Annotated in this window: 105 protein-coding genes and 1 tRNA gene (2 of these 106 cut by a window edge); 34 read left to right on the top strand and 72 right to left on the bottom strand. The window is 58.3% G+C overall.

The features are described 5' to 3' along the window. Nucleotides 1-320, bottom strand: partial view of a DUF2189 domain-containing protein gene (locus tag OQ273_RS10525; RefSeq protein WP_267990456.1) — the start only. The gene continues 499 nt to the left of window position 1, outside the view; the window shows 320 of its 819 coding nt (coding positions 1-320); its start codon is at nt 318-320; its stop codon lies off the left edge, out of view. Between the two features lie 218 nt (nt 321-538). Between OQ273_RS10525 and OQ273_RS10530 the strand changes: the two genes are divergently transcribed. The 3 genes from OQ273_RS10530 (at nt 539) to OQ273_RS10540 (ending at nt 2,792) form a co-directional block, all read left to right on the top strand. Beyond that, nucleotides 539-1,669 carry a DNA alkylation repair protein gene (locus tag OQ273_RS10530; RefSeq protein WP_267990457.1) on the top strand — a complete coding sequence of 377 codons (1,131 nt, stop codon included), beginning with the start codon at nt 539-541 and terminating at the stop codon, nt 1,667-1,669. A 382-nt stretch (nt 1,670-2,051) separates the two neighbouring features. Continuing rightward, a complete protein-coding gene (locus OQ273_RS10535; RefSeq protein WP_267990458.1) occupies nt 2,052-2,489 on the top strand; it encodes a hypothetical protein in 438 nt (145 codons plus the stop codon). A 114-nt stretch (nt 2,490-2,603) separates the two neighbouring features. Continuing rightward, nucleotides 2,604-2,792 (top strand): hypothetical protein, encoded by a 189-nt coding sequence (locus tag OQ273_RS10540; protein ID WP_267990459.1) that lies wholly within the window; start codon nt 2,604-2,606, stop codon nt 2,790-2,792. A 9-nt stretch (nt 2,793-2,801) separates the two neighbouring features. On the opposite strand, the gene OQ273_RS10545 is transcribed toward OQ273_RS10540, so the two are convergent. Then, nucleotides 2,802-3,893: a bifunctional transcriptional activator/DNA repair enzyme AdaA gene (locus OQ273_RS10545; RefSeq protein ID WP_267990460.1), complete on the bottom strand. Its 1,092-nt coding sequence runs from the start codon at nt 3,891-3,893 to the stop codon at nt 2,802-2,804. Nucleotides 3,894-4,010: 117 nt separating this feature from the next. Here OQ273_RS10545 and OQ273_RS10550 point away from each other — a divergent pair. After that, nucleotides 4,011-4,087, top strand: a tRNA-Pro gene (locus tag OQ273_RS10550). 467 nt (nt 4,088-4,554) lie between these two features. On the opposite strand, the gene OQ273_RS10555 is transcribed toward OQ273_RS10550, so the two are convergent. Together OQ273_RS10555 and OQ273_RS10560 are read right to left on the bottom strand one after the other, a co-directional pair. Beyond that, on the bottom strand, nt 4,555-5,808 hold the full coding sequence (locus OQ273_RS10555; protein WP_267990462.1) for a hypothetical protein: 1,254 nt from the start codon (nt 5,806-5,808) through the stop codon (nt 4,555-4,557). Nucleotides 5,809-5,910: 102 nt separating this feature from the next. After that, on the bottom strand, nt 5,911-6,633 hold the full coding sequence (locus OQ273_RS10560; protein WP_333781703.1) for an NADPH-dependent F420 reductase: 723 nt from the start codon (nt 6,631-6,633) through the stop codon (nt 5,911-5,913). Nucleotides 6,634-6,635: 2 nt separating this feature from the next. Between OQ273_RS10560 and OQ273_RS10565 the strand changes: the two genes are divergently transcribed. After that, nucleotides 6,636-7,580 (top strand): LysR family transcriptional regulator, encoded by a 945-nt coding sequence (locus tag OQ273_RS10565; RefSeq protein ID WP_267990464.1) that lies wholly within the window; start codon nt 6,636-6,638, stop codon nt 7,578-7,580. Here the strand turns inward: OQ273_RS10565 and OQ273_RS10570 are convergent. Beyond that, complete coding sequence (locus OQ273_RS10570) at nt 7,577-8,173, bottom strand: hypothetical protein (protein WP_267990466.1); 597 nt, start codon at nt 8,171-8,173, stop codon at nt 7,577-7,579. The genes OQ273_RS10565 and OQ273_RS10570 overlap by 4 nt on opposite strands. A 255-nt stretch (nt 8,174-8,428) precedes the next feature. Between OQ273_RS10570 and OQ273_RS10575 the strand changes: the two genes are divergently transcribed. Together OQ273_RS10575 and OQ273_RS10580 are read left to right on the top strand one after the other, a co-directional pair. Then, nucleotides 8,429-8,974: a phage tail tip lysozyme gene (locus OQ273_RS10575; protein ID WP_267990468.1), complete on the top strand. Its 546-nt coding sequence runs from the start codon at nt 8,429-8,431 to the stop codon at nt 8,972-8,974. A gap of 142 nt (nt 8,975-9,116) precedes the next feature. Then, the gene (locus OQ273_RS10580) at nt 9,117-9,548 is read left to right on the top strand and encodes a hypothetical protein (protein WP_267990469.1); all 432 of its coding nucleotides are present in this window, start codon (nt 9,117-9,119) and stop codon (nt 9,546-9,548) included. A 31-nt stretch (nt 9,549-9,579) separates the two neighbouring features. Here OQ273_RS10580 and OQ273_RS10585 read toward each other — a convergent pair whose 3' ends face one another. The 3 genes from OQ273_RS10585 to OQ273_RS10595 all read right to left on the bottom strand — a co-directional run bounded on the left by OQ273_RS10585 (nt 9,580) and on the right by OQ273_RS10595 (nt 12,699). After that, a complete protein-coding gene (locus OQ273_RS10585; protein WP_267990470.1) occupies nt 9,580-10,983 on the bottom strand; it encodes a TRAP transporter large permease in 1,404 nt (467 codons plus the stop codon). Further along, nucleotides 10,983-11,627, bottom strand: coding sequence for a TRAP transporter small permease subunit (locus OQ273_RS10590; RefSeq protein WP_267990471.1), 645 nt, complete (start codon nt 11,625-11,627; stop codon nt 10,983-10,985). Before OQ273_RS10590 ends, OQ273_RS10585 begins: the two co-directional genes overlap by 1 nt. A gap of 61 nt (nt 11,628-11,688) precedes the next feature. After that, a complete protein-coding gene (locus OQ273_RS10595; RefSeq protein ID WP_267990472.1) occupies nt 11,689-12,699 on the bottom strand; it encodes a C4-dicarboxylate TRAP transporter substrate-binding protein in 1,011 nt (336 codons plus the stop codon). A 251-nt stretch (nt 12,700-12,950) separates the two neighbouring features. On the opposite strand from OQ273_RS10595, the gene OQ273_RS10600 reads away from it, so the two are divergent. Both OQ273_RS10600 and OQ273_RS10605 read left to right on the top strand, forming a co-directional pair. Continuing rightward, complete coding sequence (locus OQ273_RS10600) at nt 12,951-13,712, top strand: metallophosphoesterase (RefSeq protein ID WP_267990473.1); 762 nt, start codon at nt 12,951-12,953, stop codon at nt 13,710-13,712. Between the two features lie 131 nt (nt 13,713-13,843). Then, nucleotides 13,844-14,101 (top strand): hypothetical protein, encoded by a 258-nt coding sequence (locus OQ273_RS10605; protein ID WP_267990474.1) that lies wholly within the window; start codon nt 13,844-13,846, stop codon nt 14,099-14,101. A gap of 21 nt (nt 14,102-14,122) precedes the next feature. Here the strand turns inward: OQ273_RS10605 and OQ273_RS10610 are convergent, their stop codons facing one another. The 12 genes from OQ273_RS10610 to OQ273_RS10665 all read right to left on the bottom strand — a co-directional run bounded on the left by OQ273_RS10610 (nt 14,123) and on the right by OQ273_RS10665 (nt 25,744). Further along, nucleotides 14,123-14,842, bottom strand: a complete 720-nt coding sequence (locus OQ273_RS10610; protein ID WP_267990475.1) for a spermine/spermidine synthase domain-containing protein — start codon at nt 14,840-14,842, stop codon at nt 14,123-14,125. Then, entirely contained in the window at nt 14,839-16,662 is a 1,824-nt protein-coding gene (locus OQ273_RS10615; protein ID WP_267990476.1) for an adenylate/guanylate cyclase domain-containing protein, read from the bottom strand. The genes OQ273_RS10610 and OQ273_RS10615 overlap by 4 nt, the downstream gene beginning before the upstream one ends. An 84-nt stretch (nt 16,663-16,746) precedes the next feature. Continuing rightward, the gene (locus tag OQ273_RS10620) at nt 16,747-18,081 is read right to left on the bottom strand and encodes a sigma-54-dependent transcriptional regulator (protein WP_267990477.1); all 1,335 of its coding nucleotides are present in this window, start codon (nt 18,079-18,081) and stop codon (nt 16,747-16,749) included. Then, on the bottom strand, nt 18,071-19,903 hold the full coding sequence (locus OQ273_RS10625; protein WP_267990478.1) for a sensor histidine kinase: 1,833 nt from the start codon (nt 19,901-19,903) through the stop codon (nt 18,071-18,073). The genes OQ273_RS10620 and OQ273_RS10625 overlap by 11 nt, the downstream gene beginning before the upstream one ends. Before the next feature lie 65 nt (nt 19,904-19,968). Further along, nucleotides 19,969-20,592: a GyrI-like domain-containing protein gene (locus OQ273_RS10630; protein ID WP_267990479.1), complete on the bottom strand. Its 624-nt coding sequence runs from the start codon at nt 20,590-20,592 to the stop codon at nt 19,969-19,971. Continuing rightward, nucleotides 20,579-21,109: a PadR family transcriptional regulator gene (locus OQ273_RS10635; RefSeq protein ID WP_267990480.1), complete on the bottom strand. Its 531-nt coding sequence runs from the start codon at nt 21,107-21,109 to the stop codon at nt 20,579-20,581. The genes OQ273_RS10630 and OQ273_RS10635 overlap by 14 nt, the downstream gene beginning before the upstream one ends. A gap of 137 nt (nt 21,110-21,246) precedes the next feature. Continuing rightward, the gene (locus OQ273_RS10640; protein ID WP_267990481.1) at nt 21,247-21,792 is read right to left on the bottom strand and encodes a MerR family transcriptional regulator; all 546 of its coding nucleotides are present in this window, start codon (nt 21,790-21,792) and stop codon (nt 21,247-21,249) included. Between the two features lie 150 nt (nt 21,793-21,942). Further along, nucleotides 21,943-22,266 (bottom strand): integration host factor subunit alpha, encoded by a 324-nt coding sequence (locus OQ273_RS10645; RefSeq protein ID WP_267990482.1) that lies wholly within the window; start codon nt 22,264-22,266, stop codon nt 21,943-21,945. A gap of 144 nt (nt 22,267-22,410) precedes the next feature. Next, complete coding sequence (locus OQ273_RS10650; RefSeq protein ID WP_267990483.1) at nt 22,411-23,382, bottom strand: beta-ketoacyl-ACP synthase III; 972 nt, start codon at nt 23,380-23,382, stop codon at nt 22,411-22,413. Between the two features lie 2 nt (nt 23,383-23,384). Then, nucleotides 23,385-24,440: a phosphate acyltransferase PlsX gene (gene plsX, locus OQ273_RS10655; protein ID WP_267990484.1), complete on the bottom strand. Its 1,056-nt coding sequence runs from the start codon at nt 24,438-24,440 to the stop codon at nt 23,385-23,387. A 172-nt stretch (nt 24,441-24,612) separates the two neighbouring features. Beyond that, entirely contained in the window at nt 24,613-25,164 is a 552-nt protein-coding gene (locus OQ273_RS10660) for a YceD family protein (RefSeq protein ID WP_267990485.1), read from the bottom strand. Beyond that, nucleotides 25,157-25,744 carry a ubiquinol-cytochrome C chaperone family protein gene (locus OQ273_RS10665; protein ID WP_267990486.1) on the bottom strand — a complete coding sequence of 196 codons (588 nt, stop codon included), beginning with the start codon at nt 25,742-25,744 and terminating at the stop codon, nt 25,157-25,159. The genes OQ273_RS10660 and OQ273_RS10665 overlap by 8 nt, the downstream gene beginning before the upstream one ends. 151 nt (nt 25,745-25,895) lie before the next feature. Between OQ273_RS10665 and OQ273_RS10670 the strand changes: the two genes are divergently transcribed. Beyond that, nucleotides 25,896-26,405, top strand: coding sequence for an outer membrane protein assembly factor BamE (locus tag OQ273_RS10670; protein ID WP_425493371.1), 510 nt, complete (start codon nt 25,896-25,898; stop codon nt 26,403-26,405). Nucleotides 26,406-26,490: 85 nt separating this feature from the next. Here OQ273_RS10670 and OQ273_RS10675 read toward each other — a convergent pair whose 3' ends face one another. From OQ273_RS10675 to OQ273_RS10685, 3 genes are all read right to left on the bottom strand, one after another. Further along, nucleotides 26,491-28,623 carry a sodium-translocating pyrophosphatase gene (locus tag OQ273_RS10675; protein ID WP_425493372.1) on the bottom strand — a complete coding sequence of 711 codons (2,133 nt, stop codon included), beginning with the start codon at nt 28,621-28,623 and terminating at the stop codon, nt 26,491-26,493. 184 nt (nt 28,624-28,807) lie between these two features. Then, complete coding sequence (locus OQ273_RS10680; RefSeq protein ID WP_267990488.1) at nt 28,808-30,052, bottom strand: MFS transporter; 1,245 nt, start codon at nt 30,050-30,052, stop codon at nt 28,808-28,810. A 186-nt stretch (nt 30,053-30,238) separates the two neighbouring features. After that, nucleotides 30,239-32,788, bottom strand: a complete 2,550-nt coding sequence (locus OQ273_RS10685; protein ID WP_267990489.1) for a GcvT family protein — start codon at nt 32,786-32,788, stop codon at nt 30,239-30,241. A gap of 202 nt (nt 32,789-32,990) precedes the next feature. Between OQ273_RS10685 and OQ273_RS10690 the strand changes: the two genes are divergently transcribed. Next, complete coding sequence (locus OQ273_RS10690) at nt 32,991-33,881, top strand: metallophosphoesterase (RefSeq protein WP_267990490.1); 891 nt, start codon at nt 32,991-32,993, stop codon at nt 33,879-33,881. Between the two features lie 6 nt (nt 33,882-33,887). Here OQ273_RS10690 and nusB read toward each other — a convergent pair whose 3' ends face one another. The 11 genes from nusB to OQ273_RS10745 all read right to left on the bottom strand — a co-directional run bounded on the left by nusB (nt 33,888) and on the right by OQ273_RS10745 (nt 43,618). Continuing rightward, on the bottom strand, nt 33,888-34,361 hold the full coding sequence (gene nusB / locus OQ273_RS10695) for a transcription antitermination factor NusB (RefSeq protein WP_267990491.1): 474 nt from the start codon (nt 34,359-34,361) through the stop codon (nt 33,888-33,890). Beyond that, on the bottom strand, nt 34,358-34,828 hold the full coding sequence (gene ribH / locus OQ273_RS10700) for a 6,7-dimethyl-8-ribityllumazine synthase (RefSeq protein WP_267990492.1): 471 nt from the start codon (nt 34,826-34,828) through the stop codon (nt 34,358-34,360). Before ribH ends, nusB begins: the two co-directional genes overlap by 4 nt. Nucleotides 34,829-34,921: 93 nt before the next feature. Beyond that, a complete protein-coding gene (locus OQ273_RS10705; protein ID WP_267990493.1) occupies nt 34,922-35,548 on the bottom strand; it encodes a riboflavin synthase in 627 nt (208 codons plus the stop codon). After that, nucleotides 35,548-36,654, bottom strand: coding sequence for a bifunctional diaminohydroxyphosphoribosylaminopyrimidine deaminase/5-amino-6-(5-phosphoribosylamino)uracil reductase RibD (gene ribD, locus OQ273_RS10710; RefSeq protein WP_267990494.1), 1,107 nt, complete (start codon nt 36,652-36,654; stop codon nt 35,548-35,550). The genes OQ273_RS10705 and ribD overlap by 1 nt, the downstream gene beginning before the upstream one ends. Nucleotides 36,655-36,659: 5 nt before the next feature. Then, nucleotides 36,660-37,136: a transcriptional regulator NrdR gene (gene nrdR / locus OQ273_RS10715; protein WP_267990495.1), complete on the bottom strand. Its 477-nt coding sequence runs from the start codon at nt 37,134-37,136 to the stop codon at nt 36,660-36,662. A 178-nt stretch (nt 37,137-37,314) separates the two neighbouring features. Then, on the bottom strand, nt 37,315-38,628 hold the full coding sequence (gene glyA / locus OQ273_RS10720; protein ID WP_271292105.1) for a serine hydroxymethyltransferase: 1,314 nt from the start codon (nt 38,626-38,628) through the stop codon (nt 37,315-37,317). A 210-nt stretch (nt 38,629-38,838) separates the two neighbouring features. Then, complete coding sequence (locus OQ273_RS10725; protein ID WP_267990496.1) at nt 38,839-40,119, bottom strand: L,D-transpeptidase family protein; 1,281 nt, start codon at nt 40,117-40,119, stop codon at nt 38,839-38,841. 236 nt (nt 40,120-40,355) lie between these two features. Beyond that, a complete protein-coding gene (locus OQ273_RS10730; protein WP_267990497.1) occupies nt 40,356-41,348 on the bottom strand; it encodes an isopenicillin N synthase family dioxygenase in 993 nt (330 codons plus the stop codon). 138 nt (nt 41,349-41,486) lie between these two features. Continuing rightward, nucleotides 41,487-41,984, bottom strand: coding sequence for a transcriptional regulator LdtR (ldtR, locus tag OQ273_RS10735; RefSeq protein ID WP_425493373.1), 498 nt, complete (start codon nt 41,982-41,984; stop codon nt 41,487-41,489). A 153-nt stretch (nt 41,985-42,137) separates the two neighbouring features. Next, nucleotides 42,138-42,563 carry a DUF6163 family protein gene (locus OQ273_RS10740; protein ID WP_267990499.1) on the bottom strand — a complete coding sequence of 142 codons (426 nt, stop codon included), beginning with the start codon at nt 42,561-42,563 and terminating at the stop codon, nt 42,138-42,140. Further along, nucleotides 42,560-43,618: an enoyl-CoA hydratase/isomerase family protein gene (locus OQ273_RS10745; protein WP_267990500.1), complete on the bottom strand. Its 1,059-nt coding sequence runs from the start codon at nt 43,616-43,618 to the stop codon at nt 42,560-42,562. The genes OQ273_RS10740 and OQ273_RS10745 overlap by 4 nt, the downstream gene beginning before the upstream one ends. Before the next feature lie 196 nt (nt 43,619-43,814). On the opposite strand from OQ273_RS10745, the gene hemB reads away from it, so the two are divergent. Next, complete coding sequence (hemB, locus tag OQ273_RS10750; protein ID WP_267990501.1) at nt 43,815-44,849, top strand: porphobilinogen synthase; 1,035 nt, start codon at nt 43,815-43,817, stop codon at nt 44,847-44,849. A gap of 260 nt (nt 44,850-45,109) precedes the next feature. On the opposite strand, the gene OQ273_RS10755 is transcribed toward hemB, so the two are convergent. Beyond that, on the bottom strand, nt 45,110-45,685 hold the full coding sequence (locus OQ273_RS10755) for a hypothetical protein (RefSeq protein ID WP_267990502.1): 576 nt from the start codon (nt 45,683-45,685) through the stop codon (nt 45,110-45,112). Nucleotides 45,686-46,026: 341 nt separating this feature from the next. Between OQ273_RS10755 and OQ273_RS10760 the strand changes: the two genes are divergently transcribed. From OQ273_RS10760 to OQ273_RS10770, 3 genes are all read left to right on the top strand, one after another. Next, a complete protein-coding gene (locus OQ273_RS10760; RefSeq protein ID WP_267990503.1) occupies nt 46,027-46,467 on the top strand; it encodes an RDD family protein in 441 nt (146 codons plus the stop codon). 187 nt (nt 46,468-46,654) lie between these two features. Next, nucleotides 46,655-48,493: an SLC13 family permease gene (locus tag OQ273_RS10765; protein ID WP_267990504.1), complete on the top strand. Its 1,839-nt coding sequence runs from the start codon at nt 46,655-46,657 to the stop codon at nt 48,491-48,493. Nucleotides 48,494-48,521: 28 nt separating this feature from the next. Beyond that, nucleotides 48,522-49,271, top strand: a complete 750-nt coding sequence (locus tag OQ273_RS10770; RefSeq protein WP_267990505.1) for an arginyltransferase — start codon at nt 48,522-48,524, stop codon at nt 49,269-49,271. A gap of 37 nt (nt 49,272-49,308) precedes the next feature. Here OQ273_RS10770 and OQ273_RS10775 read toward each other — a convergent pair whose 3' ends face one another. The 5 genes from OQ273_RS10775 to OQ273_RS10795 all read right to left on the bottom strand — a co-directional run bounded on the left by OQ273_RS10775 (nt 49,309) and on the right by OQ273_RS10795 (nt 53,463). Then, a complete protein-coding gene (locus OQ273_RS10775; protein WP_267990506.1) occupies nt 49,309-49,677 on the bottom strand; it encodes a VOC family protein in 369 nt (122 codons plus the stop codon). Between the two features lie 23 nt (nt 49,678-49,700). After that, nucleotides 49,701-50,675 carry an NADPH:quinone reductase gene (locus OQ273_RS10780; RefSeq protein ID WP_267990507.1) on the bottom strand — a complete coding sequence of 325 codons (975 nt, stop codon included), beginning with the start codon at nt 50,673-50,675 and terminating at the stop codon, nt 49,701-49,703. A gap of 204 nt (nt 50,676-50,879) precedes the next feature. After that, nucleotides 50,880-51,635: an ABC transporter ATP-binding protein gene (locus tag OQ273_RS10785; RefSeq protein ID WP_267990508.1), complete on the bottom strand. Its 756-nt coding sequence runs from the start codon at nt 51,633-51,635 to the stop codon at nt 50,880-50,882. Beyond that, entirely contained in the window at nt 51,635-52,411 is a 777-nt protein-coding gene (locus tag OQ273_RS10790) for an ABC transporter permease (RefSeq protein ID WP_267990509.1), read from the bottom strand. The genes OQ273_RS10785 and OQ273_RS10790 overlap by 1 nt, the downstream gene beginning before the upstream one ends. A gap of 8 nt (nt 52,412-52,419) precedes the next feature. Next, nucleotides 52,420-53,463: an ABC transporter substrate-binding protein gene (locus OQ273_RS10795; protein ID WP_267990510.1), complete on the bottom strand. Its 1,044-nt coding sequence runs from the start codon at nt 53,461-53,463 to the stop codon at nt 52,420-52,422. A gap of 156 nt (nt 53,464-53,619) precedes the next feature. On the opposite strand from OQ273_RS10795, the gene OQ273_RS10800 reads away from it, so the two are divergent. After that, complete coding sequence (locus OQ273_RS10800; RefSeq protein ID WP_267990511.1) at nt 53,620-55,125, top strand: sulfatase; 1,506 nt, start codon at nt 53,620-53,622, stop codon at nt 55,123-55,125. A 152-nt stretch (nt 55,126-55,277) separates the two neighbouring features. Further along, entirely contained in the window at nt 55,278-56,108 is an 831-nt protein-coding gene (locus tag OQ273_RS10805) for a GntR family transcriptional regulator (protein WP_267990512.1), read from the top strand. Between the two features lie 234 nt (nt 56,109-56,342). On the opposite strand, the gene OQ273_RS10810 is transcribed toward OQ273_RS10805, so the two are convergent. The 8 genes from OQ273_RS10810 to OQ273_RS10845 form a co-directional block, all read right to left on the bottom strand. Then, nucleotides 56,343-57,920: an ABC transporter substrate-binding protein gene (locus tag OQ273_RS10810; RefSeq protein ID WP_267990513.1), complete on the bottom strand. Its 1,578-nt coding sequence runs from the start codon at nt 57,918-57,920 to the stop codon at nt 56,343-56,345. 34 nt (nt 57,921-57,954) lie between these two features. Next, nucleotides 57,955-59,043, bottom strand: a complete 1,089-nt coding sequence (locus tag OQ273_RS10815; RefSeq protein WP_267990514.1) for an S-methyl thiohydantoin desulfurase family protein — start codon at nt 59,041-59,043, stop codon at nt 57,955-57,957. Continuing rightward, on the bottom strand, nt 59,040-60,179 hold the full coding sequence (locus OQ273_RS10820; protein WP_267990515.1) for an S-methyl thiohydantoin desulfurase family protein: 1,140 nt from the start codon (nt 60,177-60,179) through the stop codon (nt 59,040-59,042). The genes OQ273_RS10815 and OQ273_RS10820 overlap by 4 nt, the downstream gene beginning before the upstream one ends. Continuing rightward, on the bottom strand, nt 60,160-61,731 hold the full coding sequence (locus tag OQ273_RS10825) for a hydantoinase/oxoprolinase family protein (protein WP_267990516.1): 1,572 nt from the start codon (nt 61,729-61,731) through the stop codon (nt 60,160-60,162). Before OQ273_RS10825 ends, OQ273_RS10820 begins: the two co-directional genes overlap by 20 nt. A 25-nt stretch (nt 61,732-61,756) precedes the next feature. After that, nucleotides 61,757-63,436, bottom strand: a complete 1,680-nt coding sequence (locus OQ273_RS10830; protein WP_267990517.1) for a dipeptide ABC transporter ATP-binding protein — start codon at nt 63,434-63,436, stop codon at nt 61,757-61,759. Between the two features lie 3 nt (nt 63,437-63,439). After that, on the bottom strand, nt 63,440-64,315 hold the full coding sequence (locus OQ273_RS10835; protein ID WP_267990518.1) for an ABC transporter permease: 876 nt from the start codon (nt 64,313-64,315) through the stop codon (nt 63,440-63,442). Continuing rightward, complete coding sequence (locus OQ273_RS10840; RefSeq protein ID WP_333781704.1) at nt 64,315-65,343, bottom strand: ABC transporter permease; 1,029 nt, start codon at nt 65,341-65,343, stop codon at nt 64,315-64,317. Before OQ273_RS10840 ends, OQ273_RS10835 begins: the two co-directional genes overlap by 1 nt. A gap of 166 nt (nt 65,344-65,509) precedes the next feature. Beyond that, on the bottom strand, nt 65,510-67,423 hold the full coding sequence (locus tag OQ273_RS10845; RefSeq protein ID WP_267990520.1) for a helix-turn-helix transcriptional regulator: 1,914 nt from the start codon (nt 67,421-67,423) through the stop codon (nt 65,510-65,512). Nucleotides 67,424-67,630: 207 nt separating this feature from the next. Here OQ273_RS10845 and OQ273_RS10850 point away from each other — a divergent pair, with 207 nt between their 5' ends. Continuing rightward, nucleotides 67,631-68,629 (top strand): LacI family DNA-binding transcriptional regulator, encoded by a 999-nt coding sequence (locus OQ273_RS10850; protein WP_267990521.1) that lies wholly within the window; start codon nt 67,631-67,633, stop codon nt 68,627-68,629. Here OQ273_RS10850 and OQ273_RS10855 read toward each other — a convergent pair. The 3 genes from OQ273_RS10855 to OQ273_RS10865 are packed head-to-tail and all read right to left on the bottom strand — an operon-like array spanning nt 68,626 to nt 71,837. Beyond that, entirely contained in the window at nt 68,626-69,786 is a 1,161-nt protein-coding gene (locus OQ273_RS10855; RefSeq protein WP_267990522.1) for a Gfo/Idh/MocA family protein, read from the bottom strand. The genes OQ273_RS10850 and OQ273_RS10855 overlap by 4 nt on opposite strands. 9 nt (nt 69,787-69,795) lie before the next feature. Continuing rightward, complete coding sequence (locus OQ273_RS10860; RefSeq protein WP_267990523.1) at nt 69,796-70,689, bottom strand: sugar phosphate isomerase/epimerase family protein; 894 nt, start codon at nt 70,687-70,689, stop codon at nt 69,796-69,798. A gap of 17 nt (nt 70,690-70,706) precedes the next feature. Continuing rightward, nucleotides 70,707-71,837 carry a Gfo/Idh/MocA family protein gene (locus tag OQ273_RS10865; RefSeq protein ID WP_267990524.1) on the bottom strand — a complete coding sequence of 377 codons (1,131 nt, stop codon included), beginning with the start codon at nt 71,835-71,837 and terminating at the stop codon, nt 70,707-70,709. 126 nt (nt 71,838-71,963) lie between these two features. Here OQ273_RS10865 and iolD point away from each other — a divergent pair, with 126 nt between their 5' ends. Genes iolD through OQ273_RS10885 form a run of 4 tightly spaced genes read left to right on the top strand, consistent with a single transcriptional unit; the run spans nt 71,964 to nt 76,539 of the window. Beyond that, the gene (gene iolD / locus OQ273_RS10870; RefSeq protein ID WP_267990525.1) at nt 71,964-73,847 is read left to right on the top strand and encodes a 3D-(3,5/4)-trihydroxycyclohexane-1,2-dione acylhydrolase (decyclizing); all 1,884 of its coding nucleotides are present in this window, start codon (nt 71,964-71,966) and stop codon (nt 73,845-73,847) included. Nucleotides 73,848-73,857: 10 nt separating this feature from the next. Continuing rightward, complete coding sequence (gene iolC / locus OQ273_RS10875; RefSeq protein WP_267990526.1) at nt 73,858-74,883, top strand: 5-dehydro-2-deoxygluconokinase; 1,026 nt, start codon at nt 73,858-73,860, stop codon at nt 74,881-74,883. After that, nucleotides 74,864-75,706 (top strand): 5-deoxy-glucuronate isomerase, encoded by an 843-nt coding sequence (locus OQ273_RS10880; protein WP_267990527.1) that lies wholly within the window; start codon nt 74,864-74,866, stop codon nt 75,704-75,706. Before iolC ends, OQ273_RS10880 begins: the two co-directional genes overlap by 20 nt. Beyond that, complete coding sequence (locus tag OQ273_RS10885) at nt 75,703-76,539, top strand: class II fructose-bisphosphate aldolase (protein WP_267990528.1); 837 nt, start codon at nt 75,703-75,705, stop codon at nt 76,537-76,539. Before OQ273_RS10880 ends, OQ273_RS10885 begins: the two co-directional genes overlap by 4 nt. On the opposite strand, the gene OQ273_RS10890 is transcribed toward OQ273_RS10885, so the two are convergent. Genes OQ273_RS10890 through amaB form a run of 3 tightly spaced genes read right to left on the bottom strand, consistent with a single transcriptional unit; the run spans nt 76,527 to nt 80,041 of the window. After that, nucleotides 76,527-77,423 carry a LysR family transcriptional regulator gene (locus OQ273_RS10890; RefSeq protein ID WP_425493374.1) on the bottom strand — a complete coding sequence of 299 codons (897 nt, stop codon included), beginning with the start codon at nt 77,421-77,423 and terminating at the stop codon, nt 76,527-76,529. The genes OQ273_RS10885 and OQ273_RS10890 overlap by 13 nt on opposite strands. A gap of 44 nt (nt 77,424-77,467) precedes the next feature. Further along, nucleotides 77,468-78,526 (bottom strand): saccharopine dehydrogenase family protein, encoded by a 1,059-nt coding sequence (locus OQ273_RS10895; RefSeq protein ID WP_267990530.1) that lies wholly within the window; start codon nt 78,524-78,526, stop codon nt 77,468-77,470. A 15-nt stretch (nt 78,527-78,541) separates the two neighbouring features. Then, on the bottom strand, nt 78,542-80,041 hold the full coding sequence (amaB, locus tag OQ273_RS10900) for an L-piperidine-6-carboxylate dehydrogenase (protein ID WP_267990531.1): 1,500 nt from the start codon (nt 80,039-80,041) through the stop codon (nt 78,542-78,544). A gap of 145 nt (nt 80,042-80,186) precedes the next feature. On the opposite strand from amaB, the gene OQ273_RS10905 reads away from it, so the two are divergent. Beyond that, on the top strand, nt 80,187-80,606 hold the full coding sequence (locus OQ273_RS10905; protein WP_267990532.1) for an Lrp/AsnC family transcriptional regulator: 420 nt from the start codon (nt 80,187-80,189) through the stop codon (nt 80,604-80,606). Here the strand turns inward: OQ273_RS10905 and OQ273_RS10910 are convergent. The 11 genes from OQ273_RS10910 to xylF all read right to left on the bottom strand — a co-directional run bounded on the left by OQ273_RS10910 (nt 80,599) and on the right by xylF (nt 94,340). Then, the gene (locus tag OQ273_RS10910) at nt 80,599-81,636 is read right to left on the bottom strand and encodes an ACP S-malonyltransferase (protein WP_267990533.1); all 1,038 of its coding nucleotides are present in this window, start codon (nt 81,634-81,636) and stop codon (nt 80,599-80,601) included. The two genes, OQ273_RS10905 and OQ273_RS10910, sit on opposite strands and share 8 nt — an antisense overlap. Next, the gene (locus OQ273_RS10915) at nt 81,633-83,849 is read right to left on the bottom strand and encodes a dehydrogenase E1 component subunit alpha/beta (protein ID WP_267990534.1); all 2,217 of its coding nucleotides are present in this window, start codon (nt 83,847-83,849) and stop codon (nt 81,633-81,635) included. The genes OQ273_RS10910 and OQ273_RS10915 overlap by 4 nt, the downstream gene beginning before the upstream one ends. Nucleotides 83,850-83,859: 10 nt before the next feature. Continuing rightward, entirely contained in the window at nt 83,860-85,074 is a 1,215-nt protein-coding gene (locus OQ273_RS10920; protein ID WP_484496881.1) for an acyl-CoA dehydrogenase, read from the bottom strand. Nucleotides 85,075-85,240: 166 nt separating this feature from the next. Next, nucleotides 85,241-86,095, bottom strand: coding sequence for a D-amino-acid transaminase (locus OQ273_RS10925; protein WP_267990535.1), 855 nt, complete (start codon nt 86,093-86,095; stop codon nt 85,241-85,243). 4 nt (nt 86,096-86,099) lie between these two features. Beyond that, entirely contained in the window at nt 86,100-87,083 is a 984-nt protein-coding gene (gene dgcA / locus OQ273_RS10930) for an N-acetyl-D-Glu racemase DgcA (RefSeq protein ID WP_267990536.1), read from the bottom strand. Between the two features lie 6 nt (nt 87,084-87,089). Then, the gene (gene dgcN / locus OQ273_RS10935) at nt 87,090-88,085 is read right to left on the bottom strand and encodes an N-acetyltransferase DgcN (protein ID WP_267990537.1); all 996 of its coding nucleotides are present in this window, start codon (nt 88,083-88,085) and stop codon (nt 87,090-87,092) included. 209 nt (nt 88,086-88,294) lie between these two features. Beyond that, nucleotides 88,295-89,605 carry a xylose isomerase gene (gene xylA / locus OQ273_RS10940; RefSeq protein WP_267990538.1) on the bottom strand — a complete coding sequence of 437 codons (1,311 nt, stop codon included), beginning with the start codon at nt 89,603-89,605 and terminating at the stop codon, nt 88,295-88,297. Beyond that, a complete protein-coding gene (gene xylB, locus OQ273_RS10945; RefSeq protein ID WP_267990539.1) occupies nt 89,602-91,050 on the bottom strand; it encodes a xylulokinase in 1,449 nt (482 codons plus the stop codon). Before xylB ends, xylA begins: the two co-directional genes overlap by 4 nt. 97 nt (nt 91,051-91,147) lie before the next feature. Further along, on the bottom strand, nt 91,148-91,936 hold the full coding sequence (locus OQ273_RS10950; protein ID WP_267990540.1) for an ATP-binding cassette domain-containing protein: 789 nt from the start codon (nt 91,934-91,936) through the stop codon (nt 91,148-91,150). 17 nt (nt 91,937-91,953) lie between these two features. Beyond that, a complete protein-coding gene (locus tag OQ273_RS10955) occupies nt 91,954-93,276 on the bottom strand; it encodes a sugar ABC transporter permease (protein ID WP_267990541.1) in 1,323 nt (440 codons plus the stop codon). Between the two features lie 80 nt (nt 93,277-93,356). Further along, complete coding sequence (gene xylF, locus OQ273_RS10960; RefSeq protein WP_425493413.1) at nt 93,357-94,340, bottom strand: D-xylose ABC transporter substrate-binding protein; 984 nt, start codon at nt 94,338-94,340, stop codon at nt 93,357-93,359. Nucleotides 94,341-94,611: 271 nt separating this feature from the next. Between xylF and OQ273_RS10965 the strand changes: the two genes are divergently transcribed. The 4 genes from OQ273_RS10965 (at nt 94,612) to OQ273_RS10980 (ending at nt 100,902) form a co-directional block, all read left to right on the top strand. Next, nucleotides 94,612-95,850, top strand: a complete 1,239-nt coding sequence (locus OQ273_RS10965) for an ROK family transcriptional regulator (protein ID WP_267990543.1) — start codon at nt 94,612-94,614, stop codon at nt 95,848-95,850. Continuing rightward, a complete protein-coding gene (locus OQ273_RS10970) occupies nt 95,840-97,261 on the top strand; it encodes a di-heme oxidoredictase family protein (protein WP_267990544.1) in 1,422 nt (473 codons plus the stop codon). The genes OQ273_RS10965 and OQ273_RS10970 overlap by 11 nt, the downstream gene beginning before the upstream one ends. Further along, nucleotides 97,258-98,916 (top strand): FG-GAP repeat domain-containing protein, encoded by a 1,659-nt coding sequence (locus OQ273_RS10975; RefSeq protein WP_267990545.1) that lies wholly within the window; start codon nt 97,258-97,260, stop codon nt 98,914-98,916. The genes OQ273_RS10970 and OQ273_RS10975 overlap by 4 nt, the downstream gene beginning before the upstream one ends. Before the next feature lie 375 nt (nt 98,917-99,291). Continuing rightward, nucleotides 99,292-100,902: a polysaccharide lyase domain-containing protein gene (locus tag OQ273_RS10980; RefSeq protein WP_267990546.1), complete on the top strand. Its 1,611-nt coding sequence runs from the start codon at nt 99,292-99,294 to the stop codon at nt 100,900-100,902. Here OQ273_RS10980 and nagA read toward each other — a convergent pair. From nagA to OQ273_RS11000, 4 genes are read right to left on the bottom strand one after another with little or no spacing between them, the layout of a single operon-like run. Then, nucleotides 100,899-102,077 (bottom strand): N-acetylglucosamine-6-phosphate deacetylase, encoded by a 1,179-nt coding sequence (gene nagA, locus OQ273_RS10985; RefSeq protein ID WP_267990547.1) that lies wholly within the window; start codon nt 102,075-102,077, stop codon nt 100,899-100,901. The genes OQ273_RS10980 and nagA overlap by 4 nt on opposite strands. Then, nucleotides 102,074-103,093: an SIS domain-containing protein gene (locus OQ273_RS10990; protein ID WP_267990548.1), complete on the bottom strand. Its 1,020-nt coding sequence runs from the start codon at nt 103,091-103,093 to the stop codon at nt 102,074-102,076. The genes nagA and OQ273_RS10990 overlap by 4 nt, the downstream gene beginning before the upstream one ends. A gap of 39 nt (nt 103,094-103,132) precedes the next feature. Beyond that, nucleotides 103,133-103,849 carry a GntR family transcriptional regulator gene (locus tag OQ273_RS10995; protein ID WP_267993080.1) on the bottom strand — a complete coding sequence of 239 codons (717 nt, stop codon included), beginning with the start codon at nt 103,847-103,849 and terminating at the stop codon, nt 103,133-103,135. A gap of 40 nt (nt 103,850-103,889) precedes the next feature. Further along, the gene (locus OQ273_RS11000) at nt 103,890-104,771 is read right to left on the bottom strand and encodes a glucosamine kinase nucleotide-binding domain-containing protein (protein ID WP_267990549.1); all 882 of its coding nucleotides are present in this window, start codon (nt 104,769-104,771) and stop codon (nt 103,890-103,892) included. A gap of 191 nt (nt 104,772-104,962) precedes the next feature. Between OQ273_RS11000 and OQ273_RS11005 the strand changes: the two genes are divergently transcribed. From OQ273_RS11005 to OQ273_RS11030, 6 genes are read left to right on the top strand one after another with little or no spacing between them, the layout of a single operon-like run. Then, nucleotides 104,963-105,895 (top strand): N-acetylmuramic acid 6-phosphate etherase, encoded by a 933-nt coding sequence (locus tag OQ273_RS11005; RefSeq protein ID WP_267990550.1) that lies wholly within the window; start codon nt 104,963-104,965, stop codon nt 105,893-105,895. A 16-nt stretch (nt 105,896-105,911) separates the two neighbouring features. Further along, on the top strand, nt 105,912-107,171 hold the full coding sequence (locus OQ273_RS11010) for an ABC transporter substrate-binding protein (RefSeq protein WP_267990551.1): 1,260 nt from the start codon (nt 105,912-105,914) through the stop codon (nt 107,169-107,171). A gap of 57 nt (nt 107,172-107,228) precedes the next feature. Continuing rightward, nucleotides 107,229-108,158: a carbohydrate ABC transporter permease gene (locus OQ273_RS11015; protein WP_267990552.1), complete on the top strand. Its 930-nt coding sequence runs from the start codon at nt 107,229-107,231 to the stop codon at nt 108,156-108,158. 12 nt (nt 108,159-108,170) lie between these two features. Beyond that, nucleotides 108,171-109,010 (top strand): carbohydrate ABC transporter permease, encoded by an 840-nt coding sequence (locus OQ273_RS11020; protein ID WP_267990553.1) that lies wholly within the window; start codon nt 108,171-108,173, stop codon nt 109,008-109,010. Then, a complete protein-coding gene (locus tag OQ273_RS11025; RefSeq protein WP_267990554.1) occupies nt 109,007-110,089 on the top strand; it encodes a Gfo/Idh/MocA family protein in 1,083 nt (360 codons plus the stop codon). Before OQ273_RS11020 ends, OQ273_RS11025 begins: the two co-directional genes overlap by 4 nt. 11 nt (nt 110,090-110,100) lie before the next feature. Next, nucleotides 110,101-111,108, top strand: coding sequence for an ABC transporter ATP-binding protein (locus tag OQ273_RS11030; RefSeq protein WP_267990555.1), 1,008 nt, complete (start codon nt 110,101-110,103; stop codon nt 111,106-111,108). 37 nt (nt 111,109-111,145) lie between these two features. Here OQ273_RS11030 and OQ273_RS11035 read toward each other — a convergent pair whose 3' ends face one another. The 3 genes from OQ273_RS11035 to OQ273_RS11045 all read right to left on the bottom strand — a co-directional run bounded on the left by OQ273_RS11035 (nt 111,146) and on the right by OQ273_RS11045 (nt 114,181). After that, on the bottom strand, nt 111,146-111,925 hold the full coding sequence (locus OQ273_RS11035) for an ATP-binding cassette domain-containing protein (RefSeq protein WP_267990556.1): 780 nt from the start codon (nt 111,923-111,925) through the stop codon (nt 111,146-111,148). A gap of 1 nt (nt 111,926) precedes the next feature. After that, entirely contained in the window at nt 111,927-113,066 is a 1,140-nt protein-coding gene (locus OQ273_RS11040) for an ABC transporter permease (protein ID WP_267990557.1), read from the bottom strand. Between the two features lie 164 nt (nt 113,067-113,230). Next, complete coding sequence (locus tag OQ273_RS11045; RefSeq protein WP_267990558.1) at nt 113,231-114,181, bottom strand: sugar ABC transporter substrate-binding protein; 951 nt, start codon at nt 114,179-114,181, stop codon at nt 113,231-113,233. A gap of 721 nt (nt 114,182-114,902) precedes the next feature. On the opposite strand from OQ273_RS11045, the gene OQ273_RS11050 reads away from it, so the two are divergent. After that, a protein-coding gene (locus tag OQ273_RS11050) for a MurR/RpiR family transcriptional regulator (RefSeq protein WP_267990559.1) crosses the window boundary here: on the top strand, nt 114,903-115,343 show its 5' portion. It continues 402 nt past the right edge of the window; the window shows 441 of its 843 coding nt (coding positions 1-441); its start codon is at nt 114,903-114,905; its stop codon lies off the right edge, out of view.

A 115,343-nucleotide genomic window follows, 5' to 3' on the forward strand; every position in this document is an offset into this window, starting at 1 on the left:
TGACGCCATGATGCGTCCATGTCCAACTCACGCCGCCGGCTTATCTCATAGAGCCCGATGGCCGCAAACGGCCCCAGAAGGGCAAAACCCGCCATCATCGGATAGACGAGTTGCAGGGCATTACCCCCGGATGCCCAGGTCAAAATGACGATACCGACGACGGGATAAATCAGGCACATAAAAACGTAATGCGACGGCTTTTGCCTGAAATCCTCCAGGCCAAGCCAAAGCGCATCGATGACATCGGCATAGCTGATCTTGCGAATTTGCGGATGGTCTATCGTAGTGTCCGCATCCGTAAGCGTCTGCGCATTTCCCATAACCATTCCTCCTCGATCGGATTCCGGATGGTTGCGGCGCGGCGTCACAGTCAGGCGCAAAGGGCGGTCACGCGCGGCAACCGGCTTGCTATTCAATATATCGGCCTGTGCCCGATTGTCGCATCACGATGTCGGGAAGCGCGCCCCGGAACTCCTGACAGAAAGTTGTCAGGAGCCTTATGATTTACTCCGCTGCATCATCTATGGAGTGCTTTGCAATGGCCGAACCGATCAAAAACCTCTTTAACGCCGACCTGATCATGACGATGGGCAAACACCTGGCCAAGCGGCATGCGGGCTTTAACGCCGAGCGCTTTGCGGACCAGGCCGTAAACGGCCTTGAAGAGCTGGAATTCAAGCAGCGCTCGGCGCACATTCTTGCAGCGTTGGAGGATTGTCTTCCCGATGATTTCAGGCAGGCTTGCACCATCCTGACCAGCGCACTTCACCCGCAAGACGATGTTGATCTGTCAGAACTGGGAATGGATGATCAAGGCATACGCGGCTGGGCAATCATGCCGATGTGCGACTATGTCGCCAGCGCCGGACTTCACGACTTTGATTACAGTATGGATGTCCTGCGCGAGATGACCAAACGGATGAGTGCGGAGTTTGCAGTCAGACCCTTCCTGGCAAGCGAGCCTGAGCGGGCGCTCGGCCATATACGGAACTGGTCGGAGGACAGCAACTACCATGTCCGGCGGCTGGCCAGCGAAGGCATCCGCCCGCGCCTGCCATGGGGCATGCGGCTCAATGCCTTCGTGAAAGACCCCTCGCCGCTCCTGCCTATTCTTGAAACGCTGAAAGATGATCCGTCGGACTATGTGCGCCGGTCCGTTGCCAATAATCTCAATGACATCTCCAAGGACCACCCGGATCTTGTTGCCGCTACTGCCCGCTCGTGGCTGAAAGACCGGCCATCCGCGAACCGCAAGAGACTGGTCAGACATGCATGCCGGAGCCTGATCAAGGCGGGTCACCGGCCAACACTGAAGGCGCTTGGTTACCGCCCTCCCGCCCTGTCGCTTGAACGCTTCACGCTTGATCGTGATATCGTCCAGTTCGGCGATGCGATCGGGTTTTCGGCAGACATTCGCGCCACGGCGAAAAAACCGCAGGACGTGATCATCGACTATGTCGTGCATCATCAAAAGGCGAACGGAACCACATCCCCCAAGGTGTTCAAGTGGAAATCCGTGCGGTTCACACCCCAGGAGACTGTGAGGCTGGAAAGGAGCCATGCCTTTCGCCCCATCACCACACGGGCCTATTATGGCGGTACACATGCCATTGAAATTCAGGCCAATGGCCAAAGCCTCGGCCGGCGGGAATTCACCTTGAAGATGTGAGCCCACCCGGCACGCCGGCATCGACCGGAAGTGTCGAACGTCTTGCCAGAGTCTTGCAGAAAATAAACTCGGCTTTCGCCGGGATCGTGGACGTACCTTCATAGATAATCCGAGAGCAATCGATCGAAATTCAACAAGGTTCAAAATGAGCGCGACAACAGTCCAAATCGGGCTTCGGCCCGGACAGCAAGGCTTTGCGCGCCCCGCCGGCGCCTGCCCGGGTGTCGAACATGCCATGCCGTTGCGTAAAGCCGCTGATTCTAGCCAAAAGTCGTAGGTTGCGGCGCTGGAAATCGCCACAATCAATCACCAGTTTCTGGTCTTCGGGACATGCCTGCCAAACCGCCGCCTCGCGGCCTGAAAACGTGCAAGGAGTGACTCGATGAGACGTTCGCCCGCCACTTCAAAACCTGTCCGTCTTTCCAACAGGGAAAGAGGCCGCTGGCTGCGCCAAAGGCACAGGCTGTTAAACGCCCTTGGCAAGCTTGATCTGCCACCGGACAGGGTTCAGGCGGAGATGCTCGAACGGCATTTCCTGCGGCCGGTTTTGAAGCTGTCCCGGCGGCGGGCCGGCCGCGAAGCATACCCCACTGCCCTTCAATGGCACGCCAAGGCGGCACGGCAGTGCCTTGATCGCCTCGCCCAGGACGATGCCGCAACGGTTGCGATGGAGTTTGAGAACCTGAAGGCAAATCTGCACGCCTGCATCACGATGATCGATGCGACCCTCGAACAGTCTGGACCAACCGCAATGGACGAGTTCGTGCGCAAGATCCTTGGCGCCACACCGCAACTCGCACCCGTTTCGCTGCCCAGATAAACCGCAAGGCTGGGCAGCAGGATGCCGGCGGCAGATCTGTTCGCGCCAGGTCTGCCACCGGCTCCACACTTTTTCCACACAGCGAAAAGCTTCGCCCGCAGAAAGGGACACACCATGACGACCGCGGAAACAGTTGACTATATCGAGCAGGAGCTCATCGAGATTCAAAAAGAGATCAACTCCAAGCAATCCCGGCGCAAGTCACGCCTGCGCTTTAACGACTTGAAGCGGCTGGACGAACTGCGCGCGCGCAAGAACCGGCTCTGGATACGGTTGCAGGAGGCCCTGTCCGGCTCCAGCTGACTGTCATACTCAGCCTGGTTCCCTACGGTTTTTTCCGGGTGCCGAAACGCCGCCGGCAAGGGTTGTCTCCAGATCAATGAGTTTTTGCTTGCGCCACAAACCGCCGCCATAGCCGGTCAGCGAGCCATCGGAACCAAGAACCCTGTGACATGGTATCACGAGGGCGATCTGGTTCGCACCGTTGGCCCTGGCAACCGCACGCACAGCCGAAGGTTTGCCGATCAGTCGGGCAATATCGCTATAAGTTCGCGTCTCACCGGGCGCTATGGTCAACAGCTCTTGCCATACGCGGCGGGTAAATGGGCTGCCATGCATTGTCAGCGGTGTTTCGAACACGGCGCTACGCCCGGCAAAATAGTCGTCCAGTTCCAGCTTGATTGCTTCGGTCGGTTTGTGCCGGCCTATTCCGATGCCGCCCCTCACCTTTTTTTGCAGCCTGCGCAACTCGGTCGGCAGAGCTTTACGGTCGGCAAACTCGAGTAGGTGCAGCGTATGGGGATCGCTGACGGCGATCATTGGACCAAGAGGGGTGTCGAACCAGTCGGCAAGCAGCAACTCCTCGCCGCTGAACCGGGACGGCGACCGCCCCAGCAAGCGCGCAAAGGCGCTACGAAACCCGCTGGCGGATTCAAAGCCCGCATCCTGCTGAGCATCGATCACACGCCCGCCGGACGATAGCGTGACAAAACCGTCCCTCAATCTTCCAAGGCGCGCCATTTCAAGAAACGTCATGTCAAAGTGACGCTTGAATGCACGGCGGACCGTCGAAGGGTCGTAACCCATGGCGATGATATCACCTTCGCTCCAGCGTCTGAGGGGGTCGGCCTCCAGCGCCGCCAACAGGTCAGCGATCATCGCATCGGCTTCAGCTGCCGGTTTCAAGGGCGAACAACGCTTGCAGGGCCGGTAGCCGGCTTCGATACAGGCGGCGACGGTTTGAAAAAACTGGCAGTTCTCGCGTTTCGGATTACGGGCCGGACAGGTCAGCCGGCAAAAAATTCCGGTTGATGAGACGCCGACAAAGACGCGCCCGTCATAGGACGCATCTCTCGAGACAAGCGCCTGGTAAAGCACATCATTGTCGGGCAGTTTGAACAACATGCCGAAGAATTACCATGGAGACAAAAACAAGTCCGCCGATTTTCGGGCGTTTATGTTGAAATTTCCACTTGCGCCACCTGCCGGCAAAGCCTATTGAAATCTGGCCTTTTGGCAGGTCGGAGCGTAGCGCAGCCCGGTAGCGCACTTGACTGGGGGTCAAGGGGTCGTGGGTTCGAATCCCGCCGCTCCGACCATTTCTTTAAAAACTTCCTGTTCCAACATCCCGTTTACAAACCCCACACAGTGCTGTGCACCCGTTTGGGGCGACCGGGCAACAGCTTGCGCTGTTGAACAACCCTTTTGCATTTTCCACTGGAAAACAAACTCGGCTCAGTCCTGCACCAACGATTCCCAGCACTCATTCGATCCTGCTTAACGAATGAAACTTCTTACTTAATCTGAATTACACATCGAATAATATCTATTTTCGTAGATCAAATTGAAGTATTTGACTCACATTCGGTTTTATTAATAGTATTCGCCAGCAACAAAATGACATTTGAGGCAAACTGATGAAAAGAACCTATGAAAAGCCAAAGATTCGTACGTGTGGCAGTCTCGATAAGCTAGCCGCCAAGATCATCGCTTCAGGTGTGCCGGTTCGCGGTGGCGGAGACCTGGAAATCATACCCCGTCCAGAATCTTAATTCACTCGCGCAACCTAGTGCCGGGCCGGACAGGTCAGAGTGTGTGACGGCTGCTGCTCGGCATCAGCCGTCAGCGTCATCAGTGATCGTTGCAACAAATCATTGACCTGACCCGCGGCTTCATAAGCATTGCACCGATAAGCCTCGTAGCCCGAAGAGATCCGAAGAATTTTTTCTGCGAACTCCCTGTCGCTCTCCGCGTGTTCCGCATTGCCTTGCGCTAACAGGCCCTGCAAGGCAATGCCCTTACTGTGAACGATGGGCTTGCCGGCCAAAACCCCATCCACAACAAGACCTGAGCCGGTGTGGCGATAAGACCGCGTGCTGTGCGGAAGAAGCATCATGTCCAATCCGCCAATCATTTTGCGGTATTCCTCCGGAGGCAGGCCACAGGGCAGGTATTTAATCGTCACGCCGTGTTCGCGCCGGGCCGCCAGCCAGGATTGCAGTTCGCTTACCAGCCGGCGTGTCTGTCTGCCGGGCACTGTCTGACACACAAAGTAAAATTTGTGCTTGATGTCGTTTTGCGTGATCAGGGTGCGCAAATGGCTCATGATCGACGGGATGCGATAGCTGCCTTTTTCTTCCGCCTGGCGTCCGGGAATGCCGACAGTGAATATGTTTCGGGAACCGGAACTGCTGTTGCCGGAAATCCGACCGGTCTCACCACCCGGCCGAATGGGGCCGGCAATCAAGAGGCTTGCCTTGACCGGAACCAGAAAATCACGCTCGACATGGGCGGCAAGCTCAGCACTGGAAGTAAAAACCTCCAGTTTTCCAGCATTGCACAACCGCCGAAGGCTGATCACCGTTTCTGAAGCAAGCGGCGCCAAAGTCTCTTGCGACAGAAGGCGTAGCTTGAATGTCGGCAGATCGGCCGGACATCCGTTTTCCAGGAAACGGGTGATGGCAGTCACATCGATCGCCTCGGGGGACGGTACAAACACGACATCCGACGGATCCGCATCGATCTTCCGCAGGGTCGTTTTGAGAACGTCCATATAGCCTCTCACGTGGGCGGCAATTTTTTCGCCGGTCTTGCGCGGCACATTGCCTGCCAACAACTTGGAGAGTTGTTCGTCCAGTACGGGCAATGAAGCCCAATGACCTGCATATCCCGCTGGTGCCGGCACGGACACATCGCATTGTGTGAGAAGATGCAGATCGACATCAGACAGAGTCTCACCGATCGTCTCGACTTGCGCCTGTTCGTAGCCGTGCATGCGGCCCAGTCGAGGTTCAATCACAAGGAGTCGTCGTTTCTGCATCGGTGTAGTAGTATTCACCCACCGCGTATAATTCAACTATGCATTATGTATATTTTTTCAATAATATTTTATTTTTTAATGGGTTCTGTTTGTGTAATTACACTATCCCTCCCCTAAATCAGAAAGATCAACAACCGACAGCGCCCACCGACGCCCCTTGCCGCGCGCCATTGCCTGATTGATCCACACCATGGCGAAGGGTTCAAGCAGGCGCGCCTTGTCAAGCGAACCGGCGTCGAGCGGATCAAAGCCGAGGCCTTCAAGCAAGCCCGCGACCGTCTCCTTCGCCTCAGTATCGTCTGAAGCCAAAAACATTGCAGGGCGCGCCGGCATGGATCCGGCATACCGCATGACGTCCGCGCCAACCTGATTCAGGGTCTTGACGATGCGTGCACCTGGCAGCCATGCAGCAACCGTCTCAGCGCCGGAGGTCGACCATCCGCGGTCGAGCCGCAAGGCACCGTCGGCAAATTCCAGCGGGTTCATGCAGTCAATGATGATTTTGCCGGACAGATCGCCGAGTGTAGCGAGGGCCTCCTTTGCCGCCGTCCACGGAAGAGCAAGAACGACTACATGCGCGTGCTCCGCTGCCTCGGCCGCTGGGAGGGCTTTTGCGCCGGTTTGGTCCTTCAGGTCACGGAGTTCCTGGGTTTGAAGGTGTCGCGAACCCAGAATGATCTCGTGATGGGTTGACGCCCAGCCGTGGGCGAGCGCGCTTCCGACGGAGCCTGTCCCGATAATTGCGATGCGCATTCTTGCCTCCTTCTTGCCTTGCGGTCCGTCACGGAATACGAAACATAAGAATGCAAAACAAACGAATATGATTCATGTCTGAATTCGATGCTGATAAAATCAGACGGCTGGACATGTCGGTGCTGCTGGTCTTCCTGGCGCTGGTTCGTCACCGCAAGGCGCTGGCGGTCGCCGAAGAACTGGGTCTGACGCCCTCATCCATCAGTCACGCCCAGAAGCGGCTGAGGGATATCCTCGGCGATCCATTGTTTATTCGACGACCCCATGGCCTTGAGCCAACAGCTTTTGCGCTGGAACTGGAACCCCGCATCAGGGATATCGTCACCCGGCTTCAGGAAGTTGTCAGCAGCCCGCGCCCCTTTGACCCTAAGTCAGCGACAGGTACCGTGCGTATCAGTGCGTTCGACGGCGAGATCGCGGCCCACATTCCGAAGCTGCTTGCTCAGATGGAGAATTCGGCACCGGCGCTAAAGCTCATCGTCAGACCATTTGGCCGAAAAGACGCTCTCAGAGCGCTTGAACATGATGAAACGGATCTTGCACTCGGCTTCTTCTGGGACTTGCCTGCCCGCTTTATGGCAACATCACTCTACGAGGAAGGCTACCGCGTTGTCATGCGGCGTAATCATCCATTGGCGAACGAAGACGTCCTCGGGCCCGAAGCTTTTGCATCGACCGGGCATGCCGTGGTTTCACCTGCCGGCGATCTTCGCGGCATTGTCGATGACAGTCTGGATCAGATGGGTTTGAGGCGGATGGTCCGAGTGGCGCTGCCGCACTTCCTGCCGGCCCTTGCAACCGTATCGCAAAGCGACCTTATTGCAACGCTGCCGTCAAGAATTGTCGAAGATTACGCGGATACATTCGGCCTTTACCACTGTCGTCCGCCCGTCGAGTTACGGTCCTTTCCGGTCAGCCTTGTCCGCCACGTCAAAAACCAGCGCAACGCCATGCACAACTGGGTTGCCGACGCGCTGGTCGGCATTGCCCGTGCCGAACAGCGGTCAGCGGTCAACTAGTCCAGATCGACAAACAACGCCACGTCTTTGGCTTCTGCCGGAATCGAACCGGAATTGACGTTGACGGTGAATGTCATGCCCTCCCCGTTGAGCGTTGCCGTCAGCAGTTCGACGACCAGAGGCTCCTCGGTTTCAAGACCTGCAACGGCAATTGCCGCATTGGGTGGATCGGACTTAAACGACCCCTCCCCGCTGTCGCTCCACATCTCGACGAACACGTCGTGCGGGACATGCCCGGCTTCGCGGACAGGCCGGTCGGAAAAATAAAATGTCGACGGTGCGAGGTTCGTCAGCGACAGGGTTCCGTCCTTGAACTCAAGCGCTCCTGCCTGCTGCACGTAAAGATAGGACGGAACAATACCGACTTCGCGCGGCGGAACCTTGTCGCCTTTCAGCGCATCACCGGTCTGGCGAACGCCTTTCTCGATTGCTTCGCCGGTCTTGTCGACACCCTTGCCGATGGCTTCACCGGTTTCCTGGAGCGCCTTTCCGATGCCTTTGACGATCTGGGCCTGTGCCACCTGGCCTGTCGGCGCGCCTGCCAGCACCACAAGCAGCATCAGGCAGAGCGGAAACAATAATCGATTGGTCATAAGACATCCCCCACAAGGTTACAGAAACACTCGCCCGCCGGTCGTCGATGTAATCACACATGACGCCCGGACAAAACACCAGAAACCGGCGGACCGCGTGATATTTTTGCCATATCACCGGCAAATGACAGCACATTGGCAAGCCAGAACGCAAAACGTCACATTTCAAACACAAATACCCATTTGGCAAATGGTTGAGAGGCGCGCGCAGTATCATTGCCCGCCAGTTGCATGAGTTAAAACCAGATCAAAGACATGAAATTAACCACACTCGGCATTTTTGCCGCCGCCATTTTCCTTGCCGGTTGCTCGGCTACCGATGCAAGCGGAGAAAAGCAGAAGGCCTATCAGATCGGCGCTCACAAGAGCGGCACCGTCCGCTTTGAAAAGCTCTCCGGTTATAACAGCGCGCAGACGCGGATCGCCAACAAGATTACCGCCCGTTTTGCAGCAGCCGGCTATGGCGAACCCCAGCAGATCGCCGCCGTCTCCGTCGCCATTCGCGAGTCTACGCTCAATCCGAAGGCTCATAACCGCGGCTGCAATTGCTACGGTCTGTTCCAGATGAACAAGAGCGCCGGGCTCGGCCGCGGCCACTCCGTCTCCAATCTGACCAAGGCCGACTACAATATCTCGCTCATTCTCGAAGAAGCCGAACGGTTCCCGAGTTTCGGTGCGGCAAAAACGGTGGACCAGGCGATCAACGCCTTTGTGCGCAATGTGACCCGGCCGGCCAACAAACCAGGTGTCGTAAAGGCCACAATCCGCACCGCGCGCAAAGTGGAAAAGTCGGCGGACTGACCCGCTGACGAAACGGCGAGGCATTAAGCACGTTCACAAATTGACCTGTGAGCGAACCAATTAAGGCAAGACACGCCGCAAAAAAATGCAGTAGGTTGCAGGCACGTTATCCTGTCGTTTTCTAAACGCTTCGGAAGACACCATGCTTCGCATTCTTGTCGATTTTCTATCCGGAATCATTCGCGTTCTGGCGGTTGTATGCATTGCCGGAGGTGCCATCGCCGGCTACCTCCAGGCCCCGTCAATGGATGTGGAGCCATGGGCCGGCGCGTTGATCGGATTTGCTGCGGGATTTCTCGTCGCGTCCGTGGGTGGCGGCCTGCTGGCCTGTTTCATCCTGATAGAAAACCATCTGCGCGTTCTTGCAGACGGTACAATCGAGAAACGGAAAAACCCGGAGCCGGAAGAACAAGAAAAGTCCGAAGAACAGGCAGCGATGGAACGGGCCGAGCGCATCGCAAGCTATGCGCGCCAATACCGCTCGCAGATCCCTCAGCCGCAATCGGCAACGTCAGCGGAAGGTACGGCGGAGGCAGCCGCCAGCGAAAAGACCGCAGAGCAGAAAACAAGCTAGACCGCGTCAGTTTTCGACCAAATCGGCCTCGTCACGACGTCAGCCCCGGCAACCAAAGCACAATGGACGGAAACGCCACCAGAACGGCGATAGTCATCGCATCGGCCACAAAGAACGGCGAAGCGCCACGAAACACGTCCTGCACCGATATGTCGGACCGCACGCCTGCCACAACGAAACAGTTGAGCCCGATAGGCGGCGTTATCAGACAGAGCTCGGCCATTTTGACCACAAGAATGCCGAACCAGATGGCGCAGCCGGTGCCCGAGACGCCGAAGGCACTGTCGACGGCGCTGACATCCGGCCCGCCATTGAGCGCAATGACGGCCGGATAGACGACGGGCAGCGTCAGAAGCAGCATGCCGATTGCATCCATAAACATGCCAAGCACAGCATAGGCGAGCAGGATCAAAACGAGCGTCAGCATCGGGCTTTGCTCGAGCGAGGTGATCCAATCGGAAAAAGCACCGGGCAGATCGGCAAATCCCAGGAAACGCACGTAAACCAGCACACCCCAGATGATGGTGAAGATCATCACGGCGAGTTTTGCCGTCTCAAGCAGGGAATCGCGAAATTGCGGCCAGCGCATACCCTTGTAGACGGCCATGCAAAAGACAACGAACGCACCCAGAGCACCGCCTTCCGTAGGCGTTCCCCACGCATCGCCGCCAAAAGGGTTGTAGATAAAGCAGATGATGATGACGACAACAAAGATGATCGGCGATGCCGCCGGCAGCGAACGAAAACGCTCGCCCCAGGAGAAACCGCGAACCGGTGGGCCGAACTCCTTGAACGTAACGGCCATCAACACGACAAGCCCGCCATAGATCAGAGCCGAAACCGCACCGGGTACGAACCCGGCAAGCAACAGCATGCCGACATCCTGCTCGACGATGATGGCGTAGATCACCAGGATTGCGGAAGGCGGGATCAGGGACGCAAGTGTGCCCCCGGCGGCCACAACGCCTGCGGCAAAGCGGCGGTCATATCCCAGCTTAAGCATCTCGGGAATCGCAATTCGGGCGAAAACCGCGCTCGTTGCGACGGACGCACCCGAAACGGCGGCGAAGCCAGCCGTTGCAAAAACGGTCGCAACGCCGAGGCCACCCGGCAGCCAGCCGACCCAGCGCTTGGCCGCTTCAAACAGGGCGCGCGTGAGACCGGCATAATAGGCCAGATAGCCTATCAGGATGAAGGTCGGGATCAGAGACAGCGCCTGCGACGACACTTTCGAATGAGGCACCTGCCCGGCCGTCTTGACCGCTACCGTCAGCGCCCATGTGAAGGCCGACGGGTCGTAACCCTTCTTGGCCCAGAAGATCCATATGAGACCGGTGAGACCCGCAAGCGCGGCGGCGAAGGCCACCCGCATGCCGAGGATCACCATGACCAGCATGAAACCGGAAACAATGAGGCCGATATCGATGGGTTCCATCAGGCACGCTCCCCATTGTCAAAACCGGAGACGGTTTTTGCCTCATTGGCTGCCTGGGTCGCGGCGTCCTCAATCAGGGGCACGGCAACAGGTGTTTTCGTTCCGCTAAGGATTGCCCGCCCATATCCCCAAAGCTGCAGGCTCAGTCGCAAGGAAAGGACGGAAAACGCGATGGGCGCCAGCAGCTTGCCGGGCCAGAGCGGTATGCCGATATCCATTGAACTGTCGCGACTCCACATCGGCGCGGAAAAGTCGAAAGAGCGGTCGAAATGGGCATAGGTGCCCCATACCAGGAGGAGCATCAGCACCAACATGGCCAGCGTGGAAATGAACTCGGCCAGCCACAAGACACGGCCGGACATCAGGCCGATGACGATATCCATGCGGATATGCCCGCCGAGACGCTGCGCATAGGAAACCGCGATGAATGCGATCAACGGCATCGCCTGCTCGATCCAATCGACGTATCCCGGCAATGGCTGATTGATGAAATTGCGCCCGCCGACACTAATAACGGCCAGCAGCATGAGGGAAAAGACGGCAAGCCCTCCAATGAGCGCCAATTGCCGTTCCAGCCAGAACAGTTTGCGATCGAGACGGCTCAGAACGCTGCCGTCTTCAAGAACCGATGATGCTCCCGCCATCATCCCCTCCCAATATCGAACCGCCCGCAACTCTCTTGAGATGCGGGCGGCAAGTGCACAATCAGTTTTCGGAGATCGTCTTGACCGTCAGGTCATAGAGTTCCTGCGCAGGCAGGCCGCGCTTGGCATTATCCTCGATCCAGGCCTGTGCGGCCGGACCAGCCACCGCATCACGGAAAGCATCCAGTTCCGACTGGTCATAGGTGACGGATTCGATGCCCTTTTCGCTCAGCACCGGTCCCCAGGCATCCATCGTCTTGCCGTTGTAGTTGTCGACATAATGCTTCAGGGCCTCATCCACAGAGCCGAGCAGTGCTTCGCGATGTTCTTCTGACAATGCCTCGAGGGCATCGGTATTGACCACAACAGGGCAGTTGACGGTGCCTGGGTTGAGATTGGTCGTCCACCAGTTTGCCGTCTCTACGGTCCCGAAAGACATATGCGCATGCGGCGCAAAAGCGACAGCTTTGACAACACCTGAATCAAGCGCCTGGCGCACTTCCGATGCCGACATGGACGTCGGCACGGCGCCAACGGAGGCCATGGCCTTGCCGATACCGCCGGTGGCGCGCACTGTCAGACCCTCAAAATCCTTCAAGGTCTTTGGCGGTTCGCCGACACCGGCAATATTGTATTGCGGCAGCGGCGACGGCATCAGCAGGGTTGCGTTCCAGCGCGCAAGATCGCCCTTGGTGGCCGGGTGCTGGTAGATGGCCATGGAAACGGCGATTTCCTTTTCAAGGGAATCGACGCCCAGGAAAGGAAGCTCAAGCACCGTGATGGACGGGTTCTTGTCGGCATGATAGCCGGCGCAGAACTGGGCCATCTCGAACGCTCCGATCGAGATTCCGTCAAGGTTCTCGCGGTTCTTGGAAAGGCCGCCATAGGAAAGGTTCAGGGTAAACTCACCATTGGTCTTTTCAGAGACGAGCTCAGCGAGTTTTTCCACGTGCTCGGTAAAGGCGCGTTTTTTGCCCCACAGCGAAACGTTCCATTCGGCAGCAAAGGCTTGACCTGCAAACACCGCCGTGATGGCGGTCATGGTGGCAAGCGTCAGCGTTTTGCGAATCATATTATCCTCCCGTAAGTTCTCACGCCGTATTTCCGGCGATGGTCAATTGTCGCACAGACACGCGCCCCGTTTCTTCGAGTTTATCCGCAGACCGTCCGATGCTCGGCCTGCGGATTTCCGCAAAGCCGGTTGTGGGACAGCCCGATGCTTGACTTGTCCCCGGCCTCTGCGGACATTGGCGTCATGCCTTACCCATGAAAGGCGATTTAGGCGCGTACCGCAAGCGCGGACCGCCGTCTTCAGAGTGTTCCATGCGTATCTTTGCCACTTCAGATCTCCATGTAGACTATCGGGAAAACGGCCGCTGGGTTTCAGACCTCTCAACGACGGATTTCACAGACGATGTGCTGATCCTGGCCGGCGACATTTCCGATTCCCTGGAACGCATCGAACGCACGCTGACGGCCCTTGCCGCCCGCTTCAAACGGGTGCTCTACGTTCCGGGCAATCACGACCTTTGGGTCTTGCGGGACAAGGGCATATCGGACTCATTCGAGAAGTTTGGTTTTGTTCGCGATGTTATCAACAACAGCGGCGCGACCAGCGAACCTTTTCACGGCGCCAAAACCAGCATTATCCCGCTTCTTGGCTGGTACGATTTCTCGTTCGGTGAGCCGTCGGACGAGTTGAAACGGCGCTGGATGGACTTCAGAGCCTGCCGCTGGCCCGACGACGCCCGGAACTCGGATGTCACGGCACATTTCATCAAGATGAACGAACCCGTGCCCGACAGATCCAGGCCGTTTGTCATCACCTTCTCGCATTTCATGCCGCGTATCGATCTCATTCCGTCATTTGCGCCGCCCAAGTCACGCATGCTGCTTCCCATCCTGGGAACGGGTCTGATCGACGAACAGATAAGGCGCGCTGGCGCATCGCTGCATGTCTACGGCCATAGCCACGTCAACCGCAGGGCCGTGCGCGACGGCGTCGTCTACATCAACAACGCATTCGGCTATCCTTCCGAGGGACGTTTCACCGCCAAGAAGCTCCTGTGCATTCATGAGGAGTGATTCTCGCACGGTATTTTCGGGCCGGCGACTGGGCAAAAGCCGTTGGTCGTGATCCTGTTGCGTTTAAACTCAAGGCTGCGTCTGCTAAACTCGTTGCCATAATCAGGGTTACACGATGACACGGGGAACACATGCCTCTTCAATCCATTGCTGAAAAAGCCGTTGCCAAAATTGTCGAAACGGAACCGTCACTTTCTCAGGAGTCCCAGGCAGCCATCGCCAGAATCGTCGAACAGGCGGTGATGGATGCCGCCGTCAGCGCTTCGCAGCGCTGCGCGAACGTTGTCGGCGCGCATCTCGAGCATGAGGAAGACAAGGCGCACCAGATCACAGAGAAAATCAAGCGGGAAGAAACGGCTCTGGTCGCCAATCTGATGGGGATGCGCTGACACCGTTCAGGTCGGAACAGCCTACCGTTTTTGAGCAACATAGACCGTCTGCGTGAACGGCTTGTTGTCCTGGAGCGGATTGGGAAAGGTTACCGGCTCGGCCTTGGCTTCATCGAACACCGCAGACAGCCTTTCCGTGACAACATCATCGGTGACAGCATCCGACCACAGGCCGACAACGCCGCCAGGACGAACATGTCTTGCCAGCCGATCAAATCCAGCGGTTGAATAGAAGCTGCTGCTTCTGTCGTCGAGAAAATGTTCCGGCGTATGGTCAATGTCGATCAGGATCGCGTCGTACTGACGGCCCAGCGCCTGTGCATCAAATCCGTTTTCAGACGCTGCCAACTCAAAGAAGTCGCCCTGCACAATCCGGCATCTGGCATCCTCTTTCAACGGTGGCGTCAGCGGCACAAGACCTTCCTCATGCCATCTGATAACCGGCTCGAGCATTTCGATGACCGTAAGTGATCGGACGTAACTGTGTTCCAACACGGCCTGTGCTGTATAACCAAGCCCAAGACCACCGACCAGAATATCCGGCGCTTCGCAGGCAAGCTGCGCAATACCGAGTTTTGCCAGCGCAACCTCGGAGGCTGTGAAAAGGCTCGACATCAAGTGCTCGTCTCCAAGAAGGATCTCGAAGACATCGGTACCAAGCGACAGGATACGCCGACGGCGCAGGCTGACCGGACCTATAGGCGTGGGCGCGTAGTCGATTTCCTCAAAGAGGCTGCTCATGCCGTCTCCCGCGATATGCCGGGGACGGCTTCGCGTTCACCGATCAGGCGATAAACCTCGACCGGTTGCGATTTGCCTTTTACTGCGAAGCTGCCGACGGGCTCGAAATCAAAGCTGTTCTCCACCTCAGCCACGATCTGATCACTGACCAGAATGATCGCGCGGGCGCCATCATCAACGCTGTCACAAAGGTCCTCGATCCGGCTGCAGGTGTTCACCGTGTCGCCGACGACGGTATAGTTGATGCGTCCGGGCGCGCCGATATTGCCGACGATCAGCGGGCCCGAATGAACAGAAATCTTAACCCGGAGATCAACCCCTTTGCCCGCAGCGGCTTCCGCCTCCATCTGCCGCTTGATGGCAAGCGCCGCGCGGCAGGCGCGCACGGCCTGGTCGCTTTGCGCATCAGGTGCGCCCCAGAAAGCCATGGCCGCGTCGCCGATATATTTGTCGATCGTGCCGCCCTCGGCTTCGATACACCGGTTGACGATAGCGAAGTGGTCGTTGAGGAAGCGGGCCACCTCGCCCGGCTTCATATCCTCCGACATCTTGGTGAAACCGATAATGTCGGTAAACATCAGGGCCAGATGGCTCTCGGTCGATACGACCGCACTCGATCCGCCCTGGGATATGATCCGTTTCACCAGCGCCCGCGGCACGTAAGTCTCGAAGGTGCGCAGCCCCTCCACCATGCGGTGAAACGCCTTGATCTGCTCGTTGATCTCCCGAATGAAGGAGGCGCGCGGTATCTCGATGTTCTCAAGGTCCAGATCGCCGACCTGGCCTTCCGCCTTGGCAAGCTGAATGATGGGGCGGGCGAGATATCGGGCGAGCAAAATCCCCAGCACAATGGCGACGACAAGGACAAGCAGCGCGATCATCGTGGAGCCCAACAGGCGAATGAACTGGTCGCCGATATCAGCCATGTTGGCATAAACCCCGATCCGCCAGGGTTGCGGGCTATAACCCGATATCTTCTTGGTGAGAAACAGGTATCCCTGCTCGTTGTACTCGACGATGGCGCTCTCGAAGTCAGCGTCCGATTGCGGGAAATCCGTATCCCGTTTGGGGAAATCCGCCAGGATGCGATCGCCAAAGCCTTCCAGGAAAAGGAGGTTCAGCTCCTGGTCGAGCCGAGACCGATTGGCCAACTCCGGCATGCGCGGATGCGCCAGTACATGCTTGTCGCCATAGAGGATGAAGGCCGTCATTCCAAGGGCGCCGCTGGCCTCGCGAACAACGTCCGACAGCCTTTCAATATCGATGCCCGTGGCAAAGGCGCCGACATAGTCTCCGTTCCTGTGAAGCGCGGTCTGCATGCCGATATAGGTCACACCTTGCACCGATGTCGGTGCGGTCCATGTGGGTTTGGCTGGCGCCGAGGATTCGGTCAGTCCCAGTTCATCCCGCACGCTCGGATGGATGGTCTGAACGGACCCGTCGACATCCTCCAGAGCAACAACGGGAAACCGCTGCTTGTCCCAGATGACAACACCCGAAACCTGAGGTGACGGCCCCAATGTTCCAAGCAATGTATCGCGTAATTGTTCCTTGTTGGACAGATCGATCTCACCCTTTTCCACCAGGGTGACAATGTAGTCAGCCAGCGCTTCGGCCGGTTCGACATAATCGAGCAGGCGCGTTTCCAGATTGGCCATGGTCAATTCGCCGGATTCACGCAACAACTCAAGCGTGTTGCGGAAATTGGCCCCGGCGGTGATGAACAGGACAATTCCGACAGACAGAAGGATGAGCGTTCCGATTGCGGTGGACAGCAGAACGGTAAGGCTGACACGGCCAGACCCGGCGAGTCTCTTCATGTGCGCCTCCTCTCAACCCCGTGATCACCGGAATGTAGGTTGCCACAGGCCCATGTGCAAAGGGGCTGGCAGCGATTGGGTTCGCTATCCAACAAAATCGGATCGGTCCAGGTTCAATTTGACCATCTTTTCGTTCAGGGTGCGCCGCCCGATCCCCAGTGCTTCAGCGACGGCGTCCATGCGCCCTTCATGGGCGACCAGTGCCTTGCCGATCAGGCGCCGTTCAAAGGCCGCAACCGCCTCTCTCAACGTATCTGGAAGATCAGCAACATCAGCGGACGGCGCGATCGCGTCCGAGACGGAACCGGCGCCGCGGCGTGCGGCCAGAACCCGCCGCTCGGCCACATTGCGCAGTTCGCGCACATTGCCGGGCCAGTCATGCGACAGAAGCGCTGCAATGTCCCCTGCAGACAGATCCGGCGCTTCGACCTCATAGGTGCGGGCAAAGAGCTGAAGGAAATGCGAGAACAACAGACCGATATCATCTTTGCGCCGAACAAGCGGCGGCAGGCCAATCGTTGCCGCGTTGAGGCGATAAAGCAGGTCGGGTCGCATCTGCCCGCCGTCAACCTTTTCCTGAAGGTCATTGCTGCTGGCGGAAATAACACGCACGTCCACCTTGCGGACGGCATTTGACCCGGTTGAGACAAACTCACCGGTTTCAAGAACCCTCAAAAGCGCACTTTGATGACCGGCCGAGAGCGCATCCACCTCGTCGAGGAAGAGCGTGCCGCCATCAGCAAGCGTGAAATAGCCGGGTTCTTCGGCATCGCCGCCGAACATTGCCCGGTTGAAATCCCCTGATGTCACCACCGCGCAATTGACCGCCACAAATGCGGCACCAGCGCGCTCGCCAAGATCGTGAAGCGCGTGCGCGACCACGTCCTTGCCGGTGCCTGTTTCTCCAAGAAGCAGCACCGGCATCCGGGCGGCGGCAAGATCAAGTATCTGCTCACGCAACGTCTTCATCACATCCGTCTCGCCCAGCAAAACGCGGTCAAGCCCGGAGACGTCCGCAAGTCGCGCCCGCAGGTTCCGGTTGTCGCGCAAAAGACGGCGCTTTTCGACCGCGTGATTCAGCACCCTGATCAGACGTGCGGGATCGAAGGGTTTTTCCAGAAAGCTGAATGCGCCCTTGCCCATCGCTTCAACGGCCTGAGGTATATCCGCATGGGCGGATATCAGTATGACCGGAACGTCGGGTTGGGCCTCGCGGATATGATCGAGAAGATCCATGCCGCTCAAACCGGGCATCTTCATATCGGTGACCACCGCATCCGGAAGCTCGCGGGACAGCCCGGAGACCGCATCGGCGCCCCTGAAGAAAACCGATACGTCAAAGCCAGCGCGCCCCAGCAGGTGCGAGAGCGATTCCCGCATGGCGCGGTCATCGTCGATCACGAATACTCTAGATCGCATCGGATTGCGTGCTCCCGGCCTTTTGCTCTTCATCCGCCAGCGGCAGGATCATGGTGAAAACGGCACCGCCATCTGCTCCGTTGTCAAAAGTCATGCGTCCATCGTGGTCTTTCAGAATTGCCGCGGAAATCGACAACCCAAGCCCCATGCCCACCCCGGAAGCCTTGGTTGTGAAAAACGGATCCTCCGCGTGGGTCAGTGCCTCTTCGGTTAGCCCCGGACCATTGTCCCGGACGCTAAGAAGTGCCTGATTGACATTGGAAGTCAGTTTGATCGTCATGTTTGGCGCGTCGCATCCGGCAACTGCATCCCTGGCGTTGCGGATCATGTTCACCAGCACCTGTTCGATGCGAAACATGTCGCCGAAGACGCAAACCGGCTCATCAGGTTGCTGGATGTTCAAGTTGATATTCGCCGAGGCAAGATCGGCCCGCATCATCTCGGTCGCTGCGCCGATTGCGTCACGCAAATCAAAGAGGACCAGTTTCTCGGTTTGACGGTGGGCAAAAAATCTCAATTGCCCGGTGATGTGCTCCATGCGAGCCGTAATGGCGTTCAGTTGGTCAACCAGTTCGCGCGCCTCCCCCTCTATTGCGCTTCCGGGAAGGTCTGCGGCTGCCAGATAGTTGCGCATGGCGGCAATCGGCTGTCCGAGTTCATGGGTGACCGACGCCGACAACTGGCCAAGAGCCGCCAGTTTGCTGACCTGTCTGAGTTCTTTCTGCGCGTGTTCAAGACGCCGCTCGGCCGCGCGGCGTTCTTCGATCTCGTCCTCGAGTTGCCGGTTGATTGCCTGCAGGCTGCGCCGCTGCTCCTGCGAGGCAAACAGCGCGCTGCGGACCCGGTTCGTGCGCACAAGCAGAAAGGCTACCGCAAAAAGCGACAGCGCTGCCGCAGCAAGAACCAGGGACTGTCGGGCCTGTGCATTCACCGGTTCAAGCGATGCAAGGTAATGCAGCCTCCAGCCAAGATGCCCCACTTCACCGACCGTCTGCAGATAACGCGTGTCCCCGATGGAAACCGTGTGATCGGACGATACGGTGTAATTCAGCGGATCAAGCGGCTCATTTCCGAACTGGCGTTCATCAGCAATCTCCACCCGGGCGTCGTTGGAAAGGGGCAGAAGCGTGCGATAGGTCCAGTCCGGATTGGACGCTAATATGACGACGCCGCGCGAATCGGCGGCAAGCAGGGTCTCTCCACCCTCGCGCCATGCGCGCGTCAGTGGCGTCAGATCGACCTTAAGAGCAATAACTCCGGCAATATGTCCGGTCGAGGCATAGACCGGTTCGGAGATAAAAAAACCGGGCTCCTGCGTGGTTGCGCCTATGGCAAAAAACACGCCGCGCCCACCCGACAGAGCCTTCTTGAAGTAGGGACGGAAGCTGTAGTTGTTTCCGATGAAGGTCTGCGTCTCGTTCCAGTTTGAAGCCGCGATCGTCAGGCCGGAAGGGTCCATCAGGTAAATCGCATCAATGCCGGCCTGGTCCGAGAAACTCTCAAGCCTCAGGTTCAACTCAGTTGTGTCATCACCCTCCACGGCACCGATGACCAACGGATCCCAGGAGAGAATGAATGGCAGATGCTGATGCTCTTCGAGTGCGGAGGTAAGCGTCGACAGGTAAAGCGACATGCGGTCGAGAGAGCGGCGCTCTTCTGCGGCAAGAGCCATCTTTTGCGAAACCCAGAACACCGACAGAAGGCCGAGCACGCCGATAACAAGGAGGGCTACGACGGTAAAGCGCGGTCCCCGCCGGCCGGTTGCCAATCGCGGTCGGCCGGACTTTTCCTTGGGCGGCACGAGGCCGGCGAGTTCTTCCACTTGCATGCCGCCTTATAATGCGCTGCGAACAGCTTCGCCAGAACCATTCACTTTTGGCCGCTTCCTCAGACAGCGCGAACCGGCTGCCGTAACACGGTCTTCAGTTTCTCCGGCCGGGTTTTTCGCGGGTCGCCAAGATATATCTCATGGTGATGCCCATCTTCGGCCAGCCCGTTTTGCGGCAGGAATTCATGGTGAAGCCTGTGCAACGTCGGACCTTCATCCGAGTAAGGACCTATGTGCATGATCTGAACCGCCCTGCCCTCGTGATAGGTTTCAAAGCGCAGCTTCCCAAGGGCCGGCAGATCGTCGCTTGCAGCAACCTTGTCGCGAATCTCGTCAACATGTTCCGCCGTAATCCAATCCGGCTGCATGATCATGACCGTCCATTGCCACTGGTCTTTGTCGCCTGACACAAAAACGCTCATATCGTCCGCCCACCAAAGCGCCTCTAGCGGCGGCACGACATAATCCCGCCCAAGCTTCTGTTTTGAAAGGAACTTCAGCTTGAACGCCATGGGATAAAGGGCCGCAAGGGCTTGCGCATATTCGGTAGATGCGTCCTGGCTCGGCGAACCGGCGCCATCGATCATCAGGAATTGCAGCGGCGGCACATCGATGAGGCTGAAATCCTTTGCCGATGGCGCGAAACAGGTCTTCATGGTTTTCTTGAAATCAATCTTTTCCATTGTCACCTCCAAGCAGTTTGATCGTGCGTTCAAGCCATTCGCGTTCGGCATTCAGTTGGGTTGTACTGTAGTCGAACAGAGCCTCGACATGCGCCGGCAGGTGTGCCGCCGCCTGACGCTTTGAGCCGACACGCGAAGCAATCTCGGTCAGGGCGTCGTGCCTGCGTTCAAGCGCCGCCAATGCTTTGTCCTGCTCGATGCCCGGCCAGTTGGCCAGACCCAGCAGAACTGACGGGTAGAGATTGTGGGGCTCGGCGAGCGCCCGAACTGTTGCCTGCTGAAAGACGGGCACCGCCTCTGTTGTGGGGTGGTAGATCTTGCGGGTCTTCTTGGCCGGGTCCGGTCGGCTCTCCGCAAGACCGCGCTTTTCCAGCTTGCTCAATATGAAATAGATCGACGAAAAGGCGAGTTCCGTCCATTCGCGCATGCCGCGCTCGTCAATGATGCGGTCCAGATCATAGCCGTGAGACGGCCGCTCAAGCAGAAGCCCCAGAACGGCATATTCCGCATTTGTCATATCAATCTTCATTATTCTAGTACTAGAATAAATGATCGAACGGGTCAATGAGCGAGCCAACAACGGGCAACCATTGATCAGCGCGCGTTCAGGCCGGTGTTAAAGTGCCTTGGATGAGTGTTTAGGCAATGGACAGGTTAGCGGACCTGGTCGAGCAAGCGTTTGCATTCGAGCAGATCGTAAAGCGCTTCCTGGAGAAGTTCCTTGTCTTCCTTGGCCATCGAACCGCCCTCGCCGTCCTTGGCCGATCCGCCTCCAATCCCAAAGAAGCGGCCGCCCGGCAATTTGGCCTGTCCGACAAGCTGATCGCCATCGGGATCGCTTTCGCCGCTTGAGGCTTCTTCCTGCGGTTCCGGTGGTTCAGCTGCTTCCTGCCGGGTGAAAGATGCGAGCGCTTCAGTTGCCGTGACTTCGCCGGAGCCGATTGCAACGGCAAACTTGGAGCCATTCTGCTTGAGCAGTTTCTGTACACCCTTGATCGTGTAACCCTGGTCATAGAGCAGATGGCGAATGCCCTTGAGAAGGTCGACGTCGTCAGGTCGATAATAGCGGCGGCCTCCGCCGCGCTTCATCGGTTTGATCTGATTGAAGCGCGTCTCCCAGAAACGCAAAACGTGCTGCGGCAGATCGAGTTCGTCCGCCACTTCACTTATGGTACGAAATGCGTCCGGGCTTTTGTCCATTCTCCGAATATCCCGCAAAATGCGGCAGGCCGCCGCTTGTCTGTCGCACGCATTTCCAGCAAGCACTGCGGTCGCGACAGCATTGAGTCGCATTGCAACCCGTGCAGCCCAATCTTGCAAGCGCCCAAAGTGGAAAGTGTGTGGATTGTCTTAGTGATTTCCGGAGTTCTTGCGCTTTACATGCGCATCAAGAACTCGTTTCTTCAGCACATTCGAGGCCTTGAATGTCATAACCCGGCGCGGTGAGATCGGAACTTCCTCACCGGTCTTCGGATTGCGGCCGATACGCTCGTTTTTGTCGCGAATCTGAAATGTCGCAAAAGACGAAAGCTTGACGCTTTCACCGCGGACAATGGCATTGCAAACCTCGTCGATGACCATTTCGACCAGCGAAGCGGATTCGGTTCTCGAAAGTCCCACTTTGCGGAATACTGCTTCCGCCAGATCCGCTCTCGTGACCGTTTTTCCACCCATTGATTTACAACCATCCCCGTATCTGCTGTCAGGCATCGCCTGCGGGCTTACAAACACTATTGACCTTAAGAGAGCGGGTCAAGACGTGTTTATGTTGCAGCGCATCTATAAGCATATGAAAATCGGGCTTTTTCCGCCTTTGACCTACCAGCGCACCATGACGGCGCCCCAGGTAAAGCCGCCACCCATCGCTTCAAGCAGCACCACGTCATTTTCCTTGATGCGCCCGTCTTCCAACGCATCCACAAGCGCCAGCGGGATCGAAGCCGCCGAGGTATTTCCGTAGCGATCGACCGTGATCACGACTTTTTTCGGATCGATACCCAATTTGCGCGCCGAGGCATCAATAATGCGCTTGTTTGCCTGATGTGGCACGAACCAGTCGATATCTTCGGCGGTCATTCCGGTCGCATCAAAGACGGACTCGATCACGTCCGTGATCATGCCGACGGCATGTTTGAAGACTTCCCTGCCCTGCATGCGCAAATGGCCGACCTTCTGCGTGGAAGACGGCCCGCCATCCACATAGAGCTTTTCCTTGTGACAGCCGTCCGATCGAAGCTTCGAGGCAAGGACACCGCGATCGGACAGTTCACCAGGTGACTCAACCGCTTCCAGAACAAGTGCGCCGGCGCCGTCGCCGAAGAGCACGCAGGTCCCCCGGTCATCCCAGTCGAGAATGCGGGAGAACGTCTCCGAACCGATGACCAACGCTCGCTTTGCCAGCCCGCCACGCAAATATGCATCGGCGGTCGTCATTGCATAAACAAAGCCTGTGCAGACGGCCTGAACATCAAAGGCGGCGCCGTGGCGCATGCCGAGACGGTTCTGAATATCAACCGCGGCAGCAGGAAAGGTGTTATCCGGTGTCGACGTAGCAACGATGATCAGGTCAATGTCCTGTGGGCCGAGGCCGGCGTTTTCCAGCGCGGCCTTTGCAGCGCCCGCGCCGAGCGAGCATGTGGTCTCATCCTCGCCTGCGATATAGCGCTGACGGATACCCGTACGCTGGATGATCCACTCATCGGTCGTATCGACAACACCTTCCATATCCTTGTTCGTCATGACCCGCTTGGGCAGACAGGAACCATAACCACGCACAACTGATCGGATCATACTCACCCCTGATTTTCCTCGACCAGTTCTCCGGTCACCGGCAGCCTGGCGTGGAAGAGTTTCAAATCGTCTTCAATCTTTGAGATAAGATTATTTCGCGCCATGTCATGGGCGACATCCACCGCGGCGGCGAAACCATCGGCGTCCGTTCCGCCATGGCTCTTGATGACGATCCCGTTCATTCCAAGGAAAACACCGCCATTGACCTTGTTCGGATCCATCTTTTCGCGCAAACGGTCGAAGGCGCTCTTTGCCAGCAGATAGCCGAGACGGGCAAGCCAAGTTCGGTTCATCGCGGCCCGCAGATATTCGCCGATCTGCCGCGCCGTGCCTTCTGCCGCTTTCAGCGCGATATTTCCGGAAAAGCCCTCAGTGACGACGACATCGACCGTTCCCTTGCCGAGGTCATCGCCCTCGACAAAGCCGCGGTAGTCCATTCCCGGCAACTCGCTGACGCGCAGGATGCGTCCGGCTTCCTTGACCTCTTCCTGACCCTTGATCTCCTCGACGCCGATATTGAGCAGACCGACCGACGGCCTGTCGATCTCGAACAAGGCACGCGCCATGGCCGCGCCCATCATGGAAAAGTCAATCAATTGCTGTGCGTCGGCGCCGACCGTTGCTCCGACATCAAGCACAATGCTTTCGCCCCTCACCGTCGGCCATATGGCAGCAATCGCCGGCCGTTCGATATTGGCCATGGTCCTGAGACAAAAGCGGGCCATCGCCATAAGCGCGCCGGTATTGCCGGCAGACACGCAGACATCCGCCTCACCGTTCTTCACCGCCTCGATCGAGCGCCACATGGAGGAGCGCCACCGCCCCTGCCGAAGCGCCCGGCTCGGCTTGTCGTCCATCCGCACCGCCACTTCGCAGTGATGGAACTCGCTGGCGGCCTTCAGCTTTGGAAATTTCTCCAGAAGCGGCAGGCACTTGTCCTCGATTCCGAAGAGTTGAAACTTGAGTTCAGGATAACGATCAAGAGATTTTGCCAGACCGGGGATGGCCACTTCAGGACCGAAATCGCCTCCCATTACATCCACTGCAACCGTAATCAATCTTTTGTATCCCTCATGGTGCTCCCCGTTCGGGCTGCGGAAAGCTTACCCTCCAGCCTGCAGTAAATAACTGTTTTGTGCCGGCATACAATATAATTGTCCATGCGTTCCACGCCTGTCCAAGCATTCGCGGCCAAACCGGCCCGGTTCCTGAGAAGGGACAGTCGACAAATCAGCGTTTGCTCCAGTCTTTCAAACCTGCAAACGGTGACGGCGGCCGATCTTCTTCAGGTGGTGTCTCCTCAGCCGCCTCCAGGACCGCGCCCTCTTTACGCGGATAGGGGTCGATTGCCAACACAATGAATTCCTCACAGACCAATCCCACATCAATGGAATCGCCGGTAAATGTCTCCGGCAGATCCGGCCCTTCCGCATCAACGATCATTTCACCCGTTTCATCGACGGGAATGCGCGCAAGCCTGGAGCCATCAGGTACGAAAAGCGCGTCAATGGCTTCATCGATATGCGACTGCACCGGCTCGAGCGTGACGACACATTCCTGTTCGAGGTCTACCTGCACACGACCTTTGATGCGGACCCCGTCGCGCTTCCAGCGCAGGAGCTCAAGGTCGGCCTTAAGCGCATTGACCTTGGTAACGCCCCAGCGATCGGCCAGTTCCGCCCGCTCGCGCTCATCGGCCTCCAGGGTGACTGAGACAGGATTGATCGACAGGTGGCCGACATTCACCCTGTAGCTGAACGATTCCTTTTTGCTTTCAGGCATTTGTTTGATTTTCCTGCACAATCGAATCATCAGGCTGCGTCAGTTGCCCGGCAAGGAGTTCCGCTTCGTCGCGTTCTAAGAACCATTTGTCGAGCCGCATCACCTCCTGCGCCAGCTCGGAAAGCTCCTCTGCTCCCACCATTTGCAATTGATCCTTATCTGTCCGGTCCTGCGGATAGATATTGCGATGGAGCGCCGCGGACAATGCCAATGGCGCACCTTCGTTCAGGGCGGTCCCGTATGACTGGGCCCGGCCATAGAACATGCGCGCAAGCTTCTTCATTCTTTTGGGAACGGATTGATCGCCGATCCCCAGTTCACGCAATGAATGATCCATATCTTCAAAAAAAGTGTCGACAACATCCTGGGCGAGTTGCTGAAGCGCTGGATCCTTGCCGTCAGTCCGGCGGAAAAACAGGACCATCACGACACTTAGCATCTCGAAGCGGCCCATAACGGTATCCGGAACGTGCATGCGGGCATAGAACGCAGGATTGCGGGCAATCGCCGTCAATCGCCGGTACAGCCGATCGACAATTTCGCGATTCTTTCGCTTTCGACTAAAATACCCGAAGATCATCGTTTTCCTTCGATGCCATATTTTCGGCACCGGATTGCTTCATTGATCGCATGCATGGGTCCCATACCCGGTTGCATCTGTGGCGCTGCTGGTTTACCGAAGCGGACGGGAAAAGCAACGGCTGGGCTTTTGACTGACAGGGGAGATATTGTTGAAGCGGCGTTTATTCAACACAGATCGGCGCATTTCTTTTGCCGGTGTCATTGCACTCGGTCTTTCGGCCGCCGTTTTGAGCGGCTGTAATACGAGTGAAACGTTCACTCAGGGTTATGTCGTTGACAGCGAAACCCTGGAACTTGTCCCGCCCGGGTCAAGCAAGGAGCAGGTGCTTCTGTCGCTCGGCACGCCGACGACCAAGGGTGATTACGGGCAGGAAACCTTCTACTACATCTCTCAAAAGCGTGTACGCAACGCCATGTTCATGAAGCCGAGGCTTGTTGATCAGTCCATTCTGGCGGTCTATTTCGACGATGAGGGAACGGTCAGCAGTATTTCCAACTACACGCTTGAGGACGGCAAGGTATTCGATACGATCCACCGTACGACGCCAACCGGAGGCAAGGAAGAAACCTTCCTGAGCCGTGCCCTGTCCTCCGTCGGCTCCTCCGGACAAGCCGGAGCCAGGCAGATTATTACCGGCGGCAACAATTCGGGCTTGTGAGTTTACCGACAGCGAAACAAAAAAACCCCGCGCGAGGCGCGGGGTTTTTTATTGCCGGCGGCCCTTTCGGGCCGCCAAACAGGGATCAGGAGTGGGCGAGAACTGCAAGAAGCAGCAGCGCCACGATGTTGGTGATCTTGATCGCCGGGTTCACGGCCGGGCCAGCGGTATCCTTATAAGGATCGCCGACGGTGTCACCGGTGACAGATGCCTTGTGGGCTTCACTGCCCTTTTCGTGCTTCACACCCTGTGCGTCGACAAAGCCGTCTTCGAAGGATTTTTTCGCATTATCCCAGGCACCACCGCCTGACGTCATGGAAATCGCGACAAACAGGCCGTTGACGATCACACCGAGGAGCGAAGCACCAAGGGCTGCAAACGCCGAAGCCTTCGATCCCGAGATGAACAGGATACCGAAATAGACCACGAGCGGCGCCAGCACCGGAAGCAGAGACGGTACGATCATTTCCTTGATCGCGGCCCGGGTGAGAATGTCCACCGCACGCGCGTAGTCCGGACGGTCCTTGCCTTCCAGAATACCGGGCTTTTCCTTGAACTGCCTGCGCACTTCCTGAACGACCGTTCCGCCTGCACGGCCAACGGCCGTCATGGCGATACCACCGAACAGATAGGGGATCAGACCGCCGAAGATCAGTCCGGCCACCACGTAGGGGTTGGACAGGCTGAACGAGATTTCTCCCATGTCGGAGAAATAGGGGAATGATTCCGAATTGCTGGCGAAGAAGGCCAGGTCGTTCGAGTAGGCGGCAAACAGCACCAGAGCGCCAAGACCGGCAGAGCCGATTGCGTAACCCTTGGTGACTGCCTTGGTCGTATTGCCGACTGCATCAAGCGCATCGGTTGACTTGCGTACATCGGCGGGCAAACCGGACATTTCGGCGATACCGCCGGCATTGTCCGTCACCGGACCGAAGGCATCAAGCGCGACGATCATTCCGGCAATGCCAAGCATCGCCGTGACGGCGATACCCATTCCAAACAGCCCACCGAGCTGGAAGGTGCCGATGATACCGGCGATGATGACAATCGCCGGAAGAGCCGTTGCTTCCAGCGAAACCGCCAGGCCCTGGATCACGTTGGTTCCATGGCCCGTTACGGAAGCCTCGGCAATCGAATTCACCGGACGCTTGTCTGTGCCTGTATAGTATTCGGTGATCCAGACGATAAGCCCGGTCACGATCAGGCCGACAACGCCGCACAGGAACAGGTTTGTACCCGTCGTGCCGATTTCGCTGATCTCACCCCAGCCGATTGTCAACTGAGTTGCAATCGCCATGCCGACGATCGACAGCAGGCCGGTCGCGATAAGGCCCTTGTAGAGCGCGCCCATGATCGAGCCGTTGGAGCCGAGCTTGACGAAAAAGACGCCGGCAATCGACGTCACGATGCAAGCCGCGCAGATTACGAGCGGATAGAGCATGATCGATTCAAGCATTGCGGAACCGGCAAAGAAGATCGCTCCGAGAACCATGGTGGCGACAACGGTCACCGCATAGGTTTCGAAAAGGTCGGCGGCCATGCCTGCACAGTCACCGACATTGTCGCCGACATTGTCGGCAATCGTTGCCGGGTTGCGCGGATCGTCCTCCGGAATACCTGCCTCAACCTTACCCACAAGGTCGCCGCCGACATCCGCACCCTTGGTGAAGATACCGCCGCCAAGACGGGCAAAGATAGAAATCAGCGACGCGCCGAAACCGAGCGCTACAAGCGCGTCGATAACCGTACGGTCGGCAACGGCATACCCCATCGGACCGGTCAGGATGTAGTAGTAGATGGAGACACCAAGAAGGGCCAGGCCAGCCACCAGCATGCCGGTGATGGCGCCGGATTTGAAGGCGATATCGAGACCTGCCGCCAGGCTGTTTGATGCTGCCTGTGCTGTGCGGACGTTGGCGCGCACTGAAACGTGCATGCCGATATAGCCGGCAGCGCCGGACAAGACCGCGCCGATCAGAAAACCAATGGCCGCCAGGGATGAAAGAAGTATCCAGGTGATAACGAATACGACCGCGCCAACGATCGCAATAGTCGTGTACTGGCGGTTCAGATATGCTTGCGCACCCTCCCGGATTGCGCCAGCAATCTCCTGCATCCGCTCATTGCCCTGGTCAGCGGCAAGCACTGACTGTGTCGCCCAAACCGCGAAGACAATTGAAAGCAGACCGCAGGCGATGACGGCAAATAGAATTGACAATGCCATTCCCTCCTGTTCGCCGAGCAGGATCCCCCAAACCCGGCTGTTAAGACACGCGGCTGGAGGCCGGAACGGAACCGGCCGCCGCATCGGCGCGGACAATGGCGACAGCACCCCCGTCCGTCAAGGATTTGTTGCCGAATCCCACCGGGTTTACGCCGAAAGTGCCAGATAAAGAGCTGAATCAGGCCGCTGCGGAGCGGTTTTTGCGGTCGCTGCGGACCTGAAGCCCAAGAAGCAGCAGGCAGGCAAGTGCGATCGGCCACATGATCATGTTGATTCCTTCCCAACCAAGGGTATTGAGAACCTTACCGGCCATCAGCGAACTGAACGCGACCGTTCCAAACAGGATCACGTCATGAACACCTTGCACCTTGTTTTTCTCGGAGGAGCGGTAGGTGGTCGTCACCATGGCTGTTGCGCCAATAAACCCGAAGTTCCAACCAACGCCGAGAAGGACGAGCGCCAGCCAGAAATTCCAGAGCTCAATGCCCATGCTGCCGACAACAGCGCAGCCAATCAGTATGATCAGCCCGGTTGCCACAATTGTCTCACGCCCGTATCTGGCGATCAGCTTGCCGGTGAAGAAACTCGGACCGAACATTGCCAAAACATGCCATTGAATGCCCAGCGTCGCCATATCGGTGGAAAAGCCGCAGCCAATCATCGCTAGCGGCGCACCCGTCATCATGAAGGACATCAGCGCAAAGGAACACACGCCACATGCAAGTGCGGTGAGGAAGCGCGGCTGGCTGATAATTTCCAGGAGCGGCCGCGCCGGCTCCTCGCTCTCATGTTCCAGAAGAACCGTGTTTTCATGCACGCGCAGGAACGACAGGACCACTATCCCGATGAATGCCAAGCCGATGACCGACGCATAGGCGCCCGCAAACTGGATCGGGGCGAAGAAATCGCGCATGAAGATAACCGTCTGCGGCCCGATAATCGCCGCGAAAATCCCGCCGATCAGGACCCATGAGATGGCCTGCGCCTTGAAACCCTCCGGAGCGTTGTCCGCTGCCGCAAAGCGAAATTGCTGGACAAAGGCACCGCCCATGCCAAGCACCATGAGGCCGGCGGCAAACAGCCAGAAATCAAGCCTGAAAAGCGCGATGGCCGAGATCAGCCCACCCAGAGCGCTAACCATAGCCCCGCCCATGAAACCGTAGCGCCGGCCGATCAGGCGCATCAGCCAGGCGGCCGGCAGAGCGCCGAGGGCAACGCCGATGTTGAAACCGGTCACTGGCGCTGTCGCGAGCGACTTGTCCTCATCAAGCAGATAGTCACCCGCGATGCCTCCGAGCGAGATCGCGATCGGGGCACAGGCGCCGATAAAGGCATTCGCCGCCGCCAGAACAAAGGCATTACGCTTGGCAAGGCCGAGCGAATGGTCATGGGCCTGTGTCGCAACTGGGTCGCTGACGGTCATGTGCTTTCCTGTCGTTCCGGACTGCGGAAAAGCCGGGATTACCGGTCGGGAAACCGGCCAAACGGTCGATTCGCAAGCTCCAGGATTCCAAACCGCTGAGGCGCGGCAGTCGGTGATAAGGCGCCCATTGATATATTAGAGCTTTGTGAAGTTCAATCGGCCAAATGACGCATTGCGATCACATCTTCAGCCCCGCATCCTGTCTCCGGCCGGATCGAATGGCGGCTCGACGGCAAGACGTGCCGGACAGCGGCGGCCGAGGATTTCCACCTCGAAAAAGCCTGTGTCCCCGACGTCCGCCAGTTCGCCGGGAACATAGCCCTGGGCCAGAGACATCTCGACATAATGCCCATAACCGCCTGAAGTGACCCAGCCGACAACACGCCACTCACCATCCTGCTGCGGCTGCGGTTTGGGCAACTCGTTCCCGTCAGCACCGAATCGCGGCGCACCGTGACCGTGCGGCGGCGCGACCAGCCCATAGTCGCGGGAGCCGACCCGTGCCCAGATCGGTTCATCGCCCATAACGTCGGTGTTGTCGGCATCTATGACCAGTGATACGCGCCGGATCGAAGGCCCCTGCTCCGCCTCCTTGGCGGCGGCGGCGCGGCCGACAAAATCGTTCTTCGACAGCTTGACGAACCGGTCCATCGCACCCTCAAACGGACCATAGATCGGCCTCAATTCCGCAAACCAGGTCGGAAAATTCTTCTCAAGGCGCATGGACAGGAGCGCCCGCATGCCAAAATCGACGATGCCGTGGTCCTCGCCGGCCGCCTTGATGGCGCAATAGACGGTCCTCTCATAGGCCGGCTCCATCCAGATTTCATAACCGAGATCGCCGGTATAACTGATGCGGTTGACCCGGCACGGACAGCCGGCAACGTCCATCTCCCGATAATCCATGAAGCGGAAGGCTTCGTTCGACACATCGATGTCCGCCAGCCTCTCCAGCACCTTGCGCGACAAGGGGCCGGCGATCGAGAGGCCGACAAGTGTCTGACCAAACCGCCTGATCCGCACCGAACCGTCCGGCGGCAGATGGTTCTCAAACCAGCGCATGTGGTAGATTTGCGCAGCCGTCGAACCCCAGACCATGAAGCAGCCATCGTCGGCCTTGGCGATGGTGAAATCCCCGATCAGCTTGCCGTTGTCGTTCAACATGGGTGTGAGAACGATCCGTCCCGTGCGCGGCATAGTGTTGGTCATCAGCCTTGAAAGCCAGGCTTCGGCGCCCTCTCCGCTTATCTCGTATTTTGCGAAATTGGCGATCTCCGTTACGCCCACACGCTCACGCACAGCACGCACCTCATTGCCCACATGCTCAAAGTCGTTCGAGCGGTGGAAGGAGAGTTCGTCCTCCGCTTCGGCTTGCGAGGGCGCAAACCATAGCGGCGTTTCCAGCCCCCAGCTATCCCCCATGACGGCGTTGTTGTCGCGGACCATGATGTCATAGAGCGGGGTTGTCTGCTGTGGCCTTGCCGCAGGCAGTTCCTCGTTCGGAAAACGGATTGAAAAACGGCGCGAATAGTTTTCTCGCACCTTGGCGTTGGTGTAGCGCAGCGATGTGAAGTCACCGAAGCGCGCCACATCCATGCCGAAGATATCGTGGCCGGGTTCTCCCTCTACCATCCAGTTTGCCAGCGCCAACCCGACACCGCCGCCCTGCGAAAATCCTGCCATGACGGCACAGGCCGACCAGAAATTCGTCAGCCCCTGCACCGGCCCGACCAGCGGATTGCCGTCCGGCGCGAATGTGAACGGGCCGTTTATGACCTGCTTTATCCCGGCTTCGGCAAATGCAGGAAAATGCCTGAAGCCGATTTCGAGAGACGGGGCGATCCGGTCGAGGTCCGGCTGCAGAAGTTCGTGACCGAAATCCCAGGGTGTCTTGAGCGGCGACCACGGCACGCAAGCTTTCTCATAGGTTCCAAGCAGAAGGCCATCGCGCTCCTGCCGTGTGTAGATTTCTCCGCGGAAATCAATGACGCCAACGAGCTCGCGGCCGGACGACCGGTTGAACTCAACGACTTCAGGCACGGTTTCCGTCAGGAGATACATGTGCTCCATCGCCAGGACCGGCAGTTCGATGCCGACCATGCGACCGACCTCGCGCGCCCAAAGCCCGCCGGCATTGACAATATGCTCGGCTTTGACCGTGCCGTTCCGCGTGACCACATTCCAGGTGCCATCAACGTCCTGGGTGATTTCGGTCACCGGGTTTCGTAGCTCGATCTTTGCACCGAGCTTCTGTGCGGCGCGTGCATAGGCGTGTGTGGTGCCTGACGGATCGAGATGGCCCTCGACCGGGTCCCAAAGGGCGCCGACGAAGTTGCTTTCATCCATCAGGGGAAACATCGCCTTGGCTTCCGATGGCGTGATGATCTCCGTTTCCATTCCAAGGGCCCGGCCGACCGCGTGGGTATAGCGCAGGAAGTTCATACGCTCTTCCGTATCGGCCATCATCACGCCGCCGGTCAGGTGCAGCCCGCATGACTGGCCCGAGAGTTCCTCGAGCTCCTCATAGAGCGACACCGTGTAGGCCTGCAGCTTGGCAACGTTCGGATCGCCGTTCAACGTGTGAAACCCGCCGGCTGCGTGCCAGGACGAGCCGGAGGTGAGTTCAGAGCGTTCGATCAGCAACAGGTCATTCCAGCCGGCCCGTGCCAGATGAAAGAGCACCGAACATCCGACGACACCACCGCCGATAACGACAACCCGCGCCTGCCTGTCCATCACGTTCTCCCGTTGCGTGATCCATTCCAACTTCATCTGTGATCTAGAGACAATTACCAAACGCAAACAAGGGGGTATTGCGCATGGTTTGGGTGATTTGCGCGTTATTGGATGCGTTTTCACCACAGGGCGCCGGCAGCGCTCACGTTGCATGTCACGGTTGAGACATGTTTTGACTGTAGACGGCCCGCAGAGGACAGGAATGATCACACGGCGACTATTTTTGAAGACCCTGGCAGGCGGCGCCATCCTGGCCGGGTCGATGGGCGGATATGCTTTCGGGATGGAACCACGTTTCCGTCTGGTCCAAAAACACTATGCCGTTCGCACGCCGCGTCTGAGCGCACTTGCGGACAAAACGGGCCGGCCGCTTCGCATCGCCATGCTCGCGGATCTGCATGCCTGCGAGCCCTGGATGCCGGAGGCGCGCATCAAACATATTGTGCGCCGAACGAACGCTCTCGACCCCGATGTTGTTGTTTTACTTGGTGATTTTGTTGCAGCGCTTTGGCGTTTCAAAATCCGGGATGTGCCGATGGCGACCTGGAGCCGCGCGCTTGGAGGCCTTGATGCACCACTCGGCACCTATGCGGTTCTGGGCAATCATGACTGGTGGGTCGACGGGCCTGCCGTTGAACGACATCTCACACAGGCGGGCATCCCCGTTCTGGAGAACCAGGCTTTGCCCATCGATCTGCCACAGGGCGGCCGTTTCTGGCTCGCCGGGCTTGGCGACCAGTTGGCCGTTCCGCTTGGGCGTGGCCGTTTCCGCGGGCGCGATGACCTGGAAGCCACCCTCTCGCAGATCTCGGATGAGACAGATCCGGCCATTCTGCTTGCCCATGAGCCGGATGTCTTTCCGCAAGTTTCTTCCCGCTTTGATCTTACGCTAAGCGGTCATACCCACGGCGGTCAGGTCCGCCTCCCGGTGTTCGGTTCGCCCATCGTCCCGTCGCGGTACGGGCAGCGCTATGCTTATGGCCATATTGAGGAAGACGGGAGGCAAATCATCGTATCGGGCGGACTTGGTGTTTCGGTCCTTCCGGTCCGCTTCGGCATGCCGCCGGAAATCACGGTGATTGAGGCGGGTTAACCCGCCCTATTTTCCACCCTCGCGCACACGCCTGGCTATGCGGTCCAGCACGGCGTTGATCAGCTTCGGTTCTTCATCATCAAAAAACGCCTGGCCGATATCGACATATTCGGTCACGATCACGGCAATCGGAACCTCGCGCCGGTTGGACAGCTCGAACGCTCCTGCCCTCAATATCGCGCGCAATGTCGAATCGAGGCGCGATAGCGGCCAGTCCTCCGTCAGGGAGGTACGGATCAGCGGATCGAGTGTGCGTTGCTGTTCAACCACGCCGGAGACGATGGCACGGAACCAGGCAGGATCGGCTTTCCGGTAAAGGTCGCCATCCAGTTCCTTGCCAAGGCGATGCATCTCGTATTCGGACACTACCTCCAAGACCCCGGTGCCGCCGATATCCATCTGATAGAGAGCCTGAACGGCAGCAAGGCGGGCGGCACCGCGCTGATTGGCGGTTTTGGGGCCTGATGCGTCTTTGGTCACTTCGCGCCCAGCCGTTTCTTCAAATCGATCATGGTCAATGCCGCACGAGCGGCGAAACCGCCCTTGTCCTTTTCCCCGGGTCCATCATGATTGGTGGCCCGCTTCCATGCCTGATCGCGGTTCTCGACCGTCAGTATCCCGTTTCCAACGGCAATGGACTCGCTGATCGACAGATCCATCAATGCGCGACTGGATTCGTTTGCGACAATCTCGAAGTGATAGGTCTCGCCGCGAATGACCGTTCCAAGAGCGACAAAGCCGTCATACTGCGTGCCGTCTTCATCCATTCCGTCAAGCGCCATGGCGACCACTGCAGGAATTTCCAACGCACCCGGAACGGTCACGACGTCAAAGCTCGCACCGGCCTCGGTCAATGCCTCCTTTGCGCCGTTCAAAAGCGCGTCTGAAAGGTCGTCATAGAAGCGCGCCTCGACGATGAGAAGATGCGCAGAGCTGCTGGCACTCATGGTGGCCATCCCTCGCTGAGTTTTAATTGCGGGCGTCAAAACACGCCACTGCCGACTTGGCAAGCGGTTTTCGCAAAGGGTCTGTTTTTCGCGTCACCTATCGGCCTGCCCGGATTGTTTGAAACCGATCAGACGCTCGGCATATCGGGCCATCTGGTCTATTTCCAGATTGACACGGTCTCCGGCCTCGCGGTCGGCCCAGGTGGTTACATCCAGCGAATGGCGTATCAGGAGAACATCAAAATCAGCGCCATCCACTGCATTGACCGTCAGGGAAGTCCCATCAAGCGCGACCGAGCCTTTCGGCGCGATGAAGCGTGCAAGATCCAGCGGGGCGCGAAGCCTGAAACGGCGTGCATCGCCTTCATCTTCCACGGATCGCACGCTCGCCAGCCCATCAACATGGCCGGAAACCAGGTGGCCGCCAAGCTCATCGCCGATCCGCAGTGAGCGCTCGAGATTTATACGCGTGCCCACGCGCCAGGTGCCGATTGTGGTCAGGCGCAGGGCCTCTTCCCACGCCTCGACTTCAAACCAGCGATCGGCTTCACCGGCCGGCGGCAGCGCGGTTACCGTCAGGCAGGTTCCCGAACAGGCGATCGATGCGCCGATATCAATCGTTTGGGGGTCATAGATGGTCCCAACGCGCAATCTGACGCCTTCATTCATCGGCGTGACCGAGTGAACCGTTCCGACGTCTGTGACAATACCGGTAAACATTATTCGCTTCTCTCATATTCGAAACGCCAATCCGGGCCGAAACGGGCTGCAGCCGTTTTCACAAAGCCTGCCGGCATGATTTCAGGGCTTAGCGGCGCCGCAATCCCATCCTCACCGATTGCCTCAGGTCCAATATAGAGACGTATACGATCGACAAGACCTGCTTCGAGGAAGGCTTGCGCAACGGCCGCACCACCCTCAACAATAACCGTCATGATGCCCTTCCCGCAAAGGTCTTCCAGCATCTCCGGCAAGGCAATGCCGTTTTCAGTCTCTTCACAAGCCAGCATCTGACACCCGGCTTGCGTCAGTTGGCGATATCTCTCGTCGTCCGGCGGCTTGGTGGTCGCGATGATGACCGGATAGTCGCGTGCCGAGCGGGCAAGCGCGCTATCTGGCGGCAGGCGCAATTCCCGGTCCAGCACAAGACGTATCGGGGAGCGGTTCTCAAGACCCGGCAGACGGCAAGTCAGCGATGGATCGTCTTCCAAAGCCGTATTGATGCCAATCGCTATGACGTCGCTCGTCGCGCGCAAAAGGTGGCTGACATGATTGCTGAGCGGGTCGGTGATCGGCACCTGCCCGCTGCCCTTGCGGCCGATCTTTCCGTCCTGCGACAAGGCGAGTTTGAGCGTGACATGTGGCCGGGCAAACCGGCGTTGCGTGAGGTATCCCGCCATTGCCTTCATGGCGGCCGGCGCGAGAACGTCGGTCTCGACCTCTATGCCTCCGTCCTCCAGTATCTTGTAGCCAAGACCGGAGACGCGGCCGTCCGGATCGGTGGTCGCAGCAACAACCCGGCTGATACCGGCACTGACCAACGCATCGGCGCAGGGCGGCGTGCTGCCATGATGGGCGCAGGGCTCAAGGGTGACATAGGCCGTCGATCCGGCAGCCAGATCACCGGCCTCTTCAATCGCCTCAGTCTCCGCGTGGGGCCTTCCGCCAATGGCAGTAAGCCCCCGTCCGACGATCACCGGCATGCCGTCAACGTCCCGCACAAGAATGGTTGCAACGGATGGATTTGTGCCGGTGCGGCCAAGATGTCGATAGGTGTAGCGGATCGCCGCCGCCATCATCCGCCTGTCAAATTCGGAGACGGCCATCGTGTCTATTCTTCCTGCGCGCTACCGCTGATCTGGGCGCTCAGTTCTTCCAGAACGTTTTCGAAATCCTTCGGATCGCTGAAATCGCGATAGACGGACGCATAGCGCACAAAGCCGACATCATCGATCGCCTTGAGTGCCTCGATCACCATCAGGCCGATCTTGTCGGAATGGACATCGGTCTCGCCCGAGCTTTCAAGCCGGCGCACAATTCCCGAAACGGCCCGCTCGACCCGATCGCGTTCGACCGGTCGTTTGCGAAGCGCGATCTCGAAGGAGCGCAGCAGCTTGTCGCGGTCGAAAGGCACTTTTCTGCCGGTTTTCTTGATGACCTGGAGATCGCGCAATTGCACGCGTTCGAAGGTTGTAAACCTGCCGCCACAGTCCGGGCAAACGCGCCGTCGCCGGATCGCCGTTGCATCCTCGGCCGGGCGTGAATCCTTCACCTGAGTGTCTTCGGAACTGCAATAGGGACAGCGCATGGAACCCCACAATCGGATTTCGGTTTGAACCCGCGCGTGCAACCAACGGCGACAGCGTGAGCCTTCATATCAGATGCATGTGCCGCAGAAAAACGCACAAAGCAAATGGAACGGGGATTACGCCACAAGATATGCCGGCGGCGTGCAGCGCCGCCGGATCCATCGCGGTGATACCGGCCTAAAGGCCGGGATAGATCGGAAAGCGCCCCGTCAGGCCGAGGACCTTTTCCTTCACCGCCTGTTCGACAGCGGCGTTGCCTTCTTCCGAATTGGCAGCGCGCAGCCCGTCAAGAACCTCAATGATCAGCTTGCCGATCTCACGGAACTCTGCCGGACCGAAACCACGCGTCGTACCGGCCGGCGTGCCAAGGCGGATACCGGAGGTGATGGTGGGCTTTTGCGGATCGTTCGGCACACCGTTCTTGTTGCAGGTGACGAAGGCGCGTCCGAGTGAGGCTTCAGAATCCTTGCCGGTCAGGTTTTTCGGCCGAAGGTCGACGAGGAAGAGATGCGTATCGGTACCGCCGGAAACGATCTCAAGACCGCCCTCGACGAGTGTCGAAGCAAGGACTTTTGCGTTCTCGACGACCTGTTTCGCATAGTCGGAAAACTGCGGGGACAGCGCCTCGCCAAAGGCAACGGCCTTGGCGGCGATCACATGCATGAGCGGGCCGCCCTGAAGGCCTGGAAAGACAGCCGAATTGATCTTCTTGGCGATATCCCCGTCGTTGGTCAGCACCAGACCGCCACGCGGGCCGCGCAAGGTCTTGTGGGTTGTCGAGGTTGCAACATGGGCATGCGGGAACGGGCTGGGATGCACCCCACCGGCCACAAGGCCTGCAAAGTGGGCCATATCCACCCAGAACCAGGCGCCGACTTCATCGGCGATCGCGCGGAAACGGGCAAAATCGATCTCCCGCGAATAGGCCGATCCGCCGGCGATGATAAGGGCCGGTTTATGTTCGCGGGCAAGTGCTTCGACCTGCTCGTAGTCAATGCGCCCGGTATCGGCGTGGACGCCGTATTGGACGGCATTGAACCATTTGCCGGACATGTTGGGGCGCGCGCCGTGCGTGAGGTGGCCGCCGGCGTCAAGGCTCATCCCAAGGATGGTGTCGCCCGGCTTTATGAGCGCCATCATCACGGCCTGATTCGCCTGACTGCCTGAGTTCGGCTGAACATTGGCAAATCCGCAGTCGAAGAGCTTTGTTACCCGGTCGATCGCCAGTTGTTCGGCGATGTCGACATACTGACAGCCGCCATAGTAGCGCCGGCCCGGATAGCCCTCGGCATATTTGTTGGTCATGATTGAGCCCTGCGCCTCAAGGACAGCGCGCGAAACGATGTTCTCGGACGCAATCAACTCGATTTCCTGGCGCTGGCGACCAAGTTCCTTGACAATCGAACCGGAGAGCTCCGGATCGGCCTCGCTCAGCGGGCGATTAAAAAACGCGTCCGCGGGACGCTCCATAGAGGCGATAGAGTCAGACATTTGACGTCAATCCTGCAGTGGGGCAGCTTTTTGCAAGCTGGCGCTGTGTAGTGGGCGACCGTGGACATGCCCGGTCAAAGACCCGGGCGCGGCCACGAGCGTGTCATAATGCTGCAAGGATCATTAAACAAGTTCCGCAATGCGCAATCGCCGGACAACGAACACAAAGCGACGATTTGCGTCAGTATGCCCGACAAGCGGCAACCGGTATTATTGAAGCGCAAGCTCCTCAACGCCATCGCGGCGGTAGATGTCATCGCGGAATTGGGCAACACCGTCAGAGGTCGACCATGCCGTCACATAGGTGAAGTAGACCGGTACCGGTTCCGCCAGCAAGACCGGCGTGCTGACGCCGCTGGCAATTACCTGTTCCATTGTCTGACGATCCCAGCCTGACGTGTCGCGCAACAGCCATGTGGACAGGTCGCGTACGTTTTGAACACGCACACAGCCGGAGCTTTCAAAACGCAGCAATTTGCCGAAGAGGCTCTGCTGCGGCGTGTCGTGCATATAGACCGCATGCGGATTGTGGAAATTGATCTTCGTCGACGACATCGCGTTGATCTTGCCGGGATCCTGGCGGAACATCAGCTTGGGCGCTTCGGCGGCATTCCAGTCAATTGTCTCCGGAGCAACCTCATTGCCACGACCATCAAAAAGCCGAATCGAGTTGCGCGTCAGATAGGTCGGGTCCTTGCGCATCAGCGGCATGATATCCTTTTCGATAATCGAGCGCGGCGCGGTCCAATAGGGATTGAGGATGACCTCGTGGATCTTTGAATTGAGGATTGGCGTCTGCCGGCTGATCTTGCCGACAACTGCCGTGTGACGCAGCACCACACGCTCGCCTTCAACGGCTTCAATCTGTGCCGCCGGAATATTGACCACGACATAGCGGTCACCGAGAAAACCGGACATTGAGCGCAGGCGGACCAGATTGGTCTCCAGTTGCCCGAGCCGCACGGCGGCCGTGACATTGAGCGCCGCGTAGGAGTAACGGCCAAGAACGCCGTCTGCCGGAAGTCCGTGCCGGGCCTGGAAACGCTTGACGGCGCCGTCGACATACGAGTCGAAAGCCGTCGAGGTTCCGGTTGACGCAGCCAGATCGCCTGAGACAATAAGACGCTTGCGCAATGTCGAAACAGCCGGATCGTCAACGCCAAGTTTCAAGCGCTTGCCGGAGGGAACGACGGGCCATCCTCCGCGCAGCACGATATCCTGATAGGACGCAATCGCGGTTTCCACATAGTTGACGGTGTCCGTGCTGAGAATCGGAACGCTGGAGTTCACCCTTTCGGCACTTCTCGATGCCTGGGCGTCGAACTGGTCGTCCCAGGTCCCGCGCCGCGGCGCGTTGATAATGTTCTCGATTGTCGTCTGCGTCAGCGTTTGAGCTGACGCCGCGCCGGCGGCCACAGCGGCGCCAGATGCCAGGGCACCCCTTACAAAGGCGCGACGGGAAACAGATTTACCGAATGTCTTCTTAGGCATTAGCAGGTACCGTTAAGCCGATTGTCGATATTGCACGAATGATATGTCGCTCGCACATGTTGATTACAACTATAGCAGCCGTATCGTCGCGTGTTTTTCACGATTTTGCGAGACCCCTGTCAAAGCACGAACGCATACCCACCCATATCCGATCTGCATTTTTCGATTTCCACATCAATATGGCCAATTCATGGTTAAGATTCGGTTCGCCGGTTTTGTATTTTCACAGCGGACGTTCAGGAAGCCTTCGGAACCGTCGTCGCCTTGAACTTCGACATCAGGTAGGGGCCGGACAGGACGGGCTCATATTTTGGTTGCTCGCCAGCTCCCAGGCATGATTGAAGACACTCGATCCGGGCAGGCCAGTTGGGCTGATGGAAGAACGCAAAGCTTTGCCTGCGCATCATGCCGCCCTCTTCTGCGGACGGATTGACGACACGGTGCAGCGTTGACACCCAACGGTCATTGGTCCAGCGGGCCATGAGATCGCCGATATTGATGACAAAGGCGCCCGGAACCGGCGGAACTGATATCCAATGACCATCGGGAGCCAGAATCTCGAGCCCGCGGGATCCCTCCTGCGGAAGAAGAATGGTCAGACTGCCATAATCCGTATGGGCGCCGGCGCGAAGCTGGCCCGGTTTCGGAGACACGGATTGCTCGGGATAATTCAGGGCTCTCAGGGCGCTGATCGGTGCGTCGATGAAAGGCTCGAAATAATCCTCCGGCAGTTCGAGAGCGACCGCGAACACCCGCATGATTCGGGCGGCAAGATCTTCCATCGCGCGATAGTAGGCGGTCCACGCGTCCATGAAGCCGTCCGGTTTTTCAGGCCATATGGTCCGGGCGTAACAGAACGCCAATGCGTCCGGGTCTTCCATTCCGGGCGGCACTTTCAAGGGTCCGCCATTGAAGCTTTCCTTCAGATCCGGGGGCGTATCCTCACCTTTTGATTTTGCAAGCGCCTCAAGCTCCGGGCCCAGATACCCATAGGGATATCCGTCATAGGGCGCCTTGGCGCCCGCCTTATTGCTAACGGAGCTGTCAAAAAACGCCCGTGCAGCCTCCCATGCCGAGCGGATGGTGGTTTCCGGCACGCCGTGACCGCTGACTGCCAGGAACCCCGCTGCTCGGCAGATCTCGTCGATCCTTCTGCCTTCGCGGGCCTTTGCCGTCTGGTCGGCGCTTTCAAACTGCGCCAGATCAAACACGGGAAAGGACGCTGTCATTACAAGATTCTCCTGGTTGAGCCCCTAGCCGAACATACCGATGCTGGCCAGTCAATCGGACAGAACAGCCCAAGAAACGGCAAAAGGCCACAGGCGCATTGCGCCGGTGGCCCTTTAAGCCGTCTGCCAGACCTCAGTTTAGAGGCGGTAGAGAATCTGATCGTTCCAGAAACGGTCGAGGCGCTGCAAGGCCTTGTTCATATTCTGAAACTCTTCGGCGTCAATGCCGCCGACCTGCTCGATTGAGCCAATGTGACGTTCATAAAGACCGGCCACAATATCTGCCACTTCGGTCCCCTTGTCGGTCAGGCTGACACGTACGGAACGGCGGTCGACCCTTGAACGCTGGTGATTGATGAAACCCAGATCAACCAGTTTCTTCAGGTTGTAGGACACATTCGAGCCGAGATAATAGCCACGCGAACGCAATTCACCGGCCGTCAGCTCCGAGTTTCCGATATTGAAGAGAAGCAGTGCCTGAATCGCGTTGATGTCGCTTCTGCCGTTACGCTCGAACTCATCCTTGATGACGTCGAGCAGACGACGATGCAACCGTTCAACCAGTTGCAGACACTCCATGTACAATGAACGCAGGGCGTTCTTGTCCTGTGCTGGCGGAACAGAGTCCGCACGCATACCATTTACCATCACTATGCCTCACTGTCAGTTCTGACGGCTTTTTTCTGCCATCTTGAGGCACACCCTATCGAATACGTCTAAAATTGGACTTAAAATGCAATATTAATAATGGGTTACCGGTGCAAACCCGGTATCAGAGTAAACCGATTCTTACTCGGCCTGTTCCTCGGCACGCTTGGCTATATAAAGCAAAACCCGGAATACGCCGTAAACCACGGCGATCATGAAATGGGCAAACAGCAGCATCCAGTTGCTGCCATAGAGTTCGGGAAAGACCCCGTGCATGATGATCTCGACGATGGCGGCTACCAGCCAGACGACAGGCCCCCAGGAGACCACCATCCACAATCCGATACCCGCCACCGGCCAAAGGACGGCAAGGGAAGCGGCCGCTATCTTCCAGTGAACCGGCAGCAGATCGAAGCGCCAGGCGCCTTCGTCCGCAATACCGATCAGCAACGCCCAGTAGCGCAGGCCGGCAATCAGACAGAAAATCGCGACAATCCGGTGAAAGACGTTGAACGCTGTCTGAGCCGTGCTTGGTCTGGGAGCCCCCGGTTCGGTGAATTCGCTCATTGGACTTCGGAAAACCCGGTCAGTTCATCATCGTTCAGGTGAGCGAAATACGCATCAACCGCATCGGCGCTCACATCTTCCAGCCGCGCAGGATTCCAAGTCGGATCGTTCGTCTTGTCAACGATGACGGCGCGAATTCCCTCGATAAATTCATGGCCTTGCAGCATCCTGACCAGGATTCGGTACTCCATGCGCATGCAGTCGGCGAGGCTGAGCGAAACGCCCTCCAGAAGCTGTCGGAACGCAACGGACATGCTGGTCGGCGAATTTCTGCCGATTGCCGCAAGGGTCTTGGCGGCAAATTCGCTGTCCGGCGCGGACCGTCCAAGCTCCTCAACCACCTCGATGACACTGCGGCCGGAAAACAGCCTGCCGATTTCCTTGTGGTCGAGTTTGGCAGCCGGAAGCGCTTCGCGATTATCGTGACGATCCAGAACGGAAGCGGTGTCCGGGCTCTTGCAAAGGTCATCCTCAAGAGCATCAAGACCTTCGGCGGGCAGTGCATGCGTTGCTATGCCGCTTGCGAGTGCGTCGCCGGCGCGAATACGGGTGCCCGTGAGGGCAAGAAAGAGGCCGAAATGTCCGGGCAGTCGGGAAAGGAAATGGCTTCCACCGACGTCCGGGAAAAACCCGATACCGACCTCGGGCATCGCAAAGACCGCGTTTTCGGTCATCACACGATAGGGACCGTGAACGGCAACGCCGACGCCGCCGCCCATGATGATGCCGTCAATCATTGGAACAACCGGCTTGGGATAAACGCCGAGACGGGCGTTCAGGAGGTACTCGTCCCGGAAAAAATCGTAATGCGGGCGGCCGGACTTCGACATGCGGTAGAGTTCAAGCAGGTCGCCGCCCGCGCTGAATGCCCGGCCCTCACCTTTAAGAATAATGTGGGTGACCCTGTCATCGCTTTGCCAGGCATCAAGAGCGGCGTCCATTGCCCTGACCATTTTGTGATTGATGGCGTTGAGTGCATCGGGGCGCGTCAGCGATATGATTCCCGCGTGACCCCTGACCTCAAATGCGACGTCGCCATCACCGCCAAAATCCATACTCGCCCTCATCCCGTTGATTCAGTTCACTATGCTGTAAGCAGCGCCTCGGCTTTGGTCAATGGCGACCCGTGGACGACAGGTTCTGCACGCAAACCTTGCACCCACGGTGCTTTGAAAGCTTGCCGGCGGCGTGATAAGGATTGCCGCGACAATACCTTTGAACCGAAACTCTTTGGGTGCAGGCAAGGACAGCATGAATCGGCAATTCGACAAAACGGCGCTCAATCGGCGCACCGTTGACGAGATCACCGGCGGGCGGCGCATGCGACGCAACAGGCGGGCCGACTGGACCCGTCGCCTTGTGCGTGAAAACAGCCTGAGCACGAACGACCTTATCTGGCCGGTGTTCCTGATCCCCGGCAAAAACAAATCCGAAGACATCGCCGCCATGCCCGGCGTACAACGCGTGACACCCGATATTGCCGCAAGGCAGGCTGAAGAAGCAGCGAAACTCGGCATCCCGGCCATCGCCACCTTTCCTAATATCGCACCTGAACTGCGTGACGAAACAGGCTCGAATGCCCTTGCGGCCGATAATCTCATCAACCAGACAACCCGCCTTATCAAAGAGCGCGTACCCGATATCGGCGTCATCACCGATGTCGCCCTTGATCCCTTCACCAGCCACGGACATGACGGCATCTTGAGAGACGGCATCGTCGTGAACGACGAAACCGTTGTGCAGCTCGCCGAGGCTGCCGTGCTTCAGGCAGAGGCAGGGGCCGACATCATCGCGCCGTCGGACATGATGGACGGGCGCATCGGTGCGATCCGCGATGCGCTCGACACCAACGGGTTCAGTGACGTCGGGATCATGTCTTATGCCACGAAATTCGCGTCCGGTTTTTACGGTCCATACCGAGAGGCAATCGGAACGCAGGATCTGCTGAAAGGTGATAAACGCAGCTACTACATCGACCCTGCCAATTCGGACGAGGCCGTGCGGGATGCTGCCCTCGACATCGAGGAAGGCGCAGACATGCTCATGGTCAAGCCTGGTCTGCCTTATCTGGACATAGTCTGGCGCCTGAAGGAGAGTTTTGGCATGCCGACATTCGCCTATCAGGTGTCGGGAGAGTACGCGATGATCAAGGCCGCGGCTCAAAACGGATGGCTGGACGGCGAACGCGCCATGCTGGAGAGCCTGATTGCGTTCAAGCGCGCGGGCTGCGACGGCATCCTGACCTATTTTGCTCCTGAAGCAGCAAAGCTGCTGAGCCAGTCATAGATGCCAAAATCACGGCAAGCCCTGAACAGGCATCGAACAATACCCGTCTCGATCAGTACCAGACAGCAAAATGCGAGCTCCCCTTCGCCGGCGGCCCCCGACTTCCGCCGGCACCGCCTGTCGAACAAGGACAAAAGTCCAAAATAGTCCAAGTCGCATACTGGTCGGAGTGCCGGATTGGCTGCAATTGAGGAGTTCCGCCTTATGCGCAACCGGACCTCTCGTCAGGGCTGCACAAGGTCATTTGTTTGCCGGCAGGGCTAATTGAACATTCGCCGGACGTTGCGCTTCAGTCGGGGTATCAAGGAGTAGTCAATCAACATGTATCCGAGGCTGAACCGGTGTGTCTGGGAATATACACAATGCCAGAACGGCGTTTTCTGGCTGACCGGAAATACACGCAGATTCCACTGCCTGTCCTCGAGTGTGACGACTTCACCAGTCTCTGGTTTAAAGTAGCGAAAAAAGGAATCACCTTCCGTCTCCGCATAATTTATGTAGACCCGCCAGCCCGGAGACCTGCTGTTTGTGTGCCAGGACATGAAAGAGCCCGGCGGATACCAGAAGTGTCCGCTTGTGCGCGCTTTCAGTTTGTAGCCCGATTTGAACAGGGTCTTCAATAGACTGCCCATCTGATCATCCACCTGTTTGCGCAGACGTTTTACAGTCTGATCATGCACAGAGCCCTCAATGTGACTGGCGCTGAAATGGATGACATTTGAAATCTCGCTCTCTCTGGCGATACCGTGCACGTCGCGGCCGGCACTGAGGATACTCTGTAGCGCCGCATGCGATACTTGCTCGGCGGCGTCATCGGCAGGCTCAAAGCGCTTCATTTCTTCCTTTGCGGCGCTCTTTTGGGCACGGATGCATTCAAGCACGTCGGACCGGAGCGACTCCGGAATCACAACCGGGTCGATATCATGCAGGCTCTTTGACCGAGCCAGATCTATCCGCATGTTCATCGCGTGGTCCCTTCTTGTTGCGCTGGGCATCGACGATACCAATATAGTTAGCAATGATACATGAAGAGAATCGCGATCGGTCCACGGACCGCACCGCAAAACATGCGTGATATACTGGCCTGCTTCTGTTGGGTTGCTTGCATATCACGTCAACTCGAGCCGGTTTGAATGTAAGCATATGAGACTTACGTTGGATTTATAAGGTGCAGCAAATGGATGAAAGCCTTGAGACCTGGAGGAGCTATAACGGCGTGCGCTCCCGGCGCATTATGGCGTTTTTTATCGACTACGCGCTGGTGCTTGCACTGTGTGTTCCTGTTGCGATTCTGATATTTTTCATCGGGGTGTTCAGTCTCGGTCTCGGCTGGATCCTTTATTCGGTGCTCTTCGCCATCGTCGCCTTGCCCTATATCGGCATGACCCTTGGCGGTTCACGTCAGGCAACGCCCGGCATGCAGATTATGGGCATTCGCATGATGCGAACGGACGGGCTGAGGGTCGATCCGATGCTTGCGATGGTCCACGCGGTCCTGTTCTGGCTTGGAAACGTAATTTTCACACCGCTCATTCTGTTGATCAGCCTGATCGCCAACCGTAAACGCTGTCTGCACGACCTGCTGCTCGGCGTTTACATCGTTCGCGACGATCTTTAGCAACCAATGCTTGAACACCAAACTCCCGCAGGCTACGGCAGCGGCGTCGGGCGCAATGGTGTTTCGTCCAAGCCCCTCTGCAGGAAATGCAGGCGCATAAATTGGTGCCAAAAGGGCATTATGCCACTTTGAACACAGCGCCTCGCCGGATAAAATTGCAGCCCTGGCGCAAAGATTAGGGCTGGGTATGCAGGATTTCCACCTATTGGCGACGTTCGCAATCATAGGCGCGACTATCGTTGCCTATGCGTCGGAGCGGCTGTCTATGGAGGCTGTGTCTCTGGCGAGCCTTTCCGCGCTTTTGCTGCTGTTCGGCTTCTTTCCCTATACCAGTGGCGAGGGCGTCGAACTGACACCGAGCCGGCTGCTTGCAGGCTTTTCAGACCCTGCCCTTGCGACGGTTATCGCACTCCTGATTGTCGGGCAGGGCCTCTTTGCCACAGATGCCATTGACGGTCCGGCGCGCAGCATAGGACGGCTCGGCGGACCAAGTGGCCGGCGCGCCATATTTCTCGTCATCATAACCGCAGGGGTTCTCAGCGCGTTCCTGAACAACACTCCGGTCGTTGTGATCTTTATTCCCATCCTGACGGTGATTGCCGCGCAGCGCAGCTATCCGGGCTCAAGAGTGTTCATGCCCTTGTCCTTCATGTGCATCCTCGGCGGCATGACGACACTGCTCGGCTCGTCGACCAATCTCATCGCCGCCGGGGTCGCCGAGGACAATGGCGTCATTATCTCTTTCTTCGATCTGACAGGCATGGGGTCGATGCTGGCGGTCGTCGGCGGCCTTTACGTGCTCTTCCTGATGCCGTCCATGATGCGCGAGCGCTCTTCGGAGATCAGCCGGACGCATTCGTCCCACGGGGCGCAGTTCATCGGGGAAATTCCGGTCACCGCCGGGCATCCCTTTATCGGCCTCCAATCGAAGGCAGGCATGTTTCCTGGGCTTGTCGATCTTACACCCCGGCTCATGCACCGACGCCACGTGCCCATCCTTCCGCCATTCGAAGGTATTACGATTTCGGCCGGTGACACGCTGGTCGTCACCGGAACCCGCCGTGCCTTTTCCAAGGCACTGGCGCTTGGAAGCGCCGTTGCGGAGCCCGATGACGGCCAGGACGGGTCAGAGCTGCGCGACGACGGCGTCGAAAGCCAGCGCCCGGGTCCCGATTATCATCTGGTCGAAGCTGTGGTTGCGCCCGGCTCGCGTTTTGCCGGACGAACGATCCAGCTCTCAGGCATCCGAGCCCGTCACGGTGTTTCGGTCTTCGGGGTTCAGCGCAAGAGCCGCATGGCGCGTATGCCGCTTTCGGAAATCCGGCTTGAGCCCGGCGACACCATATTGCTGGGCGGAAACTACGAACAGATCATACAGCTGCGCGGCGATCACGACCTGCTCCTTCTGGAACATTCCGCCGAACCGGTGCCTCAAAGCCGCAAGGCGGTCTTCGCTTTTTCCATCTTCATCGCCATCATATTGCTTTCGGCCTTTGAAATCCTGCCTATCGTGGTCAGTGCGATTACGGGTGCGGTGCTGATGCTCGCTCTTGGATGTCTGACTATCTATCAGGCAGCGCGCGCTTTCGACCGGCAGGTTTTTCTGCTGGTCGGCTCGTCTATCGGTCTGGCGACAGCGCTGCAGGCAACCGGCGGCGCGTCTCTGATCGCCGACACAACGGTCGCAGCGCTCATGGGTGCACCGGTGCCCGTTGTCTTGTCCGTCCTGTTCATTGTGATGGCCGTTGTCACCAACATATTGAGCAACAACGCGACCGCTGTTCTCTTCATGCCCATTGCGCTCGGCGTTGCCGATCGTCTTGGGGCCTCCCAGGAGGCGTTCGTGGCGGCAGTCATCTTTGCTGCCAACGCCAGTTTTGCCACCCCTATCGGATATCAGACCAACCTTCTTGTCATGGGGCCTGGACATTACGGCTTCCGCGATTACCTGCGTGCGGGCGCACCGTTGGTCCTGATCATCTGGTTGACATTTTCGTTTCTTGCGCCGTGGTATTATGGATTATAGTTTCGGCAACAGGAATCATTTGCCATAGATGACCAATCAACCCGTCCATTCCCCGCAGTTTTTCCTGACTGCACCCTCACCCTGTCCATATCTGGATGGGCAGTTTGAGCGGAAGGTGTTCACGCATCTGGTCGGGGAAAAGGCCGCGGAACTGAACGATCTGCTTACGCAAGGCGGTTTCAGGCGATCGCAGAACATCGCCTATCGCCCGGCCTGCGAGACCTGCAGGGCCTGCATATCCGTCAGGATCCTTGCCGGCGAGTTCAAACCCAACCGGTCCATGAAGCGCATCATCGCGCGCAATGACGACCTTGTCGCCCAGGAATTTCCGGCAGAGCCTTCCAGTGAGCAATATTCGCTGTTTCGCGGCTATCTCGACGCCCGTCACCAGGAAGGCGGCATGTCGGACATGACCGTGCTCGACTATGCGATGATGGTCGAGGATACCCATGTGCCGACGCGGGTCATCGAATACCGGATCGGCGCGGACGGTCTTGATGGCGATGACAGCGAGCGCGGCAAGCTGATCGCCGTGGCGCTCAGCGATCTGATGGGCGATGGTTTATCAATGGTCTATTCCTTCTTCGATCCGGACTATTCGGACCGGTCGCTCGGCACCTATATGATCCTCGATCACATCGTGCGGGCGCAGGACAGAGGCCTGCCGCATGTCTATCTCGGCTACTGGGTCGCCGGTTCAAGCAAGATGGATTACAAGACCCGCTTCCTGCCGCAGGAACACCTCATGTCCGGCGGCTGGGAACGCTACGAGGGCTGACCTGCCCGATGCTTGCGGCCCTGCACATCCGCCCGGATCATTGTGGCTCGCCGATCTCGATAATGTGCCGGTCCGGGTCATGGAACCGGAAAACCCGCTGCCCCCATCCCTGCATTTGCACCGGATGGATGAGATCGACCTTTTTGCCTATATCGGCAAATGTTGCGTCCAGATCTTCAACCTCGAAATAAAGAACCAGATTATCCCGCCCGAATGGCTCCGTGGGTTTTGAGGTCCGTCCGAATACGCTGCGCAGAAGAGATGCGCCCTCATGGATTGCAAAGCCATTGTCAAACCGGACGAAATCACCGTGATCTTCTACGATCTCCAGGCCAAGCACCTGCGTGTAGAACCTGCGTGAGCGGTCCATGTCGGCCACGAACGGCAGCGGATTGACAAACCTCATGAGCGTCTTGCCGCCTACACCATCTACGGAACCAGAACGACCTTTCCCGCATTGCCCGATCCCACAACGGCGACATGGGCGTCGGCGGCGTCGGCAAGGCTGAATGTCCTGCCTACAATCGGCCGAAGCGCCCCTTCGGCAATCCAGGCCATGATATCCGTCATCATCACCGAAACCTGCTCGGGCGTGGCGTTCCACAGCATGATGCCGCGGATATCAAGTTCCTTCATCATGGTCAGCCGTGGATTGATGGTAATCTCGCCGCGATTGCCGATGACCATGATCCTGCCCGACATGGCTGCCAGATCCAGATCTGCCGCCAGGTTCTCATTGGCAAGCATTTCGAGGATCAGATCCGGCCCCCCACCGTCCGTGGCGGCACGCACCTCGTCAAGGTATCCGTCTTCGTTGTGATTAACGACCACATCCGCGCCTTCACGGCGCACGAGTTCCTCGCCTTCCGCCGAGCCGGCGCTTCCGATTACTCTCAGACCTGCGCGCTTGGCAACCTGAATTGACGCGGTTCCGACTGAACCGCTGGCGCCGTGGATGAAAACGGTTTCGCCGGCCTTCGCACCGCCGCGCTCGAACAGCGCATAGTGGGCAGTTGGGTAAGAAACGCCAAAGGTCGCGGCCTGCTCGAATGACACACCGTCGGGAAGCGCCAGAACATTTTCCTGTGGCCGTTTGACTTTTTCGGCGTAGCAGCCGGTAAAATCGAACCCCATGGCGGTCCCGACAAACACCCTGTCACCGGCGGCGAATTTTTCGACACCCGCACCCACGGCTGACACGATGCCGGCGGCGTCACCACCGGGAATGCACGGCAAATCCGGCTTCACACGATAGGTTCCGCTCCGCATATAGGTGTCGGCCGGATTAACACCTGCCGCTTTGACATCGATCACAACCTCACCCGGACCGGGAACCGGATCGTCCACCTCGTCAAGCTGGAGTACTTCCGGGCCACCAAACCGGTGCATTCGGATCGCTTTCATTGATCGGGCCTCCATCGACACTGAGTTCGGCCAGAACAGGCGGCCGTGTGATCCGGAAAGGTAAAGTTCCCACTTTCCGTGTCAACCGATTGATATTGTGTCTTTAGAGGAAAGCTTCTGCAAAAAAAGGTGGCCTGGCTCACCCGATCCGGCGGGAAGTTGCCGGGAGCCAAGCCACCAAAGCGCAATTGCGGGGTCGCGCAATTAGTGATCCAACATGCCCCACAATTTGCGTTTTACCTGGATGAATTCATCCGTCAGCCGCATATCCGGTGTCCTTGGACGCACGAGACTGACATCCTCGATATGGTGGATACGGCCCGGCCTGGCGGACATGACGATAATCTTGTCTGCCAGAAAAATCGCCTCCTCCAGATCATGGGTAACGAATACAACCGTTTTTCTGGACTGGGACCACGTATCCAGGAGATCGTCCTGCATGCGCTCCTTTGTCTGGGCATCCAACGCGCCGAACGGTTCATCCATGAGAAGGATATCCGGATCATTGGCATAAACACGGCCGATATCGACGCGCTTGCGCATGCCGCCCGAAAGTTCGCGCGGCCATCGGTCTTCAAAACCGGCAAGCCCCACCATCTTCACCCATTTTTCTTCGATCTCGCGCTGTTGCGCTTTGCTGGCACCACGAAGGCGCGGACCGTAGGAGATATTGCGCGCGACGGTCATCCAAGGGAATACGGCATCCTGTTGGAAAACCATCCCGCGCCTCTGGTCTGTACCCTTGATGACCTCGCCATCAAGCGTCATCTGACCATCTGAGGGCTCAAACAGTCCGGCCATCATTTTCAGCAGCGTCGACTTTCCGCATCCTGACGTTCCGACGATAGCATTGAAACTGCCGGACTCGAATGTCAGGTTGATACCTTCCAGAACGGTCAATGCCGCGGGCGTGCCCTTCCCGAATGTATGAGAAAGGTCTTCAACACGTATCTCAGGCATTATTCCCTCGCCTCCGACCAATCCATCAACCGGGCCTGGATCACCCTGAATGTGCGATCCATAATGAAGGCACAAAATCCGATGATAACGATGATCATCATGACCTGATCTGTGAGGAAATACCGACGTCCTTCCTGCAGCAAGAAGCCCAGGCCGTTCTGCGCCGCCAGAAGCTCGGAAGCAACGAGCGTCGTCCATGCAGCGGCAAGCGCGATGCGATAGCCGGTGATGATGAACGGTGTCGCCGCCGGAATGGCCACGGTCCGGAATATCTGAAACCGCGATGCGCCCATTGTCGAGGCGGCGTCCACATAGACCTGAGGGACGTTCTTCATGCCTGCAACAACATTGACCACACACACCATGAAGCAGGCGATCGTGATGATGAGAACACGGCTGAATTCTTCAATGCCGAACCAGATGATGATAATCGGGATATAGGCAAGCGGCGGTATCGGGCGCAGGGCTTCGATGAGCGGATCAAACAGATATTCTATCTTATCGTACCAACCGATCAGGCAGCCGAGGATCAACGCCAGTGACGTTCCGATGAAAAAGCCCATGAAGATTCTGAACAAGCTAGCCACGAGCGCCGAAAACAGACTGCCGGACTCGATGTTGGCCACAAAGGACGTATAGATATCGGCCAGTGGCGGAAGCAAAGCCGGATTGTTGTCCGGCCTGTTGGTCACCAGAATGTAGGCGATGAATACGATTGCTACTGAAAGGGCGCCCAAAAACAGGCGCCCCGTCAGGAATTTCGCTACAGCGTCCATGATGCGTATCAGATCTGCTTGACAATCTGATCGGTAACAAGGGCGTCAACGTCTGGCATGGAATCGAGCTTGCCTTTGTTCACAAGGAACTCGGCCTGAACCCTTGCCGAGTTCAACAACAGCCCTTTGGCGAACAGGTCCTTGATCTCGGCGGTGTCGAGATAACCCCAACCATTGAAGATCTCGGCCACCTGCGGGCGTGTCACCTTGGCATTGCCCATGCCCTGCTGCCAACGCAACATGGCGTCAATGGCCTTGTCGTTTTCATTTCTCTGCAACGCAACTGTCGGGCCATGGAATGCCGCCACGAGATCAACCAGCATCTCTTCGTTGGCATCCATATATGGCTGGGTCGTCATGATGACGTCCATGATGCTCGGGAAGTTCTCCGGCAATTTTCCGCCATCGACGGTCATCACTGCATCGGGACGCGCTTCGAAGATAAGCGCACGTGACGTGGCGAGCGGCACACAGGCATCAACCGCGCCGGCAACAAAGGCAGCCTGACCTTCAATCGGCTCCATGTTGACGCGTGTGATGGGCATGTCCGACAGCCCGGCCGAGGCAAGCGCTGAATCGAGGAAGAAGTCGAAGTTCGAACCGGAGGTCACGGCAATGCGCTTGCCTTCAAGATCTTCAATCGAGTTCAGGCCCGGTGCGCCGACGACGACGAACAAGGGCGTCGCGTCCCCGCAAACAGAAAACTCCCGAAAATCAGCCACATTGCGTGCCATCGCGGCCAAGGGCGGGACAGAACCGACTGTCAAAACGTCGATGCTGCCGCCGACCATGGCCTCGATGCCGGGAGGTCCTGACGGAAACACTTTGATATCGAGCTCGATGTCGCGCTCGGCGAGAAAGCCCTGATCCTGGGCCAGCCAATACATGCCAAACGAATATGCAGGAATGATCCCGAATTTGATTTTACGTTTTGCGGCCTGAGCCGGCTTCACGAAGAAATGCGGTGTCGCCAATACGGCAGAAGCACCGACGGCGCCTTTCAGAACGGTTCTTCTGTTAAGCGGCCTGGATGTCACTGTCTTGGATTTCATTTGTCGTTCCTCCCTATTGGACCGAGGATCCCAATCTCAGCTCACTCCTAAACGGTAGGTCGAAAATCACGGGTTGTCAATTTAGTAGTTACTAGAATAAAATCACTCTCATAAAATCGTCTGCGTTTGCCAAATCCGTGCGTAAAGGAACCGCTCGTGAATATTATTCTCATCCTGGTCGACAGCCTGAACAAGGATTGCCTGAGCATTTACAATCCCGACACGAGGTGCCGAACACCGTCCATTGACGCTTTCGCGCGGAAAGGCCGGATCTTTGACAATCACTATATCGCGAGCCTTCCCTGCATGCCTGCGCGGCGAGAGATTTACTCCGGACGGAAGGAATTTTTGTGGAGACCCTGGGGACCGCTGGAAATCTTTGATCCGCGGCTGCCGCAACTGGTCGGCGCGGCCGGTTACAATACCGGCATCGTCACCGATCACTATCACTACTGGGAGGAAATGGCGAACGGCTACATACAGGGTTTTGCTTCGCTCAATTTCATCCGCGGCCATGAAACCGATAACTGGAAAGTGCCGAAACCCGGCGACGTTCCGGACTGGGTCAAGAAGATGTCAGAGTTCCGAGCCGCAGAGCATATGGAAAAATACTATGCGAACGTTCGGGACTTTAAGGGAGAAGAAGATTTCTTCCCCGCAAAAGTCTTCAGCAAAGCCGGCGAGTGGCTGGAAGAAAATGCCGCCTCCGGTCCCTTCTTCCTGCAGGTTGAGAGCTTTGACGTGCATGAGCCCTTTCATGTCCCGGAGCCCTATGCATCGATGTACAGCGACGGCGGCTCGGCGGCCGACTACAGTATCTGGCCTCCCTATCAGGTCTATGCGGATCTTGATGCCTTCATGGAACAGACCACGCCCGAGGAACTCGCTTTCCTCAAATCGCAATATATGGGCAAGGCCACGATGGTGGATAAATGGCTTGGTCTCTTCCTGGACAAGCTGACCACTCTTGACCTGTGGGACGACACGATGGTCATCTTCACGACAGACCATGGGCATGATCTTGGCCAGCGCGGCGTTTTCGGCAAGCAGTACCCGCACTATGACAGCCACGCCAATATCCCAATGATTGTCTGGCACCCCGATCATCAAAGCGAAGAGCGGGTTTCGGCTTTGACACAAACGGTTGACATATTCGCAACCGTGATCGAAGCCGCCGAGGCTCCCCTGCCCGATGAGACCCGCCACTCCAGCAGCATTCTGCCGGCGCTCGGCGGAGCACAGCACCGCGATGCGGTTCTTTACGGCACGTTTGGGCAAGGTGTTTGCATTACCGATGGGGACTGGATTCTGTTTAAATCCCCCGTCAAGGGCAAACCGCTTTTCACCTACTCGACCATGATCAACAGGCCGCTTCTTGTGGACAACCCGGTCGACGGACGCGTCGGGAAGTTGCCGGACGCGCCAGTCGGTCAAGACCGTTACGACCCGACGGTGCCTTTGCCGATGTGGAAAATCCCGATCGAAATCGATCCAAGGACCTATGAGAATTTTCTGTTCAACAGAAAGGACGACCCGAACCAGGATCATAACCTTTGGGACGCGGAACCGGAACAACGCGAACGGATGCTCGAACTGCTGCGGGAAAAGATCGCCCAGGAAGGTGCGCCTGCAGAACAGCTTGAGCGTCTGGGCCTTGCCTGAATGCTGATGGCTTGACCAACCCGAGCCAAGGGCTTTTAGGGACCGTCCCCTGCCCGGATTGCCGAAAGCCGAAACAAGTCGGCGGTTGAATTGTCCGTGTGGATATCTATTGTTGGTCGAAGTCTATGTCGCAGCATGGTATGGGGGCCGGCATGACAGAGAACGTTGTCTCGATTCGCGGTCGGGGCCGTCCAAAATTCGACCAGGCGCACAAGCAGGCCGCTGACCGTTTTCAGCAGGCTTGCGGGAAGATCTCTGTTTCCAAGACGGTCAGTCTGCCCCTGTGGCGTCAGCTCGCCGAGCAACTTGAGGCTGTGATCCGGGCCGGTGAACTCGAACCGCATTCGCGCATGCCGTCCGAGGAGGCACTGAAGGAGATGTTCGGTGTCTCACGAACTGTCGTGCGCAACGCGATGCAAACGCTGGCCAATCGCGGCCTTGTCGTCAAGGTGCATCGAAAGGGCATCTTTGTCGATGCGCCGCCGCTCGAGACGGCGTTTCTGACAAGCAATCTCAGCGTCTATGACGACATGGTCTCCAGAGGCCACCAGGTGTCGACGAATACGTTCGAATTCCAACGAGCCGAGGCCGAACAGGAAGAACGCGACGCCCTGCAACTCAAAGATGATGAAACCGTCATCCGCATTGGCCGACTCTTCTGGATGGACGAAAAGCCGATCACCTACACCCATATGACTCTGCATGGCGGGAAGCTTCCGGGCTTTGAAACACTCAACATAGAGAACCGCTCGATACTCGGCCTGATACGCGAACGATACGGCCGCCGGTTGCGACGCTGCGAGCGCTGGTTCAGGGCCGTGATAGCGCCAGACTACGTCTGTGAAGCCATGGGCGTGGCTCCTGGAACCCCGATGATGTGGATCGAATCCATCGCCTACGAGGCCGACAACACGCCGCTCGAGTTTTACCGGGCATATTACAATTCAGATGCAGCAAGCATGCATCTGTCTATTGTTGACTGAAGCGAGCGCGGGGAAATTCAGGCGGTTCTCGAACAAACGCACCTTGTTCCACAGCCAGCCAGGCCCCTCGCCCGTGATCTGCTGTAGCCCCGTATAGACAAGTCGCCCCTGCGAAAACTCGCCAATGGCGAGCTCCGGGGCTTGTCGGTTCTCCATAGCCTTGTCATGAAAAAGCCCCCGGAATTGCTCCGGGGGCAAGTGTGGCCTGTCTTGGGAGTGCAGACGGGGCCGGTGCTACTGGTCGCAATTCCACCAGTAACGGGAAAAATCCGTATCCCAGCTTTGCATGGGAACCCATTCGTAACCCTGCAGGCATTTGTTGGCCGCAAAGCGCTTGTTCTGGGTCAGCAGGAACACGTCCGACTGCATGTCGTAGAGCTTCTGCTGAATGGCCTTGTAGATCTCGTTCTGCTTGGCCGTATCCGTGGTGCTGCGCGATTCGTCGATCAGCGCATCGATCTCGTCGCTCAGCACCCACTCCATCGAAGCCCAAGTGCCTTTGGCATTCGAATGATACTGGACATAAAACACCGAATCCGGAGACGGATAGGTGGGTCCGTAAAAGACCTGCGTCGCGTTGGGAGACGTTTCGATGGATGTCGCAAGTTCGGTGATGCGGTTCCAGGGCTCCGGCTGAAGCTCAACCTCGAAGCCGATGGATTCGAGCGCCGATTTGAACAGCAGGCCGATCTCTTCCTCGAAGGCCGTCTTGGCGACATAGCCATGGGTGATCTTGATCGGCTCCTGGCCTGCATATTTCGACTTGGCGACTTCTTCCTTGGCCTTCTCGAGATTGTATTCAGGCGCTGGAAGACTATCGAGGTAGGCATCGGCAAAGACCGGTGCGAGAGGCCCGCTCAACTGGCCGCCCGGAAAGATCACTTCGCGTATGGTCTCGTAGTCCATCGCATAGGCAATCGCGCGGCGGATATGGACGTCATCCGTCGGCGGGAGCTGGTTGTTGAGCTTGAGGTAGAAGCCGGTCGCGGTATCCGCCGAGATGATCTTGTAGTCATCCATCTTGGCGATGGCGTCGTAGGTCTCGACGCCCTGATACTGCGAGGACATGCCAAGTTCGCCCTTTGCCGCCAGCGCTTTGATCGTCGCTTCGTCGCGCGTGACGACAAAACGCAGTTCGTCGATGGGTTTTTCATTAGGCCAACCGGCATGATAGCCCTCGTACCGGCTCATCATCATCTGCGCACCGCGCGTCCAGTTTTCCAGATTGTAGGGACCGGCGCCGGCGGACTTGTCGGCAAGATAGGTTTCGCCCCATTCACCGTCATTCTGCTCCGCAACCAGATCCGAGTTGACCACAAGGATCAGCGGCGTATTGGACAGGAACGGCGAGTAGACCCGGTTGAGGGTAATTTCGACCGTTCCACTGTCGATCGCCTTGACATTCTGCGGATCGATCAGATCGGCAAACAGATATGATGGCCCCTCATTGATCGACAAAAGCCTCTGCATGGAAAACACGACATCCTTGGCTTCAACCGGGCTGCCATCCTGGAATGTCGCGCCCTGCTTGAGCTTGAATGTGTATTTGGTGTTGTCCTCCGACACCTCCCAGCTCTCGGCAAGCTGCGGAACAATCTGCCCGGCGCCGTTCACCGTTGTCAGGCCGTCATAAAGGTTCACCGCGGCCATATATTCGGTGTAGTCGTTAATCTTAGCCGGATCGATCGTTCCGAAGATCTGAACCGTGTTGACGACCAGCGTGACCTTGTCGTCGCTCAGCGCCGGTGTTGTAAGCGCTGTTGCAGCGGCCAAACCGGCCGCAAATGCCATTCCCTTCCTGAAGTATTTCATTTTGCTTTCTCCGTTTCGTTGGATTGTTTGATGGTTAAAGCGGCAAGTCCTCCAATGGTGTGTAGGCCTGCGGGTAACCGAAGTAGCCCGGGCCAACGAGCTCGATACCGGCAGGCGAACGCCATTGCGCATCACAAGGCAGCCCGATCATCGTCACCGCGAGCCCGTAGCGAAGCTGCTCGGTCGTCACCGGCAGCCCGCCATCGGCATCAAGCGCGCAGATGAGATCCGGCGTGACGGCAAGCGGCTTGTCGTCATCGTCAAGCGCAATGAGGAACTCGTTCTGGAAATCGACCCGGAACACGCGTCCCTGATCCTCATCCATGCCCTTGATGACCGCCCGCCCGCGCGCAAACCCGCCTTCTGTTTTGCGCTCGATGTCGATGACGCGGCCGGAAAAGAGACGCTTTCCGTTGAGCTTTTCGATAAGCGCCGTCGCGGGATTCCTGTTGCAGCCGCGTTCGCCCGTGATCACCTGACCAATGTCAAGGATCAGGGACAGCGTATGGCGAAGAATGCCTCTTTTGACCTCTTCACCGCTCATCGGATAGAGCGCAACCAGTGCAGAGCCGCCCATTTCGATTGTCTGGGAGCGCGCCAATCGCTCGGTCCAAAGGTTTGAAATGGCGTTGATGACTGAGCTGTTGCCTTTCTCATCGGCAATGACCATCGGTGTCGCGGCGACGCCTTGCATGGTGAAGGAGACCATCTGCAGCTCGGGAAAGGCACGCCCCATTCCGTCACCGTCGATCAGCGGCAGGCCTGTCGCCGCCGCAACGGCGAACGGGATGGTCGAGTTAAGCCCGCCGGCCTCAATGCAGATAAGCGCATCGGCCTTGCGTCCCAAAAACGCCTCAAGCTGCTCCAGCGCCCGGTTCGCCTCATCTCCGGCAGGCAACTTTTCCAGCATCACGGTCGGCGCGCCCATCATGCAGACGGGAACGCAGAGCCAGTCGTCCTTGACGTCCTCGGGCGCAATGACCTCTACCGGACCATGCTGTTCGATGGCCGCCTGGGCCATGAGCTTGCCGATGTAGGGATCGCCCCCGCCGCCTGTGCCGAGAAAAGCGCCGCCAGTGGCGATGGCTTCCATCTCGTTGGCCGTAATCGTGTGAGTGCTCATTGTTTCGCGTCCTCCGTGGGGCCGGCGCCCGGCGCGTTCACGTCGTCAAGCGGCAGATAATTGAGATGACCAAGGCCGAATCCGGCCGGACCGACAACCGCCAACGCCTCTGGCGTACGCAGCAAGGGGTGGCACGGAAGAGCCAGAACGCTGACGCGCTGCCCGTAGCGCAGCAATTCGGTGGTAATCGCCTCGCCAGTGTCGATGTCGAGGATCACGATGAGATCCGGGACCACGACCTCGGTCTTGCCGTTGCGGGAAAACACCAGGTTTTCATTCTGAATAATGATCGAGGCAACATCGCCTTCGTGCTTGTCGAACCCCTCGATCCGGGCTTCGCCGGCAACAAAGCCGCCTTTGAGCTCGCGCCGCACATCGCTGATCTTGCCGGTAAACACCAGTTGCCCCTGCTCGAACCGGCAGATCGCCTCAACCGCATCGGCATTGTTACGCTGTGCTTCGCGAACGGTGCGACCAAGGGAAATCGCCCGGCTGTAGGAATCAGGAATGGCAAAGCGTTTGACGAAGACACCCGGCATCGGCGCGCTTGCAAGGGATGAGGCACCGCCCTGCGCGATCACACAGGCGCGGGCAAGCCGCTCGTGCCACAATTCGGATGCCGCATGGTCAAAGATCACAACATTGCCATGCAGGTCACACATGGCGCTCGGCGTGCTGCGATGCCCGTAGATCGAATAGGTGGTCATCTGCATTTCCGGAAAAGCGCGTCCCATGCCGTCGCAATCAACCACGGGCAGGTCTGCAAGCGCCGCAACGATGAGCGGTTCCATCGCGTTCTGGCCGCCGATTTCCTCGCAGGCGATGGCGTCGATTTTAAAGTCGAGCCGCTCCTCCAGTGCGCGGATGCATCGCAGGCCCTCCCTGCCCTCCTTGATCCGTTCATGTGAGATCAAGGGCGCACCGATCCCGCCGACGGAAACGACCTTGGCGTCGTCCGGAAGCGCCTGGAGCGGAAGTACCCGCATCTTTCTACCCTCGCGCAGCACCTGCAGCGCACGCAACTTGCCGATATACGGGTTGCCGCCGCCGCCGGTCCCCAGGATCGCCGCGCCAACTTCAAGGGCTTCGATTTCCTCCTCGCCGATGGAGTAGAGATCAGCGTGCCGCGACAGCATGCGCGCCCTCCATTTCTCCAACCACCTTGACGTGAATGCGTGTCGCATTGCCCGGCAGATAAGCGAGCGGAACATCCTCACGCTCAATCGTTTCGATGGTCGACGGCGAAGCGCCGGACGCAACGGCTTTTTCGGTCGCCTCCCGCTCGGCCTGCTTGAGGCACTCTTCGCGTGTCAGCCCGTTTTCCAGCGAGTAGATCCGATCCACTTCACCGCTTATCTGGGCGATCGCGGCGCCAACGGCGTTGGCAACCGCGAAATTCTCCGGCCGCACGACATCAAGGTCAGCCAGTTTGTCCGGCATCAAAATGGAGCCGCCGCCGACGGCTATGACAGGAATGGGATCAGGCGAGATGCGGCTGCGTTCGACGGCGCGTTGCAGCAACTGCGTTATCGCCGCCCTTGCCTTTTCGACCGTATCCTTGTCGACACCGGCAACGCGTGCCGCATCGCCTATATCCGCTTCGCCTCTCGCCACCGCGATATCGGTTGCCGTCAGCGTTTCGCCGCCAAAGACCAACGCTTCGCTGGTGATCCGGAACCCTACGGACTGTGGACCGACGGTCACAGTACCCGAATCATCCCGGCGCACCAGCGAACCGCCGCCCAGGCCGACCGAAAAAACATCCGGCATGCGGAAATTCGTGCGCACGCCGCCAATATCCACAACAGTGGCGGCCTGCCTCGGGAAACCATGCTGCAGGGCACCGACGTCCGTGGTCGTGCCGCCGATATCGACGACGATGCCGTTGCGTTCGCCGGTCAGGAATGCCGCACCGCGCATGGAGTTTGTCGGTCCCGACGCAAAGGTCAGTACTGGAAAGTGCTTGACCATGTCGGCATTCATCAACGTGCCGTCGTTCTGGGTAATATAGAAATCGCAGTCGAGACCCGCCGAGGTGAGCGCGCTCGCAAAAGCATCGACCGTGCGCTCGCTCAGCGACAGCAGGCTGGCATTCATGATCGCCGCGCTCTCGCGCTCAAGCAGGCCAATGCGCCCGATATCGCTGGAAAGCACCACGGAAACGTCAGGACAGCGTTTACGGATATGATCGCGGGCCACGCGCTCCATGTCCTGATTGATCGGGCTGAACACCGAACTGACCGACGCAACCTTGGTTTTGCGGCTATTGATATCATCGCAGATGCGGTCGAGCTCGTCCTCATCGAGCGGCGCGATCTCGCGCCCGTCGAACTCGTAGCCACCACGAACCAGATATCCGCTGTCACCGGCCGCCTCGCGCAGATCCGCCGGCCAATCGACCATCGGCGGCAAGCAGGCCGTTGCCGGAAGGCCAAGCCTGATCGCCGCGACGGGATTGATATGCTTGCGCTCGATCACGGCATTGGTGAAATGGGTCGTGCCGATCATCACCTTGTCGATCTGCTTGCGGTCGATGCCGGCCTTTCCGATCGCGCCCTCGAGCGCTTCTACAACGCCGCTGGTCACGTCCTGCGTGGTGGAGGCCTTGAAGCCTGACAACACCTCGCGCTCATGCATGACGACCGCGTCGGTGTTGGTTCCGCCAACGTCAATTCCTAGTCGATACACCGCACTCTCCTTGTCACTCTTGGGGTCAGGCAACGGTATCGGCGAGATACCGTCTCTGCTCCTCGATACTCGTCTTGGGTTTCAGGCGATCTTCTTCATCGCTCATCACCGGCACGGCGGCGATCAGCGCTCGCGTATAGGGATGTTGGGGGTCGGCGAACACGGATCGAGGCTCACCGCTCTCCACCAGCTCGCCGCGCAGCATAATGGCGATGCGGCTGCAGAAATTGCGCATCAGCGACAGGTCGTGCGAGATGAAGAGAAAGGTCAGGCCAAGTTCGTCGCGCAGCCTTTGCAGAAGATCGATAACGTTCTTCTGCACCGACACGTCGAGTGCCGATGTCGGCTCATCAAGAACGATGATCTTGGGATCGGCGGCCAGGGCCCGTGCAATCGCGACACGCTGCTTTTGGCCACCCGACAATTCGTGGGGATATTTGGAAACATAGTGCGGCGCAAGTTCGACATGCGTCAGCAACTCCTGGATCCGCCCCTCTGCCTGCTGCGCGCCAAGCCCGGCAAACCGCAACGGCACAGACAAAGTCTGACCGACGGTACGCTTTGGATTGAGCGACGTTCCAGGGTTTTGATAGACAATCTGTATGAGGCGCCGATAATCCGAGCCCCGTTCCCCGCCGCCCACGGCACCGCCATCGACGGAGATCGTTCCGCCGCTTGGCCGGATCAGCCCCATGATCATGCGGGCGACCGTCGTCTTTCCAGACCCTGATTCCCCCGCAAGGCCGAAAATCTCGCCTTTCGCCACGGTCAACGACACATTGTTGACAGCACGATGGCTGTCGCCGCGCCGAAAAATGCCCCTGTCCTCAAACGTCTTGGACACGTTGGCAAGACTGATGATCGGCTCGGCCTCCACCGGAGGCTGGTCCTCGACACCCGGCCCGTAAAGCGGCGGGATCGCACTGATCAACTGGCGGGTATAGGCCTGCTGCGGCGTTTTGAAAAGCGTTGTCAGCGGGCCGTTTTCCACAATCTCGCCATGGCGCATGACGAAGATGTCGTCGGCCATCTTACGCACGACGCCGAGATTGTGGGTAATCATCAGCAGCGACAGCCCGTTGTCCGAAACCAGCCGGTTGATCAGCTTCATGATCTCGTCCTGGGTCGTCACATCAAGCGCCGTTCCCGGCTCATCCGCGATCAGGAGCCGCGGCTGGTGTAACAAGGCCAGAGCGATCAGGACGCGCTGGCGCATACCGCCTGACAATTGCGACGGATATGCGTTGAAGATGCGGTCGGGATCGGAAAGCTGCACCTGCCTGAGGACCTGCCCTATGCGCTGACGCCGGTCCGCCGCATCGGAACTCTCCCCGAGCCGGCGATCGGAAAATCGGAGCACATCATCGAGATGCCGTCCGATCCGGAAAACCGGGTTAAACGAGCTCAACGGATCCTGCATGATGATCGAAAAGGCAGTGCCCTTCATCGCTTCGCGCTTGCCGCGCGAAAGCGTCAACACGTCCTCCCCGTCAAACCGGATGCTGCCACTCTCGACAATGGCGTTTTCGGGCAGAGTGCCGAGGATCGCCTTGCTGGTGACCGACTTGCCGGAGCCTGTCTCGCCAATGAGCGCGACACGGCCACCCTCCGGTATCTTCAGCGCGACGTCCTTGAGCACGTTGTTGACGAGGCCGTAATTTCTGAAGGAGACGTTGAGATCCTGGATTTCTAGGAGGCTTGTCACTGCTCAAACCTCCACGTCGAACATGTCGCGCAGGCCGTCACCCAGGAGGTTGAAGCCAAGCGTGGCATAGAAGATCGCAAAGCCCGGTCCGAGGACACCCCACCACATCTCGGGCAGGAACTGCCGGCCATCGGCAACCATAGAGCCGAGATCGGGGGTCGGCGGTTTCACGCCAAGTCCGAGGAAGGACAGCGTCGCGCCGAAAAGAATGACAAAGGCGGCATCAAGGGTCGTCTTGACCGATATTACGGACACGCAGTTGGGCAATATCTCCCGTGTGAGCACATGCCAGTGGCTGGCACCGGCAAGCCTTGCAGCCTCGACAAAGTCTTCGGTCGCGATCGACTTAGATACGCGGTAGATGAGCCGCGCGTGCCACGTCCACCACAGAAGCGTGATCGCAAGCATGGCATTGACAAGGTTCGGCTCCAGAACGTTGCCGATCGCCAACGCCATGATCAATGGCGGGATCGCCAGCATCACATTGGTAAATCCGGTGATGATTTTCTCGGTCAGACCGCTGAAGTATCCGGCAAGCATTCCAAGGGCGGCGCCGACCGGGACCGCAACGCCCAGAACACCAATCACAAGCAGGAGTGAGATCCGGAAGCCGAAAATGACACGCGTCAGAATATCCCGTCCGACTTTGTCGGTCCCCATCCAGTGCGCCCAGTCCGGCGCCCTGTGGCGATTACGGAAATCGACCGCAGCGCCGAAATCCTCCGGATAAGGGGCGATCAGCGGCGCCAGAATTGCCACCAGAATGACCGACAGCACCATCAGGCCGCCGATGACGGCAGACGGATTGCGGGAAAAGCGGTACCAGGCCATGTAGCGCGCCGACAGGGTCGCCGGCTCGTTTTGTGAGACGACCGACATCAGTTCGCCTCCTTGAAGCGCAGCCTCGGGTCGATCGCCATCAGCACGATATCGATCACCAGATTGGCGACGACAAAAAAGAAGCCGGATACCAGCACGACCGCCATGACAGCGTTGAGGTCCTTTTGCAGGATTGCCTCAAGCCCGTAGGAGGCGAATCCGCCCCAGGAAAACACCAGTTCGACGACAAAGGCGTTGCCGATCAGCGAAGCGAATTCGAGGCCCATGATCGTCAAGGGCGCTATGGAGGAGAGTTTTAGAAGGTAGCGAAAGACAATGACCCTGTCCGGAACGCCGAATGATTTCAGCGTCAGGACATGGTCGCGTCTTTGATGTTCAATCATCGCCGATCGTGTGATGCGGGTGATCTGCCCGATCCCAGCCATTGCCAGCGCAAGCGCCGGGAAGATCAGATGTTGAAGGGCGCTGCGAAAAACGGCCCAGTCGCCATGCACGGCTGAATCGATCAGCAGCAGGCCGGTGGGACCTGGTGGAAGCTCAAGCGAGTAGTTCACGCGGCCGAGCACCGGCCAATCCGTCAGGAAATTGGCCGCGACAAGCTGGAGCAGTATGGCGAACAGGAAACTCGGCATTGTGACGCCGACGATGGAGAAAAAGCGACCCGCATTGTCGATCCAGCTATTGCGGTAACGGGCCGTCATGACGCCCAGCGGGATCGAGATCGCGACAATCAGCAGGACCGTGACGATCACCAGTTCCAGTGTGGCAGGCAAAAGCGCGGCGATTTCGTTGCTGACCTGTCGGCCCGATATCAGCGATTTGCCAAAATCACCCTGCAGACCGCGCCAGACATAATCGGTGTATTGCTGCCAAAGCGGTGCATCGAGCCCCATCTCGACACGCATTTCATCGACCTGTTGTTGGGTCGCGCTCGGCCCGAGCGCAATACGGGCCGGATCGCCGGGCACGATCCGGGCAAGAATGAAGATCATCGCCGAAAGCACAAACATGACGCCGGCAAAGCCGACTAGCCGTCTGAGCATTAGGCTGACTGGATTGGTCTGCATTGCGGCCCGATCTTCCACATGGGCGCGCGAACGGCTCATCCGTTCACGTCGTCAGATGTGTCGGGCTAAAGACTGACGCTGGCGGACCGCAGCCACAATCTGCAAAAGGTATAGGTTTTCTAAAAATACGTATAGGTTTTGTGCAAAATCAGCGCTTCTGACGAAGCTAGGCCACCCAATTCAGCGCCCGGGCCGCGGATATCGCCTCCGAGCGTTTTGTGCATCCCATCTTCCTGTAGATGTTGCCGAGATGGAATTTGACGGTGACTTCCGACAGGCGCAGCTGACGGGCTACGAATTTATTGGATGCGCCTTCCGCGACCAGGGTCAAAACGCGCAATTCCTGCCGGGTAAGACCGGAAACCTCCCGTTGACGCCCACCGGAATGGAATACATCGAGACGCCGAAGCACTTCTGTGCCCCCTGGCGCTGCGCGGACAAACTGGCTGATACGCTTGTCTTCCATCAACCTGTCGACAATCACCTTTTCGCCGATCAGATGGGTCATGGCGCCCATGCGCGCCGCACCGTCCAGCACTTTCGTGAATTGCGCCCGCGCCTTGGTGAGGTCGCGTTGCTGCCGGGCGAGATAGGCAAGCCAGAGTGACAGCGTGCTGCGCTGGCGATCGTTGACATTCGGGTTGGCGCGAAAATGCTCGACCTGGCGCAATCGCATGGCGTTGCGTGGCGCATTGCGGATGAGATGCCGCATCCATGCAAAGGCAATTGCTATCTCGCGCGTGTCGTCAAGCAGTTCCAGCGCTTCCTCGGCGCTTTCAACCCAGGTCATGTTGATCCGTGATTGAACGCTCGTCAGCAGTTCGGCCGCCTCCTGCCAGCGATTGTGGTTTTGCAGGATATCCACCTGCCTGATCGTGATAACGAAATTAAATCGCCGCGAGCGCCATTCCTGGATCCGCCACTTGTCGAGAAAGGTGCGTGCGGCGGCAATGCCGAGCTCGCCACTGATTGCCAGGCTTCCGTAATAAAGCGCCAGTTCGGTTATCGTCGGCCAAAGCTCTCCATAGGCGAATTTGTCGAACTCCTCGCTCAGATAGGTCACAAGCTGCTCGGCGTTGCCCTTCTCATAGGCAAGGACCGCCTTGATCAGGCCAAGCAGACGATGATCCGTCGGCGTCTCGAATGTCACCTGATAGAGTGCCGCATCGGCGTCGCGCACCGCGCTTTCGACCTCCGGCAGCACACCGCGTACGAGCGAAAAAACCGCCCTGTGAAGCTCGATGTAAAACACCAGAAGCGGAACGCCGGCCTTGTTGTAGTGGTGGCTTGCCCGGTTCGCCATTTCCTCGGCGGCGTCAAGCTGCTGACGCTGGATGCACACCTCCAGCATTGTGTTGTATATCCCGCCCCGATTGAGATGATCGTCGAGTTCCAACTCTCCAAGCAGCTCGAACATGTGTTCACGCACCGTGTTGCCGATGGCGTAGTCCTCGTAGATCGACATGACGAGCCGGAACATTCGAAAGTCCCGCGAATAGAGTTGCGGATTTGCGGCCACACGCTCAAGGTCAAGCGCCTCGGGCCCGAAATGCTCGCGCACAATGTGCCTTGCCCGGTTGACGCTACCGGATTTGAGCGCGTGCATCGCCAATGCAACGGCGAGCGTCGCATTGCTGCGCCGCATATCCTCCGGAAAATTCGAGACAATCCGAAGACAGGAATCAAGCCCATGCAGATGCATGAAAAACTGATTGCCCTGCTCGCGGAACCATTCGAGCGCCTGGGCATAATCACCGGCGGCCTGGGCCGCCTCAATCGCGCTCACCACATCGCCACCGGCATAGAGCGTTGCGGCCTCCGCAAGCGCGTCCGATCGGCATCTGGAAGAAAGAACATCGGCAAACAGGGCCCGCAGATCATCGCTGCAAAACTCGATTTTTCCGGTGTCGTCGTCTAAGCGAAGGCAGTTTGGGAGCTTTTTCACCAGCCGGCGGCAGGTCCGACGCGGTTCGGCCCGGTCAGCGCCGCCGACAACTGTTAGTGACGAAAGAAGCTCTGTTTCCTGTTCATCCAGCTGCGACACGAGGTCTCGCGTCAGGTTCCTTGCGGTCAGGTCCATTACCAAAAATCCGGTTTCCGAAATTGATGCGTCTTTTATCTGAAGGCAGATTTATCCGATACGCAAGCAGCGCAGCCGGCCGGTTCGCTGGCTTGAGGTAAACGAATTCATAAATGCGTGCAGTTGCGGCAATTGCCCCGTGCGGCTATTTTTGCCGCAGGATTTAAAAAGGGCGGTGGAAAGCCGGGGGAACATGCAGGTGGATCATTGACGGTAACGCTGAAGGAAGTCGCAGCCCGGGCCGGCGTTTCACGCTCCGCCGTCTCGCGCACATTCACAGAAGGCGCCAGCGTTTCCGCCAAAACGCGCCAAAAGGTTGAAGAGGCCGCCGAAGAACTCGGATACCGGCCAAGCCTGATTGCCCGCAGCCTTGCCACAAACCGGACCAAGCTGATCGGCCTCGTTGCCAACAACTTCCGCAACCCGGTTTTTCTTGAGGTTTTCGACCTTTTCACCCAAACGCTGCAGAGGCGCGGCTTTCGCCCACTGCTCGTCAATCTGAGCACCGAGACCGACTCTGAAAAATCTCTGGAGATGCTGCGCCAGTATCGCGTCGACGGCATCATCATCGCAACATCGACCCTTCCGCCCACCTTTCCCAACGCTTTTCGCAAGGCGGGCGTTCCCGTCATTCATGCGTTCGGGAAGATCCACACCTCCTCCGGCGTGAGTATTGTCGGCATCGACAACAGGCATTGCGGCGAGATGGCCGCTCAGACACTGTTCGACCGCGGGTACCGTAACATCGCCCTGCTCGCCGGCCCGCAATCGGCAACATCGACACAGGACCGCCTTGAAGGCTTCCTGAAGCGGACATCAGAACTCGGTATCGAACCGGTGGATGTGCGTTTCGCAAGCGAGTATTCCTACGCATCCGGCAAGGAGGCCATGGCCACTCTACTTGATGAGCGGACAGTGGAAGCACTGTTTTGCGGTGATGATCTCATCTGCATGGGTGCAATGGACGCCGCCCGTGAATACGGCCTGTCCATCCCCGAAGAAATCGGATTTCTCGGCTTTAACGACATGAATATGGCGAGCTGGTCGGCCTATGATCTGACCACCATCCGCCAACCGGTTCGTGACATCATCCTGAGCTCGGTCGAGCTTGTCGTCGCCATGATCGAAGGATCGGAAGAGGGAAACAAGAACCTGTTATTTCCCTGTTCCATTACCGAGCGCAGCAGTCTAAAGCCCCTGCCCTAGCCGCGCATGGAGGGCGGCCGGGCATCCGTCCAGGCACCGTTCCCGGATGCTGAGTCCACGGCGGAACGGATGGCCGCCATGGAACGCAGCCCGTCTTCCGCCGTCGGATAGGACATGGCCACCGGATCCGGCGTGCGGCCCTCTTTTGCGGCGCTTATGACCTCGGCCAGATCGGCATAGATATTGGCGAAGGCAAGCGGCATACCTTCGGCATGGCCGATGGTGACGCGCGATGCCCTGTCTGCTTCAGGCGACAGATCGGGCGCACCTCTCTCCAGGATTTCGGTCCGGCCGCCAACGGGTGTCCAGTAGAGCTGGTTGGGATGTTCCTGCTCCCAGCGCAAGCCGCCCTTCTCCCCGAAAACCTGGACGCCAAGGCCATGCATCCGGCCGACGGCGACGGCGCTTGTCCACAGCCTGACAACGGCACCGCCATCAAGACGCACATTGACCATGGCGTCATCTTCAAGCGTTCTGGAGTCGATTGCGGAGATGAAGTCTGCCGAAAGGCTCTGAGACTCCTGCCCCGAGACAAAATTCGCCAGATGCAGAGCATGGATTCCGCAGTCGGCAAACTGGGCAGAAGGTCCAATCTGAGCGGGATCGTAACGCCAGCGGATCCTTGGATTGTCGGCATCGGCAGCGTCGGCATGAAAACCGTGGGCAAACTCAGCCTTTACGAGCCGCACTTTACCCAGATCGCCCCGCGCAACCATTGCCCGCATATGCCGCACCATGGCATAGCCCGAATAACCATAGTTCACCGCGCAGATCTTGCCCGAATTTCTTACCGTCTCGACAATGTCCTCGGCTTCCTCGACGGTCATTGTCATCGGCTTTTCGCACAGGACATTGAAGCCGTTTTCCAGAAACGCCTTGGTGATCTCGTAGTGGGTGGAATTTGGCGTTGCCACGGTTACGAGATCGATCCGGTCATCGCGGCCGCTTTCGCCTTCGAGCATTTCGCGCCAGTTGCCATAGGCGCGGTCCGGCGCAATACCCAGCTTTTCAGCATAGGCCTTACCCCGCGCCGGATCGACATCAAGCGCACCAGCAGCGAGGTGAAAATGTCCGTCAAGTCCGGCACTGATGCGGTGGGCCGGCCCGATCTGGCTGCCCTCACCGCCGCCGATCATTCCCCAATTGAGTCTGGCCATGGTCTTACCTCAACGAAATCCGATTGATTCTAGATATGCACGGTTGGCCCGTGCGTCGCTTATCGGAGACGTGTCACCGGACGGATCGCAGTCCTGCTCGACAGTGCACCAACCTTCGAAACCTGAATCGATCAGCTTCTGCCGTACCGCCGGGAAATCTGTTTCGCCATCTCCAAGATTGCAGAAGATGCCTTGCGCACAGGCCTCGTAGAAGTCCGTACGGTTTGCAATCGCCCGTGCCTTCACTTCGGGATCGATGTCCTTGAAATGCATGTAGGAAATGCGATCCATATGACGATCCATGAATGCGACGGGATCGAAACCGGCATAGTGACAATGGCCTGTGTCGAGGCAGATTTTCATGATTGACGGATCGATCTCGGCAAGCAGCCTTTCAGTCTCGTCCTCAAAGTCCAAAAACCCGCCGGCATGAGGATGGATGGCGGAGATCAGACCGTACTCCTCGCTGCCCATACGCGCGATTTGGGCAATACGGTCACGGTAAGCCGACCATTCGTCGGCATCCATCTGCTCGGCTTCCGCAGGACGGCCGGCGGTCGGCGCACGCCGCGGAGAGATCGAATCGATCAGTACGAGGTGTTTCGCCCCATGGGCCTTCAGGGCCTTGCAGGTGCGGACCGAACCGTCGAGGACGTCGTCCCATTTGTCCGGATCATGAAACGGACGGAAAACAACGCCGCCAATCAGTTCAAGGTCACGCTCGGCCAGAGCGTCGCCCAGTTCCGCCGGATCTTCCGGCATGAACCCGACTGGCCCGAGCTCAATGCCCGTGTATCCAGCTTCCCGGCACTGATCGAGCACGGCCTTCCAGTCTGGATTGCGCGGGTCGTCGGCAAACTCGACGCCCCAGCTGCAGGGCGCATTTCCGATTTTCATTGTCATTTTCAAGTATCCCGATCTTAAGGATTTGCGGCTGAAATCTCGTCCACCGAGACCCACCGACGCTCATCATGCGACAGCCATGCGGCCTCGACAACTTCCGAGACCATCAGGCCATCGCGGAAAGTAGGCCAAATCGACTCACCGGCCTCGATGGCTTTCAAGAAGTCGTGCGCTTCGATGATGATCTGGTCCTGATAACCGGTGCCATGCCCCGGCCCCTGGCAGAACGCCTTGTAGTCGGGATGCTCAGGCCCCGTCAGCATCTTTGTGAATCCTTCCCGGCCAGGCGCGGAATCGCCCTTGTAGAGCCACAGGGCATTCTGATCTTCGCCGTCAAAGCGCAAAGCGCCTTTGGTGCCGAAGATCTCATAGTTGTAGCCCATCTTTTTGCCTGTCGCGATCCGGCTGATATAGAGCATTCCCATGACACCGCTTTCAAACCGGCACAGGAACTGGCTGTGGTCGTCATTGGTGACCTCAACCGGCCCGTCGGCCCCTGGGCGTGTTCTGTGAACGGTCTCGACATCGGAGACGAGTGACTTGATAGGACCGGCAAGCGCCATTGCACCATTGATCATATGCGGCGCGAGGTCGCCGAGATTGCCATTGGCACGTCCATGAGAGCGCCAGGTGGCGGGCTCATTGGGATCGGCGAAGAAATCCTCGGTGTGCTCGCCGCGAAAATATGTGATGTCGCCAATTTCGCCGGACTGAATGACCTGGCGGGCGAGCTGGGACGCCGGCGTGCGGATATAGTTGAAGCCGGACATGTTGACGATACCCGCCTTCTCGGCAGCCTCGGTGATTTCGCGTGCCTCGGCAATAGACTGGCCCAGAGGTTTTTCACAGAAAACCGGCTTGCCTTCAGCGATGGCCGCCAGTGCGATATCGCGGTGTGTGTTCTGTGTCGAGGCGATGACGATTGCATCGATCTTCGGATCGGCAACCAGCTCGCGCCAATCGTGTGTCGACCGGTTAAAGCCGAAAATACGGGCCTTTTCCGCCGCCCCTTCAGGCGTTGTCGTGCAGATCATCTCGCAACGAGGCCGCAGCTTTGTTTCAAACACGGCGCCTACGGCGTGCATGGCCACGGAGTGGGCCTTGCCCATATATCCTCCACCGATAATTCCTATGCCAATTTCGGTCATAAGCCTCTTCCCCATATCTTTTTTGCAACCGGTTGCAAAAAACATAAACTCGATTTAGGCTCTATCGTCAAGCGAAGTTCGCACATACAGAAAATATAGCTACAAATGTGCCGGCGGAGGATTAGTATGGGCAATCAAGCCACGATCAGACTGACCATGGCCCAGGCGCTTGTCAGGCACCTGGCAGCGCAGTTTATCGAGATCGACGGAGAACGGGTGCGTCTTTGCGCCGGCGGGTTCGGCATTTTCGGGCATGGCAATGTGACCTGCCTTGGAGAAGCCCTGGAAGCCCATCGCGAGGAATTGCCGCTGTGGCGCGGCCAGAACGAGCAGTCCATGGCCATGGCCGCCATCGGTTACGCCAAGCAGAAGCTGCGCCAGCGCTTCATGTTCGCGACCTCGTCGGCCGGTCCCGGTACAACCAATATGCTGACGTCGGCCGGTATCGCTCATACGAACCGGCTGCCCTTGCTCATGCTTTGCGGCGATGCCTTTGCGACACGCCTGCCAGACCCGGTGCTGCAGCAGGTCGAGCACTTCAACGACCCAACCATCTCGGTCAATGACGCATTCAAATCGGTGACCCGCTACTGGGACAGAATCGTCCACCCGGCACAGCTCATCCAATCGCTGCCGCGTGCCATCGATACGCTGCTCGATCCGGCAGATTGCGGCCCCGCCTTTCTGGGCCTGCCGCAGGATGTGCAGGGCTGGGCGTTTGATTACCCCCTCGCCTTCTTTGAGGAAAAGACGCATCGTATCCGCAGGCAGGCGCCCGACGAGCTGGAGATCGCGGATGCCGCCGACATGATCAAGGCGGCCGAGCGGCCGCTCATTGTGGCCGGTGGTGGCGTACAGTATTCCCGCGCGGTGAGCGAGCTGACCGGTTTTGCAGAAAAGTTCGGCATACCGGTTGTCGAGACCATCGCCGGCCGGGCCAATCTTGTCTATGACAATCCGCTGAACTGTGGGCCCATTGGCGTTACCGGATCCAATTCGGCCAATGCGCTGGCCTCAGAGGCCGATGTGGTTGTTGCGGTCGGCACCCGACTTCAGGATTTCACGACCGGTTCCTGGTCGGCCTTTTCGAAGGATGCGCGCATTATCAGCATCAATGCGGCCCGACATGATGCGGCCAAGCACCGTTCCATGCCGGTCGTGGGCGACGCCAAATTGTCCTTGTCCGCGCTGATGAACAAGATGACGGACTACGCGACACCCCAATCCTGGCGCGAGCGGGCCGCCAAGGAGCGCGAAGACTGGGATAGCTATCTCGACGTCAATATGAGCACGGTCACCAAGGAAGGCAGTAACCGCCCGGCATCCTATGCCCAGGTGATCGGCGCCATCAACCGGGTTTGCGACCCCAATGACCGGGTTGTCGCGGCGGCCGGCGGCTTGCCTGCAGAAGTCACCGCCAACTGGCGCACCCATGCCATCGGCACCGTTGATGTGGAGTTCGGGTTTTCCTGCATGGGTTACGAAATCTCCGGCGCCTGGGGCGCCCGCATGGGACAGGCGGAGACCGAACCGGACCGGGAAACCATTGTCTTCATCGGCGACGGCTCCTATCTCATGCTGAATTCCGATATTTATTCATCCGTTCTCAGCGGAATGAAACTCATCATTGTCGTGTGCGACAATGGCGGTTTTGCAGTGATCAACAAGCTGCAGAACAACACCGGCAATACGTCCTACAACAACCTGATCAAGGATTGTAATCTTGCCGTTGAGCCGTTTGCGGTCGATTTCGAGGCCCACGCCCGGTCCATGGGCGCGAATGCAGAAACGGTCGAATCCGTCGCACAGCTGGAGGAAGCCTTCGCGCGCGCCCGCGCTTCGGACCGCACCTATGTTATCTGCCTGAAAACCGATCCCTATGAAGGCTGGACCGATGAGGGACACGCCTGGTGGGAGGTTGGCATTCCGGAAGTCAGCGAGAACCCGAAGGTCGCTTCCGCGCGGAAAGAACTCGATGAAAACCGTAAACAGCAGCGCGTCGGATTGTAGGTGAGACGATTTGAACGGACTTGCCCCCAGCCTACTGGAATCAATAAGGAAAAACCGGTTCGTTGTGCTCGGCCGGGCCGGCATGGACCTTTATGCGGATCCGCCGGGGGCGGAAACTGAGCATGCAACGGCCTTCACGACAGCACTTGGCGGTTCGTCGGCCAATATTGCTGTCGCCATTGCCCGCCAGGGTGGCGAGGCATCTTTGGTCACAGCCGTCTCTGACGATGCCATCGGCCGCTTCGTTCGCAACCAGCTTGCTTCCTATGGCGTCGACGCCGGCATGGTGCGTACGATCTGCGGGCAGGTCCGCACCTCACTGGCGCTTGTCGAAACGCGGCTGGAGAACTGTCAGTCTGTTATCTATCGCAACGGCGCAGCCGATTTCGAAGTGACGGAAGAAGATGTCGATGCAATCGACTACGCAGCTTTTGGCGCTTTCATTACGACCGGCACATGCCTGGCGGCGGAGCCGAGCCGCAGCGCGACATTCAAGGCTCTCGATGCAGCCCGAGCTGCGGGTATACCGGTCATTCTTGACCTCGACTACCGGCCCTATTCCTGGCCGACGGTGGCAGACACGGGCGAAATCTGCCTGCGGGCGGCCAACAAGGCCGATATTCTCGTCGGTAATGACGAGGAGTTTGCGACCCTTGCTGGAGACACGGATGCCGGCAGGCGTCTTGCCGCAGAGCTGGCCGCGCGAAACAACGCGCTTGTGGTTTACAAGATGGGCGAACACGGCTCCGTAACCCATGACGGAAGCCAAGAAATCGAAACCGGAATTTACAGGGTCGACGCCCTGAAGCCTACCGGGTCAGGCGATGCCTTTCTCGGCAATTTCATCAGTGCCCTGGCAGCGGGACAGCCTCTCGAGGAAAGCCTGCGCCGGGGATCGGCGGCCGCCGCCATGGTGGTCTCGAATGTCGGCTGCGCCCCTGCCATGCCGGATGCTGAGCAATTGGAAGAATTCATGACAACTCACCCCGGTCCAAATCAAGGAAAGGAGGCGGCCGATGCACATACCGCCTTTTGAAAATGAAAACAAAGCCATCGTCGATGTCGACGATGCGAGAGTCCCGCTGAACTATTTCAACATCGTCAAGCTGAAACAGGATCAGGCGTTCGAGTACAGCGTTCCGGGCTATGAAACCTGTATCGTTCCGGCGACCGGCACGGTCGACGTGACTGTCGAGGGAGAAGCTTATGCCTCCATCGGCAATCGCGGCTCCGATGTATGGGATGGCGAACCGGAGGGTGTCTACGTGCCGTCAGGCGCAAAGGCCACGATGGTCGCAACCAGCGGCACGGCCGAGGTTTTCATTGCCGGTGCCCGCTATGACAAGACACTAGAACCTTTTGCGGTTCGTCAGGACGAAATCGACCTTGTTCAGTACGGGTCCGATGACACAAAGACCCACCGCAAGATCAAGCATATTCTGGGCACCAAATATCATGACCGCGTCGGCCGGCTTTTGGTCTCTGAGCTGTTTACCGTCGGTCAGGGCGGCTGGTCCGGTTTTCCGCCGCACAAGCACGACACAGACCGCCTACCCAACGAAACCCGGCACGACGAAACCTATAATTTCCGCTTTCGTCCCGGCCATGGATTCGGCATACAGCTCTTGCAGCGGGAAGACGGCAAGATCGGCGATGCCTATCATATTGTCGACGGTTCAACGATCGTGCTCGACAAGGGCTACCATCCTTGTGTCGTCGCGCCTGGCTACGAAATGTACTATTTCACGATCCTGGGCGGCCTGTCGCAACGATCACTTGTACAATATTTCCAGCCCGATCACGCCTGGCAGATCGAGACGATACCGGGCATCAAAGACATGATCGCGAAGTTCAAATGACAGCAGCAACGCTGCGTGACGTGCTGCAACCGGCAGCACGCGGCGGCTATGCCATTGCCGGACTTGTGGTGCTCGGCTGGGAGGACGCGGTCGCCTATGTGGAGGCGGCAGAGGAAACCGGTTGCCCCATCATTCTGCAGGCCGGACCCGGTTGCAGGAAACACACGCCGGTCCCGGTGCTCGGTCCGATGTTCCGCCAGCTCGCAGATCAGGCGTCGGTGCCGGTCGTCTGCCATATCGACCATGCCCGCTCGCTTGACGAATGCCGGGAGGGCATCGACCACGGTTTTACCTCAGTCATGTTCGACGGTTCGGAACGCCCGATCGAGGAAAACATTGAACTGACCGCACGCATCAGCGCAGAAGCCGCAAATGCCGGCGTGTCCGTTGAGGGCGAAGTCGGGTTTGTCGGCTACGCGGAAGGCAAGGCTTCCGCCATGACAAGCGTCGAGGAAGCCGCGCTTTTTGACCGGGAAAGCGGAGCCGATGCCATCGCGATTTCCATCGGCAATGTGCATCTTCAGACCGATGCAGACGCGGTGATTAATTTTGAGCATCTTCGTGCGATTGAGGACGTAACCACCATGCCGCTCGTTCTGCACGGCGGGAGCGGCATTCCCGCCGATGTGCGCCGAGAGCTGTCGGCACAGAGCCGGGTTTCAAAATTCAATATCGGCACGGAGCTGAGACAAGCCTTCGGGGCAGCGCTGCGACAGTCACTCAAGGACAATCCGAGTTCATTCGACCGCATCGAGTTGTTGAAGCCGGTGATCCCGGCGATGAGGCAAGCAACAGTCCGCGTGATCCGCAACCTCGCGGTTCAGGCGCCCTGAAGTCCTCTTGAGACCGCGTCCTTGATCCACTGCCGGAACCGCACCAGCGGCGGGTGATCGCGTCGCGCTGCGGGCCAGATCAGCGCATAGCTGCCAATGCTCTTGTTGGCTCCGTCCCAGGCCGCCACCAACCGGCCGCTGCGCAACTCGTCCTCAATCAGGAATTCCGGCAGCAATGCAAGCCCGAGGCTGTGTGCCGCCGCCTGCGCCATGGTGGCGAACTGATCGAAGGTCGGACCGGCGGCAACGTCCGTGTTGAGGCCGTTCATGTCAAACCAGCGTTTCCAGGCATGCGGCCGCGTTGCCAGATGTAGCAATGGTCCGCGCGCAACGTCTTCCACAGTCGTGATATTGAGGCGAGGCAAAAGGTCGGGAGAACAGGCAAGCACCACCGTCTCCTCGGCCAGAAACAGCTGCTCGGTTCCCGGCCAGTCATCGGCACCGAAATGGATCGCGGCATCGAGCATCTCGCTGGAAAAATCGAAAGGGCGCAGCTTGGTCGTCAGGTTGACCGTAATACCAGGATTTTCCTTGAAGAACTCAGGCAGCCGCGGGGCCAGCCAACGGGTGCCAAATGTCGGCACGATGCCGAGATTGAGCACGCCGCCATCCGGGTTGACCTGAAGCGCTGTCGAGGCCATGCGGATGATGGACAGCGCCTTGGAGATTTCCTCCAGATAGGTCGCGCCTGCCGGCGACAGGAAAATGCGCTGGCGCTCGCGAACAAAAAGCTCGGTTCCCAGTTGCTGCTCAAGGGCACGGATCTGGCGGCTGACCGCACCTTGCGTCATATTGAGATCGGCCGCGGCCAGCGTGAAACTGCCCCGCCGCGCGGCGGCCTCGAAGGTTTCAAGCAAGCTGGTTTGCGGAAGTCTGCGGGCCACGTATGATCGCATTCTGCTGGAACGGTATTGCCGCCCCTTATGCATCATTGCGCATAGAGTGCGCCAGTGCGCGTACGCAAAAAGGCATCCAGAGGGATATCCTCCTGCCGCAGGAATCCGCATTGCGGCAGAATCCCGTCGCGCACCATTTCAATGACCGCCACGACCGAGCCGGCCGTGGTCCAGGCTATGGCGGTGCGGTCTGCGCCGGAAATTTCCAGCGGTCGATAGCCGCGCACGAATTCCTTGCGCGCCAGCCGACCATCGATTTCGCCTTCCGAGGCTACGTGCACATAAACGACATCATGATCCACCGGCGGTTTGGCGTGAACCAGGATTTCACCCGCCAACTCCCGCCGCTCGCGCATCAGGAGTTCGTGAAAGAAGAAGTTCATCAGTTCCATGTGCCCAGGATAGCGCATGGTCTTGTAGTCGATATTGTCGACCGTGCCGTGATAGGTGTCGCACATGGTTCCAAGGCCGCCCGATGTGGTGAAGGCTTCAAGCTTGACCCCGTCGATATAAAGCGTTTCGTGCCACTCCATGGGCGACACCCATTTACGCTCGCCGCCCTCGATCACCTCGCAGTCATTGAGATACTCGTTCACCACGCCCTCTGGCGACCAGTTGAAGGAATATCCCATCAGGCCGGTGGGGTTCTGTGGCAAAGCCCCGACGCGCATGCGCACCGAGCGGCATTTGTCGAATTCAGCAATCTGCGATGCACCGACGATACCGACGAAACCGGGCGCCAGACCGCATTGCGGCGCCATAAGGCCCTTGGATGATGCTGCAAGCTCGATGATGTGTTTTGTGGTCGGTACATCCTCCGTCAGATCGAAATAGTGAATGCCCGCCGCATGGGCCGCATCGGCCACCGCAATATTGAGATGATAGGGAAGACAGGAAAGGACCGCATCGACTTTCCCGAAGAGCCCCCGAAGGACCGCAGCATCCGAGATATCGGCGTTTTCGACGGCATAGGGAACAGCCTCGCGCGGCGTGCGCATATCAAAGCCTGTGACGTTGAACCCGCAATCGTGAAGCAGAAGCGCGGCAAGCTTGCCGACCTTACCGAGCCCCAGAACCGCAATCTCTTTCATGTCTTTCCTCAGTGGTCAGATGTCGAACTTGATGCCCTGCGCCAAAGGCAGTTCGCGTGAGTAGTTCACGGTATTGGTCTGCCGGCGCATATAGGCCTTCCAGGCGTCGGAACCGGATTCACGGCCACCGCCGGTTTCCTTCTCGCCGCCGAACGCGCCGCCGATCTCTGCCCCGGACGGTCCGATATTGACATTGGCGATGCCGCAATCCGACCCGACATCGGAGAGGAATTCCTCGGCTTCACGCACATCGGTGGTGAAGATGCAGGAGCTAAGCCCTTGCGGCACGGCATTTTGCATCCCGATCGCCTCATCGAGCTCGGTGTACTTCATGACGTAGAGGATCGGGGCGAATGTCTCGTGCCTGACGACATCGCTTTGGTCCGGCATTTCGACAATGGCAGGCGCCATGTAGGATGCACCCAGGCAGGACTCGACCTGCACCGGTTCGCCACCATGCACGATTCCGCCCTCGGCCCTTGCCCTATCCAGGGCCGATTGCATCGCGCCCTTGGCGTCAGCGTCAATGAGCGGGCCAACGAGCACCCCGTCTTCCAGCGGATTGCCGATGGGTAAGCCGGAATAAGCGTCTTTCAGCCTCGGCACCAACGCATCATAGATGCTCTCATGGACAATCAGGCGGCGCAGGCTTGTGCAGCGCTGCCCGGCGGTTCCGACGGCGGAAAAGACAATAGCCCGCAACGCCATCTCCAGATCGGCACTGCCGCTGACGATCATCGCGTTGTTGCCGCCGAGCTCGAGGATCGAACGGCCGAACCGTTCTGCAACCTTGACACCAACGGTATGGCCCATGCGCGTGGAACCGGTCGCCGAGACAATGGCGACGTCCTTTGATTCCACCATGGCGCTGCCGACATCGCGGCCGCCGACCAGCACCTGCAGGAGATTATCCGGCGCATCACCGAAACGCGCCACCGCCCGTTCGAATATCTTCTGGCAGGCCAGTGCGGTCAGCGGTGATTTCTCAGATGGCTTCCACAGCACCGAGTTGCCACAGACCAAAGCAATCGCCGTGTTCCAACTCCAAACGGCCACCGGAAAATTGAAGGCGGAGATGACGCCGCATACACCCATCGGGTGCCAGGTCTCGCGCATTGCGTGGCCGGGCCGCTCGGATGCGATTGTCAGACCGTAAAGCTGACGCGACAGGCCGACCGCAAAGTCGCAGATGTCGATCATCTCCTGAACTTCGCCGAGCCCTTCCTGATAGATTTTGCCGCATTCGAGCGTCACCAGCCGGCCGAGATTTTCCTTTTCTGCCCGTAACTCCTCGCCCAGGAGCCTGACCAGTTCGCCGCGCCTTGGCGCCGGCACGCGGCGCCATTGCCGGAAGGCTTCATTGCTTGCCGAGACTGCCCTTTCGACATCTGCTGTCGTGTCTGTCTTCAGCGACGCAATACGGCTTCCATCGACAGGTGTGTGGACATGCAGAGACCCGCCTTCCAGTTCGCCCTTGCTGAATCCGCAGGCGGTCAGAATCTCTTCAAATATCATGGCAATTCCTCCAGGGCTGATCGGGTACGGCCAAATCCGTGCCCATTACACTACGAATGGACGTCAACAAAAAGTGACTTCCTTTTGTCAGAACGCTACTTTTCTGACACTTTGATATTTCCTCAGATCAGTATAGATGTTTGTCATGGATGATACGGATCGTAAATTACTGCAAATCCTGACCAAAGACGGACGGCGCTCCATCTCCGATCTTGCAGTCGACCTGAAAATTTCCCGCGCCACGGTGCAAAACCGCATTGCGCGCATGAAGGACAGCGGCGTGATCAGCCGGTTTACGATCGACCTCAGTCCGGACGAGGAGGAACGGGTTATCAGCGCTTTTTGCCTGCTCAAACTCATTGCAAACGATACACGGCCGACAACCGCCAAGCTTAAACGCATCGAAGGGACCGGAGACATCCATTCCTTGAGCGGCAGCTTCGACATGATCGTGGAGATCAGGACCCATTCCTTGAAGAAGCTGGACGAAATCCTCGACGATATCCGCCGTGTTCCGGATGTCGCCGAGACGGTCAGCAGTCTGCGTCTTGCCAAGGTCAACTGACGGCCCATTGTCTTTGCTCATCGAGGCCCATTGAAATCAGCAGCGGTTCGGAGGCCTGGCGGGCGCTGAAATCCGCTTTGCCAGAAAGCCCGTCCCAGCCGCAGGAGATGAGCGATTGCGCGACCGCACCGCCGAGCGTGTTTCCAGGTCCAAGCACGATCAGGCAATCGGGTGCAAACTCGCGCACCGAGGTGTGGACGGCGGCGGTAAAATCATAGGTCTGCGTCACCTGATGGCCGAGCGTATAGTCCCCTAGTGCGGTCAGGTCCGTCGCCCATGGATACCAGATGCGGCCCCTTCCATCGACCATCGCAACATCGGGCTGACGGAAAAGACCCTGTCCCAGTGCGGCCCTGCCCCGTTCGGAAATCGGCTCCTGCAGCGGCGTATGGAATGCGGCATGGTTGGCAAGACGCATCGGGAAACGCTGGTCGATGCGTGGCAGCGTTGTCTCCAACGCCGTCAGGCCTTCCTCGTTGCCGGCCAGGACGAGCATCCCTCCGAGTTCAATAGAGACATAGAGGCTGCTGTGCGACCGCGCATTGATCAATCGCACGTGCTCGAGAATGTCATCCCGGCGGCCCGGGATTTCGCGCCAATCCGCATCGACAAACGGATAGACGAGCTGACCTCCGATCAGGCTTTCCTGCATGAAGGTGCCCATCGTGTTGACGACATCCATGCCTCCGAACGGTGACAGAGCACCGGCGCAGGTGAGCGCGATGTACCAGCCCATGGAGTTGCCGGTAACAGCGACAATTTCGAACCGGGACCGGTCGATTGAAAGAAAATCGGAATAGGCGCATGCGTAAATCAGCGGCGATGCGTTGTCACCGCGCGAGAATGTGCCAACGCTGTAGCGCTCCGCACCATCAAGGGCACTGATCGCAAGCTGATCATGGTTAGCGCGATAATCGTCCACCATGCCGATGAACTCGGCCTTGTCTGCATGATGGCGTTTCAGATAACCGAGTTCGGCTTTGTTATAAGTCCCACGCCCGGGGCAGATGACAACAGCCGAACGGGTCATGAGCCTTCACCGGTCAGTTCCAGCACCGCCTTGACGATGGTGTCGCGGCTTGGAAGCGTCGCGGTCGCAGCGCGCCCGAGCGGGATGAAGCTGTCATCGGCTGCGATCCGCGCGATCGGCTTTTCCCGGTCTGCCTGCTCGGCCAGAAGCGTCATCAGCGCTTCCGACTGCGAACCGGTCGCCCGGCATTCGTCGACCACGAGCACATGTGCGCAAGGCGCCACAGCTTCAAGGATGGCCTCGTCGTTGAGCGGCGCCAACCAGCGCAGGTCGATGACGCGAAGCTGCAAGCCGTGTTGCTCGTTTAATATCTGTTCGGCTTGCCGCGACAGGTAGTAGCCATTTCCGTAGGTCAGGATCGCAAGGTCAGTGCCGTCGCCATGCTGGCCGATCTCTCCGAGCCTGATCGGCTCGCCGGTTCCGGGCGGCTCGTAAACGGACGTCCACAAACCGTCCTTTTCCGCGTGAAGGTCGCGGGTCATATAAAGCGCAATCGGTTCGACAAACGCAACGACACGTTGCTCCTCGCGCGCCAGCCGCACGCATTCGCGCAGCATGTGCACGCCATCGGCTCCGTTTGACGGACAGGCAATGACGACACCCGGAATGTCGCGCAATACCGCAAGACTGTTGTCATTGTGGAAATGGCCGCCGAAGCCCTTTTGATATCCAAGCCCTGCGATGCGGATCACCATGGGGTTGGTAAATTGCCCGGCGGAAAAGAAGCTCAGCGTCGCCGCCTCGCCGCGCACCTGGTCCTCGGCATTGTGCAGATAAGCCAGGAACTGGATTTCCGGCATCGGCACAAAGCCGTTATGGGCAAGGCCGATCGCAAGGCCGAGGATCGATTGCTCATCGAGCAAAGTATTGATGACGCGGTGTGGCCCGAACCGGCTATGCAGTTTCGAGGTCACATTGTAGACCCCACCCTTCGGTCCGATATCCTCACCGGCCAGAACGATTTCCTCGTGCTCCAGCATGAGATCGGTGAGCGCCCAGTTGAGAAGCCGCGCCATGTGCTGAGGCGCTGTCTGCGCCTTCGCATCGGTTCCGAAAATATGTTGACGTTCCTGCCAGGAAGGCCCGTTGCCATGCTGACAGGCGCGGGCCGGCGGAACGAGGCTGGCCATAACCTGCTTTGGCGTTTCGAGCTTGGGACGCGCGATCACCTTCTCGGCAATCCGGGTGCAGCGCGCCTCTTCTTCATTGTAGATTGAAAGCACATCATTGCGATCCAGCACGCCGTTTTCAATGAGGATACGGGCGGAGTGAAGCAGAGGGTCATTGGCTTCATCCGCTTCGACCTCCGCCTTTTTCATATAGACGGTATGCATGTCCGAACCGGCATGTCCATAGAGGCGCACAGTGGACATGTGAAGAAAGGCCGGTTTGCGACGGCGGCGCACATAGTTGGCGGCCTCGCCGGCGCGGGCGTAGGTTTCGACAAGGTCGAGGCCGGAGCAACGGAAATATTTCAGGCCCGGACGCTGTCCCATTGTGGCCTCGATCCAGCCGCCGGGTGTCTTGGTTGATATGCCGATGCCATTGTCTTCACAGACAAAAAGCAGCGGCAGCGGGATGCCCTGATAGGCGGTCCAGCAGGCCGTATTGAATGCACCCTGAGCGGTTGAGTGGTTCGCCGACGCGTCGCCAAAACTGCAATGGACAATCGCATCGTCCGGCATCTGCCGGTGCTCGGGATCGATGCGCCGCGCAAGGCCGATGGAATAGGCAGCACCCACCGACTTCGGCAAGTGGCTCGCAATGGTCGAGGTCTGCGGCGGGATCATCAGCGCCTTGGAGCCGAGCACCTTGTGACGGCCGCCGGATATCGGATCTTCGCTTGAGGCAACAAAGCTCAAGAGCATATCCCAGGCCGGCGATTGCCCGGGCACCTGGGTTGCACGCTGGATCTGGAAAGCAGCATCGCGATAGTGCAGGAAAGCCATATCGCCAGGCCTCAACACGGCGGCAATGGCGGCATTGCCTTCATGCCCGGATGAGCCGATTGTGTAGAACCCCTCGCCCTGCGCCTGCAATTTGCGCGACGTGCGATCAAGCTGACGCGACAGCACCTGACTGCGGAAAATCTGCGTCATCTGATGCGGCAGAAGGCCCGCATCACCGGGTGTCAGGCTGGCGGCGGACGGCGGAAAATCAGCCGCCGCGACACGTTTGAGAAAGTTCTCGTGGACGATTTCCGCGCGGTCCATTTCTCACCTGTCAGAAAAATGCCTGAAGCCCGGTTTGCGCACGTCCAAGGATCAGTGCGTGGACATCATGCGCACCCTCATAGGTGTTGACGGTTTCAAGGTTGCACATGTGGCGCATAACCTGAAAATCTTCCGAAATACCGTTGCCGCCATGCATGTCGCGGGCCAGACGCGCAATATCCAGCGCCTTGCCGCAATTGTTTCGCTTGACGATCGAAATCATCTCCGGTGCCGCATTGGCCTCGTCCATCAGGCGGCCCACGCGCAACGCGCCCTGAAGGCCAAGCGCGATTTCTGTCTGCATATCGGCCAGCTTTTTCTGGAAGAGCTGTGTCTGGGCCAGCGGCCTGCCGAACTGTTGACGGTCAAGGCCGTATTGCCGTGCCGCATGCCAGCAGAACTCAGCCGCACCCATCGTTCCCCAGGCGATACCGTAGCGGGCGCGATTGAGGCAGCCGAACGGCCCCTTCAGGCCCTCGACATTCGGAAGCAGCGCATCCTCGGCCACATCGACACCATCAAGCACGATCTCACCGGTAATCGACGCGCGCAGCGAGAGTTTTCCGCCGATCTTCGGCGCAGAAAGGCCGGAGGCGCCTTTTTCCAGAACGAAGCCGCGGATTTTCCCGTCATGGGCGTCTGATTTGGCCCAGACGACAAACACATCGGCAATCGGCGCGTTTGAGATCCACATCTTGCTGCCGGTGAGCCGATAGCCGCCCTGCACTTTTTCGGCCCGCGTTTTCATGCCGCCAGGATCACTGCCCGCATCGGGTTCGGTCAAACCGAAACAGCCGATCAATTCACCGCTTGCAAGTCCCGGCAGATACTTTTGACGCTGCTCCTCAGAGCCATAAGCATATATCGGATACATGACCAGCGACGACTGCACGGACATCATCGAGCGGTAGCCTGAATCAACCCGCTCAACTTCCCGCGCAACCAGACCATAGGCGACATAACCGGCTCCGATGCCACCATAGGCCTCAGGGATTGTGGTTCCCAGCAAACCCATTTCGCCCATCTCGCGGAATATCGATGGATCGGTCACCTCATCGCGATAAGCCTCGATGACCCTCGACTGCAATTTCTCCTGCGCATAGGCACGGGCGGAATCACGGATCATCCGTTCATCATCGGAAAGCTGATCGTCCAGCCGGAACGGATCTTCCCAGTCGAATGATGACAGGGAGGGCATTTCCTTTGGCTTGAGGTTGGCGGTCATTGCGTCACTCCCGGTCTTTCATCCATGCGCTCTGGATGTCAGGCGCCATTTCATTTCAAAATTTCATGATAGCTTAAAGCATCATGGAAAATGCGGTAAAATTTTGCCGCAGTAAATAGAGATTTCGCAATATATTCATTCCGTTTCAGAATGAACTTCGAAGCTGTTAGATCGAAGCCTTGCGCATTTCCTCAATATAAACGTCACGCAGTTTACGGGCTACCGGCCCAGGCTTGCCGTCACCAATTTCGTGGCCGTCGATCGAAATCACCGGACTGACGAAGCCGGATGCCGAGGTCGAAAAGGCTTCGACGGCATGTCTGGCTTCCTCAACAGTAAAGGCCCGTTCAACAACCTTCATCTGGAGTTTCCGGGCGCAGGCCAGAACCGCCTTGCGCGTAATACCGTGGAGAATGAAGTTGGAGATATCGCGCGTGACGATCGATCCGTCGGCAAGAACGATGTAAGCATTGTTGGACGAGCCTTCCGTCACCAAGCCGTCGCGCACCAGCCAGGCATCGTCTCCGCCTTTGGCGCGGGCTTCCATCTTGGCAAGCGAGGGATAAAGCAATTGCACCGTCTTGATGTCGCATCGGCTCCAACGGTGATCCCCGACGGTGAAGATCTTCTGGCCGCGCTGCGCAAGCGCGCTGTCGATCAGCGACTTCTCCTGGGTAAACAGAACAAGCGTTGCGGGCGTGTCGTCCGGCGGGAAGACAAAATCACGGTCCGCCGCTCCGCGTGTGACCTGCAGATAGACCAGCCCCTCTTCCAGCCCGTTCCTTGAAACAAGCTCGCGATGGATTGCCAGCAATTCGTCGTCGGAAACGGAAAAATTCATGCTCAACTCGCTGAGCGAACGGCGCAGGCGGCCACAATGACCGGCAAAATCCACAAGCTTGCCGTCAAGAACGGACGTCACCTCATAAACGCCGTCTGCAAACAGGAAGCCGCGATCGAAGACCGAAACCTTCGCTTCATTTTCGGGAACGTAGTCACCGTTTACATAAACTGTCCGCATCAAATCAGCCCCAAAGTGCTTGTGAAGGAGGATGAACGCCGCTGGCGTCATATAAAAGAGGATCGGCCTGGTCAGCGGCAAGCAGCAGGGGGCCGTCCAGATCGACGATGTCGGCGCCCTGAGCGACCAGAACCGCGGGCGCCATGGCCAGCGACGAGGCAACCATGCAGCCGACCATAATGGCAAGACCGCCTGCCGTAGCCTCCTCTTTCAGCTCCAGCGCTTCCGTTAGCCCGCCGGTCTTGTCGAGTTTGATATTGACCATGTCATATTTTCCGCGCAGCGAAACAAGCGACGCGCGATCATGGCAGCTTTCATCAGCACAGACCGGCAGCGGCCGGTCCATATCCGCCAACGCATCGTCTTCGCCTGCTGGCAGTGGTTGTTCGACCATCGTCACTCCAAGTCGCAGCAGTTCGGGCGCAAGATCGGCATAGGTCTGGGCGCTCCAGCCCTCATTGGCATCAACAATGATCGCTGTCCGTGGCGCGCCGACCCGTACGGCTTCGAGGCGTTCCAGATCACCCTCGCCGCCAAGCTTGATTTTCAAGAGCGGGCGGTGGGCATTGCGCTGCGCCTTTTCTCGCATCACCTGAGGATCATCCAGCGACAGCGTAAACGCCGTTTGAACAGGCACGGGCTCTGCCAGCGCCGCCAGTTCAAAGGCCCGCCGTCCTGCGATCTTTGCCTCCAGATCCCAGAACGCGCAATCCAGCGCATTACGTGCTGCACCTGCCGGCAACGCCTGCTGCAACCCTTGACGATCAAGCCCCTCGGACAGAGCGCCTGAAAGCGATGTGATCTGAGCAATCACGCTGTCGACCGTCTCGCCATAGCGGGCATAGGGCACACATTCGCCCTGTCCGATGTGAGCACCCTGCGTCAGTGTGACGGTAACGGTTCGTGCCTGTGTTCGCGATCCGCGCGAAATCGTGAAGACCTCTGCAAGAGGAAATACCGTTTCTTCGACATCCAGTTTCGTCTGCATCAGCGCCTATTCCAGCGCATCGACGAGGCGCGCAGCGCCATGCCGATAAGGATCGACCGTCGGAAGTCCCATCTGATCCTCAATGCGGGCTGCATAGTCCGCCGCTTCCGCCTCGCCCATTGCCGATGTGTTCAGCGCAATGCCGGTGACCCGGCACTCGGGATTGACGATATGCGCCATGGTGAGAGCCGTGTCGCGGAGCAGTTCAAGGCTTTGCGCCTTGTATTCCGGTAATCCGCGCATATGCGGCCGGTTGGGCTCATCACACAGGATAAGCGCATCCGGCTGTCCACCATGGATCAATGCCAGCGTGACCCCGGAGTAGGATGGGTGGAAAAGGCTGCCCTGGCCCTCAATCAGATCCCAGTGATCCGGCTCGTTATCGGGCGTCAGATGCTCGATCGCTCCGGCCATGAAATCGGCGACAACCGCGTCCAAAGGCACGCCGGACCCGGTGACGAGTATGCCCGTCTGGCCCGTTGCCCGAAACGTTGCCTTCATGCCCCGCGCGCGCATTTCGCGCTCCATGCAAAGGGCGGTGTACATCTTGCCGACCGAGCAGTCGCTGCCTACGGCAAGGCAGCGTTTTCCGCTCCGCTTTTTTCCGTTGGCGATGGGATATGAGACGCTGGGCACGCGCACATCGTGCAGCATGCGCCCTTCCCTTTGCGCCAACGCGGTCAGTTCCGGCTCATCATTGAGATGGTTGTGAAGCCCGGAAGCCAGATCCAGACCGGCATCGAGGGCGGACTTGAGCACATTCTTCCAACTGCCGGAAATGACGCCGCCGCGATTGGCGACGCCGATCACCATTGTTTTGGCGCCGGCTTTCACCGCTTCATCGATTGTCAGGTCGGCAAGACCCATATCGGCGTTGCAGCCCTCAAGGCGCAATTGGCCAACGGCAAGTTCAGGCCGCCAGTCCTTGATGCCCTGCGCCACCTTGGCTGCAAGGGCGTCCGGCGCATCGCCGAGGAAAAGTAGATAAGGGGTTTGGATCAACTCAGACTCCGCCATTCCTGCTTTTGTTCAAGGCGGTTTTATGTCCCGTCCATACGCCAATTGCCAGCGCCAGTAGGGAATAATTTATCAGCCAGCGAAGAAATCCGCAGAATTTGCCGCCGGTCCATGAGCAAGATTGATAGCCTCATGACCCGGATCAGCGCCTGTGCGGATCATGAGGCTTTGCACACCGACTCTCGTGAACGGGATCAGACATAACGGTTGACGACGTTTTCGAGATATTCCTGCTTGCCGGATCGCGGCTGCGGATTGATGTTTTCGGCCTCGACCCGAGCGGCAATGTCCTCCAATGAGCGTGAACCGGACAACATGCCCCAGTTCTCCTCAGCGCTCCATCCCGCATAGCGCTGATCGACAAAACCCGACAGGTCGCCATCCTCTATCATGGCAGCGGCTGCCTTGAGACCTCTTGCGCAACAGTCCATGCCGCCAATATGCGCAATCAGCAAATCTTCCGGATCAAGCGACTGCCGGCGAAGCTTTGCATCGAAATTGGTTCCACCGGTTGAAAAGCCTCCGCCCTGCAGGATGTGGTAATAGGCCAAGGCCATTTCCGGGACATTGTTCGGGAACTGGTCGGTGTCCCAGCCGGACTGGTAGTCGTTGCGATTCATGTCGATCGAGCCGAATATGCCCAGTGCATTTGCCGTTGCCAGTTCATGCTCGAATGAATGCCCCGCAAGGATCGCGTGCCCCTGCTCGATGTTGACACGAACCTCGTTTTCGAGGCCATAGCGCTTCAGGAAGCCGTAAACCGTCGCCACATCGTAGTCATACTGGTGCTTCGTCGGCTCCTGCGGTTTCGGCTCGATCAGGATTGTCCCGGCAAAACCGATCTTGTGTTTGTAGTCGACAACAAGGTTCAGGAACCGCCCGAGCTGGTCGAGTTCCCGGCCCATATCCGTGTTGAGCAGGGTTTCGTAGCCCTCGCGCCCACCCCACAGCACATAGTTCTCACCGCCCAGCCGGTGTGTCGCGTCAAGACATGTCTTGACGGTGGCGGCACCAAAGGCAAAGACGTCCGGGTCCGGATTGGTCGCCGCACCGGCCATGTATCGGCGATTGGAAAAAAGGTTGGCCGTGCCCCACAGAAGTTTCAGCCCGGTGTCGGCCTGCTTGCCTTCAAAATAGTCCACGATCGCTTCGAGGTTCCGCGTGTTCTCCGCGAAATTCGCACCCTCGGGGCGCACATCGGCATCGTGGAAGCAGTAATAGGGAACGCCAAGCAGGGAGAACATTTCAAAGGCAACGTCAGCCTTCAGCCTGGCAGCCTCCATCGTGTCGTCAAACCATGGGCGATCGAAGGTTTGTCCACCGAAGGGATCGAGGCCGGGCCAGCAGAAATTATGCCAATAGCAAACGGCAAAGCGCAGGTGATCTTCAAGGCGCTTTCCCATGACAATCTCATCGGGATTGTAGTGACGAAATGCAAGCGGGTTGCTGCTTTCCGGCCCCTCATAGGTGATCTTGCCGATATCTCCAAAAAAGCCGGTCGTCATCGTATTGTACTCCGTATGGCCGGGTATGTTTCCCGGTACTGTTGATATGCATCCTCATAGGCTTGACGCATCAGCGTCACCGGTTCGATGGACCGATCGACAGGCGGCGGCGTGCAGGACGCGAGCGATGCCCTGCCGGCCGCCAGCATGGCTAGCCGCGCCGCGCCGAACGCGGCACCCACATCGCCAGCGGCCGGTACGTCAATGGGAACGTTCAGCGCCGTGGCGATCGTACGCAGCCAGTAGTCGGATCGCGATCCGCCGCCGCTGGCTACAAGGCGCTCGATTCCCGTTCCCGTCGCCTGCAGCGCTTCAAGGCTGTCGCGGAAGGCAAAGGCGACGCCTTGAAGGATAGACGCCGTGATGGCGGCGGTATCCGTATCGAGTGAAACACCGGTCAGAATACCCCTGATCGCTGCATCATTGTGCGGCGTGCGTTCACCGGACAGGTATGGAAGGAAAAGCCCTTGGGGTTCACGCAATGTCTCACCAAGCTCTTGTGTCAGGGATGCGGCCGATTTGCCCACAAGCGCGGCAAACCAGTTGAGACTGTCAGTTGCCGACAGGATTACGCCCATCTGGTGCCAGCGGTCCGGCAACGCATGGCAGAAGGCATGAACCGCACTTTCGGGCTCGGGACGGTAAACATCGTTTGCGGCGAAGATCACGCCGGATGTTCCAAGCGAAACGAAAGCCGAACCGTCGGCGATTGTGCCCATGCCCATGGCGGTCGCGGCATTGTCGCCTGCACCGCCGGCAACAACTGTGCCCGGCCGCATGCCCCATTCCATCGCGATCTCCAGGCGCAACGCGCCGCCGGCCTGGCTGCCCTCGACAAGGCGCGGCATCTGATCGGCGTCCATGGACGAGGCAGCCAGCAACTCGGCGGACCAACGCCGATTGCCCACGTCAAGCCAGCTTGTGCCGGAGGCATCCGACATTTCAGATATATGTTCCCCTGTCAGCCACAGGCGCAGATAATCCTTCGGCAACAGGACCTTGGCGATTTTACTGAAGATGTCGGGTTCGTTGTTCTTCACCCAAAGCAGCTTTGGCGCGGTAAAGCCGGGAAAGACGATGTTCCCCGAAATCGCCCTGAACTTCGGATCGGCGTCAAGCTGCGCCGCCTCGGCGTGCGCGCGTGTATCGTTCCACAGCATACAGGGCCGCAGCACCCCATCATCCGCATCAATCAGGGTTGCGCCGTGCATCTGACCGGATAATCCGATGGCGCTGACCTCCGCCAGGGATACCGGGGACGTAACCTTGAGCTTTCCGACAGCACTTCGGGTTGCCTCAATCCAGTCCGCCGGGTCCTGCTCAGACCAGCCTGCCGACGGACGCGAAACCTTCAGATCCGCCGTCGCCGAGGCCACAATCTGCTGTTTATCATCGATAATCAGCGTCTTGACGCCGGATGTGCCAAGATCAATGCCGAGATACATATTTCCTCCATCGGCGCTCAGGCACTGCGAGCCGTCTACCGCCATACATGCCGTCTAACAGCACCCGGGTCTACCAAACGCCATCCCGCATATTGTCTCATGAAGACAGGGCGCCAGGCCCCGGCGTGGCGCCGGGCGGGCATTTGCCGAGAATGATCATTCCGAGCACCTCGTCCTTGTCCACATCACCCGTCTTGGCGTGCCCGACGACCTGGCCGTTCTTCATAACGGCAACGCGGTCCGCCAGATCGAACACGTCGTGGATATCGTGACTGATGAGAAAGATGCCGATCCCCTCGGACTTCAACTGAAGGATCAGTTCCGAAACCTGCGCGGTTTCCTCCGGACCAAGAGCCGCCGTCGGCTCGTCCATGATAAGAATGCGGGCGTTGAACAGAATTGCGCGCGCAATCGCAACCGATTGCCGCTGCCCGCCCGAAAGCGCCTTGACGGGATCCTTGAAGCGCTGGAAGCGCGGGTTGAGGCGGCCCATCACCTCGCGCGCCTTGGCTTCCATCGCGACATCGTCAAGCGTACCCCATGACGTCAGCAGCTCCCGCCCCAGATAGAGGTTCGCAGCCGTATCGACATTATCGGCCAGCGCCAGGGTCTGGTAGATCGTCTCGATCCCGTAGCCCTTTGCGTCGCGCGGATTGTCAATCGTCGCCGCGCTGCCATCGATGTGGATCTCGCCGGCATCGCGCTGATAGGCTCCCGAAAGGATCTTGATCAGTGTCGATTTACCGGCGCCATTGTGCCCAAGCAGTGCCACGACTTCCCCGGCGAACAGGTCCACCGATGCATCGTCCACGGCATGGATGCCGCCGAACGAGATTGAGATGTTGCGCATATCAACCAGGGGCTGGATTTGATTGTTGGTGTTCATGATCGTTCTCCCCGCCCCTAGTGCTGCGATCTGCGGTAAAGCGAATCGAGCCACACCGCGATGACCAGAACGATGCCGACAACGATGTTCTGCAATGGTGTGTCCACGCCCATGATCACCATGCCGGACTGTAGCGACTGCATGACAAGCGCACCGATCATGGCGCCGGCGATGGTGCCCACGCCACCGGCAAGGGATGTGCCGCCGATAACGGCTGCGGCAATCGTCAGCAGTTCATCAAGCGTTCCCTGCGCATTGGTGGCGGCGTTGAGGCGTGCCGTCGAAATCGCCGCAGCGATGGCGCACAACACACCCATGATGATGAAGATCTTCATCGTCACCCAGCGCGTGTTGATACCGGCCAGATCCGCCGCCTCGGGGTTCCCGCCCAGGGCGAACACATAACGTCCGAACCGCGTGCGTGTGGCAAGGAAGGTCATCACAATGCCGACGCCGATGGCGACAAGGACGGGGACTGCGATGCCGTGCCCGATGAAGACCTCGGTCTCCGGTCCTTCGATTTGGCCGTCCCGGATCATTCTGCGCACGATGCCGATGGGATAATAGTATATGTTCACGATGTAGACCGCGCCCAGAACGAGCACGCATCCGATACCTGCCAGGAAAGCTTCGGCCCAGACCGGACGCAGCGGGAACTGGAACCGTTTACGCTGCCGGCGTGCAAAAGCGATCATCGCGACAATCGCAATGCAGGCGATCACACCCAGTATCCAGCTCGCATCGACACCGACGGAGCCTTTTGGCCCGCCACCCAAAAGGCGAAAAGTTTCATTCATCGGCGCGACGGTGCGGCCCGATGTAACCCACCAGGCAGCGCCGCGCCAAACCAGCAGGCCGCCGAGTGTCACAATGAACGCCGGAACGCCCCAATAGGCTATGACATAACCATGCAGCGCACCGATGGCCGCGCCCACCACAATGCCGACCGCAAGAGCGATGATCCATATGAAGGGGCTGTCGAAACCAATGATCTGAGGAAGGATTTCCGCCTGGGTCACCGCCATGATCATGCCGACAAAACCCAGGATCGAGCCGACGGAAAGATCGATGTTGCGTGTGACGATCACCAGAACCATGCCGGTCGCCATGACGGCGATGGACGCGGTCTGTACCGAAAGGTTCCACAGATTGCGCGGCGTCAGGAACAGTCCGCCGGAGAAAATATCGAACAGGATCCAGATCAGCAGCAGAGCGCCGATCATGCCGAGCATACGGGTGTCCAGTTCGGTGGCCTTGATGAAACGTCCAACCGCGGACAATTCCGCGGCGCGTGCGCCGTCGGTTGTCTGGGCAGACTGAGAGTCCGTATTGCCGGTCACGGCCGCTCCCCCTTTATCTTGCAAAAGGCGCCGCAACCCGCAGGGATCGCGGCGCCCATGTGCTCGCCAATGGCGTCATTTTAGTTACAGGCTGCGACCGTGCCTGCACCTACACCCTGGCAAACCACGTCCTTGCCGACCCACCCGGCGTCGATCACGAGGTTCAGATTGTCCTTTGTGATCGGAACAGGTGCAAGGAAGATGGCGTTCATTTCGACGCCTGCCGGACCACCGGACCACTTAACAGAACCCGGAACATCCGACATGGACGTGCCATCGGCCAGAAGCGATGCGATCACAGCGGCGTTCTTGCCGAGTTCACGGGCATCCTTCCAGACCGAAACGGTCTGCGTGCCAAGTGCGACACGGTTCAACGCCGCATGATCGCCATCCTGTCCGGAAACCGGAACACTGCCATCCATGCCCTGAGCCGACAGGGCCGCCACAACGCCGCCCGCGGTGCCATCGTTGGAAGCGACAACCGCATCGATATTGTTATCGTTGGCGGTCAGGATCTGCTCCATGTTCTTCTGGGCATTTTCCGGCTTCCAGCCATCGGTGTAGGCTTCACCGACATTCTTGACCTTACCGGCGTCCATGGCCTCCTTCAGCACTTCCATCTGACCGGAAAACAGGAAATCCGCGTTCGGATCGGACGAGGAACCCTTGATGAAGGCGTAGTTGCCTTCCGGCATGGCGGCGAAGACAGCCCTTGCCTGCATGCGACCAACTTCCTTGTTGTCGAAGGTGATGTAGAACGCTTCCGGGTTCTCGATGAGCCGGTCATAACCGACGACCGGAATGCCTTCCGCGGAAGCCTTTTCAATCGCTGGCCCGATTGCTCCGGAATCCTGCGCAAGAATAATCAGCGCATCGGCGCCCTGGGAAATCAGCGATTCAACATCGGTGAGCTGTTTGGACGCTGACGACTGGGCATCCGCCGAGATGTATGTATTGCCGGCCGCCTCGATCGCAGCCTTCATAGCTGCCTCGTCGGTCTTCCAGCGTTCTTCCTGAAAGTTGGACCATGACACGCCGATGGTCTTGCCTTCAGCAAGCGCCATTCCGGTGGACGATGCAGCGAACACCGCACCGATGAGTGCGGCCTTAAGGATCTTCATTTGTACTACCTCCCAATGAATGAACCGGGGCGCCCTTACCCGTGCGACCGGCCCACGCTTGCATTCGAGCCATTTAATTCGAGGCTCGAAAAAAATAGTGACTTAATAGAAAAGCTGTGTCAACTTGAAATTTGCATCGAGATAAGTTGTTGTAATGCAGCAATTTATTTGCACTGCACTATACTGTGTTGTCGATTGGGAGGTTGTCGGGACATTGGTTGAACTGGGTCGGTCGGACGATGTACGCAAGCGTAACCGCAGCCGCATTCTGCATGTCCTGCGTCGTAATGGCCCGGTTTCGAGGAAGGGTATCAGCGCAAGGACAGGCCTGAGCGCATCGACCGTATCGGCAATCACGTCAGAGCTGATCGACGAAACCGTCATCATTGCGACAGGCAGGGATGATCCAACCAGTCTCGGTCGCGGCCGGCCGCAAATCCGCCTGGCGCTCAATCCCCGAGCCGCACTTGTCGCCGCCGTCATGGTGCAGCTCGACAATATATCGGTTTGCATATCGGACTATTGCGGCGAGCGTGTTGCCGACGTTGACCGGGCTTTCCGGGCCCGCCGCGCCTCCCCGGACGGCTTCCGCAAGGCGTTGATCGAAATGGTGCGCGAGGCGCTGCTGAAGGTTCCGGAAGGCTCAGGCGCGCTGAAACGCATGCGTCTGGGTGTACAGGGCGTCACGGATGTCGACGGCACCTCGATGTTGTGGTCGCCCATCACTCCACATCGCGACCTCGCCTTCAAGGCTTATCTCGAACCGGTTTTTTCCGCACCGGTGCAACTCTCCAACGATTGCAGCATGATCGCCCGGGCGCTGCACTGGCGTGCGCCGGACCGCTTCAACAACAATTATGCCGCCGTCCTGCTTTCGCACGGTATCGGTATGGGCCTGATGCTGAACGGTGACCTTGTCAGCGGCATCCGCTCTTCCGGGACCGAATTCGGGCATCTGTCGCATATTCCCGATGGCGCGCTGTGCCGCTGTGGACGCCGGGGCTGCATCGAAGCCTATGCCGGCGACTACGCGATCCATCGACGGGCGCAGGCAACCGCGGAGACCGAAGCCCCCAGAAACGACATCAGCTATGATGAGATGGACGAGGTGTACCGCGCCGCACTCGGTGGGGACCAGGATGCCATTGCGGCCTATGCAGACGCCGGACGAGCCCTGGGAACCGGGCTTGCGGACATGTATGCCCTTGTCGATTCATTTCCCGTCGCGTTCGTCGGCCGTGGCACCCAGGCATTCGAGTTCATCGAAGAACCGCTTCGTGAAGCGATCAGCGCCACGAAACTGGACGTCATAGCTGACGAGATCGACATTCATTGCTTTCCGGACGAAAAGCCTTTGATTCTGGAAGGATGCACCGTTACAGCACTTTTGGAGGTGGATGAGATGTTTGCGCACGCAACGCAAACGCGGGAGGTTGAGAAGAATGCTGTCTAGTCGAGTTCTGTTGGCAGGCCTTACTCTTTTGTTGGCAACGTTGCCCGCAAACGCTGAAGACATGCCGCCCTGGTCGGAACGCACCATCGGGACACCCCCTGATCCGTCGCGTTTCAGCGGCACCCTTTCCCTGCAACTCCTCGAAGAACTTGTCGATCGGGGAGAAACGCTCTTTACGGCAAAGTTCACGACGCTCGACGGCGCCGGCCGGCCGATGGCGACACAGGCCATCATCCCGACCCGCCGAAAACGCCCCTCTCCTCAAATCTTTCAGCGCCTGCCCGGCGGCGATGCGAACGCCTGCTCGTCGTGCCACATTGATCCCGTCGTCGGCGGCGCCGGCGATTTTGTGACCAATGTCTTCGTTTCCGAGGGTTTCAACAACGCCGATTTCGACACCACCGACCCGCAATTCTCAAATGAACGCAACACAAACCATTTGATGGGTGCGGGTTTGGTCGAGCTTCTCGCCCGGGAGATGACGGCAACGCTGCAGGGTCAGCGAAAAGATGCCTTGAAAAAGGCCCGCCAGAACATAGAGCCGGTCACCGCAAATCTTGTTGCCAAAGGCGTCGATTTTGGAGTGATCACCGCCTATCCGGACGGCACGGTCGATCTTGCCGGAATTGACGGTGTCGACACAGATCTCGTCATTCGACCCTTCAGCCAGAAGGGAGTCATCGGATCGCTGCGGCAGTTTACTGTCAATGCGCTTAATCATCATCACGGCATTCAGGCGGTCGAACGCTTCGGAAGCCGCTGGACGGGTACGGATGATTTTGACGGCGACGAGGTGGCCGATGAAATGAGCCCGGTGGATGTGTCGGCCCTTGTTGCCTGGCAGGCTGCGCGTGAGCCGCCCGTACAGATCGTACCTGACAACGCAGAATGGCGGGAACTGGCAAGCCAGGGTGAGACCATCTTTGGCGCGCTTGGCTGCAATACGTGCCACCGCCCGACCCTGCCGCTTGAAAGTCTGAAGTTCTCGGACCCCGGTCCGCTCGACGCGGCGGGAACGCTGAGGCAGGGCGAAACGCCGCATGGCGCAATATATGATCTTGCCCTTTTTGATTGGGCAAAGAGCCTGCCTCGCGACGAGAACGGCGCGGTCCTTGTGCCGCTTTTCAGCGATCTCAAGCGACACAAGATTGCCGACCAGCAGGTTTCCGCATTGGGCAATGAACTGCTTGGTCAGCGATTTGTCGATCGCGACGTCTTCAAGACGGCTGAGCTTTGGGGCATCGCATCGACCGGCCCCTACGGCCACCGTGGCGATCAGACCACGCTCGATGAGATTATCCGCGTTCACGGGGGTAGCGGGAGAGACAGCCGCAATGCCTATATCGCGCTGCCGGAGGAAGACAAAACGGCTCTTATCGCATTCCTGAAAACTCTGGTGATCAAGCCATGAAGAAAGAATTGCTGACCGCAGGCCTTGCCGTCCTTGCCGCAACTTTGCCGCTCAATGCTTCGGATGAAGAAACGGAGGCTGGCCTACCCCAGATGGACGTTCCGGTTTTTGCCGAGCAGGCGGCCGCCGCCGGGATCGATCACAGTTACCAGGGGCCATGGGAGTATTTTGTCGGCGGCGGCGTTGCCGCGTTCGACTGCAACGGCGACCGTTATCCCGATCTGATGCTCGCCGGCGGAACCGGGCCGGTTCAGCTTTATGTGAATGAAAGCCAGGCAGCGGAGGGCTTGCGGTTTTCAAAACGCGATATCGCAGTCAGCCAGTCCGATCTTGAGAAGGTCACCGGCCTTTATCCGATCGATATCGACAATGATGGTTACAAGGATGTTGTCCTGTTGCGGGTCGGTCGCAATATCGTTCTCAAGGGCGGTCCCGACTGTACATTCGAGCCCGCCAACAAAGAATGGGCCATCGATGGCGGACGCGCCTGGACGACGGCCTTCGCCGCGACGTTCGAGGCAGACAACGCTTTTCCTACCCTCGCATTCGGCAATTACGTCGATCGCTCGGCGCCGGGCTCGCCCTGGGGCACCTGCCACGACAATGTGCTGCTTCGGCCATCGGACGGCGAGCAACCGAGTTATGGCGAACCGTATGTGCTGACGCCGGGATTTTGCGCGCTGTCCATGATCTTTACCGACTGGAACCGTTCCGGCACCCCCGCTTTGCGGATCACCAACGACCGCCACTATTACCGCGGCGGCGAAGAGCAATTGTGGCGGGTTGATCCGGGCAAACCGGCCCGGCTCTACCGGCGTTCGGACGGCTGGCGGCGTGTGAGCATCTGGGGCATGGGCATAGCGGAGGCCGATATCAACGCTGACGGATATCCCGAATACGCTCTGACATCCATGGGCGACACCAAGCTGCAAACGCTGGACGAAGAGGCGGAAGAAGGCAGGCCCGTTTATCGCGATATCGCCTATGAGCGAGGCGCAACGGCACACGTGCCCTATACCGGGTCTGAGAACAAGCCGTCGACCGGCTGGCATACCGAATTTGCCGACTTCAACAATGACGGGGAGCTCGATCTATACATCGCAAAGGGCAATGTGGAGGCCATGCCGGACTTTGCATCCTTTGACCCGGACAATCTGCTTCTTGGTGCCCATGACGGGTCTTTCGTCGAAACGGGCCATCTTGCCGGCATTGATCTGGACCGGCGCGGGCGCGGCGCGGCAATCGTGGATTTCGATCTGGATGGCTATCTCGACCTGTTGGTTGTCAACCGCGAAGCGCCGGTCAGCCTGTTCCACAATCGCGGCGGGCGGACTGAATGGGGAACGCGGCCAATGGGCAACTGGCTGCAGATTGAACTGAGCCAGGACGGCGACAATCGCAACGCGGTGGGTGCGACAATCCTGGTAAAATCCGGAAACGAGACGCGCTCGCGCCGCATACAATCGGGCGGTGGCCATGCCTCGGGCCATTCGGGCTTCATCCATGTGGGCACCGGTGTTGCCGAACGCGCGCAAATCCGGGTGCAGTGGCCGGACGGAGAATGGAGTGCTCCGTACCGGGTTTTCGCCAACAATTTTGTCATGATCGAGAAAGGTGCCACAGAGGCCCGATACTGGTATCCGGCACAGCACTAAAAAAGGGGTAGCTCGGCGCGATGAGCTACCCCCTATCGAGCTATCTGGCAGCGGGACTCGCTGCCGGATCGCCGAACGCATTGCCTTGCACCGTTGCGGTGCCAGGAAGGACAATGATGTCACTCCCTGTGTTTTTTCGTTTCAGCAGCTTCGATTCGAAAACGAATCGAGACAAATCCGAAAATATTTCACATATATGATATTTGCAATATTTGATTGCAATCGAGATACAATACAAAACGAAAGTATAAGAAGACCATACAGCCCCAATACTTCGTAACCATAACATTCGATGGATACGGTCCGCTGCTTGCCAAAGCAGACCACCGATGCAACATTTCAACCACAGATAAAGACAAGCAAATCGGTCGCGAGATGGCGGTAGAAAGAGCCAATCCCTCAAATGTCGCCAAACGCTGCCGCAAGCTGCGCGCAGGCGACAGGATCATTCTTGAAGAAGGTGTCTACAGGCAGCCGCTGGTTCTGACGGGCCTTGCCGGCACGGCTCGCGCTCCCATCGTGATTGAGGCGGAAACGGGCGCCGTGTTTACCAGCGGTCTTTCACGGAAGAAATACGGCAAACAGGCAAACCTCATTGCCATGCGCAGGCAGGCCGCGGGTTACTATCCGAGCGTCGGCCAGACGGCTGACGAAGCCACGCTCGCGTTCATTCACTGCCGGCATGTCATTGTGCGCGGCCTGAACTTCCTGCGCTGCTGGCCGACGGCCGTCTATCTGGAAGAATGCCAGCATATGAGGCTTGAAGAACTCAGTTTTCGGGAAGGAACCATCGCAATTGGCGCGAATGGCCTAACCACCCGCGATATCCTTGTCAGCAAATGCGACTGGAAACAGGATGTCAGCGACGACAATGAGATGTGGAACACAATACCGTGGCGCCGTGTCCACGGATCGAAACAGAACACCGACGGTATTCCGGTCGATCCGGAAGGCGACTATCGCGCCTGGGACGGTGATTTTTTCCGCGCCTGGGATGTGGCGGGCAACATCGTTATCCGGGACAACACAATCTCGGATGCATTCAACGCGATCCATTTTTTCAACCGTATCGATCAGCTTGCGCCGGGCGTCGATGCAATACAATTAAACTTCAACAATGGCCGCCGCGCCTCCGCCAATATTCTTATCGAAGGCAATACATTCACCCGCATACGCGACAACGCTATCGAGCCTGAGGATTACGCCTGGAACTGGGTGATCCGGCACAATACATTTGCCGATTGTTACCGCCCGTTTTCTCTTGAACTGCAGCGCGCCGGCTGGTTCTACATCTACGGCAATGTGGGGTGGGTGAACAATCCGCCAAGCATGCTACCGGAGCCCGGCGACCGGACAAAGTGTTCCCATTTCAAGCTTGGCGGCGCTCAGAAGAATGAGGGCCCGATCCACGTCTTTTTCAATTCCTGGTACTACCGCAAAGGCAAGGGCATCTTCCCCAAAGGCGCGCTCGGCAGGCTGAGGCATTTCAACAACGCCATCGGATTCGGCAATCCGGCCAAGGCACAGATGTTCGGAAAAACCGGTTCCCTGAAGTGGCTGGAAGATGATCTCGGCAATCATTTTACCCGGCAGTGGGACGCGGAACACTACGACATCATCTTTGATGGCGACCTTTGCGAAGACAGCAATTTCCCGGACGGTTTCAGGTCATTGGGTTTTGAACTTGGAGAAAACTCGAAGGCAGGCTCGCCCAGTTTTGCCCACCCGGAGTCGGCCCAGCCAAACCTGCGCATCGGATCCGATTCTGCCGGTTTCAAAACCGCAATCGCGATGCTCATCGAACTGCCGGACGGCAGCGGAATTTCTGTCCCGGCGGGCAGAAATATAGGCGCTCATCAGGAAGACGGGGTTTACGATCCCATCGACCGCGCGTTTGCCTTTTTGCCGGAGGCGACCGGCGATGCTAGCCAGAATAAACAGGACGATGATGAAGACGGCGACAAGCCCGGTCTTCTGCTCTTCTAGTTGCCGGACGGTCCTTCGCAACTGAAGACACACTCCCCGGCGATCCAGACATTTTCGACCGTCAGGGCATCGGACAAATGCACCAGGTTTGCGGTCGCGCCTTTTCCCAGGTGCCCGTGTCGATCATCCGCGCCAAGTGCGCGCGCCGGATAGAGTGATGCCATTTTCAGCGCCTCATCGACCCGCAGCCCGACCTTCTGGACCAGAAACCGTACCGATGCGATCATGTCGATATCCGCTCCGGCGAGGGTTCCGTCGTCCAGCGTCAAGCGCCCGTCTACCCGATGCACGGTGCGCCCGTTCAGTGTGAAGGATTGCTGATCGGTGCCGATGCAGGACATGGCGTCGGTGACAACAAACAGCCTGCCCGGTTCTGCCTTGCCTCTGATGGCAATGCCAAGGCTTTCCGGCGCAACATGGATACCGTCGGCAATCAGCCCCGCATGGACGGATGGTTCCGACAGAGCCGCACCCACCATGCCCGGCTCGCGATGACTGAGGGGGCTCATGGCATTGAACAGATGCGTAAACATCGAAGCCCCGACCATGACCATCTCACGCGCGGTCTGGCAATCGGCATTGCTGTGCCCGAGACTGATCTTGATGTTGGCCTCACTCAAGGTGCGGATCTGATCTGTGGTGACGGCTTCCGGAGCAACGGTAACGAGCAGGTGCGGAATTTTTCTTTGCGCATCCAGCAGCCTTGCCACATCGTCCCGTCCGGCGGGGCGGACGAGGTCCGCATCGTGTGCGCCCCGCCGCTCGACCGACAGATGCGGTCCCTCCAGGTGAAGGCCGAGAAAACCGGCGATCTCATCCTTCGCTGCACCGGCAGCGGCGGCGATTGCCTTTTCCGTCATCTCCGGCGTGTCGGTGATAAGCGTCGGCAGCAATGCGGTCGTTCCGAACCGCGCATGCGCCGTGCAAATGGTTCGAATGGTCTCGATGCTCGGATCGTCGTTCAGCAGGACACCGCCGCCGCCATTGACCTGCAGGTCGACAAACCCCGGCGCCAGGAAGCCGCTCTCAAGCCGCGACAAAGCCACATCCGCCGGGATTTGCGATACGGGGACAATATCCGTGACAGTTCCCGACTGATACAGAACTGCCGCCTGTGAATGCCAGGTCGAACCGTCAAAGATCACCGGCGCTTCGATCGCTGTGTGTTGCGTCATGTGGTCTCGGTCACCTTGCTGAGTTTGTCCGGGCTGTCGGGATCCAGCCCGATTGTCCGCGCCAGTCTCTCGACAAATCCGTAAAACGGAACAATCAGAGCCAACGCGTCCGTCAACGGATGACCCGTTGCTATAAAGGGAAGTCGCCGGGCCGTCATCGTCTTTTCGGAAGTGATGTAGACCTTGGCTCCGTCGCCGGCCAGCTTGTCAGCCGTCGAAACTATAGATGCTTCCGCCGCATCCCGGGCCGTCAAAACCAAAACCGGAAAACCACCCCCAACCAGAGAGACCGGGCCGTGCAATACTTCCGCTGCGCTATAGGCTTCGGCGTGCAGATTGCAGGTCTCCTTGCATTTGAGCGCCGCCTCATGGGCAACCGCCAGCGCCGGCCCGCGACCGAGTATATAAAGCGACTGGCCGGTTTGCGGATCGGAAAAAATGGATGGCCAGTTCGTGCGCACCGCCTTGCTCAACTGCTCGGGCAACTGCCTGAGCGCCCGCTCCAGCGCTTCATCCCGAGACCAGGCCGATACGACGAGCAAGCCGGCAAGGATCGAATTTACAACACTCTTTGTCGCCGCCACTGCGAATTCTGTGCCGGCCCGGATATCAATGCGGATATCGCTGCCGACGGCGAGTGGTGAACCGGCATTGTTCGTCAGCGACATGGTCAGAGCGCCCCCCTGCCCGGCAGCGTTTTGCAGCGCCACGATATCCGGGCTTTGGCCGGACTGTGACACTGACAGACAAAGTGCATTGTCAAGTTTAAGCCGAGTGCCATAGATCGAAGCGATGGAAGGACCGACCGAGGCGACGGCCAGCCCCAGTTGCAGTTCGATGGCGTATTTCAAGAACGCCGCCGCGTGGTCGGAAGACCCGCGGGCCACAGAGACCACGAAGCCAGGCTTGCGTTCCCGCAACGAGCGGCCGATTTCGCCCAGATCAGGCGACAGTCCGTCCAGCAGCCTTTGTGCCGCATCCGGTATCTCGTCGATCTCCGCTCGCATTTTTGTCATTTGGTTTCTCCGGCGCGACAGGGCGCACGCAACGGCATCTCAGCCCTTCCCGATTGTCAGTTCGGCGACAAAATCATAGGCATCGCCGCGATAAAGCGACCGGGTGAACTCCACCACCCTTCCCGACTCAAGATAGGATATGCGCTCAATCCGCAAACCCGCATCACCGGCTTCAACGCCAAGAAGTTCGGCATCTTCGGCGCGCAAATTGGTGGCGGATATGCGCTGGAGGGCGCGAACCGGCCGGTGCCCGTGTGCCTCCAACACTGCGTAGAGAGATACGTCAACGAGATCGGGATCGGGCAGCAACTGCGCAGATATCGAGGCCCGCTCGATTGCCAATGGCATTGCATCAGCGATGCGCAGGCGCTCAATGCGAGAGACTTCATCTCCCGGAGCAAGACCGAGTGAGACCATCTCCTCCGGCGAAGGCGCAAACCTGCCGCGCGTCAACCAGCGCGACTGTGCGTGCCATCCGCGCCGGGTCATATCCTCGGTGAAAGAGGTCAGCCGCGACAATGGCTGCTCGACCCGCGCCACCGGTTTGGACACGAAAGTTCCCGACCCATGGCGCTGGACGAGAATGCCGTCTTTCACAAGATCCTGTACGGCCTTGCGCACCGTGACCCGTGATACGTCGGCAAGTTCGGCGATATCGCGCTCCGACGGCAGCGCGTCGCCATCGGTCAGCAGACCTTCATCAATTGCCTTTTCAACCCGGTTCCGCAGCTTCAGATAAAGCGGACCGCTGCCCATCGCCAAGGCATTCTCACCGGCAAAGATCGTATGGAAACGCTCAGACACGGACATCTCCAGTCATAAGAAACCGTTGGCGCGCGAGTTGGGCGGCCCCGTCCAGCGCATCACCCTGTGCCGGGACGATCCGCGCCCTGTGCTTGTCGGCAAGCCATGGTTCGTACGGGCCGGCCAATCCTCCAAGCAGGCAGAGACGCTGAAGCTCTGTCCCCACCATCGCATCGATAAACGCATCGATCTGACCGGCAGCCTCAACGATGATTGCGGTGGCAACGGGATCGTTGCGCTGCGCATATTCAAAGACCATCGGTGCATATCGGGCAAATGCGCCCGGCGGTGCGCCATGGGCATAAGCAACCACCTTTTGCGGCTCCCCGCCAAACTCCGAGAAAAGGCGCCCGGTCACGTCCGACGCTGGTCCGACGCCGTCATGGGCCAATAGCGTCCGCCGCATCAGCTCTTGCCCCAAGGCCGCGCCGCTGCCCTGATCGCCGACGACAAAGCCCCAACCGCCGATCGTGCGAACCGATGACCCCTGCTTGGCTGCGAACACCGCGCCCGTTCCGATGATCGCAACGACCCCGTCCGCCTCTCCCAGTGCACCGTGCACCGCAATTAATGCGTCGCTTTCGATCTCACAGCGGCGAAACGGAAGCCGGCCGCGCAGCGCCTCGACGCTGGCGTCCATATTGGCGCCAGCAAGCCCGAGCAGAACATCCATGGAGGAAAGCTCACCGCGAAGCCCGGCGTCATCACACGCCCGCTGCGCGGCCTCGATAATATGACGGACCCCGCCATTCATATCAGTCAGGATATTCGCGGCGCCGCTCTTGCCCGTTCCGCTGACCACTCCGTCACGCCCGGTCAGAGCAGCTCGGCAACTGGTTCCACCACCGTCAATTCCTATGACATGCGCCGTCATTATTCTCTCCCTCACCATATAATACCAATAAAATACCATTAACCAAGAGGGTCTGAGAGATATTTTCTTTTGATTTTATCTAGTTGTTTTTACTTATTATATTTTCGCATTCGGAAAACATGGTTAATTTTTCTCCCGCCTTGCTGGACAATTGGTATTTTTTTGGCATTATTGATTGCGCGGAGGAAGCGATGCGCGGAACAACAACGGAAAGCCTGCATCAAAGCGCGCCAGGGCTCGATCTGAAAACGCCGGAAGCGGTGCTTTCGGACCTGCTTGAAGGCCAGAGCGAAGCCGCGGCAAGCGTGGCTCACGCATCCGATGCGATCATTGAAGCCTCCGCCGCCGTGGCGCACTGTCTCCGCTCCGGCGGCAGTCTTTTTTACGCCGCCGCCGGAAGCTCAGGACTGATGGCCCTTTCGGACGCCCTCGAGCTTCCCGGGACATTCGGCATTGAGCGCGACCGCATCAAAATACTCTTCGCTGGCGGATCGCCCTGGATCGACACGTTCCGAGGGGGCCCCGAAGACGATTCAGACCTTGGTTTCAGCGACGCGACATCAGCAGGCATTGGCAAAGGCGACCTGATGATCGCCGTTTCGGCCAGTGGCTCCACACCCTATGCGGTCGCCGCCCTCGCCCGGGCGGCCGAGGTTGGCGCGACCACCGTGGCGATTGCCAACAATCCCGATACGCCATTGCTCAAAGCCGCCGATATCGGGATATTTCTGCCCACCTCGCCTGAGTTGATTGCCGGCTCGACACGTATGGGCGCCGGAACCGCTCAGAAAATCGCTCTCAATATGATTTCCACGCTCATGGCCATTGACCTTGGCCATGTGGTCGATGGGCATATGGTCAATCTGACGGTAGACAACACCAAGCTGCGCACCCGGGCCATCCATATGATTTGCCGCCTCGCGAAGTGCGACGAGACAAGGGCCGCGAATTGCCTCGACGAGGTGAACGGCAAGGTTAAACCAGCCATTTTGCGTGCCGCCGGAGCCGGCGGCATTGATGAGGCGCAGGCTTTGCTTGACGCCCATGACGGAAATGTACGGTCGGCTTTGACCGCACTTGATCAGGGCTCTGCCCCTGAAGAGCAACGCGCCTCATCGGCGTAACAACTGGGAGAAAACCATGAAGAGCACATCCATCAAGGGCCTGCTTCTGGCATCCACGCTTTTGTGCAGCGTGGGCTTTGCCTATGCGCAGGACGCCGAACTGACAATCGAGAGCTGGCGCAATGATGACCTGGAAATCTGGCAGACCAAGCTGATACCGGCGTTCGAAGCCAAGCATCCCGGCATCAAGGTGAAGTTCACCCCTTCCGCACCGGCCGAATATAATGCCGTCCTCAATTCCAAACTTGAGGCCGGATCGGCCGGAGACCTTATTACCTGCCGGCCGTTTGACGCGTCACTGGCGCTTTATGAAGACGGTCACCTTGCTGCAGTCACCGATCTTGAGGGCATGAAAAACTTTTCCAGCGTGGCGAAATCCGGTTGGTCGACCGACGATGGCTCGGTGCAGTTCTGCGTTCCCATGGCGTCGGTGATCCACGGTTTCATCTACAACAAGGACGCCTTTGAGGAACTCGGCCTTGCTGTGCCGCAAACCGAAGAGGAACTCTTTGCCGCCCTCGACAAGATCAAGGAAGACGGCAACTACGTTCCGATGGCCATGGGCACAAACGATCAGTGGGAAGCCGCAACGATGGGCTACCAGAATATCGGACCCAATTACTGGAAAGGCGAAGAAGGCCGCCTTGCCCTCATCAACGGCGACCAGAAGCTGACGGACGAACAATGGGTGCAGCCCTATGAGACGCTGGTGCGCTGGAAGGATTATCTCGGCGACGGCTTTGAAGCCCAGACCTATCCCGACAGCCAGAATATGTTCACGCTCGGCCGTGCGGCCGTCTATCCGGCGGGCTCCTGGGAAATCTCGGGCTTCAACAACCTTGCCGACTTCGAGATGGGCGCATTTCCGCCGCCGGTCCGCAATGCGGGCGACGAGTGCTACATCTCCGACCATACGGATATCGCTATCGGCATGAACCCGAAAACAGCCAATCCCGAGGCCGCCAAGGCATTCCTGAACTGGGTCGGCTCAGATGAGTTTGCATCGCTTTATGCCAATGCGTTGCCGGGCTTCTTCTCGCTGTCCGATCACACTGTGAAAATGGACGATCCGCTGGCACAGGAATTCGTTTCCTGGCGCGGAAAATGTAACTCCACCATCCGTTCGACCTATCAGATTCTGTCGCGCGGAACGCCGAACCTTGAAAACGAGACCTGGAATGCGTCCGCAAACGTCATCCGCGGCACCGAGGCGCCCGCAGACGCGGCCAAACGCCTTCAGGACGGTCTTGCAAGCTGGTACGAAAACCAGAAGTAACCATGCGAACGGGCCGGTTTCGAACCGGCCCGTTTCATCATGGCTCCGGGGACAACCATGAGCGCATCTGAAAAGACAAAAAGGCCGGTTCGCTGGCATATCGCCGTCTTCCTTGCGCCGGCGGTCCTCGTCTACACGGCCATTATGATCCTGCCTCTGTTCGGCACGCTTCAGCTCTCCCTTTTCCGGGAGGTTGATCAGCAGCAGGTCTTTGTCGGCTTTGACAACTTCCGCATCCTGTTCGGCGATCCGCGCTGGTCCGATTCCTTCTGGAACGCCCTTTTCAACAACACCTGGTTCTTCATCATTCACATGCTGGTCCAGAACCCGCTGGGTATCCTCTTTGCAGCCCTGCTCTCCAGTCCGAAACTACGGTTTTCGGTCTTTTACCGTACAGCCATATTCGTGCCGACAATCCTCTCCTTCGTTATTGTCGGCTTCGCATGGAAACTGATCCTGAGCCCGCTTTGGGGCATCGCCCCGGATATGCTGAGCGCCGTCGGCCTGAAAAGCCTTTTTGCGCCTTGGCTGGGCAAGACGGAATATGCACTCACCACGCTCAGCCTTATCTCGGTGTGGCAGTTCATCGGCATTCCAATGATGCTGATCTACGCAGCGCTCCTGTCCATTCCGGACGAGGTTCTGGAGGCAGCCGAGTGTGACGGCATTACCGGCATGAGCCAGTTCTGGAAGATAAAACTGCCGCTGATACTGCCATCCATCGGCATCATCTCGATCCTGACTTTTGTCGGCAATTTCAATGCGTTCGATCTGATTTATACGACACAGGGTGCGCTGGCAGGCCCTAACTACGCGACCGATATCCTCGGCACGTTCCTCTACCGCACCTTCTTTGGCTTCCAGTTGCAGGTGGGCGATCCCAATATGGGTTCGACGATCGCCTCGGTCATGTTCCTGATCATTCTTGCCGGCGTGTCGATCTATCTTTTCGGCATCCAGACGCGGCTTCGCCGCTACCAGTTCTAGGGCCGGACCGTCATGGCAAAAGCAACCCATTCAGTGTCCCGATCCCTTGCGGCCCATGCCATTCTGGCGGCCTATACGGTGATTGCCCTTTTCCCGGTGGTGGTCATCATCATCAACTCGTTCAAGTCCAGAAAGGCGATCTTCCGCTCGCCCCTCTCGTTGCCGGACGAGGAAACCTTCAGCCTTATCGGCTATGAGACTGTCCTCGCGCAGGGTGATTTCTTTCTCTATTTTCAGAACAGCCTGATCGTCACGGTCGCATCGCTGTTTTTTGTGCTGCTGTTCGGCGCAATGGCCGCCTTTGCGCTGTCGGAATACCGGTTTCGCGGCAACTCGCTGATGGGGCTTTACCTGGCGCTCGGCATCATGATCCCCATCCGGCTCGGCACTGTCGCGATCCTCAAGCTGATGGTGGCAAGCGAGCTGGTCAACACGCTGACCGCGTTGATCCTCGTCTATACGGCGCAGGGCCTGCCGCTGGCGATATTCATCCTGTCTGAATTCATGCGGCAGCTATCGGCGGATCTGAAGGATGCCGGCCGGATCGACGGGCTTTCGGAATACCGGATCTTTCTGCGTCTTGTTCTTCCGCTGGTGCGCCCGGCCATGGCGACCGTTGCTGTCTTCACCATGATCCCGATCTGGAACGATCTGTGGTTTCCGCTGATCCTCGCTTCAGCCGAGGAGACCAAGACAATCACCCTTGGCGCCCAGGTTTTCATCGGCCAGTTCGTGACCAACTGGAATGCCGTCCTGTCGGCGCTTTCCCTGGCAATCCTGCCAGTGCTTGTCCTCTATGTCATCTTCTCGCGTCAGCTCATACGCGGCATAACAGCAGGAGCAGTCAAATGACGGATCAAACGGTGCGTGTTCTTGTCGCCGGACTGGGCAAAATGGGGCGCAGCCATGCCCTCGCCTATCATCATAATCCGGGCTTCAAGATCACCGGTCTCGTCAATCGATCAAAGGTTGCGCTTCCGGACGGTCTTGAGAGCCACGCATTTTACCAGGACTTTGACCGCGCCCTGGACATCCTTGGTCCGGACGCCGTGTCAATCAACACCTACTCCGACAGCCATGCGGACTATGCCATCCGGGCGATGGAAGCAGGATGTCACGTCTTCGTGGAAAAGCCATTGGCGACAACGGTTGCGGATGCGCGCGCGGTGGTCGATTGCGCCAGGGCCAACGGGCGCAAGCTGGTCGTTGGCTACATCTTGCGCCACCATCCGTCATGGATTCGGCTCATCGCCGAAGCACGGGACCTTGGCGGGCCTTACGTGTTCCGCATGAACCTCAACCAGCAATCAAGCGGCGAAACGTGGGAAACCCACAAGAACCTTATGAAATCGACCTCGCCCATTGTCGATTGCGGCGTCCACTACATTGATGTCATGTGCCAGATCACCGACGCCAAACCCGTCGAGGTACGGGGCATGGGCCTGCGGCTTTCGCAGGATATCGACGATGAGATGTATAATTACGGTCATCTGCAGGTGCTTTTCGACGACGGATCGGTTGGCTGGTATGAGGCCGGCTGGGGGCCGATGATGTCGGAAACGGCCTTCTTTGTGAAAGACGTGATCTCGCCCGGAGGCTGCGTGTCGATCGTCATGGACGAAGGCGCCAAATCGGATGATGTCGACACCCACACGCAAACACAGCGTATCCGTGTCCACAGCTCCAGGACCGGGAACGATGGCAAGTTCACGGATGCGGACAAACTTGTCTCCATGGAAGGCGAACCCGGACACCAGGAGCTTTGCGACCTGGAACAGGCATTTTTTCTTAAAGCGATACGAGAAGATATCGACCTGTCCCGCCACATGGAGGATGCAGTGAAATCCCTGCATGTCTGCCTCGCGGCGGATGAAAGCGTGCGCACCGGCAAAGCGGTCAAACTCGGCCAAGCCGGACCGGCAACCAACTGAGGAATGAAATATTGGGCTCGCTTGTTCTGGAAGACATCCGCAAATCCTTCGGTCCGGTGGAGGTCCTCAAAGGCATCGACCTGCAGGTTGAGGATGGTGAGTTCGTCATCTTCGTCGGCCCGTCGGGCTGCGGAAAATCCACACTTCTGCGTGTGATCGCCGGACTGGAAGATGCAAGCAGCGGATCGGTGACAATCGCTGACGCTGCCGTTGACCATCTACCGCCATCCAAACGCGGTATTGCGATGGTGTTCCAGACCTATGCGCTCTACCCTCACCTGACCGTGCGCAACAATATGGCGCTTGGCATTAAACAGGCCGGACAGCCTGCAAACGAGGTTGCCAGCCGGGTTGCGGCAGCCTCCAAGATGCTCTCGCTCGATGATTATCTCGACCGTTATCCGGCCGAACTGTCGGGCGGACAGCGTCAGCGCGTGGCGATCGGTCGGGCCGTGGTGCGCGATCCACAACTCTTCCTGTTTGACGAGCCGCTGTCGAACCTCGACGCCGCCCTTCGGGTCAACACGCGCCTTGAAATCGCCCGGCTCCACAGGGAACTCGGCGCCACAATGATCTACGTCACCCACGATCAGGTCGAGGCCATGACGCTTGCCGACAAGATCGTCGTCTTGAATGGCGGGGTCGTGGAGCAGATCGGTTCTCCGATGGAGCTTTACAACAATCCGGCGAATACATTTGTTGCCGGCTTTATCGGCTCACCGCAGATGAACTTCATTGAGGCGGGCCGCCTGGATGAGGCCAATGCTGCATCGATCGGTGTCCGTCCTGAACACATCTCGGTGGACCCGCAAGGCGGCGACTGGGCCGGCAGCGTCCTGCATGCGGAGCACCTTGGCGCCGATACGATCCTCTATATGGACACCGAAGCCGCCGGACTTCTGACAGTCCGGCTCTTCGGTCAGCATGAATTCGATGCGGGCGACAGGCTCTATGCCACACCGGACCGTTCGCGCATGTTCCGCTTCGATGAAAACGGGCTCACGATCACCGCACAATAGACGAGTGGCTGGCCGACTTCACCGGCCATCACCCATATCAGACGGTCCCGCCGAGGGAGCCCTCAAGCTGCGCCAGTTCCTTGCCGCCGGCCATCATGTCCTGAAGCTCCTCCGGCTGGATCTCGCCGCGCTTGGCTGTGCCGAGTGTCTGGCCGCGATTGAGCACGGTGAAACGGTCCCCGACGGCCATGGCGTGACGCACATTGTGCGAGATGAACACGACGCCGATCCCCTTCTTGCGCACCTTGTCGATCGTCGCCAGGACGTTGGAGGTCTGACGCACACCAAGCGCCGATGTCGGCTCATCGAGGATGAGGATCTTGGCACCGAAATAGACCGACCGCGCAATCGCAACGGTCTGGCGCTCACCGCCTGACAACGTGCCGACAGCCTGGCTTGGTTCGCGCAGATGAATGCCCATGCGCGCCATCTCTTCCATCGTGACCTTGTTGGCCATATCGAAATCGATGAATTTGAGAGGACCGAAGCTTTTGCGCGGCTCCCTGCCCATCCAGAAGTTCCGCGTCACCGACATGAGCGGGATCATCGCAAGATCCTGATAGACCGTCGCGATACCGGCTTCGATGGCATCGCGGGCCGTGTTGAAATGGACCTGCTTGCCCTCCATGAAGATCTCGCCGCGCGTGGGTTGATGAACACCTGCCATTGTCTTGATGAATGTCGACTTGCCGGCACCATTGTCGCCAAGCAGACAATGGCACTCTCCCGGATTGACCGAGATGGACACGCCGTTCAGCGCAATCACCGAGCCGAAGTGCTTTTCGATGTTCTTCAGTTCAATCAGTGGCGTGCTCATCTTAGCGCTCCCCCGTGATGCTGCGACGGATATAGGTGTTGAGGATCACCGCGAGCAGCAGGATCACACCGAGGAACACGCGGAAGAGCGAACTTTCCACGCCGGCAAAGAACAGGCCTTGTTGGACCACGCCGAAGATCAGGGCACCGAGCGCTGCTCCGACCACCGATCCGTAACCGCCGGTCAAAAGCGCGCCCCCGATCACCACCGAGATGATTGCCTCGAACTCCTTCAGGACACCACGGTCGGCGGCGGCGGAACCAAACTCGATCACCTGACAGGTCGCAAAGACGGTCGCGCAGAACGCAGTGAACATGAACATCATGATCTTTACGCGATTGACCGGCACACCGGTATAGCGGGCAGCCTGTGCGTCACCGCCCGCGGCGAAAATCCAGTTGCCGAAGCGTGTACGCGTCAAAAGCACATGGCCGAAAATGATCAGCACGATCGCCCAGACAATCAGCATCGGTATGCCGTCGACAACCGGCTCGCCCGCGCGGTTGCCCGCCACGAACTTGCCGATCAGTCCAAGATCTGCGAGCCACACGAACAGCCCCTTGAAGATCTTGCCGCCGAAAATCGCGGCGAGCCAATCACCCTCCGCCGCATCGCGAACACCGCCGATAATGGTCTTGTTCGTCGTGAAAATCGCCAGGAAGATCGTCAGGCCGCGCAGGATGTAAAGGAAGGCCAAAGTGACGATGAATGATGGAAGGCCGGTACGGATGACAAGAAAGCCATTCAGCCAGCCAATGCTCATGGCAATCATGAAAGCCACAATGATCGCAACCCACATGGGAAAGCCGTAGGTCACCGACATCAGCGCTATGACGATGCCGGAAAAGCCGATCATGGAGCCGACGGACAGGTCGAACTCACCGGCAATCATCAACAGGCAAGCGCCCACGGCAATGATCGCGAACTGCGCCGACACAACGGTCCAGTTGACAATGCCTTCGGGCGAGAACATGCCGGAATCTCCGGCAATCATAAGGAAAAATACAAATACGAGGATTACACCGCAGATCGATCCCAACTCGGGTCTGATCAAAGCCTTTCGCAATGGCGAGATTTCACGGATACGTTCGTCGCGGTCCTCTTCTTGCGGCGCCGCATCCTTGGCTTCGGCTTCTGACATATCAGCCTCCCATCCTCGCCCGGACGTCCAGGCGGGTCCCAACTACTGGATTTGCGTTACAAATCGGCTCTCACGGAACCGAACAAAGCCGGGCCGGCCGCCACGCGAACGTTTTCGAAGGCCCGAAAAAGAACGGCCGCGCTTTGAGCGCGGCCGCTGGTCCCCTAGCGATATTCGCCAGCGAACTCTTCAACCTTGGCCAGCGCGTCCTTGGTGACGAAACCCGGGCCGGAGTTGATATTGTTGCCGGGCAGGACGCCGAACCGATTGTAGTTGGCGAGCACAACAACCGGCAGATAGGCCTGCAGGAAGGGCTGTTGGTCGATGCCCCACTGGATCGTGCCGTCCTTGATGCCTTTGACGATTTCGGTGCCGAGGTCGAACGTGCCGAAATAGATGTTTCCGGCCATGCCGTTTTCCTTCAGCGCCTCGATGGTCGGATCAGCCGATGTCGGGCCGAGGGTCAAAACGGCTTCCGTATCAGGATTGGCCGAAAGAAACGCCTTTACCCGGTTTTTGATTTCGGCCGGGTCCTGACCGGAGTCGATCATGGAATCGCCAAGCTCAACACCGAGACCGTCGGCAAATCCACGACAGCGTTCACCAACCACCGGGTTGGAGACAACGTGGTTCACGCACAGGAATGAGCCGATGCCATCGCGCTTGGCGCGCTGACCGGCTGCAAGGCCCGCATCATATTCCGGCTGACCGATATACATCAGCGCACCGACGTCAGCCGCCTGCTCTGGAGTGCCGGAATTGATAATGATCACCGGGATACCCTTGGCCACGGCATTGCTGATCGGTCCGCTCAATACATCAGGGTCCGCAAGCGTTGTGATGATGCCGTGCGGGTTTGACGCTGCGGTCTGCTCGATAATACGGGCCATATCGGCGATGTCGCCAGTTGCCGGATTGCGGTACTCAACTTCCGCACCAACATGCTCGCCGGCCATGGCAAGGCCGTTCTTGATGGTGTTCCACCAGGAATCGGAATCCGGGGCATGACTGATGAGCACAATGCGCTCACCTTCGGCGCTGGCCGTCGTAGCCATCGCGAAGATCGAACCTGCAGCAAATACGCCTGCAACAAGACCGCGTAACAGTTTCTTCATTAGATATTCCTCCACCAAGGTGTCCGGCAGCACCGATCGATTTCCGGAACGTTCCTGTTTAAAAGGAACGCCAAATTTCCAACAGATCCGGCCATCGCACGTACGGAACGGATAACCGAAAATTCCTCCAACTAGAATATTCATTCCACCAATCGCAAATGAGGTCAAGCTGCGGGTCAGACCGCTTTCCTGTCACGTTCAGATCCCGCTCCTCATGCCTTCATGGTGATTGTCGCAAACCTCCCCTTTGTTCCGTCACCCGGCGGGCGCATGTTGGTGACAAGACCATCTCAAGACGGCTCGCCTGCCTGAACAAGCCAGCCTTCTGAGCCGATCGTGGCGCACCCTATGCCAAGTAAAACCGCTTTGCAACCGGTTGCAAAATGACAAAGAAAGGCAGAAACGCGGGCAAGAGACGATTTTCTCGTCAATGCTGCCCCAGTGGCCGGCGCTTCGGAAAAGAGCTGCCATAATTGAAAATCCCACACTTTCAGAAACTGCGGAAAACCCTGAACATATCCGCAATTGCTTGAAAAACCATCGGATTAGTTGTCATTGGGTGTGCCTCAGTTCGACGTGCGCAGGCTCCACAACGCATACGGGCATTGCGACAAAATACCGATTCATTTCCTTGTATTTCTTTACGAAACGAGCATTTCCATTATGGAATATTTATTTCATTTGTGGCACATGAGGAGCAAATCATTCCAGGGGAACCATATTGACCACAGGGCAAACCATATTAGCACCACGGGATTTTGAAGCCCTGCGCAGCCTGATCATCGAGCGCAGGAACTCCCTGCCCCGCAGGCTTGCACAGGTTGCCAAATACGCTCTCGACAATCCCGATGAAGTGGCTTTCGGAACCGCGGCAAGTATAGCCGCCTCGGCTGAAGTCCAGCCGTCGACACTGGTGCGCTTTGCCCATCAAATGGGCTATGAGGGCTTTTCCGACCTTCAGAAGGTTTTCCAGGCCAAGCTGCGCGACCGCAGGCCAAGTTATGAAGACCGACTCAAGACAATTGCCGCGTCAGGCGATACACCGCCCGATGACTCCGATCTGCTTCAGGGCTTTCTTACGGCGGCCAGGCGTTCGCTCGACGATTTTTCGGCGAGCGTTGATCCGAAGACGTTGAACCAGGCGGTCAGTATCCTTGCCGGT

Source organism: Hoeflea prorocentri (assembly GCF_027944115.1).
In the GTDB taxonomy this organism is placed as follows: domain Bacteria; phylum Pseudomonadota; class Alphaproteobacteria; order Rhizobiales; family Rhizobiaceae; genus Hoeflea_A; species Hoeflea_A prorocentri.

Bases quoted from the DNA above. Each gene is read 5' to 3' on its own strand.
- OQ273_RS10795 (WP_267990510.1), bottom strand. From the start codon at position 53,463: ATGAAATCCAAGACAGTGACATCCAGGCCGCTTAACAGAAGAACCGTT.
- OQ273_RS10975 (WP_267990545.1), top strand. From the start codon at position 97,258: ATGAAGAAAGAATTGCTGACCGCAGGCCTTGCCGTCCTTGCCGCAACT.
- ribD (WP_267990494.1), bottom strand. From the start codon at position 36,654: ATGGCCGTCTCCGAATTTGACAGGCGGATGATGGCGGCGGCGATCCGC.
- OQ273_RS10745 (WP_267990500.1), bottom strand. From the start codon at position 43,618: ATGGATTTTGGCGGTGATGGCGACGTCGCATTTGAGGTCAGGGGTCAC.
- OQ273_RS11035 (WP_267990556.1), bottom strand. From the start codon at position 111,925: ATGAGCACGCCACTGATTGAACTGAAGAACATCGAAAAGCACTTCGGC.
- OQ273_RS10705 (WP_267990493.1), bottom strand. From the start codon at position 35,548: ATGTTTACCGGTATTGTCACAGACGTCGGAACGGTTCACTCGGTCACG.
- OQ273_RS10620 (WP_267990477.1), bottom strand. From the start codon at position 18,081: ATGCGATCTAGAGTATTCGTGATCGACGATGACCGCGCCATGCGGGAA.
- OQ273_RS10685 (WP_267990489.1), bottom strand. From the start codon at position 32,788: ATGGACAGGCAGGCGCGGGTTGTCGTTATCGGCGGTGGTGTCGTCGGA.
- OQ273_RS10765 (WP_267990504.1), top strand. From the start codon at position 46,655: ATGCAGGATTTCCACCTATTGGCGACGTTCGCAATCATAGGCGCGACT.
- OQ273_RS11040 (WP_267990557.1), bottom strand. From the start codon at position 113,066: ATGTCAGAAGCCGAAGCCAAGGATGCGGCGCCGCAAGAAGAGGACCGC.
- OQ273_RS10630 (WP_267990479.1), bottom strand. From the start codon at position 20,592: ATGGAAAAGATTGATTTCAAGAAAACCATGAAGACCTGTTTCGCGCCA.
- OQ273_RS11020 (WP_267990553.1), top strand. From the start codon at position 108,171: ATGGCAAAAGCAACCCATTCAGTGTCCCGATCCCTTGCGGCCCATGCC.
- OQ273_RS10610 (WP_267990475.1), bottom strand. From the start codon at position 14,842: ATGAGCAGCCTCTTTGAGGAAATCGACTACGCGCCCACGCCTATAGGT.
- OQ273_RS10950 (WP_267990540.1), bottom strand. From the start codon at position 91,936: ATGAACACCAACAATCAAATCCAGCCCCTGGTTGATATGCGCAACATC.
- OQ273_RS10640 (WP_267990481.1), bottom strand. From the start codon at position 21,792: ATGGACAAAAGCCCGGACGCATTTCGTACCATAAGTGAAGTGGCGGAC.
- OQ273_RS10635 (WP_267990480.1), bottom strand. From the start codon at position 21,109: ATGACAAATGCGGAATATGCCGTTCTGGGGCTTCTGCTTGAGCGGCCG.
- OQ273_RS10885 (WP_267990528.1), top strand. From the start codon at position 75,703: ATGACAGCAGCAACGCTGCGTGACGTGCTGCAACCGGCAGCACGCGGC.
- OQ273_RS10585 (WP_267990470.1), bottom strand. From the start codon at position 10,983: ATGGAACCCATCGATATCGGCCTCATTGTTTCCGGTTTCATGCTGGTC.
- amaB (WP_267990531.1), bottom strand. From the start codon at position 80,041: ATGATATTTGAAGAGATTCTGACCGCCTGCGGATTCAGCAAGGGCGAA.
- nrdR (WP_267990495.1), bottom strand. From the start codon at position 37,136: ATGCGCTGTCCCTATTGCAGTTCCGAAGACACTCAGGTGAAGGATTCA.
- OQ273_RS10580 (WP_267990469.1), top strand. From the start codon at position 9,117: ATGCTTCGCATTCTTGTCGATTTTCTATCCGGAATCATTCGCGTTCTG.
- xylA (WP_267990538.1), bottom strand. From the start codon at position 89,605: ATGACGACCGGCTTTTTTGGAGATATCGGCAAGATCACCTATGAGGGG.
- OQ273_RS10605 (WP_267990474.1), top strand. From the start codon at position 13,844: ATGCCTCTTCAATCCATTGCTGAAAAAGCCGTTGCCAAAATTGTCGAA.
- OQ273_RS10545 (WP_267990460.1), bottom strand. From the start codon at position 3,893: ATGTTGTTCAAACTGCCCGACAATGATGTGCTTTACCAGGCGCTTGTC.
- OQ273_RS10845 (WP_267990520.1), bottom strand. From the start codon at position 67,423: ATGGACCTGACCGCAAGGAACCTGACGCGAGACCTCGTGTCGCAGCTG.
- OQ273_RS10595 (WP_267990472.1), bottom strand. From the start codon at position 12,699: ATGATTCGCAAAACGCTGACGCTTGCCACCATGACCGCCATCACGGCG.
- OQ273_RS10730 (WP_267990497.1), bottom strand. From the start codon at position 41,348: ATGACAGCGTCCTTTCCCGTGTTTGATCTGGCGCAGTTTGAAAGCGCC.
- OQ273_RS10805 (WP_267990512.1), top strand. From the start codon at position 55,278: ATGACAGAGAACGTTGTCTCGATTCGCGGTCGGGGCCGTCCAAAATTC.
- OQ273_RS10530 (WP_267990457.1), top strand. From the start codon at position 539: ATGGCCGAACCGATCAAAAACCTCTTTAACGCCGACCTGATCATGACG.
- OQ273_RS10725 (WP_267990496.1), bottom strand. From the start codon at position 40,119: ATGCCTAAGAAGACATTCGGTAAATCTGTTTCCCGTCGCGCCTTTGTA.
- OQ273_RS10775 (WP_267990506.1), bottom strand. From the start codon at position 49,677: ATGAGGTTTGTCAATCCGCTGCCGTTCGTGGCCGACATGGACCGCTCA.
- dgcA (WP_267990536.1), bottom strand. From the start codon at position 87,083: ATGCAGACGAAACTGGATGTCGAAGAAACGGTATTTCCTCTTGCAGAG.
- OQ273_RS10860 (WP_267990523.1), bottom strand. From the start codon at position 70,689: ATGACAATGAAAATCGGAAATGCGCCCTGCAGCTGGGGCGTCGAGTTT.
- OQ273_RS10905 (WP_267990532.1), top strand. From the start codon at position 80,187: ATGGATGATACGGATCGTAAATTACTGCAAATCCTGACCAAAGACGGA.
- xylB (WP_267990539.1), bottom strand. From the start codon at position 91,050: ATGTATCTCGGCATTGATCTTGGCACATCCGGCGTCAAGACGCTGATT.
- OQ273_RS11025 (WP_267990554.1), top strand. From the start codon at position 109,007: ATGACGGATCAAACGGTGCGTGTTCTTGTCGCCGGACTGGGCAAAATG.
- OQ273_RS10570 (WP_267990466.1), bottom strand. From the start codon at position 8,173: ATGACCAATCGATTATTGTTTCCGCTCTGCCTGATGCTGCTTGTGGTG.
- OQ273_RS10810 (WP_267990513.1), bottom strand. From the start codon at position 57,920: ATGAAATACTTCAGGAAGGGAATGGCATTTGCGGCCGGTTTGGCCGCT.
- OQ273_RS10615 (WP_267990476.1), bottom strand. From the start codon at position 16,662: ATGAAGAGACTCGCCGGGTCTGGCCGTGTCAGCCTTACCGTTCTGCTG.
- OQ273_RS10565 (WP_267990464.1), top strand. From the start codon at position 6,636: ATGTCTGAATTCGATGCTGATAAAATCAGACGGCTGGACATGTCGGTG.
- OQ273_RS10555 (WP_267990462.1), bottom strand. From the start codon at position 5,808: ATGCAGAAACGACGACTCCTTGTGATTGAACCTCGACTGGGCCGCATG.
- xylF (WP_425493413.1), bottom strand. From the start codon at position 94,340: ATGGCGCTTGCTGAAGGCAAGACCATCGGCGTGTCATGGTCCAACTTT.
- OQ273_RS11010 (WP_267990551.1), top strand. From the start codon at position 105,912: ATGAAGAGCACATCCATCAAGGGCCTGCTTCTGGCATCCACGCTTTTG.
- OQ273_RS10895 (WP_267990530.1), bottom strand. From the start codon at position 78,526: ATGAAAGAGATTGCGGTTCTGGGGCTCGGTAAGGTCGGCAAGCTTGCC.
- OQ273_RS10740 (WP_267990499.1), bottom strand. From the start codon at position 42,563: ATGAGCGAATTCACCGAACCGGGGGCTCCCAGACCAAGCACGGCTCAG.
- ribH (WP_267990492.1), bottom strand. From the start codon at position 34,828: ATGAGTGCCAGCAGCTCTGCGCATCTTCTCATCGTCGAGGCGCGCTTC.
- OQ273_RS10650 (WP_267990483.1), bottom strand. From the start codon at position 23,382: ATGATCCGATCAGTTGTGCGTGGTTATGGTTCCTGTCTGCCCAAGCGG.
- OQ273_RS10660 (WP_267990485.1), bottom strand. From the start codon at position 25,164: ATGCCTGAAAGCAAAAAGGAATCGTTCAGCTACAGGGTGAATGTCGGC.
- OQ273_RS10780 (WP_267990507.1), bottom strand. From the start codon at position 50,675: ATGAAAGCGATCCGAATGCACCGGTTTGGTGGCCCGGAAGTACTCCAG.
- OQ273_RS10790 (WP_267990509.1), bottom strand. From the start codon at position 52,411: ATGGACGCTGTAGCGAAATTCCTGACGGGGCGCCTGTTTTTGGGCGCC.
- OQ273_RS10865 (WP_267990524.1), bottom strand. From the start codon at position 71,837: ATGACCGAAATTGGCATAGGAATTATCGGTGGAGGATATATGGGCAAG.
- ldtR (WP_425493373.1), bottom strand. From the start codon at position 41,984: ATGCGTGCGGACTCTGTTCCGCCAGCACAGGACAAGAACGCCCTGCGT.
- OQ273_RS10575 (WP_267990468.1), top strand. From the start codon at position 8,429: ATGAAATTAACCACACTCGGCATTTTTGCCGCCGCCATTTTCCTTGCC.
- OQ273_RS10815 (WP_267990514.1), bottom strand. From the start codon at position 59,043: ATGAGCACTCACACGATTACGGCCAACGAGATGGAAGCCATCGCCACT.
- OQ273_RS10980 (WP_267990546.1), top strand. From the start codon at position 99,292: ATGGCGGTAGAAAGAGCCAATCCCTCAAATGTCGCCAAACGCTGCCGC.
- OQ273_RS10990 (WP_267990548.1), bottom strand. From the start codon at position 103,093: ATGACAAAAATGCGAGCGGAGATCGACGAGATACCGGATGCGGCACAA.
- OQ273_RS10835 (WP_267990518.1), bottom strand. From the start codon at position 64,315: ATGTCGGTCGTCTCACAAAACGAGCCGGCGACCCTGTCGGCGCGCTAC.
- OQ273_RS10770 (WP_267990505.1), top strand. From the start codon at position 48,522: ATGACCAATCAACCCGTCCATTCCCCGCAGTTTTTCCTGACTGCACCC.
- OQ273_RS10535 (WP_267990458.1), top strand. From the start codon at position 2,052: ATGAGACGTTCGCCCGCCACTTCAAAACCTGTCCGTCTTTCCAACAGG.
- glyA (WP_271292105.1), bottom strand. From the start codon at position 38,628: ATGTCTGACTCTATCGCCTCTATGGAGCGTCCCGCGGACGCGTTTTTT.
- OQ273_RS11045 (WP_267990558.1), bottom strand. From the start codon at position 114,181: ATGAAGAAACTGTTACGCGGTCTTGTTGCAGGCGTATTTGCTGCAGGT.
- OQ273_RS10995 (WP_267993080.1), bottom strand. From the start codon at position 103,849: ATGGGCAGCGGTCCGCTTTATCTGAAGCTGCGGAACCGGGTTGAAAAG.
- OQ273_RS10880 (WP_267990527.1), top strand. From the start codon at position 74,864: ATGCACATACCGCCTTTTGAAAATGAAAACAAAGCCATCGTCGATGTC.
- iolD (WP_267990525.1), top strand. From the start codon at position 71,964: ATGGGCAATCAAGCCACGATCAGACTGACCATGGCCCAGGCGCTTGTC.
- OQ273_RS10785 (WP_267990508.1), bottom strand. From the start codon at position 51,635: ATGCCTGAGATACGTGTTGAAGACCTTTCTCATACATTCGGGAAGGGC.
- OQ273_RS10680 (WP_267990488.1), bottom strand. From the start codon at position 30,052: ATGACCGTCAGCGACCCAGTTGCGACACAGGCCCATGACCATTCGCTC.
- OQ273_RS11005 (WP_267990550.1), top strand. From the start codon at position 104,963: ATGCGCGGAACAACAACGGAAAGCCTGCATCAAAGCGCGCCAGGGCTC.
- OQ273_RS10760 (WP_267990503.1), top strand. From the start codon at position 46,027: ATGGATGAAAGCCTTGAGACCTGGAGGAGCTATAACGGCGTGCGCTCC.
- OQ273_RS10755 (WP_267990502.1), bottom strand. From the start codon at position 45,685: ATGAAGCGCTTTGAGCCTGCCGATGACGCCGCCGAGCAAGTATCGCAT.
- OQ273_RS11015 (WP_267990552.1), top strand. From the start codon at position 107,229: ATGAGCGCATCTGAAAAGACAAAAAGGCCGGTTCGCTGGCATATCGCC.
- OQ273_RS10925 (WP_267990535.1), bottom strand. From the start codon at position 86,095: ATGCGGACAGTTTATGTAAACGGTGACTACGTTCCCGAAAATGAAGCG.
- hemB (WP_267990501.1), top strand. From the start codon at position 43,815: ATGAATCGGCAATTCGACAAAACGGCGCTCAATCGGCGCACCGTTGAC.
- OQ273_RS10910 (WP_267990533.1), bottom strand. From the start codon at position 81,636: ATGACCCGTTCGGCTGTTGTCATCTGCCCCGGGCGTGGGACTTATAAC.
- OQ273_RS10600 (WP_267990473.1), top strand. From the start codon at position 12,951: ATGCGTATCTTTGCCACTTCAGATCTCCATGTAGACTATCGGGAAAAC.
- OQ273_RS10645 (WP_267990482.1), bottom strand. From the start codon at position 22,266: ATGGGTGGAAAAACGGTCACGAGAGCGGATCTGGCGGAAGCAGTATTC.
- OQ273_RS10915 (WP_267990534.1), bottom strand. From the start codon at position 83,849: ATGGACCGCGCGGAAATCGTCCACGAGAACTTTCTCAAACGTGTCGCG.
- OQ273_RS10840 (WP_333781704.1), bottom strand. From the start codon at position 65,343: ATGCAGACCAATCCAGTCAGCCTAATGCTCAGACGGCTAGTCGGCTTT.
- OQ273_RS10820 (WP_267990515.1), bottom strand. From the start codon at position 60,179: ATGCTGTCGCGGCACGCTGATCTCTACTCCATCGGCGAGGAGGAAATC.
- OQ273_RS10690 (WP_267990490.1), top strand. From the start codon at position 32,991: ATGATCACACGGCGACTATTTTTGAAGACCCTGGCAGGCGGCGCCATC.
- nagA (WP_267990547.1), bottom strand. From the start codon at position 102,077: ATGACGCAACACACAGCGATCGAAGCGCCGGTGATCTTTGACGGTTCG.
- OQ273_RS10590 (WP_267990471.1), bottom strand. From the start codon at position 11,627: ATGGCGGGAGCATCATCGGTTCTTGAAGACGGCAGCGTTCTGAGCCGT.
- OQ273_RS10970 (WP_267990544.1), top strand. From the start codon at position 95,840: ATGCTGTCTAGTCGAGTTCTGTTGGCAGGCCTTACTCTTTTGTTGGCA.
- OQ273_RS10920 (WP_484496881.1), bottom strand. From the start codon at position 85,074: ATGACCGCCAACCTCAAGCCAAAGGAAATGCCCTCCCTGTCATCATTC.
- OQ273_RS10540 (WP_267990459.1), top strand. From the start codon at position 2,604: ATGACGACCGCGGAAACAGTTGACTATATCGAGCAGGAGCTCATCGAG.
- OQ273_RS11000 (WP_267990549.1), bottom strand. From the start codon at position 104,771: ATGACGGCGCATGTCATAGGAATTGACGGTGGTGGAACCAGTTGCCGA.
- OQ273_RS10665 (WP_267990486.1), bottom strand. From the start codon at position 25,744: ATGATCTTCGGGTATTTTAGTCGAAAGCGAAAGAATCGCGAAATTGTC.
- OQ273_RS10855 (WP_267990522.1), bottom strand. From the start codon at position 69,786: ATGGCCAGACTCAATTGGGGAATGATCGGCGGCGGTGAGGGCAGCCAG.